Genomic DNA, 113,919 nt, shown 5'->3' with positions numbered 1-113,919 from the left:
CCACCTCGGAGCTCTACGGCCTGGTCCGCGAGACGCCCCAGACCGAGACCACGCCCTTCTATCCCCGGTCCCCCTACGCGGCGGCCAAGCTCTACGCCTACTGGATATGCGTGAACTACCGCGAGGCCTACGGCATGTATGCCTGCAACGGGATCCTCTTCAACCACGAATCCCCCATGCGCGGCGAGACCTTCGTGACCCGCAAGATCACCCGCGCCCTGGCCCGCATCAGCCTGGGGCTGCAGGACTGCCTGTACCTGGGCAACATGGAGGCCAAGCGCGACTGGGGCCACGCCCGCGACTACGTGCAGATGATGTGGCTGATGCTGCAGCGCGACGAGCCCGAGGATTTCGTCATCGCCACCGGTCGGCAGCACAGCGTGCGCGAGTTCGTGGACTGCGCGGCCAAGGTCCTGGAGATGAAGCTCGCCTGGGAGGGCGAGGGCAAGGACATGCAGGCCGTGGACCAGGCCACGGGCAAGGCCGTGGTGCGCGTGGATCCGCGTTATTTCCGGCCCACCGAGGTGGACACGCTGCTCGGCGACGCGGCCAAGGCCCGCGACTTGCTGGGCTGGGAGCCGCGCATCAGCTTCGAGCAGATGGTGGAGGAGATGGTGCTTTCGGACCTGGCCGACGCCCGCAGGGACGAGTTGTGCCAGCAGGAGGGCTTCCCCATCTTCAACCACAACGCGGAGCACTGAGCCCGCCTTTTTCGCGCATGTCCCGTTGTCGAGGCCCCGCTCCAGGCGGGGCCTTCGTTTTTCAGCGCCCGGCCGGGCGCAGCTCCGCCAGGAGGACGGCCCCCAGGAAGCGCCGCCCCGCCGGGGCCCAGGAGACGCCGGAGCGGTCCAGCAGCCCGGGCAGCCCGCCCTGGGCCAGGAAATCCCTGAACAGGCCGTGGTGCGCATGCCCGGCCATGCGCTCCACCACGGCGGCCATGGCCAGCCCCAGGCGCGGGCCTCGGCCCCGGGGCGCGGCGTAGTCCGCCACGACCACGGCTCCCCCGGGCGCGGTGACGCGCAGGGCCTCGGCCAGCATGGCCCGGCGCAGGGGTTCTGGTTTCTCGTGCAGGGCGAAGGTCAGCACGCAGAGATCGAAGCTGCCCGGGGCCAGGGACAGGCGGCCCGCATCGCAGCGCAGGTAGGCTATGTCTTCGGATGTGGCGGTTCTGGCGGCCCGGAGCATGGCCGGGGAGATGTCGGCCCCCACGCGCAGGGCGGCCCCGGAAGACAGCGCGTCGAGCTGGGCCCCGGTGCCGCAGCACAGGTCCAGCACGCGGCGCGCGCCCAGGTCCCTGGCCCGTTGGGCCAAATCCCGGCGCAGGCCCGCCAGGAGCGGTCCCACCAGGGGCTCGTAGAGAGCGGCGATGCGGGCGTATTCGTCGTCAGGGGGAGGCATGGCTACTTGCGTAGTGCCACACGCTCCTTTTCCGCGTCAAAGAAGAATTCGCAAGGGCCTTCCTGGGGCTCGTGAAGGATCATCCGGCCCCCGGCGATGCGGATTTCCGTGCCCAGGTGCGCCATGCGGCGCACGCGCACGCGCACGGCCTGGATCTTTTCCAGGGTCTCGCGCCGTTCCTCCAGGGCGGCGGCCAGTTCCGCCAGGCGCGTCTCCACGGCCAGGCGCACCTTGAGCAGCTTGGCGACCTCCGCGCGCTTGGCCTCGGGGGTGCGCGCGAGGATGGCCTGGGGCTGCTCCGTGCCCAGCGCCGCGTCGAGCTTGGATTTCCTCTCGCGCAGGGTCTTGCGTTCGGCCACGATTTCCTGGACTCCGTCCACCTGCAGCCCCGGGTCCACCACGATCAGGGTCCGGACCCCGAATTCCGTGCCCAGTTCGTTGGCCTCGACTCCGCCCGCAGCCCTGACGCTGCCGCCCATGATGATGCCCTTGCCCTTGACGCAGCGCACCACGCCCCCGGCCTGGATGTCGCTGCTGGAAATGTGCTGCGCGGCCTCCACGTTCCCGCCCGCCACGAGCACGGCGTTTTCAGCGAAGGAGCAGGCCACGTCCCCGCCGGCGTTCACGTGCCCCTCGTTGCCCATGACCAGTCCGCCGCCCACGCCCACGTTGCCCCCGGCCTCGATGAATGCGCTTTCCACGGCCCCGCGCACGCACACGTCCCCGGGCGCGGTGACCGTGAAGCCTTCCACCACCGAGCCGTCCACCAGCGCCGAGCCCGTGTCCAGGCGCAGGTTGCCCGTGGCGTAGCTCACGTCCCCGGCCACGCGCACCATATCCAGCACCGCGACACGCTGGCGTTCCCAGGTGATCATGCCGTCGGCCGAGGCCTTGAACTCCTCGCCGTCTTCGGAAATCTCCACGTTGTCCCCGGCGATGACGGCGCAGGGCTTGCCCGTTCGCGGGGCCAGGATCTTGCCGTACAGGTCGCGCCCCGGGCTTCCCGGCTCCGGGGGCAGCAGGCGGCCGATGAGGGTCCCGGCCTTGATGGGCGTGAATATGCTGCGTTCGCGCGGGTCCACGGCGTCCAGGTCGTCCCCCTCCCGGCCGTGCTCGTCCGCCTTGAAGAGCAGCTTGAAGCGGCCCGGGGCCCCGTCCTGCGCGGGCTTGCCCTTGGCCAGCACGGCGCCCTTGACCGGGGTTCCGGCGGCAGCGGCCTTGTCGATGGCCCGCTGGATGCTGTTCTTGGCCATGGTGCGCAGGCCCATGACGTAGAGCTCGCGCCGGAACATGTCCACGGTGGGCTCCTCGCCGTCCATGGTCCGGGGATGCACGTCTCCGGTGGCCAGCATCCTGTCCGGCGTGACCCGTATCAGGGGCTCCACCGTGAGCCGCCCCTCGGCGAGCACGGCCAGGCCGTAGCGGGTGGCCCGGCATTCGCCGCTGGACTCGTTCAGGGCCCAGCCCGCGTCCTGCCCGGGCGTCAGGCTCTCGGGCCTGCGCTGGGATGCGGGGGGCAGGGGCTGGCCCGTGAGCGTGATCCCGGGGGCCGGGTCCACGGGAGGGGCCAAGCGGGCGAAGACTTGGCCGTGGAAGATCGGCAGGCCCGTGTCGCCCACGAATTCCACGTTCGCGTCTTGGGGTTCCCGGGGCGGCGTGCCCCGGGCGGCGACCTTGCCCGTGATGTCCTTGCCCATGCGGGCCAGGAGCAGGAGGGGGTTGCTTTCGGGGATCAGGGAATCGGCGACTCCGGCCGCGCGCAAGGCCTGCGCCAGGTCCTCGGCGCACAAGGGCTCCCCGTCCGGCGGCGGCGCGTAGGCGGCCACCACGGCGGTCATGGCGTCCTCGGAGAGGGCGATGCGCAGGGCGGCTGATGTGGTCCTGGAGGGACGTGGTTCCATGGTCCGACTCCGGTATCCCCCCCGGTCTCGTTCCTTTGGCCAGCGTCAATAAGCCCACGCATCGCCGATTTTCCCCCGGATTGCAAGTGTATTACGCAATTGTGACAGAGAAAAATCTTTTATTTTCAAGGCAGGTCGTGCACCATGTGCGCGGAGGTGTTGCTGCTGCCGTGTCAAAAGGTCTCGTCCTGTTCATTCTGGTCTGTCTTTTTCCGTGTCTCCAGGGTCCAGCCGGGGCGCAGGAACTGACCTTCGAGACGCCGATCCAATGCGACACGCGTCGCGACTGCTTTCTCCAACAGTATTTCGACCACGATCCCGGCCCCGGTTACCGGGACTACGCCTGCGGGGCCCTGAGTTACGACGGGCACAAGGGCACGGACTTCCGCTTGCGGGACCTGCGGCACATGGAGCGGGGGGTGCCCGTGCTGGCCGCTGCCGACGGGGAGGTGCGCGCCGTGCGCGACGGCATGGACGACGTGAGCGTGCGCGCCACCGGTGGCAAGGGCCTGGAGGGCCGTTTCGCGGGCAATTCCGTGGTCCTGGTCCATGCCGGAGGGGTGGAGACCCAGTACAGCCATCTGCAGAAGGGCAGCGTGCGCGTCCGCCCCGGGGACCGGGTGCGCACGGGGCAGGTGCTGGGGCTGGTCGGCCTGTCCGGCCGCACCGAGTTTCCCCACCTGGAATTCGCCGTGCGTGTGGACGGGCGCCCCGTGGATCCCTTCCGGGGCCTTACGGGCGGGCCGGACTGCGGCCCGGGGGACAAGCCCATGTGGAGCCCGGCGGCCCTGGCGGCCTTGCCCTACGAGCCCACGCGCCTCCTGGGGGCCGGGATGGCCGAGCGGCCGCCCACCAAGGATGAACTGGCCAGGGGCGGGTTCGGAGCCGGGACCCTGGCCCCGGACGCGGACGCCCTGGTCTTCTGGGTGCGCATCGCGGGCCTTCGGGCCGGGGACGAGATGGATCTGGAGATCCTGGGGCCCGACGGCGGGGTCCAGACCCGCAGGACCCTGACCCTGGACCGGTCCAAGGCCCAGGTCTTCCGCTACGTGGGCCTCAAGCGCCGCGGGCCCGCGTGGCCCGAGGGCGAGTACACGGGCCGTTTCGTGCTGCGCCGCTCCGGGGACCCGGGCGGGGCCTGCACCGCCACCGCCGTGTGCCGCATTAGCGGCGTCAAGTAATTCAGACATCCTAACCGCCGTTTCAGACACGATTTTCTTTCTTTCAGGCATTTGATATATTATATGCCGTGAACTATTTCTTGCCAGCTGCCATGTCTTGCCCTAGGGTGGGCCCCCTGCGGGGCGGCCCCGGTGGGTGTTTTGTAGGGGTTGGGGCCGGTCTCCCTGCGCGTTCCATACGAGATTCAGGCTAAGGAGAGCACAATGGAGAGCGGCAAGATCGGCTCCCGTATCCGCAGCTATCGCGAATCCAAGGGCATGAGCGTGGAGGACCTGGCCGAAAAGACCGGCCTGGCCGTCGAATTCATCGAATCGGTGGAAAACGGAAAGTCGTCGCCCGCCCTGGGGGTCATGGTCAAGATTTCGCGGGTCCTGGGCGTTCGCCTGGGGACCTTCACCGACGACGAGCTGAGCACCGACCCCCTGATCACCAGGGCCGAGACGCGCAAGCCCGAGACGGAGGTCGGGGCCAGCGGCGAGTTCAACGCCGAGATGACGTACCATCATTTGGGCAAGGGCAAGGCCGACCGCCACATGGAGCCCTTCTTCGTCTGCCTGGAGCCCGAGGGCGAGGATCCGCAGCTTTCGTCCCACGAGGGCGAGGAGTTCGTGGTGGTGCTTTCCGGCGAGGTGGTCCTGCGCTACGGCGCCAAGGTCCACACTCTGGGGCCCGGGGACAGCATGTACTACAACTCCGTGGTGCCCCACCACGTGGGCGCGGGCGGCGATTCCAAGGCCGAAATCTACGCCGTGCTCTACATCCCGTTCTAGTCCGCATGCGGCAGGAGCCCGCTCCGCCACGCGGCGGGGCGGGACCCGGCAGCCCAAGCAGGGGAGATTCATGCGCAGCGAGCGCCCCGCCATAGTCGACACGACCCTGGGCCGAATCCTCGAGGAGACGGCGGCCCGCTATCCGGATCAGGACGCCGTGGTCTACGTGGACCGCGACTTCCGCTATTCCTGGCGCGAGTTCAACGACCTGGTGGACCGCTTCGCCAAGGGGCTCATGGCCCTGGGCGTCCAGCGTGGGGAAAAGGTGGCCGTGTGGTCCACCAACGTGCCCTATTGGGTGGCCCTGCAGTTCGCCACGGCCAAGATCGGGGCCGTGCTGCTCACCGTGAACACCAGCTACAAGATCACGGAGCTTGAATACCTGCTGCGCCAGTCCGAGTGCGAGAACCTGTTCATCATGGGCGGCTACTACGACACGGACTACGTGCTGACCCTCTACGAACTGGTGCCCGAGCTGAAAACCTCCGAGCGCGGCGAGCTGTCCTGCGGGCGTTTTCCGCATCTGCGGCGCGTGGCCTTCCTGGGGCCGCAGAAGCACAGGGGCATGTATTCCGTGCCCGAGATCGTGGCCCTGGCCCAGATGGTCACGGACGAGGAATTCGCCGAGCGGGGGGCCTCCCTCTCCCCCGACGACGTGGTCAACATGCAGTACACCTCGGGCACCACCGGGTTCCCCAAGGGCGTGATGCTGACCCACAAGTCCATCGGCAACAACGGCTTCTGGATCGGCGAGAACCAGGGCTTCGGCCCCGAGGACAGGCTCTGCCTGCCCGTGCCCCTGTTCCATTGCTTCGGCTGCGTGCTCGGGGTGCTGGCCGCCGTGACCCACGGCACGGCCATGGTCATCCTGGAGAAGTTCGACCCCGTGCTGGTCATGAAGAGCGTGGAGTTCGAGCGCTGCACCGCCCTGTACGGGGTGCCCACCATGTTCATCGCCGTGCTGCAGCACGAGTTGTTCGACAGGTTCGATTTCTCCAGCCTGCGCACGGGCATCATGGCCGGGTCGCCCTGCCCGGTGAAGGTCATGCGCCAGGTCATGGAGCGCATGTACATGAAGGACATCACCATCTGCTACGGGCTCACCGAGTCCAGCCCGGTGATGACCCAGACGCGCATGGACGACGTCGTGCGCCGCCGCACCGAGACCGTGGGCCGGGCCATGCCCGAGGTGGAGGTGGCCGTGAAGGGCCCGGAAACCGGGGAGGACTGCCCACCCGGGGTCACGGGCGAGGTCTGCTGCCGGGGCTATCTGGTCATGAAGGGCTACTACAACATGCCCGAGGCCACGGCCAAGGCCATCGACGCCGACGGCTGGCTGCACTCCGGGGACCTGGGGACCCTGGACGAGGACGGCTACCTGGCCATCACCGGGCGGCTCAAGGACATGATCATCCGCGGCGGGGAGAACATCTACCCCCGGGAGATCGAGGAATTTCTCTACCACATGGACGGAATATCCGACGTCCAGGTGGCGGGAGTGCCCAGCACGAAATTCGGCGAGGAGGTCGGCGCCTTCGTGATCCTCAAGGACGACGCGGACCTGAATCCCGAGGACGTGCAGGACTATTGCAGGGGAAAGATTGCCTTCCACAAGATTCCGCGCTACGTGGCTTTTCTGGACGCCTATCCCATGACGGCAAGCGGCAAGATCCAGAAGTACAAGCTGCGGGACATGGCGGCCGAGATGTGGCCCGGCGCGTGAGTGCGCCAGGAGTGAAGACGTGGAACAGGCCTACAAGGAAATAGCTCCCAGGCTGGCGGGGCTGCGCGACGCCCTGGACCTCGACGTGCCCGGCATGGCCGAGCGCCTCGGCGTCGAGGCCGAGACCGTGGCCGCCTACGAGTCCGGGACCATCGAGATTCCCGTGAGCTACCTGTATCATGTGGCCAAGGTCTGCGGCGTGGACCTGACCGTGCTCGTCTCCGGCGGCGAGGCCCATCTGAAGAGTTATTCCCTGGTGCGCGCGGGCGAGGGCCTGTGCGTGGAGCGGCGCAAGGAATACGACTACAAGAGCCTGGCCTACAAGTTCACGGGCCGGCGCATGGAGCCGTTCATGATCAAGGTGCCGCCCAAGGACGCGGGCGCGGCCAAGGCCGTGACCCATCCGGGCCAGGAATTCATCCACATGCTGGGAGGACGGCTGGAGATCACCCTGGACGGGGAGAAGATGGAACTCGTCCCCGGCGACAGCCTGTATTTCAGCTCCCACACTCCTCACGCCCTGCGGGCCCTGGGCGACGAGGACGCGGAATTCATCGACGTCATTATCTAGGGGCCGCGCCGAGTACGGCGCGCGTCCCCGCGATGAAGGCCAAGACGAATCCCGCATCCCCAACGACCAAGAGGACCCGATGCAAAACCATAGACCCGAAACCCTGAAGCGTCCCTCCCGCTCCCTTTGCTCCTCGCTTTGCGGCGTGTTCTCCCTCTGCGCCCCCATCGCCGTTCCCGACGCCCGGGACGCGGCCCTGGCCATCGCCATTATCTAGGGGCTTCGCCGCGCCCGGCGAAGGCCCCCTCCCGATGACGGCTGAGAAATTTTCCGTGTAGAACCCCTAGGTCGAGACGAGGACCCCATGCACAGCAAGCGATCTTTGGACCGTGGCCTGTACCGTGCAACCTTCACCGCTCCCACGCGTGGCGCGCGCATCGCCGCGCCCTTCGCCCCGTCCGCCGCCCTCGTCGCCGCGGCATGCGGCATCGTCATTATCTAGGGGCCCCGCCGCGCCCGGCGGGAGCCCCCTCCCGGATATCGACGATGACGACGCATCCGTGAACCAAAAGACCAAGACGAGGAATATCATGCAGAAATTCAAACCCACCGACCACGAGACCTTCGGGCAGCTGTACAAACCCGAATTCGACGAGAATTTCAATTTCGCCTTCGACGTGCTGGACAAGACGGCCGCCGAAACCCCGGAGCGCACGGCCATCGTGCACGTGGCCCCGGACGGCTACCGCCGCGAATACACCTTCGCCTGGCTGGCCGGGGCCTCGGCGCGCCTGGCCAACGCCCTGGCCGCCCAGGGCGTGGAGCGCGGGGACAGGGTGATGCTCATCCTATACCGCCGCGTGGACTTCTGGGTCTCCATGCTGGCCCTGCACCGCCTGGGCGCGGTGGCCGTGCCCTCGCCGAACCTGTTGACCGTCAAGGACATCGTCTACCGCGTGAAGACCGGCAACATCAGCGCGGTGATCTGCGAGGACTCCGTGGCCGCCACCGTGGACGCGGCCCGGCCCCAGAGCCCGACCCTGAAGCTCTTGGTGCAGGCCGGGCCGGGCATGCTGTTCGCAGGCTGGAAGCACCTGCACCGCATCTGCTCGGGCATGGCCGAGACCTTCCCCCGGCCCGCTGACTGCCCGGGCGGCCACGATCCGCTGTTGATCTTCTTCTCCTCGGGCACCACGGGCCAGCCCAAGATGGTCATGCACAACCACCTCTATCCCATGGGCCACTACGTCACGGGCGCCTACTGGCACGACCTGGAGCCCGGGGACGTGCACCTGACCGTGGCCGACACGGGCTGGGGCAAGGCCGTGTGGGGCAAGATGTACGGCCAGTGGATGGCCGGGGCCGCGGTGTTCGTCTACGACTTCCGGGGCAAGTTCGTGCCCGCCGACCTATTGGGTGTCATGGCCCGCGAGGGCGTGACCTCGTTCTGCGCGCCGCCCACGGTGTACCGCTTCCTGATCCGCGAGGACCTCTCGCGTTTCGACCTCTCCAGGCTACGCCACTGCACCACCGCGGGCGAGCTATTGAACGCCAGCGTGTTCGAGGCCTGGAAGGAGGCCACGGGCCTACCCATCTACGAGGGCTACGGCCAGACCGAGACAACCCTGCAGATCGCCACCTTCCCGTTCATGGAGCCCAAGCCCGGATCCATCGGCAAGCCTGTGCCGGGCTGGGACGTGCGGCTATTGGACGAGACCGGCCGCGAGGTGGTCACGGGCGAAGAGGGCGAGATCTGCATCCGCCTGAACGGAAACTCGCCGGTGCTCGGGCTGTTCAGCGAATACCTGGACGAGCCCGAGAAGACCGCGTCGGTGAAGACCAAGGACTTCTACCACACCGGGGACAAGGCCTGGATGGACGAGGACGGGTATTTCTGGTTCCTGGGGCGGGTGGACGATCTGATCAAGAGCTCGGGCTACCGCATCGGGCCCTTCGAGGTGGAGAGCGCGCTGTTGTCCCACGACGCGGTGGTGGAATCCGCGGTCACCGGGCTGCCCGACGAGGTGCGCGGCCAGGCCGTGAAGGCCACGGTGGTCCTGGCTCCGGGCTTCGTCCCCGGGCCGGAGCTGACCAGGGAGCTACAGGATCACGTGAAGAGGGTCACGGCCCCCTACAAGTACCCCCGGGTCGTCGAATACGTGGACGAGTTGCCCAAGACCATCTCCGGCAAGATCAAGCGTGCGGAGATCCGCGACCGGGACGTGCGGGCTTTAAAATCCTAACCTCTGGCATCGTTAATCTTTGGCCCGCGGCGCGCCTTTTGCGGCGCGCCGCCTTGCCATTTGAGGGAGATTGAGAGATAATCATGAAAATTTCTTAAAGGGCGGGATTCCTTCCGGCGCGGGGAAACTCAAGGCATGAGCGAGGAAAATATTTTTCTCCAGGTCCTCAAACGTAATGAGGACATCTATCGAAAGTTCTTCGAGATCGAGACGGAAATTCTGACCATTCTCGATTTCGGGGCCCTGTTCGAGCGCCTGGTCTCCCTGATCAAATCCAAATTCAATGTGGACCATGCCTGGATCGCCCTGCTGCGGGACGGCGACCTGGCGTCTTTGCTGGACAAATTGGACGCCTCGGGAGAGGTAAGCGACTATCTGACCCTGGTGGACAGAGCCGACGCGGCGGGGGCCTTGCAGGAATGCACTGGCCCCCTTCTTATGAACAGCGGCCTGGAGAGGCTGGGCTTCCTGATGCCCGAGGGCCTCGACCCCGCTCCCCGGTCCATGGCCCTGGCCCCCCTGACCCTGGACGGCCGCCTGGTGGGCTGTCTGGTGCAGGCGGACGCCAGCTCCGTGCGCTTCACCCCGGACATGGACTCCACCCTGCTTTCCCAGCTGGCCGTGAAGGTCTCCCTGTGCCTGTCCAACGTCACGGCCCACGAGCGCCTGGCCCGCATCGCCTCCTGCGACTCTCTCACTGGGCTGGCCAACCGCCGGGTCATGGAGGAGCGCCTGCACGAGGAATTCCTGCGCGCCGTGCGCTACGGCACGCCCCTGTCCGTGGCCTTCGTGGACATGGACGACTTCAAGGCCGTCAACGACTCCCTGGGCCACGAGGCCGGTGACGCGCTGCTGGCCTACTTCGCCGGCCGCCTGAAGAAGATGGCCCGCAAGATCGACATCTGCGCCCGGTTCGCCGGGGACGAGTTCGTGGTCATCCTGCCCAACACGGACCTGGAGCAGGCCCAGGTCTTCATGCAGCGGGTGGAGCGGTTCTTCACCGTGTCCCCGGTGCCGGGCATCGACCGCCACGTCTGCTTCTCCTACGGCGTGGCCTGCACCGCGGACCAGGAAGCCACCTCGCCCGAGGCCCTGCTCAAGGCCGCGGACACGAAGCTCTACGAGTGCAAGGCCTGCAAGAATTCCCTTTCCTCCAAGGCCGCCGGGGCCTGAATCCCCTCTCTCCACGGGGCTTTCCCATTGCCGCGCCTTGGGGTAGGGTGGCATTGTCACCTGTACCGCCAGGGCGGCCTTTGCCGCCGGGAGAAACCATGAAGCAAGCTCTGTTTCGAGGCGTGATGATCGGCGGCGCGCTGGGCATCATGGCCACCTATGTCCTGGGCTGGAATCCGCCCCGGGCCTTCGCCCTGGGGGTCGCCGCGGGGTTCTTCGCCGGGCTGACCCGCTATCTCATCGACAGGCGCAAACGAGGGGAGCGCTAGGGCATGGCCGAGGTCCCTCCGGAGGAGAAGCTTCCCAGGCTGTTCTTCGCGCTTTTCGCCGTGGGCATATGCTGCCTGGTGTTCCTGTCCCTGTTTTCCGAGTTCATGCCCCCGTACAGGCGGCTTTACCACGCCGTGAGCCTGGACAACGTGCTGCATTTCCTGGCCTTCGCCATGCTTTCCGGAGTCGCGCCCCTGGCCTTCCGCTCCCGCTCCAAGGCCTTCGGCTCCCTGTTCGTGCTCTTTCTGCTGGGCTTCACCCTGGAGTTCTGGCAGCTCTACCTGCCCAACCGCCGCTGCGAACTGTTCGACGCCCTGGCCAACGCCATGGGCATCTGCGTGGGCGGGTTCATGGGCTTCTGGGTGCGTTCCCGCCTGCGCTATTAGCGCGCCGCCCCTCAAGGCCCGGCCGGTCTTGTTCCTTCGCCGTTTCGCTTCCGTGGCGATCCCCCCGCGCACGGCATCCGCGCATCGTCCTTGAATTGTATCTGCGCCTCGCGAGGTTTTTTAACGATTCTGACGCGTTGGGAACCCAATGTTTTTTTGCGGGGCCATTGACTTGCCTTGTGCGACTGTTTATCTTGTAGGCAAGGTGGACGTCCCGCCTGGAATACATGCGGCAGGAACTCCAATAGGAGGGTTGCCGAAATAGACCCATCTCACCATAAGGGGCGCGCAGAGGCGCCACGCAAGACCTGCCACGTATAATTTCCCCGAGGGCGCCCGGTAGGTAGACCCCGGGAAGGGCCTTATGTATCCGGCCACAATACGAGACGGCAGGTCTTATTTTGGTCTTGCTTTCCGAATTCGTCCTTTTCCTTTCTTTTGTTTTCTGCCCATAATCCGCTTTGTTGCACCTTCCGCCCAGGCGCGAGCCCGGGATGCGGGGCTTGTTGCTGTGGCGTCTTGGCGGCGGATGGTGTACATCCATAGGCCAGCCGCAACCTCGTGAAACCCGGGGGGAATCCCGCCGCATGACCACCTTTTTGCACGCCGCAGACATCCACCTGGACAGCCCGCTCAGCGGCCTGTCGCGCTACGAGGGCGCGCCCGTGGACGAGGTGCGCGCGGCCACGCGCCGGGCGCTGGGCAACCTGGTGGACTACGCCCTGGCCGAGGCCGTGCCCCTGCTGGTCATCGCCGGGGATGTGTACGACGGCGACTGGCAGGATTTCCAGACCGGCCTGCATTTCGTGGCCCAGATGGCGCGCCTGGAGCGCGCGGGCGTGCGTGTGGTCATCGCGCGCGGCAACCACGACGCGGCCAGCGTCATGACCCGCTCCCTGCCCCTGCCGGGCAACGTCACGGTGCTCTCGGACGCCAAGGCCGAGAGCGTGGTCTTCGAGGATTTGGGCCTAGCCGTGCACGGCATGAGCTACCCCGTGCGCGAGGTGCGCGAGAACCTCGTGCCCGCCTATCCCGAGCCCATGCCCGATCTGTTCAACATCGGCCTTTTGCACACGGCCGTGTCCGGCGCGCCCGGGCACGAGCCCTACGCCCCCTGCCGGGTGGAGGAGCTCGCGGCCAAGGGCTATCAGTACTGGGCCCTGGGCCATGTGCACGAGCACAAGGTCCTGGCCGACGCGCCCCTGGTGGTCTTCAGCGGCTGCTTGCAGGGCCGCACCATCCGCGAGACCGGGCCCAAGGGCTGCGTGCGCGTGGACGTGAGTCCGGGGGGCGGGGCGGATATGGATTTCGTGCCCCTGGACGTGATGCGCTGGGCGCACCTGGACCTGGACGCCAGCGAGGCCCGCACCCCGGACCAGGTGGGCGAACTCTTCGCGCGGGCCTGCGCCGACGCCCTGGCCGATGCCGGGGGGCGGCCCCTGGCCGTGCGCGCAACCGTGCGCGGGCGAAGTGAGGCCCACGCCGCCCTGGTGCGCGACGAGGAGGCCTTCCGCGCGGACCTGCGGGCCCGGGCCGTGGCCCTGTCCGGCGGCTCGGCCTGGGTGGAGAAGGTGCTCATCCGCACGTCCCAGCCCGTGGACCGCGAGGCCCTGCGCGGCAGCGACACGCCCCAGGGCGACCTGCTGCGCTTCGTGGACGAGCTGGCCGCCGACCCCGGTGCCTTCGCCCAGGTCCGGCCGGACTTGGCCAAGCTGGCCACCGCCGTGGGCGAACTGCGCGACTCCGGGCTTGGGCTGCCAGACCTGGACGACGATGCCGTGCGCCGCGCGCTCCTGGAAGAAGTTTGCGAGCTGGTGCTGCCCCTGTTCGACGCCGGGGGGGATGGGGCATGAGGATCAAGCTCCTGCATCTGGCGGCCTTCGGCCCGTTCACGGACCAGCGCCTGGACTTCGGCGACGGCCGGGGCCTCGCCGTGGTGCGCGGCCGCAACGAGGCCGGCAAGACCTCGGCCCTGCGCGCCCTGACCCAGTTGTTCTATGGCATCTTCCACCAGTCCACGGACATGTTCCTGCACACCGAGGCCGGAGCCCTGGCCGTGCGCGGGGTGCTGGACTTCGACGGCGACGGGATACTGGACGTCACGCGCTACAAGCGCCGCAAGAACGACCTCGTGGACGCCTCGGGCGAGCCCGTGGCCCAGGAGCGCCTCGCGGCCCTCATGGGCGGGGTGGACAAGAAGACTTTCGAGCTGCTGTTCGGCATCGACCAGGAGCGCCTGGCCGGGGGCGGCGAGGAGTTGCTGCGCACGGGCGGGGCCCTGGGCGAGAGCCTGTTCTCCGCCGCCTCGGGGCTCAAGGGGCTGCGCGAGGTCACGCAGCGCCTGCACGCCGAGGCCGAGGCCCTGTACACGCCCCTGGGGCGCTCGGGCAAGCGCATCAGCTCGCTGATGGCCGAATACAAGGCCCTGCGCAAGGAGCAGAACCAGGCGGCCACCTCCACCACGCACTGGAAGGAATTGTCCCGCACGGTGGCGCGCCTGGACAGGGAGCGCGGCGAACTGCAGGGGCAGCTGGACGCCCTGGCCCGGGAACGGGCCCGGCTGGAGCGCCTGGCGGCGGCCGCCGCGCCCGCGCGGCGGGTGCGGGAGCTTGCGGAGGCCCTGGAAGGATTCAAGGACGCCGTGGTCCTGCCCGAGGACTTTTTTCGCCAGCGCCTGGAGGCCGAAAGCGGTCTGGACCAGGCCGGGCGCGAGGCCCGCGAGGCGCGCGCGGCCCTGGACGCGGCGCGCGGAGCCCTGGCGGGCCTGGGCGTGGACCGGGCCCTGGCCGACGCCGAGGAACTGGTCATGCGCCTGTACCGCGAGGCCGACACCCACGCCACGGCCCGGCGCGACGACCTGGGCCTGGCCCGGGAATCCCGGGTCCTGGCCGACGAGGCCCGCGCCCTGCTGGCCTCCCTGGGCCGGGGCGAAGACCTGGAGGCGGCCGCGGACCTGCAGCCCACCAGGGCCCATGCCGCGCGGCTGCGGGACCTGGCCTCGCGCCACGGGGTCCTGGAGGCGCGGGAGGCCGACGCCCGGGCCAAGGCCTCGGCCCTGGAGGCGGAGCTCGCGGCGGCCCTGCGCGAGGCGGAGCGGGCCCCTGCCGGAGCGGACGTGGCCGAGGTGGACGATATTCTGGAACGCGCGGCCCAGGGGGGCCTCGGCGCGCAGCTGGAGCAGTCCCGGGCGAACCTGGAGGCCGAGGCCAAGCGCGCGCGGGACGATCTGGCGCGCCTGGGCCTGTGGGGCGGGGAGATTGCGGACATGGCCGCCGTGGACGTGCCCTTGGAGGCGGCGGTGCTGGAGTTCGAGGCCCGCATGCGCGGCGCGGAAGGCGACCTGCACGACGCGCGCGAGGCCTCGGAGGCGGCGCGGGACGCCCGGGAGCAGGCCCGTTCGGACGTGGAAAGCAGCGCTGCCGCGGGGGCGGTGCCGTCCCTGGACGATTTGCGGGCGGCTCGCGGCCTGCGCGACCAGGGGTGGGCCCTCGCCAGGCGGGCCCTGGAGGGCGGCGAACCCGACCCCGGCGATCTGGAGGCCTATCTGGCCGGGCATGAGGGCGCGGCTCTGCCCCTGGCCCTGGACGCGGACATCCGCCGGGCCGACGGCGTGGCCGACGGCCTGTACCAGGGCGCGGACCGCGTGGCCCGGCGCATGCAGGCCGAGACAGCCCTGGCGCGGGAGGAGCGGCGCGTGGCCGCCGCAGGCGAACGCGAGGCCAGGGCCCGGGCCGCGTTGGAAGAGATTTCCGCGCAGTGGCGCGAGCTGTGGCGGCCCGCTGGCGTCGCGCCCCGCACCCCGGCGGAGATGCGCTCCTGGCTGTCCGGATGGACGGACCTGCGCCGCCGCCTGGCCGAGCAGGACAAGGCGCGCGGCGACATCGAGGCCCTGCGGGCCCGGTCCGAGGCCCTGGCCGGAGCCCTGGCCGAGGCCTTGCGCCGCATGGGCGAGGACCCGGGGCAGGACGGGCTGGAATCCCTGTTGGCCCAGGCGCGGGCCGCGCGCAAGCGCCACGCGGACCTGCGCGCCCGGGCCGAGGAGCGTTCCCGCAAGGCGGCGGACGTGGCCGCGCAATTGGACGCGGCCCGATCCGAAGCGGACCGCGCGGGCCGGGAACTCAAGGCCTGGGCGGAACAGTGGGCCCCGTGCGTGGAGCCCCTGGGGCTCGCTCCCGGGGCCCTGCCCAGCGAAGCCCTGGCCGTGCTGGACGCCCTGGGCGAGCTGGCCGTGGCCCTGGACAAGAAGCGCACCCTGGATCACCGCCGCGCGGGCATCGAGGAGAATTTCGCGGCCTACGCCCAGGCCGTGGCCCAGGCCGTGGAGCGTTTGGCTCCGGACCTGGCCGGGGCCGAGCCCGAGGCCGCCGTGAACGGGCTGCACGAGCGCCTGCTGCAAGCCCGCGAGGACGCGCGGGAGCACCGCCGCCTGGAAGCCGAGGCGGAACGGCTGGCCGCCGCCGTGGAGAGCGCCGAATCCCGCGCGGCGGGATTTGCCGATGTGCTGGTGCGGCTGTGCTCCGAGGCCGGATGTCCCGGCGCCGAGGGCCTGGCCGGGGCCGAGCGGCGGGGCCGCGAGCGCGCGGCCCTGGAGGCCGAGCTGGCCCAGGCCAGGGACGACGTGGCCCGGCAAACCGCCGGTGAGGACATGGCGGCCTTCTCCGCCGAGGCCCGGGACCTGGATTCGGACCAGGCCGCTGCGGACATGGCCCGCCTGGACGCGGAGCTGACCGAGCTTTCCCGGCGGCGCGACGCCTTGAACCAGGACCTGGGCGCGGCCCGGCGCGACGTGCAGGCCCTGGACGGCTCGTCCCGCGCAGCAGAACTGGCCCAGCGGGCCCAGGGAACGGCTGCGGACATCCAGGACGGCCTGGACCGCTACGTGCGTCTCAAGCTGGCGGAGCAGGTCGTGGTGCGAGAGGTGGAGCGCTACCGCAAGGCCAACCAGGGCCCGGTGCTGACCCTGGGCGGCGAGATTTTCGCGGGCCTGACCCTGGGCTCCTTCGCCGGGCTGGAGGCTGATTTCGACGCCCAGGGCGACCCGGTGATCAAGGGCCTGCGCCCCTCGGGCGAGCGTCTGGAGGTGGGGGCCATGAGCGAGGGCACGCGCGACCAGCTGTACCTGGCGCTGCGCCTGGCCGGGCTGCATCGCAGGCTCGAGGCCAGCCCGCCCATGCCCTTCGTGGTGGACGACATCCTGGTGAACTTCGACGACGGCCGCGCCCGCGCGGCCCTCTCGGCTCTGGCGGATCTGGCCCGCCGGACCCAGGTGGTGTTCTTCACCCACCACGACCATCTGGCGGACCTGGCGGCCCAGGCCGTGCCCGCCGACGTCCTGCGCACCCTGTCCCTGGACTGAAAACAGGTTCTTGCAACAGGCTGAAATCTTGTCGGTCCTGTCTATGTCATATGGTGATTGACGATTAGCTTCCAAATCAAAAAGCAGGGGAGGACCCATGCCCTACATCGTTCCCGAACGCCGCGCGGCCTTTGACGAGCATCTGGAGCGCCTGGCCGCCGAGGTCCAGGGCCAGGGGGAGATGAACTACTGCATCTACAAGCTGGCCAGCCTGGTCATCGCGCGCATCGGCGAGTCCTACGACAAGCTGTCCATGTGCTCCTCGGCCATGGAGCACGCCAAGCTGGAGTGGTACCGCAAGCGCCTGTCGCCCTACGAGGACGTCAAGATCAAGGAGAACGGGGGCATCTAGCCTCCCCGGCCGCTCTCAAAAACAACCCGGGCCCCGCATCCGATGGATGCGGGGCCCGGGGCTATATGGTCGACGGCGCGGGCTCGGCCCGTCCGGTCGTTGCTTCGCCATCGCGCTGGCCGTGGGCTAGATTTTCTTGATCTCCGTGTACCACCCCGCGGCCTGCTCCATGAGCTTGTTCACCCGGCTGACCATGGCGTGGGGGTCGTTCAGGTAGCCGTCCATGAGCAGGGCGGATTCGTACAACTGCTCCACGGTGCGCGCCAGGAACGCGTCCTTGGGGTCGGCCTTGTGGATGCGCAGCAGGTTGCGCACCATGGGATGGTCGCGGTTCAGTTCCATGACCCGCACGGGCGGGGTGGTGTCCTTGGTCATGATCTGCAGGTATTTCTGCATCTGCGAGGACATGGCCCCGTCGGGCGTGACCAGGCAGGCCGGGCTGTCCTTGAGGCGCGCCGAGGCGCGCACGTCCTCCACGCGCTCGCCGAGAATCTCCTTCACATCCGCGAGCATGGCCTCGAAGGCGTCCAGGTCCTCCTGGGGCAGTTCCTCGGGCGCGTCGGCGTCCTTGTCCTCGGGCTCGAACTGCTCCAGTTCCTTGAGGTCCGCCTTTTCCGCGGCCACCAGGTCGAAGTCCTTGTACTTGCCCAGGGCGTCCATGATGAACTCGTCGATGGGTTCGTAGAGGTAAAGCACCTCCACCCCGCGCCGGGCGAAGATCTCCAGGTGCGGGTTCAGGCGCACGGCCTCGCGGCTGGGGCCGGAGATGTAGTAGACGGCCTTCTGGCCCTCCTTCATGCGCCCCGCGTATTCGGCCAGGGAGGTCAGGCCGTCGGCGTCCTCGTCCGCCGAGGAGTTGAAGCGCACCAGCTCCGCGAATTTCTCGCGGTTCATGAAGTCCGAGTAGCCCAGCTTGAAGACCTTGTGGTGGTTCTTCCAGAGCTTGGCGTAGGCTTCCTTGTCCTCGGCCAGCTTTTCCATCTGGGACAGGATCTGCTTGCTGACCGTGGACTTGATCTTGCCCACCAGGAGGTTCTCCTGGAGGGTCTCGCGCGAGAGGTTCAGCGGCAGGTCCTCGGTGTCCACCAGCCCGCGCACGAAGCCCAGGTATTGCGGGATGAGTTCCTTGTGGCGGCGGTCGATGAGCACGCGGCGCACGTACAGATCCAGGCCGTAGTTCTCGGGGTCGTCGAAGAAGTTGCCCGAGGGCGTGTCCGGGATGAACAATAGCCCCGTGAACTGTACGGGCGCGTCCACGGCGATGTGCAGGTGGGCCAGGGGCTCCTTCGAATCGTAGGTCAGGAACTTGTAGAATTCGTCGTACTGTTCCTTGGTGATCTTGAACTTGGGCTCGCGCCACAGGGCCTGGGTGGTGTTCACCCGCTCGCCGCCCACCAGGATGGGGAAGCTCAGGAAATTGGAATGGGTGCGCACGATCTGGCGCAGGCGGGCCTCGTCGGCGAATTCCTTGGCCTCGTCCTTCAAGCGGATTTCGATGCGCGTGCCGCGCGGGGCCTCGCCTTCGGCCTCCTCCATGGTGTAGCTGCCCGCGCCCTGCGAGACCCAGGACATGGCCGGCTCGCCGGGCCTGGCCGAGCGCGTGGTGATGGCCACCTCGTCGGCCACCATGAACACGGAATAGAAACCCACGCCGAAGCGGCCGATGATGGTGTCCGGGTTTTCGCCGGAATCCTTGGCCTCGCGCATGAAGTCCGCGGAGCCCGAGTGGGCGATGGTGCCGATGTTGGCCACCAGCTCGTCGGCGGTCATGCCCACGCCCGTGTCCTCGATGACCACGGTCCCGGCGTCCTTGTCCGCGCTGATGCGGATTTCCAGGGACGCTTCGGGGTCGGCCACCTCCTGGCCCCCGGCGGTCATGAAGCGCAGCTTGTCCAGGGCGTCGGACGCGTTGGACACCAGCTCGCGCAGGAAGATTTCGCGGTTGGTGTAGATGGAGTTGGTGATGATGTCGAGGAGCTGGGTGATCTCGGCCTTGAACTGGCGTTTGCTTTTCTTGGTTGCCATGTGATGTGTTCCTCCGTGCTTATGAAACAAAGCAGGCTGCCCCGCAGCCCGTACGTGTCGATTCGACTGGGGAAGAGATAATCCGCCCTGGGCGGCAGTCAAGAGGGTGCGGGGACAGGAGAATCGGAAAAACGCGAAAAGCCTAGTCCCCCGGGGACGAGGCCGAACCGGCCGGGGCCGTGGCCAGGGAATCCGGGCCCGGCGCAGGCGCAACGAAGGTCATGCCCCCGAGCTTGTGCAGGAGCACGCCGTCCGGCCGCACCAGCTCCGGCAGCTCGTCGCCCGGGGCCAGGGAGGTGACGACCACCGCGCCGATGAGGCGGCGGCCCTCGCGGCCGCGGATCATGGTCTTCAGGCCCCAGGTGGCGTGCAGGATCACCGGCTCGCCGTCGCGCAGCCCCAGGTAGACCATGATGTGCCCGGGCTTCCAGATGAGCGTCAGCCAGGGGCGCGCCGCGTCCGCGATGAGCTGGGCCTTGGCCGCGTCCGCAAGGCCTTTGAAGGACACGAAGTCGCCGCTTTTGGATTGCTTCGTGGAGTTGCGCGGTAGGTTCAGGCCGAAGGCCGCGTAGATGTCCATGACCAGGGCCGAGCAGTCGCGGTGGCCGTACATGCCGCCCCAGCCGTAGGGCTGGCCCATGAGGGCGTCGGCCAGGCGGGCGAAGTTGGCGGGGGAGGGCGAAAGGGGGAAAAGGTCCGCCGCGCCGGAGGGCACCGTGGTGCTGCGCAGCCGGGCCCGGCCCATGTCGTCGCGCACGGCCATGAGCGCCTGGGACCCGCCGTCCTCCTGGCCGATGAGGGGCAGGAGCATGCCCACGCGGCCCTGGAAGCGGTAGAGGCCGAAGTCGTCGGCCAGGGGCACGCGGTCCTGTGTGAAGGTCAGGTATCGCCCGGTCTCGAATGCGGCCATGAAGTCCTCGTCCACCAGGGCGATGTCCTGGATGGGTATCCAGCCGTAGGAGAAGCGCGATTCGCACAGGGCCCAGGCCCCGTCGCTTGAGAGGTGGGACACGTACAGGGGCGTCTGGGCCCAGACCTGGGAGTTTTGCAGATAGTCGAAGGGGTAGCCCTCGCCGGGCAGGGACGGGCGCTTGAACAGGGGCCTGTCCGTGGGCAGCTCGCGCATGGACGTACCGCGCACGGTGATGGCGTGCAGCCCCGAGTTTGGGTAGCCCGCCAGGTCGCAGTTTTTCCGCAGTTCCGCCAGGCGCGGCGCGGACAGGTGCGCCAGGTTCTCCTCCACGTAGCGCGTGAGGCGGGGCCGGTCGAGAAAGGCGAAGACCTTGTCCGGCCCGTACGCGGGCGCGGTCCGCAGCCAGGGCGCGAAGTGCGCGCCCTGGAATTCCCGGGCCAGGGCCTCGGCCTGCTCGCAGGGGATCAGAGGCGTGTCGGCCGTGGCCGGGTCCACGTAGGCGGCGACCCGCTGGGGCAGGCGCACGAGGTCGTCCAGGGCCCCCTGGGAAGGCTTGGTGGCGGCGCACCCGGCGGCCAGCAGCGCGACGGCCAAAACGGCCAGCAGCGTGAGGATGCGCCGCGCGGCGCACAGGGCGCGTGTGGTGACGGCTTGCATAGCCCGGAAGGTACTTCGCCGCGAGGCCGAAGGCAAGCCGCCCCTTGCTGGCGAAAGATATGGAGTTTATACCTCGGCCATGAGCTACGCCGAATCCGTCAGCGACACCATCGCGGCCGTGGCCACGCCCCCGGGCAGCGGGGGGGTGGGCATCGTGCGCGTCAGCGGGCCCGGGGCCCTGGGCGTGGCGGACCTGCTGTTCACGTCCGCGCGCCCGGACTTCACGCGCCTGCGCCCCTATCGCCTGCACCACGGCCACGTGCACGGCGTGGACGGCGGCGTGCTGGACGAGGTCCTGGCGGCCTACATGCCCGGCCCGGGCTCCTACACGGGCGAGGACGTGCTGGAGTTCAACTGCCACGGCGGGCCGGCCGTGCTGCGCGAGGTGCTCGCCGCCGTGCTGGCGGCCGGGGCGCGCCCGGCGGCGCCGGGCGAGTTCACCTACCGGGCCTTCCGCAACGGCCGCCTGGATTTGACCCAGGCCGAGGCCGTGGCCGAGGCCATCGCCGCGCCCACGCGCGCCGGGCTGACCCTGGCCCAGGCCAAGCTCGCGGGCGGCCTGGGCGTGTTGGTGGACGCCCTGCGCGCGCAGCTGGGGGATTTGCGCGCCCAGCTTTGCGTGGCCGTGGATTTTCCCGAGGACGAGGTGGAATGCCTGGCCCCGGAGGAACTGGCCGCGGGTGCGGCCGAGGTGCGCGCGGCCCTGGCCGGGCTGCTCGCCGGATACCGCCGGGGCCGTTGCTGGCGCGAGGGCGCGGTGGCCGTGCTGGCCGGGCGGGTCAACGCGGGCAAGTCCAGCCTGATGAACGCGCTGCTCGGCCGCGAGCGGGCCATCGTCACCGACGTGCCCGGCACCACCCGCGACTACATCGAGGAGGCCGTGGACCTCGACGGCCTGCCCGTGCGTCTGGTGGACACCGCCGGGCTGCGCGAGACCGATGACGCGGTGGAGCGCGCCGGGCTGGAGCGTTCGCGCCTGCTCACGGACCAGGCCGACCTGGTGCTGCTGGTGCTGGACCACACCCGGCGCACGGCCCCGGAGGACGTGGCCCTGGCCCAGCGCCTGGGCCCGGGCAAGGTGCTGGCCGTGGCCAGCAAGATGGACCTGGCCTCCGGTCCCTTGGACGGGGCCTACGTGCAGGGCGTGCGCTGGTTCAGGGACGCGGGCTTCGAGACCGTGGAGGTTTCGGCCAGGACCGGGCAGGGCCTGCCGCGGCTCTGCCGCCGCATGCGCGAGCGCATCGTGGGCGGCGGGGCCGAGCCCGACCCCGGGGAGATCGTGCCCAACCTGCGCCAGTCCCAGGCCCTGGAGGGGGCCACGGCGGAACTCGCGGCCCTGGAGGAGGACCTGGGCGCGGGCGTGCCCTACGACCTCCTGGGCGTGCGCCTGGAGACGGCCTGCGCCCTGCTTTCGGAGATTACCGGGGACATCGCCCCGGCCGACGTGCTGGACGCCGTGTTCGGCCGCTTCTGCATCGGCAAGTAGAGTCCGAAATCCTCAGATTTCCACGATGCGCGGGGCCTGCGACTTGCGCGGATAATGCACCGTGAGCTGGACGTCCGGCGCCACCACGGCCTTGGTGTTGGCCTGCAAAAAGGCCATCACGTCCCGCTCCAGGACGTCCAGGCCCTTGGGTTCGGTGACGCAGAACAATTCCCCCCAGTTGGTGCAGTAGACCAGGGTCGCGTCCAGGAGCTCCTTGCGCTCGCGGTCCGCCAGGAAGTTTACGCACACCAGGGCCCGGGTCATCTCCTCGTCGCGCAGGGTCTCCTCGATCTCCGGCTCCAGCACCGCCTTGGGCGGGAACTGCTCCAGGACGGCGTCCAGGAGCGTGCGCAGGTCCGGCGTGGAGATGGGGGCCTGGAGGTTCGCGCCCCTGAGGGTCATGCCCCCGGTGTACAGGTGGTTGGCCACCAGCCAGACCAGGAGCGTCACGGGGTGCTTCTCCCTGTGCAGCTCCTCGGGGGGGAGTTTGCCGCCGCCCGAGGGGTTGCCCGAGACCAGCCAGGTGCGGGCCGTGCCCGCCCGGCCCTCGCAGAGCACTTCCAGGCCCGAGAACAGGGCCCCGGGCCGCTCCAGGAAGGGCACGTGCATGACCTTCTGGGGCCGGGGCCGGAAGTGGCCGAATATCTTGCGCCCCAGGCGGGTCAGGTCCTGGCCCGTGATGTGCGCGTCGCCTTCCAGCCCGGCCACGCCCTTGCTGATGCTGTCGTAGGTGGAGAACATGAAGCGGGTGACCATCTGCCCCAGATCGTGCAGTTGGGCGAAGGTCCGTCGGCCGTCGCCCCTGCCCGGCACGGGCGGGCCCCCGGGCTGCGCGTCCGCGCTGTAGGGGAAGAAGTATTCCAGCCAGCTGTAGCCGCGCATGTCCACCTGGCGGCCGCTGGTGCGCGCCTGGGCGGAGTAGCCGGTCTTCTGCTCGAAGGCCATGCGCATCAGCGTTTGGGCGTCCGCGTTGCCCGCGCCCGCGTAGTGGGCCTCCACCTCGCGGAAGAGCACGGCGTAGGGATCCAGGCTCCAGAAATCCGCGCGCCCGGCCTGCATGCATTTCTTGATGCGGTTGCAGAGCAGCGCGTCCCCGTCGCCGCCGGCCAGGTACTTGTCCAGCACCGCGAACTTCATGATGGACTTGAAGGGGCTCTTCAGGGCCTTGACGATCTGCCACAGCGAGGCCCCGAAGAATTCCTCGCGCGGGATGGGCGTCATGGCCCCCAGGTCCACCACCATTTCCCCTTCCTGGCGGCGGGCGATGCGTTCCAGGGCCTTGGCGTAGGCCGCCTTGGACAGCCCCGGCGGGGTCAGCCACCAGGCCAGTTCGCGTCCGGCCAGGAGCACGGCCGTGCGGTAGAATTCCTCCTTGAGCAGCAGGGCCTGGCTGGACCCGGCGCTCTCCTTGTCGCTGAACCCGAAATTGTTTTCGCGGACCTTGCCCAGGTCCATGACGAAGAAGTGCAGCTCCATGCCGTGTTCGGCCTCGGCCCAGCGTTCCAGGGCCGCGAGCTTGTCCCGCAGGGCCTCGACCTGCTGCGGGTCCGTGGCCCCGGCGTCGAAGCAGACCCACATGTCCAGGTCGGAGCCCTTGGTCTGGGCGATGCTGCCCACGCTGCCGATGGAATAGAAGGCCTCCACGCGCACCCCGGCCTGGCCGCCGGGATCGGCGGATTCTCCGAAATGGGCCGCGAGGTCCTTGGCGGCCGTGTACCCGGGCGCGTAGCCCGGGATCACGCAGGGGGCCGCGGGCCGCGTCTCCCCGCCGTCGCGCAGGGCCGGGGCTTGCACCAGGCCGGGCAGCATGCCCAGGACCTTGCCGCGCTCCGGGCCGAGCTTGGCCCGGCACCATTCCAGGCGGCGGAGGTTGGCGGCCAGGGCCCTGCGGCGGCGGCGCAGGAGGTCGCGCCCGAAGAGCCAGGATTCGGCCACGGCCGTCATCAGGAGCAGGCCGTCCTCCGAGGCCAGGGCGGCCGGGACCTGCGCAGGGCGCTCCTGGGCCGCCACCCGCGCGGCCAGGGAGTCCACGCTGCGCTCCGCCTGGCGCAGCAGGCCGGGGTCGTCCCCGGACAGGCCGGACACGGCGCAGTCCCGGTACACGCAGCCCTGGGACCGGGCGTTGGCCACCCGCGAATCGCGGATGAAGACCCGCGCGAACAGGCAGTCCTCGAACTCCATGCCGTCCAGGGACGCGCCCACCAGGGACGCGTGGGAAAAATCCACCCGCCGGAACAGGCAGGAGGCGAGCGCCGCCCCCTCCAGGCGCGCGCCCCAGAGGGAGCCCTGCTCCCATTTGCAGGCCGTGAGGCGCAGGCCCTCGGTGGGGGCCGCGTCCAGGTGGGTGCGCGTGAGGGCGCAGTGCGAGAAGGCGACCTCCTGCAGCAGGGCCCCGGAAAAGCGGCAGCCCGTGAAGGTGCAGTCCTCGAAGGACACGCCCTTCATCCTGGCGGAGGAGAAATCCAGGTCCGCCAGGCGGCAGCCCGTGAATTGCACACCAGCGAAGGCACAGCCCGAAAAGTCCAGGGCGCCCAGGGTGCAGTCCGTGAACGTATTCTTGGAAAAGGAAAGGCCCCGCGCGTCCCCGGACTTGAGGATCGCGCCCTTGAGATCCTTGCCCTGGCCCAGGGCCTTGAGGGCCGAGCGGGCCTCGTCCTCGACCTTGGTTTCGCCGCCGATGGCGCGCTTGACCCGGCCCAGGAGCGACGGGGAGCCGTCCTTGGGCTTTCGCGGCGGCGCAGGCGGGGCCGGGGTGTAGGCGGGCTGGAGCTCGGCGCGCTTGCGGCCCTTGACCAGCTCGGCCGCCGCCTTGGCCGCCGGGCCCTTGGCCGCCCCCAGGCGCGCCTTGACGTGCTCCGGGTCCACGCGCGCGATCACGTCCAGAATGCCCGCCAGGGCGGCGGGCCGCTCCTTGGCGGGCAGGGCCTTGGCGAAGAGCCTGAATTCCCGCGCCGAAAGACCCGGGCACAGGCCCAGGACCCCGGAGCGGGCCTCGGGGGTCCTGGCGAAGAGCGAGGCCAGGGCCTGGGGGGCCTGGGGCGAGCCCAGGCGGATCAGGGCCCCGGCCGCGGCCAGGCGCACGCGCGGGTCCTTGTGCTTGAAGAACAGCAGCGCGGCCTTGGTGATGCGGCCGCCGGGGTCGTCCCAGCCCGGGCTGACCAGGCCGAACAGGGCGGGAATCTCCGGCGTGCGGGCGAATTTCAGGAGCCTGAGCAGCTTTCCCTGCAACGGCGGCCAGTACAGGCGCGAGGCCGTGGCCGCCATGTAGGCGGCCTGCTCCGCGTCCAGCTCCAGGGCCAGGAGCTCCTGCAGCCAGAACCCGAAGCGCCCGTGCAGCAGCTCGCGCTGCACGGCGAAGGCCGGGAATTCGTCCGCCTTGGCCAGGGCGTCCAAAAAGACCAGGACCTCCTCGGGGTCCTCGCCCTGCAGGCCGTGCACGGTCTCGGCGGCCCAGGCCGCCTGCTTGGTGTCCTCGCCCCGGGGGCGGGACAGGTAGCGGTTGATCACGGCCAACAGCACATGGCCGGGCAGGGATAGCAGGATCTGCTTCAGCTTGGGGTCCTGCAGGGTGCCCGCGTCCAGGAAGGACGCGGCCAGGATTTCGCCCATGGGCCCCATCCCGGTCAGGGCCTGCAGGGCCTTCTTGACCAGGGCGTTGTCCGAGGACGCGGCCGCGGTCTCGGCCAGCACGTGGGCCGCGCGTGACAGGGCGAGGGCCGTGTCCGCGTCCCCTTCCCCCGCTTCGGGCAGGAAGGCCAGGGTCTGGTCCAGGAGTTCGCCCAGGACGTCCATGATGTCCGAGGGCAGGTGCAGGGACCGCCAGAGTTGGTCCAGCACCGGGGGCAGGGGAGAGGATTGGGCCTTTGACGCCACTGTTCGTTCCTTGATGAAGTCGGGCCCGGCCTCAGGCGCCAAGCATGGCCTCCGCATAGTAGGCTATGTTCCGGCTGGGGCTCAAGTAGGAAAACACCTCGCGCGGAAGTTCCTCGGGCCGAAGGGTTTCCGTGATCTGCAGGTCCTCTTCCCTGTCCATGTCCACCAGCAGCGCCTCGTTCTTGGGTATCTCGGGGTGGTACATGAGTACGCTGGGCCGCGTGGGATTGGCGGGGTTCAGGGTGGTGACCATGCCGTACTGCCCGTTGGAGAGCTTGACCACCGTGCCCGGGGGGAAGACGCCCATGTTGCGGATGAACACGGCCAGGATGCGCGGGTCCAGCTTGGCGCGCATGCCCGCGTAAAGCCGTTTCAGGGCCAGGTGGGGCGTGAGGGACTTGCCCGCCTGGCGCTCGTTGATGAGCGTGTCGTAGGCGTTGACCACGGCCACCACCCGCGACAGGGGGGAGATGGCGTCGCCGGACAGGCCCTTGGGATAGCCGCTGCCGTCCAGGCTTTCGTGGTGCTCCAGGACCACGCGCGTAGCCAGGGCCGGGAAACGGGAGAAGTCCGCCACCAGGCGCGCGCCGATGATGGGGTGCTCCTTGTAGTACTTGGCCGCGGCCTTGTTCATGCTCGTGGAGCTGACCTTGTCCACGGCCTGCATGGGCACGCGGCCTTTGCCGATGTCGTGGAACAGCGCGCCCAGGCCCAGGGCGTGCATCACCTCGCTCTTGAGCTTCAGGGCCTTGCCCACCATCATGGACAGCACCGTGACGTTCAGGGCGTGGTAGTTCTTGGCCTCCTCGCTGGGCTTGGAGCTCATGAGGTTGATCATGGTGTCGCGTTCGGACAGAAAGGTCTGGACCAGGGAGTCCACCAGTTGCGAGGCCTCCTCGGCGGCCTCGGAGGAGCGGCCCGAGGCCCGGCGCAGGATGGTGACCACGCTGCTCATGGCGGTGTCGTAGGTGCGCTCCACCTTGCGGAAGCGCTGGCGGCGTCCCTTATTGCGTTCGATGGTCTCGCGCTTGAGGCCCAACAGCTGCACGGACACCGGGGTCTTGCCCTGGTGGGCGTCCGGGGCCTCGGCGGCGGGCTGGCCCGCTGTTTCGCCCGCACCGCCCCGGCCGCCCGCGCGGTCCCCGGCGCGCTCGCGCGGGGGCAGGGGCATGCGGTCGGATTTCTCCAGCACGCAGACCACGTGCTCCAGGCCCAGGCCCTGGATGGCCCGGATCTGTTTTTCGGTCTTGATCTTGAAGGCGTTCTTGCGGAAGGGGTTCTTGTCCGCCTCGATGTCCAGGCGCACGAACAGGCCCACGGCGAGCTGCTGGATCTGGATTGGGTATTCCGTATCGGCCATGTCTGGTCCCCGGGGGCCCCTCGTCTGTGCGCGATTGTCGTGGAATTGCGGACTATGGACTGAACTACGATGCCGCAGAAGCCGTGTCAACACGGTCCGCTTCGGGCGCGGCGCGGCCTTCCGCCCCGGCCACGTGGCGCTCGTAGGATTCGCCCCAGTCGCACAGGGCCCCCACCACGGGGATCACGCTCCGGCCCAGGGGGGTCAGGGAATACTCCACCTTGGGCGGCACCTGGGCGTAGACCTTGCGGTGCAGCAGGCCGTCGGCCTCCAGCTCGCGCAGCTGCCGGGTGAGCATCTTCTGGGTGATGGTGGGCATGGAGCGCTTGAGCTCGCCGAAGCGCTGGGTGCCGTCGCGGCCCAGGCGCCAGAGGATGATGGGTTTCCACTTGCCGCCGATGACGGCCAGGGTCAGTTCCATGGTGCAGTAGTATTCCTTGTCGCCGCAGCGTTTGAGTTCGCAGCTCATGCGGGCCTCCGGGCCGGTGTCGGTTGATGGTTTCCTGTTTGATACTACAGGGCCGGAAGGTGCCTACTTGCCTTTCGGGAAGTACTGGATACTATGCGGGACAGAAATCGGCAACCAGCTACAAGGAGAGGAAAAATGGACGCATTGGAAGCCATCCACACGCGCAGAAGCATCCGCAAGTTCACGGGCGGGCCCGTGAGCGGCGAGCAGATGGAGACCCTGCTCCGGGCGGCCATGGCCGCGCCCAGCGCCGGCAACGCCCAGCCCTGGCAGTTCGTGGTTCTCACGGACCGGGCGGTGATGGACAAGGTCCCGAATTTCCACCAGTACGCGGCCATGATCCGCGAGGCCTCGGCCGCCGTCCTGGTCTGCGGCGACCTGAGCCTGGAGAAATACCCGGGCTTCTGGGTCCAGGATTGCGCGGCGGCGGTGCAAAACCTGCTCCTGGCCGCGCGGGCCATGGGCCTGGGCGCGGTGTGGACGGGCATCTATCCGGACGAGGCGCGGGTCCAGGGCGCGCGCGAGCTGTTCGGCCTGCCCGGGAACGTCGTGCCCTTGGCGCTCATCCCCGTCGGCCCCACGGAGCAGCCGTCCACGGCCAAGGACCGCTATCGCCCCGAGCGGGTGCACGCCAACCGCTGGGAGGGCTGAACATGAGCCAGGTCACCGTTGTGGCGCGCAACATCGCGCGCCCCGGGGAACTGCCCGTGATCCTGGCGGCCCTCGCGCCCCTGGTGGCGGCCACCAGGGCCGAGGAGGGCTGCCTGGAGTACGTGCCCCACGTCAGGCCCGAGGCTCCCGACGAGATGTGCTTCGTGGAGAAGTGGGCCTCCCGCGAGGCCCTTGAAAAACATCTCGCCTCGGAGCATATTGCCACCTTCCGTTCCATCACCGGCCCCCTGCTCCTGTCTTCCGACGTCACCGTCTGGGAGGCCTGCGGGGCGTAGGCCGCAAGCCAAAGGAATCCGCATGTCCAAGCTTTTCGACCCCCTGCGCATCGGTCCTCTGGAACTTCCGAACCGCTTCCTGCGTTCGGCCACCTGGGAAGGCATGGCCGAGATCGACGGCTCAAGCACCACCGGCCTGGACGCGCTCATGGCCAAGCTGGCCAAGGGCGGGGTGGGCCTGATCATCACGGGCCACGCCTACGTCTCCCCGGAAGGCCAGGGCAGCCCCAGGCAGCTGGGCATCCACGACGACGCCATGATCCCGGGCCTCAAGCGCATGACCGGGCGCACCCACGAGGCGGGCGGGCTGATCTGTTGCCAGCTGGCCCACGGGGGCATGCGCGCTCTGGAGAAGGTCACGGGCCTCCGGCCCCTGGGCCCGTCCGGCTCGGACGCCTACGGTAACGAGCGGTCCTGCCGCGCCATGGACGCCGGGGACATCGAGGGCGTGGTGCGGGCCTTCGGCCTGGCCGCGGCCCGGGCCAGGGAGGCCGGGTTCGACGCCGTGCAGCTGCACGCGGCCCACGGCTACCTGATCTCGCAGTTCCTGTCCGGGATATTCAACCTGCGCGAGGACGAATACGGTGGCGCGCGCGAGAACCGCGAGCGCCTGCTCATGGAGATCTACGCGGCCGTGCGCGAAGCCGCGGGCCCGGACTTCCCCGTGCTGGTGAAGATCAACGCCCACGACTACATGTTCGACAAGTTCAAGACCGTCACGCCCTACGACGCCGAGGACATGGTCTCGGCCTGTTCGCGCCTGGCCGAGGCGGGCGTGGACGCGGTGGAGCTGTCCGGCGGCACGCCGGATTCGCGGCGGCACGTGCCCATCCGCATGGGCATGATCAAGCCCGAGGAGGAGGGCTATCACCGCCTGGGCGCGAAAATGTACAAGAAGAGCGGCCTGACCCCGCCCCTGGCCCTGGTGGGCGGCATCCGCTCCTTCGAGCGGGCCGAGGCCTTTGTGGACGAGGGCGTCTGCGACCTCGTTTCCCTCTCCAGGCCGCTGATCCGCGAGCCGGGCCTGGTCAAGCGCTGGCAGGAGGGCGACCGCGCCAAGGCCGAGTGCATGTCCGACAACCTCTGCTTCAAGCCCGCCGTCAAGGGCGAGGGCCTGTACTGCGTGCTGCGCAAGAAGCAGGCGGCCAACGCCAAGAAGCAGTAAACTTACTCAGAGTTTGACACCAAGCGCCCGGCGTCCCCGTATTGGGGGCGCCGGGCGTTTTTGTCGGGCATGGCCGGATAGAGGACCCGTCGCTGTGCGCTTCGGGCGAAGGGGAATCCCGTCGGCTTAGAAGCTTCCGGGCCGAGTCGAATTGTCGGTTTGCGCTTCAAAGAGCGGATCGAAGATGCCTCCGAGCAGTCCGTTGGCGAGGGCCAGCAGGTTCAGGGCGATGAGAGAGGGGATGTTGCAAATGAAGTGAACCATGTCCGATAACTCCTGAGATGATGCGTCCGGGGCGGAAAGCGCCCCGCAGTTCCCGTGTACTAATTTTCACATGCAATGGCAACCCTGCAACAGGTGTTGGCTGATTGCAGAATTATTTCTGTTAAATCAATATGTTGTTTTTCAGATAGGTCGGACGGGCGCCCGGGCGCGGACAAAAAATTGTAAGAAAATTATTTCGTTGAAAAACAAAGTGTTAGAATAATAGTGAAACGATTGGGTGCCTAAGGGTGGTGAACGGCTTATGTGAATCGATTCACATGAGCCGTGAAAAAAGAGGCCGCGCCTTGCGGGGCGCGGCCTCGTCGGAATCAGGACAGGAGTTCCAGGTCCACTTCCAGGCGGGCCAGGTTGACGTCGAAAAGCTGCACCTTGACGGTCTGCCCCAGGTGGAAGCGGCGGCCCGTGCGTTCGCCCACGATCTCCTGGCGCTGGGTCACGAAGCGGTAATAGTCGTCGTCCAGGGTGGACAGGCGCACCATGCCCTCGGCCATGACCTCGTTGAGCTCCACCCAGAAGCCGTATTCCGCGACCCCGTTGACCACGCCCGTGTATTCCTCGCCCACCTTGTCCTCCAGGAAGAGGATGGTCAGGCGCTTCAATATCTCGCGCTCGGCCTCCATGGCCACGCGCTCCCGGGCGCTCATGTGCTCGCAGATGCTCTTCAGGGTGGCGGGCTTGGGCCGGGGCGAGTTCTCCAGGCCCAGGGCGGACTTCAGCGAGCGGTGCACGATGAGGTCCGCGTAGCGCCTGATGGGCGAGGTGAAGTGGCAGTAGCAGTCCGACGCCAGGCCGAAGTGGCCCTCGTTCACCGGGTGGTAGATGGCCTGCATCATGGAGCGCAGCACCAGCCGCCCGGCCATGAACTCCATGTTCGTGCCCTGGGCCGCGGTGAGCAGGTCCTGCAGGTCCGAGGGGCTGATGGCGCCCTTGGGCGGCTGGCCCTTGGCCACGCCCGCGCGGGACAGGATGTCCCACACTCCCTTGAGCTTTTCCGCGTCCGGGCTGGGGTGGATGCGGTAGGGGCAGGGCAGGTTCAGGTCCGTGAGCCGCCGGGCCACGGCCTCGTTGGCCGCGATCATGAACTCCTCGACGATCTGGTGGGCGAAGGTGCGCGGCCGGGGCTGGATGTCCGTGGTCTCGCCGTAAATGTTGAAGCGGATCTCCGGCTCGGGCAGGTCGAAGTCCAGGCTGCCCCGGCGCGTGCGCATGGCGTTGAGCACCCGGGCGCAGGCCTCGGCCTCGCGCAGCATGGCCATGAGCTCCGGCCCGATGGCCTTCTGTTCGGCTTGGTCGTCCTTTTCCAGGGCCCGGTGCACCTGCATGTAGGTCAGGCGGGCGTGGCTCTTGATGACCGCGGCGTAGAACTTCTCGTCGCGCACCTCGCCCTGCGGGCCCACCACCACCTCGGCCACCATGGCCAGGCGCGGCACGTCCGGGTTCAGGCTGCACAGGCCGTTGGACAGGGCCTCGGGGAACATGGGCTCCACGGACTGAGGGAAATAGTAGGAGTTGGCCCGTTTCTGGGCCTCCTTGTCCAGGGCGCAGCCCGGGCGCACGTAGTGCGAGACGTCGGCGATGGCCACGGTGAGCCGCCAGTTCGCGCCCTCGCGGGCCACGTGCACGGCGTCGTCGAAGTCCCGGGCCTTGGCCCCGTCGATGGTCACCAGGGGCAGGTCGCGCAGGTCCGTGCGCCCGGCGAAGTCGGCCTCGGCGGGCATCTCGGGCAGGGCCCCGGCCTCGTGCAGGGCGTCGTTGGGGAAGATGCCGGGCACGCCGTGGGCGGCCTTGACCAGCTGCTCCTGCACGGCCACGTCGTTCTCCTGGCCCAGGATGCGGGTGGCCTTGCCCGCCCAGAGCTTGTTGTCCAGTTTGTCCCCGGGCTCCACGTAGAGGATGTCGCCGTCCGCCGGGGGCTCGGCGAGGTCGGCGGTGTCGGCCACCATGTTGAAGGCCAGGCGCGGGTCCGTGGGCCGGGAGAGGTACAGGCCAGGGCCCAGCTTGCGCTCCACGCGCACGGGCAGGGACTTGCGCACGCGCTCCAGCACGCGCACCACGCGGCCCTCGGGGCTCATCTCCTTGCCCTGCCTGCGCGGGGCGGGCATCACGGCGGCCACCACCTTGTCCCCGTGCCAGGCGTCGCCGAAGTTGCGGCGGTTGACGAAGACGTCCTTGCGGCGCTTGTCCTCGGGGATGATGAAGCCCACGCCCGAGCGCTTCTGGATTTCCAGCACGCCCGTGACCATGCTCATGCTCTCGGTGAGGCCGAAGGCCCCGCCCCGGGTGTTGATGATCTTGCCGTCGTCCATGAGGACCTTGAGAGCGGCCTTGAGGTCGCGCTTGCCGGCTTTTCCCGCCGCCAGGGCGGAAAGTATCTCGTTGCGGCGCATGGGCCGGGCGGCCTGTTTCAGGGCGGCCAGCACCGTGCGCGGGTTCACGCCCGCGGGTGCGTCTTTCTTCATTTTCTTGCGTGCCATTTTTGGCTCCAATTGAAATTGTTCTTGCGTGTGTCGGCGTCATGATACGCCCAAAGGGGCGTCATGAACACCTGTCGCGGAAATGTCATCTGATTGCGGCCCGCCAAGGGGAGAAACGGCCCTTGGGCCGCTGGATTGTTTGTTGCTTCGCCGTTGGCGCAGGCCGTTCCAAAATAGTGAGATGCAAGGCGCAAGAAAAATGCAGGACCGACGCGTACTCCCCGTACGCGAGGTTTTGCATTTTTCGCAGCAACGAAGCAGATCGCTGTTTTGGGGCGGCCTGCGCGCTAGAGCATTGGCCAGGAATCCTCCCACCACTCGGGAAAGGTCTGCCGGGTGAACACACCCTGGCCGAAGTCCAGGGTGTGGTCGAAGGTCCAGAGGTCGTGGGTTTCCAGCTGGATGAGCTTCACCGCGTCCTTGCCCGTGGTCAGCACGTGGGAAGCGTTGACCCGCGCGGCCTCGCTGGCGATGAAGTCCCAGTCCTGCTGCTTGTAGGCGTAATGGTCGTCGAAGCGCATGTGCAGCTCCGGGGGGCGGCCCAGCAGGGCCTCGGCCGTGGCCGAGACCTGCTCGGGTTCGCCCACGCCCGAAACCAGCAGGTAGGGCTCGTCCCCGAACCCGCGCGCGTGGGAGACCCGGTCCAGGCGCATCAATTTCCTGGGCGCGAAGGTGAAGGGGAACACCGGGGTCCGGAAGCGGTTCAGGTACTCTTTGATGAGCGGCGTCAGGGCCTGGAATTCGTCGTGCGGCGCCTTGATGAGAAAGGCCGAGGCGCGGGACAGGGCCTCCTCGCCCTCCCGCCACGGGCCGGCCGGGATGACGCGGTCCCAGTCGTCCGTGAGGTCCTGGGGGCGGAGCAGCACCAGGTCCAGGCTGCGGCGGATCCCCAGGTGCTGGAACCCGTCGTCCATGATGTACAGGTCCGGGTGGTGCTTGGCGAAGAGCCATTTTGCGGCCCGGGTCCGGTTCGGGTCCACGGCCACCAGGGCCTCGGGGCAGGAGCGCGCCAAAAGGAGCGGCTCGTCCCCGGCCTGGGCCGGGGTGGAGTCCTCGCTGACCAGAAAGGGCAGCTCCGGGGGCGCGGCGCGGTAGCCGCGCGTGAGCACCGCCGGGGTCAGCCCCCGGTTCAGGGCCCATTGCATCAGCCACTGGGTCAGCGGGGTTTTGCCCGTGCCGCCCCAGCAGATGTTGCCCACGCTGACGCAGGGCTTTTCAGGATTGTGGGAGAGGAGCGCGCCGCTTTCGTACCATTGGCGGCGCAGGCGCATGAGCCCAGCATACAGCCGGCCGGGCACGTGCAGCAGGGGATGCAGGCGGCGCTGGAGTCCGGAAAGGTCTGCCATGGCGTCGTCCGGGAGCGGCCTTTGGCCGCCCCCCGGAAATTGCCCCTTAGTCCCTGGCCGAGCCGAACAGGCGCAGCAGCATCAGGAACAGGTTGATGAAGTCAAGGTACAGGGTCAGGGCGCCCAGGATGGTGCCGCGCCTGACCGCCGTGGCGTCGTCGGCCGGGGCGGTCTCGCCCATGACCCGCAGCTTCTGGGTGTCGTAGGCCGTGAGCCCGGTGAAGATGATCACGCCGAGCACGGAGATGACCCAGTCCAGCTGGCTGGAACCCACGAAGATGTTGACCACGCTGGCGATGACGATGCCGATGAGGCCCATGAACAGGAAGCTGCCCATGCCCGTCAGGTCCTTCTTGGTGGTCATGCCGTAGATCGTCATGGCCCCGAACATGCCCGCCGCCGTGGCGAAGGCCATGAACACGGACTGGCCCGTGTACACGATGAGCACCGTGGACAGGGACAGGCCCATGAGGGCACTGTAGGCCAGGAACATGCCCGTGGCCATGCCGGCGGACATGCGGCTGATGCCGGCGGACAGGGCGATGACCAAGCCCAGCGGCGCCAGGATCACGATCCAGGCCATCATCTGGTTGCCGAAGATGGCGTTGAGCACCGCCGGGCTGGAGGCCGTGAAGAAGGCCACCGCCGCGGTCAGCGCCAGGCCCAGGGTCATCCACTGGTAGACCCCGCGCATGAAGGCGTTCAAGGCCTCGGTGCGGGCCCGGGGCATGCTTACTGTCTGGAAACGGGACATTGTATCCTCCAAATATGCATTGGTTTCTGGTCGAGTTGAAGCAATCAATAATACCGATATGCCTCCCTGGCAAGGGCGGCCAGTGAGGCTGTGCCGCGCCAACGGCGCGCCGGGCGGGGAAAAGGGGAGGGCCGGCTACTGCTCCTTGAGGTTCACCACCAGATCCTGGAGGTTGCCCGCCAGCCGGGAGAGGCCGGTCACCGCGCGGCTGGATTCGTCCATGGCTCGGGAGGTCTCCTCGGCGATGGCGTTGACCTCGTCGGCACCGCGGCTGATCTCCTCCGTGGCCGAGGACTGCTCCTCGCTGGCCGTGGCGATGGCCCGCACCTGATCCGCCGTGGTCTCCACGATGCCCACGATGGTGGCCAGGGAGTTGCCGGAACCCTCGGCCAGACGGGCGCTTTTCTCCACCAGTGCGGCCGCGTCGGTCATGCCCTGGATGCTCTGGCGCGTGCCTTCCTGGATGCTGGACACGGCCGTGCCCACCTCCTGGGTGGCCTGCATGGTCTTTTCGGCCAGCTTGCGCACCTCGTCGGCCACCACGGCGAAACCCCGGCCCGCGTCGCCCGCGCGGGCGGCCTCGATGGCCGCGTTGAGCGCCAGGAGGTTGGTCTGGTCGGCGATGTCCGTGATCACGTCCATGATCCTCCCGATGCCCTCGGCCTGCTTGCCCAGCGCGGCCAGGTCCCGCTCCATGCGCATGGTCCTCTCGTGCACCTGGCTCACGGCCGCGATCATTTCCCGGACCCGCTCGGCACCCTGGTTGGCCTCGTCCCTGGCGTTGTCCGCGCTCTCCGCGGCCTGGGAGGCGTTGCGCGCCACTTCCAGCACCGAGGCGTTCATCTGTTCGATGGCCGTGGCCGTCTCGCCGGTGCGTTCGCGCTGCACGGCCGTGCCCCGGTTGGACTGTTCCACCTGGGCGGCCAGCTCCTCGGAGGCCGAGGAAACCTGGGCCACGATGTCCTCCAGCTGCCTCGCCGCGTCGAGCATGCCCTGGCGCTTGGCCTGCTCGGCCTCGGCCTTGGCGCGTTCGGCCTCGGCCACGGCCTGCTCCGCCCGGGCCGTCTGCCTGTGGGCCTCGTCGGTCTGGGCCTTGGCGTCGTCCAGGGCCGCGAACAGGCTTTGGACCATGGTCTTCATGGCCAGGTGCAGGTCCAGGATCTCGCCCTTGAACCGGGAATCGTCGGGGACGTCGTCGTAGTCGCCCGCGGCCACGGCCCGGGCTCCGGCCACCATGGCGTATATGGGTTTGGCGATGCCGCTGGCCAGGAACCAGCCCAGCAGGATCAGGGCCAGGGCCAGGCCCGCGGCCAGGAGGAGCAGGGTGCTCATAGTGTGCGTGGCGCCCTCGAAGACCTCGGCCTTGTCGATGACGAAAGCCATGCGCCAGCCCGTGGCGGGCGAGACGAGCACGGTGACCAGCTTCTCCACGCCGTCCATGGTCACCTCGCCGTGGCCCCGCATGGCCGCCAGGGCGTCCACGCCGGGGTTGCCGGTCTGGCCCAGGCGTTTGAAGTTGAGCTTCTTGTGCCCGGGGGCCGCGAGCAGGGTGCCGTCGGCCTCGGCCAGCATCACGTAGCCCGATTTGCCGAGCTGCATGCTGTCCGTGAGCTTTGTCAGGGTGGAGAGGTTGATATCCACGCCCGCGATGCCCGCGAACTTGCCTTGGCGGTCGTTGACCTTGGCCGCCACGCTGGCCACGGCCTCGCCCGAGGTGGACATGTAGGACTTGGTCAGGTGCGTGTCGCCCCGGGCTGCCTTGGCCTGCTGGTACCAGGGGCGCTTTCTGGGATCATAGCCCGCGGGCAGGGGATCGGCCGGGGACTGGGCGAAGCCGCCGTCCTCGGTGCCGAGGTACACGCAGGCGTAGTCCGGATGGGTGGTCAGCACCCGCTCCAGGTCCTGGATCACGCCGCGTTCGAAAGGCGCGGCGGCCTCGGCGGTCACGATGCCGGGCTCCGTGGTGGCCATGTATTTGGTGATGTTGCCCTTGGCGTTCACTATCTTGGGCAGCCGCGTGAGCATCAGCGCGTTTTCCTGCGCGTCTTCGATGAAGCGCACGACGTAGCGGTCGACCATTTCCAGCTGTTTTTGCGAGGAGGCGGTGAAGTCTTCGCGCTCCATGGCGCGCATCTGCTGGGAGACCAGCGCGATGATCAGGCCCAGGGCCAGGACCACGGGCAGGATGATGCTCAGAATGAGTTTCAGGCGCAAAGACATGAGACCTCCTTGGGTTGGATATGGCGGGCGCGCCGCTTCGGCCGGTCCGGGCTGTTGCGTCCGTGCGGACGAAAGAGGCGTCTTCATAGCCCGCCTCGCGTCGGGAAACGTGTCTGGTGTCGGGGCGATTGGGTGGAGATTTCGTGACGAGACACCGGCCCGGACGCTTCCTTCCGCTGGCGCGTTCCGCCTGGGGCGGAACGCGCCAGCGGAATTCGGCCGCAAAGCGCGAAGAAGACAGGGGATGCAAAAGACAGTGATTTGTCAATAAAAATAGGAAGAGAGAAGAAAAGGGCGTGCGCGGGAAAGGCCGGGTCCGGGGTCAGCCCCGGCGGCCGTCCAGGGCGTCGCGCACCGGGGCGGCGTCCTCCCAGGCTGTCTCGGTCCAGGGGAGGACCGTGTCCTTGGTGGGCAGGACGTTGACCACGCGGCTCTCGTCCCCGGAGCGCACCACCACGTCCACCTCGCCCCCGGCGCGGCGGGCGCGCGGGCAGAAGGAGGCGGTGAAGGCCGCCGCGTCGGCCACGGCCTCGGCGGACCAGGGGCCCGCGAACTGGCGGCCCAGGGCCAGGGGGCCGGGGAAATCCTTGACGTCGAAGACCAGGTCGCCGGGGGCCACGCGTTCGGCCAGGCGCTGGTTGCTGCCCTGGTCGCGGCCGATGGCCAGCCAGTGGGTCCCGGCCCAGTACTGGCGGCCCAGGTTGGCCAGGTGGAAGTCCTCGGGCCCGGGTTCGGGCATGCGTTCCAGCACCGGGGCGTAGCGCCGGGCCGAGGCGGGCTCGGCCAGCAGGCAGCCGCCCGCCGGGGTGGGGATTTCGCTGATGCCCAGGGTCCGGGCCAGCTCCAGCTGGGCCGTGCGGCCGCGGCCCCAGAAATCGTGCAGGCGCTCGCGGTCCACCCGCCCGGATTCCTCCATGGGCGTGGGTTCCATGCGCTTGGCGCACAGCGGGCGGAGCAGGATGCCCTTGGTGCCGGACTCGTTGCGCACGCTGTTCATGGCGTCGGGGCGCTGGCTCATGGGCCGCTGGCCCACCACCTCGCCGGTGACGATGAAAGTCGCGCCGTAGCGCGGCATCAGCTCCCGGGCGCGGGTGAGCAGCAGGATCTTGCAGTCCACGCAGGGGTTGAAGTACTTGCCGAACCCGAATTTCGGCCCCCCGCGCATCATGCGCACGAAGTCCCGGCCCACGTCCACGGCCTCGACGTCCAGGCCGTAGGTCCGGCTCCAGTGCGCGACCTTGTCCGCGTCGCCGAAGAACGGGGACGTGAAGTGCAGGCACTTGACGGCCAGGCCCAAGTCCTGGATGGTGCGCGCCGCCAGGATGGAGTCCAGCCCGGCCGAAAACAGGGCCAGGGCGTCATAGGTCTTGCTGTGGCTCATGGGCAGAGGCATATATAGGGCCTCGCGCACTCTGGCAAGGGCTGAGGCGCGCCTCGCCCTGCCCGGCAAAAGCCCGGCCTCGGCCCGGCTAAGGCCTGTCAAGCGCGGTTGCCCGGCGGCCCGGGTTCTGCTATGTCGAATCGTCTTTGGCCCGGAATACCTTTTAAGGAGTATAGATATGGCACGCCGTCCCCAGAAGAGCCCCGAGGACCTTCGCAGCGAAGCCCTGGATACGGCGCTCGTGACCATCGAGCGCAAGTACGGCCAAGGGTCCGTGATGAAGCTTTCCGACGACGCCCACGTCCAGATTCCGTGCATCCCCACGGGGTCCATCGCCCTGGATCTGGCGCTGGGCATCGGCGGCATCCCGCGCGGCAGGGTCAGCGAGATCTACGGCCCGGAATCCTCGGGCAAGACCACCCTGGCCCTGCACGTCATCGCCCAGGCCCAGAAGCAGGGTGGCACGGCGGCCTTCATCGACGCGGAGCACGCCCTGGACGTGAACTACGCGCGCCGTCTGGGCGTGAAGACCGACGAGCTGCTCATTTCCCAGCCCGACTATGGCGAGCAGGCCCTGGACATCGCGAGCCTGCTGGTGCGTTCCGGCGCCGTGGACGTCATCGTCATCGACTCCGTGGCCGCCCTCATCCCCCAGGCCGAGCTCGAGGGCGACATGGGCGAGACCCAGGTGGGCGGGCAGGCGCGCCTCATGTCCCACGCCCTGCGCAAACTCACCGGCACCATCCACAAGTCGCGCACCGCCGTGATCTTCATCAACCAGATCCGCATGAAGATCGGCATGACGGGCTACGGCAACCCCGAGACCACCACCGGCGGCAACGCCCTGAAGTTCTACTCCTCCGTGCGCCTGGACATCCGGCGCATCCAGACCCTGAAGGACAAGGAGGAGGCCTACGGCATCCGGGCCCGCGTGCGCACGGTGAAGAACAAGGTGGCCCCGCCCTTCCGCGAGGCCCAGTTCGACGTGCTCTACGGCACGGGCATCTCCCGCGAGGGCGAGCTCATCGACATGGGCGTGGACGCGGGCGTCGTGGACAAGTCCGGGGCTTGGTATTCCTTCGGCGACGAGCGCCTGGGCCAGGGCAAGGAGAACGTCCGCGCCATGCTGGCCGAGAACGAGGACCTGCGCCAGGCCATCGAGGACAAGGTCCTGGAGCACCTGGGCATGACCGGGAGCACCGGCTCCTCGGGCGCCTACGACCTCGACGATTTCGAGTCCGCCCCGGATCAGGACTAGCGTATTTGAACCCCAACGCCCCGGCCGGGGCCTCCCGGCCGGGTTGCGCGCCCCATCACCGTCGCGAGCGCATTTCTCCCAAGGAGCACCCCCATCGTGTTGACCGCTGCTGAAATCCGCACACAATTCCTCGAATATTACGCGGACAAGGGCCATACCGTCGTGCCCTCCTCCCCGCTCATCCCGCGCGACGACCCGTCGCTGTTGTTCACCAACGCGGGCATGGTCCAGTTCAAGAAGACCTTCCTGGGCCAGGAGAAGCGCGACTACGTGCGCGCCACCACCAGCCAGAAATGCCTGCGCGTGGGCGGCAAGCACAACGACCTGGAGAACGTGGGCCGCACGGCGCGCCACCACACCTTCTTCGAGATGCTGGGCAACTTCTCCTTCGGCGACTACTTCAAGGAAGACGCCATCCGCTTCGCCTGGGAGTTCATCACCGAGCGCCTGCGCCTGCCCAAGGAAAAGTTGTACGTGACCATCTACCGCGACGACGACGAGGCCTTCGACCTCTGGCAGAAGGTCACGGGCATCGAGGCCGAGCGCATCTACCGCCTGGGCGAGAAGGACAACTTCTGGTCCATGGGCGACACCGGCCCCTGCGGCCCCTGCTCCGAGATCCACATCGACCAGGGCGAGCACATGAAGTGCGGCCCGGACTGCGGCATCGGCAAGTGCGACTGCGACCGCTTCCTGGAGATCTGGAACCTGGTGTTCATGCAGTACAACCAGGACGAAAGCGGGGCGCGCACGCCCCTGCCGCGCCCGTCCATCGACACGGGCATGGGCCTGGAGCGCATCGCCGCCGTCTGCCAGGGCGTGTATTCCAACTTCGACACGGACCTCTTCCAGGCCATCATCGGCTACATCGCCGAGCTGGCGGGCGTGAAGTACAAGGAGGACGGCGAGGACGCGGACACGGCCCTTCGGGTCATCGCGGACCACGGCCGGTCCATCGCCTTCATGATCGCCGACGGCATCCTGCCCTCCAACGAGGGCCGGGGCTACGTGCTGCGCCGCCTCATCCGCCGGGCCCTGCGCTTCGGCAAGCTCATCGGCCGGGACGAGCCCTTCCTCTGGAAGGTGGCGCTGAAGGTGGTCGAGGTCATGGGCGGCCACTACCCCGAGCTCACCGAGAACCAGGACTTCATGACCGATGTGGTGCGCGGCGAGGAGGAACGCTTCGCCAAGACCCTGGACAAGGGCCTGGCGTCCCTGGAGGACGAGCTCGCGCGCATGCGCGGGGCCGGCGAGACCGTGGTCTCGGGCGACTTCGCCTTCACCCAGTACGACACCTACGGCTTCCCCCTGGACATCATCAGCGACGTGGCCGAGAAGCAGGGCTTTTCCGTGGACGAGCCCGGGTTCATGGAACGCATGCGCGAGCAGAAGACCCGCGCCAAGGCCGCCTGGAAGGGCGGCGAGCAGACCCTGGCCACCCGCTTCCAGGCGCTCCTGGAGGAGGGCCTGCGCACGGAATTCACGGGCTACGACGAGCTTTCCTGCGACTCGCGCATCGTGGCGCTCCTCGGCGAAGAGGCCGAACCCGTGGAGCGCATCGCCGAGGGCGGCAAGGGCTATCTGGTCACCGGCGCCACCAGCTTCTACGGCGAGTCCGGCGGCCAGATGGGCGACCAGGGCCTGGCCGTCTCCCCCTCGGGCGAGGCCCGGGTCACGGATACCCTGAAGCCCGCTCCCGGCCTGGTGGTGCACGCCGTGACCGGGACCAGGGGCGAAATCCTGCCCGACCAGGAAGTCCACCTCGCGGTGGACGAGGACCTGCGCCGGGCCACCGAGCGCAACCACACCACCACCCACCTTTTGCACGCGGCCCTGCGCAATGTCCTGGGCGACCACGTCAAGCAGGCCGGTTCCCTGGTGGGGCCGGACAGGCTGCGTTTCGACTTCCAGCACATCGCCGCCCTGACCCATGAGGAGCGCGCGGCCGTGGAGCGCGAGGTCAACGCCGCCGTGCTGGCGGACGTGCCGCTGGCCATCGCCGAGATGTCCCACGACGAGGCCGTTGCCAAGGGGGCCATGGCCCTGTTCGGCGAGAAGTACGGCGACGTGGTGCGCGTGGTGGAGGTTCCGGGCGTGTCCATCGAGCTGTGCGGCGGCGCGCACCTGAAATCCACGGGCCAGGCCGGTCCGTTCCTGATCCTTTCCGAGTCCGGCGTGGCCGCGGGCGTGCGGCGCATCGAGGGCGCCACGGGCTGGAACGCGCTGGCCCATTTCCAGGGGCTGCGCCAGAGCGCGGAGCAGGCCGCCGAGGTGCTCAAGGGCAGCCCGGACGAGCTGCCCGAGCGCGTGAACGCCTTGCAGAAAGAGGTCAAGAAGCTCAAGAAGGACATCGAGAAGGTCGGGGCCCAGGCCGCCTCGGGCGCGGGCGGCGGCGACATCATGGACGGCGTGGCCGAGATCGGCGGGATCAAGGTCCTGGCCGCCCAGGTCAACGCCCCGAACATGGGCGCCCTGCGCAACCTGATGGACGACGTGCGCTCCAAGCTGCCCTCGGGCGTGGCCTGCCTGGCCGCCGACGCAGAAGGCAAGGCCTGCATCGCCATCTACGTGTCCAAGGATCTGCACGGCCGCTTCACCGCCCCGGCGCTCATCAAGCCCGTGGCCGCCGAGGTGGGCGGCTCCGGCGGCGGCAGGCCGGACATGGCCCAGGCCGGAGGCACCGACCCCTCGGGGATCAAGGCCGCTCTGGACAAACTCAGGGAACTCTTGGCCTGACGGGTTTCCCCACGACGGATTCACACGGCCGCGCCCTCCGGGGCGCGGCCGTTTTCGTTTTCCGGATGGCGGGGCGGCCCGGCTTGGTGTAGCCTAAGGCGGACTTCTGTAGAGGGGGACGAGCCATGAAACGAGCGCTTTGCATCCTTGCCGTGCTGCTGGGGCTGGCCGCCCCGGCCCGGGCCCAATCCATCGACGCCATGTGGGGGCAGGTCGAGCCTCCCGCCGCGCCGGAGCTGCAGGAGATCGTCGCGGACCCCGCGACCACCGCGTTGCTCATCCTGGACATCGAGGAATTGACCTGCAACGCCGAACGGCGGCCCCGCTGCCTGGACACGGTGCCGCGCATCGCGGACCTGGCCCGGCGGGCGCGCAAGGCCGGCCTGCCCGTGGTCTACAGCCTGACGCCCAGGCGGACGCCCATCCTGGCCCCGGTGTTGCCCCAGGAGGGGGAGCCCGTGGTGGCCTCCAGCGTGGACAAGTTCTGGAAGACGGACCTGGAGGGCATCCTGCGCGCCAGGGGCGTGACCACGGTCATCGTCACGGGCACTGCGGCCCACGGGGCCGTGCTGCACACGGCCACGGCCGCCGGGTTCAGGGGCTTCAAGGTGCTCCTACCCGTGGACTGCCTGTCCGCCGCGGACCCGTACGTGGAGCAGGCCTCGGTGCATCTGCTGCTCACGGGCCCGGGCACGCGCAGGGGCATCACCCTCACGCACAGCGACCTGATCCGCATGCCCTGAGCGTCCTGTTAGGCGGGAATCGGTGGGAGCGCTGAACGGCGCTACAACATGCCGTGAAAAATGGAAGACGGCATGGACTTCGAGCCTATGCCGCCTTTTTTGGGCGCCTTGTGTCGTGAAGAGCTGCTTATTTTACCACGAAGTCATGTCCATGAATGTGCTTGTCGCCATTGTTCTTTGTCTGGCAACAAGATTCCTGGTGGGATGTGTGTCCGCCTGACGGCCGCAGGATCAGGGCCAGGAGCAGCACGGAGCAGGCCATGCTGAACCAGGTCACCGCCTCCTGGTCCGCGCCCAGGACCCAGGCCGTGACGTCCAGGCCCAGGGCCGCGTAGAGCCGGTTCACCAGCCAGCCCAGGCCCAGTGAGCACAGGGCGATGGCGGCCACGTAAATGGCCGTGGCGCGTTTGCCCAGGATGCGCGAGGCCACGGCCACGGTGGCCGCGTTGGTGGCGGGCCCGGCCAGCAGGAAGACCAGGGCCGCGCCCGGGGACAGGCCCTTGAGGGCCATGGTGGCGGCGATGGGCGTGGAGGAGGTGGCGCAGATGTACAGGGGGATGCCCGCCAGGAGCATCACGCCCAGGGAGGCCCATTCGTTGCCCAGCCAGACGTGGAAGAAGTCGTCGGGCACGAAGGCCGACACGGCCCCGGCCAGGATCAGGCCCAGGATCAGCCACCTGCCGATGTCCTGGAGCATGTCGCCGAAGGCGTGCTCCAGGCCGCCGCGCAGGCGCGCGCCCAGGGATGGCGCTGCGGGAGCCGAATCGCAGGAGCAATTCCCACCGCAACACGATTGAACGGGTTGATTAAGTTCCTCGTTCCCACTTTTGTCCTTATCCGCCCAGAGATTGATGGCCGCTCCGGCCGCCATGGCCGTGATGAAGGCCGCCACGGGCCGCACCACGGTCATCACCGGGTCCAGGAGCGCCCAGGTAACGGCCATGGAGTCCGCGCCCGTCTCCGGGGTGGAGATCATGAACGCGGCCGTGGCCCCCTTGCCCGCTCCCTGCCGCCGCAGTCCGGCTGCGGCGGGCACCACGCCGCAGGAGCACAGCGGAATGGGCACGCCCAGGGCCGAGGCCTTGAGCACCGACCCCATGCCCGGTTTACCCAAGTGTTTTGCTATGAAATCGTCGGGCACCAGGGCCTTGATGAGCCCGGCCACCAGGAAGCCCAGGAGCACCCAGGGCGCCGCCTCGTTGAGCAGAATCCAGGTCTGCAGCAGGAAATCAGTGATGTATGTCATTTTGGTCCTTGTCCGGTTTCGTTATTCGAGGGCATGTTCCAGGCCCTGGGCCAGGAGGCTGCGCACGTGGTCGTCGTCCAGGGTGTAGAAGGCCATCTTGCCCTGGCGGCGGTAGCGCACCAGACGCGAGGCCCGCAGCAGCCGCAGCTGGTGGGACACGGCCGAGGAGCTCATGCCCGTGACCGACGCCAGGTCGCAGACGCACAACTCCTCCAGGCCCAGGGCGTAGAGGATGCGCGCCCGCGTGGGGTCGGCCAGGGCCTTGAATATCTCCGCCAGCCTGATGATGGCCTCCTCGCCGGGCATCTGCGCGTTGACCCGCTCCAGGGCCTCGGGATGCAAGCCGTGGATTTCGCACGTGTCGTCGGCCATGTTCGCTCCGGTTAATTGATTTCAGTTGAACAATTGCTCATATGTTTATTTGAAGCTATGCCCGAGCGGCCCCGGAGTCAAGCGCTTGGGGGACGATTTTTGCCTGCGGGAGCGGGCCCCGCGCGGCGGGGTGGTCAGCGGGCCCGGGGCCGTGGTACGAAAGGTTGGACAGTGAACCAAGGAGAGAAACAATGCCCTGGGATTCTTCCGCAGGCGCCGGAGTGGACGCCTGGCTGGCCGCCGCGGCCCTGTTCGTGGCTGGCTTCGGCTTGGTGCGCGTGGGCGGCTGGCTGTACCACGCGGTGCTCACGCGCTGGTGCCGCGCCAAGGGAGTGGAGCCGGACGAGGCCATGGCCGCCGCCCTGGACAGCTCCATCTGGTGGCTGGCCTGGGGCCTGGGCCTGTTCGCCGGGATGACGCGCATCTCGTTCCCCTCGGGACTGCACGGGCCGCTGCTCACGCTGCTCCTCTGCCTGTCCACGTTTGTGGCCATCTCCGTGGGCTTCAACCTGCTGCGCCTGGGCCTGGACCTGTCCCTCAAGCGCCGGGGCACGTCCCTGGCCGAGCACGGCAGCAGGGCCTTCCTGCCCGTGGTCAAGGCCGCGGCCTGGCTTTTGGCCGGGGTCTTCCTGCTGGACAACATGGGCTTCAAGGTCTCCACGCTGCTGGCCGGGCTGGGCGTGGCGGGCGTGGCCGTGGGCTTCGCGGCCCAGGCCGTGCTGGGCGACCTGTTCAGCTATTTCGCCATCCTCTTCGACCGGCCGTTTAGCATCGGCGACTTCATCACCATGGGCGAGCACATGGGCACCATCGAGCACATCGGGCTGAAGACCACGCGCATCCGCAGCCTGGGCGGGGAACAGATCGTGCTGCCCAACTCCGACCTCACGGGCTCGCGCGTGCGCAACTACCGGCGCATGACCCGGCGTCGGGTCTGCTTCGGCCTGGGCGTGGTCTACCAGACCCCGGCCGAGGTCCTGGAGGCCCTGCCCGGGGTGATCCGCGAGGTGGTGGAGGCCACGGACCGCGCCACCTTCGACCGCGCGCATTTCCAGGGCTTCGGCGCGTCCAGCCTGGACTTCGAGGTGGTCTTCTACGTGGAGGCGGCGGACTACACCATCTACATGGACGTGCTCCAGGCCATCAACCTGGGCATCGTGCGGGCCTTCGAGGAGCGCGGGGTGGCCTTCGCCTATCCCACCAGGACCCTGTTCATGGCGCGGGAGAAAAACCATGCTTGATCTCTTCAAACAACTGGGCCTTCGGCGCGACGCGGCCCCGGGCACCCTGGAATACCTGGGCCGCAGCCGGTCCTTCACCCCCAGCCTCACGCATCTGGCCTACGGCCCCGAAGGGCTCGAGGAGCGCGTGCTGGACACGGCGGGCGAGGCCCCGGTCCTGGACTTCGGGCGTACGCATTTCCTGTCCCTGGTGGGCGTGCACGAGCCCGAGGTGGTGCGCCGCGTGGGCGGCTGGTTCGGCCTGCATCCGCTGATCCTGGAGGACGTGGTCAGCGGGGCCCAGCGCCCCAAGCTCAACGACCAGGGCGACGCCCGCTTCGTGACCCTGCGCAACGTCATCTACCAGCAGGGCGACAAGCGCCTGGAGGAGGAGCAGGTCAGCGTCCTCTGGGGCGAGAACTACGTGCTGGCCTTCCAGGAGAGCGAGGACGACGCCTGGGCCGGGGTGCTGGCGCGCCTGCGCAAGGGGGCGCCGCGCATCCGCGCGGGCGGGCCCCAGTACCTGGCCGTGGCCCTGTTCGACGCCCTGGTGGACGGGGCCATGGACGCCCTGGGCATGCTCTCGGCCGAGGTGGAGGAGCTCGAATCCCGCCTGGCTGGCAGGCATGAGGAGGAGGGCCTGCTGGAGGCCTACCGCATCCGGCGGGACTGCATCCTGCTTCTGCGCAACGTGCTTCTGCCCACCCAGGAAGTCCTGGGCGCGCTCAAGCGCGGGGAGGCGGAGGAGATCACGGGCGAGGCCGCGCCGTACCTGGAGGACGTGGCCGAGCACGCCCTGCACGCGGTGGAGGCGGCCAAGGTGCTGCACGACGTGCTCGGGGGCATCATGGACGCGCACATCTCCCTGGCGGGCATGCGCATGAACAACGTCATGCGCGTGCTCACGGTGGTGGCCACCATCTTCATCCCCCTGACCTTCGTGGCCGGGATTTACGGCATGAATTTCGAGTTCATGCCTGAGCTGAAATGGCGCTTCGGCTATTTCCTGTGCCTGGGCGCCATGGCCGTCATAGGCGTGGGGATGCTGGTCTATTTTGCGAGAAAGCGCTGGCTATAGCAGACGGCTGAAAAGCGCACCATTGCGGCGTTGCTTCAAGGGCGGCAAACCCTCGCGTATGGGGATACGCGTCGGGCTTGCCGCCCTTTCGCGCCTTGCACAGGCACACTTTTGAGCCGTCTGCGCGTGGGCGTGTCGATTCAAAAAACGGGAAAAGGGGCCGCGCCGTGGTGAATCCGCCGCGTGTTACGGGGCAGCCTGACGATTATAAGGATTCCGCTCTCTCCAGCACCGCCGCCGCCTCGTCCTCCTTGCCGCGCGCGGTCAACGCGCGGGCCAGAAGCTTCCAGAACGGGGCGTGCTCGGGGGCCAGGGCCGCAGCCTGGCGGGCCAGGACCTCGGCCACTTCCGGGTCCTCGTCGCCGTCCAGGTAGATGCGGGCCATGAGCGACAGGGAGGCCGCGTCGCGGGGGTCGTGGATGAGCGCCTGGTGCAGGTGCTCGCGGGCCTCTTCCGCCTCCCCGCGCGCCAGCGCCAGGTTGGCCAGGTAGCGCCGGGTCAAGCCCTCGCCCCCGGGCAGGGTGGCGGCCTTCTCGAACCAGCGCTTGGCGTCAGCGAAGCGGCGGTTGCCCTGGGAGAGCTGGCCCAGGCGGATCAGGCTGAAGACATGCGCCGGATCGGCGGCCAGGCATTTCTTGTAGGCCTCGCGCGCCTCACCTGTCTGGCCCAGGCGCTGGCAGGCGTAGCCGAAATTGTACAGGGCGAACACGTCCCCGGGTTCGTGGGCCAGCACGGTCTTGAACTGGCGCTTGGCCGCGCCCAGGTCGCCGCAGCGGGCGTGGCACACGCCCAGGGAGTTGCGGGCCGTGGTGTTCCGCTTGTCCGCCACCAGGGCCAGCTTGTACTCCTCCATGGCGTCGAAGAGCCGCCCCTGGGCGAAGAGCCTGTCCGCGTGGATGTTCAGGGCCACGGAGTCCAGGAGCCCCACGTGGGGCGCGGGCAGCAGGCGCGCGTATTCCAGGGCCTTGTGCGCGTTGTCCAGGGCCTGGGAGCGCGTGAACCCCAGCCAGGGGAAGTGGGCCACGCCCACGGCCGGGGCCGGAAAGTCATCGGGCAGGGTCTGGACCATGCGCAGGCAGATGTCCCGCGCCTTCTTGCCCGTCATGCCGGGCAGGGCCCAGGCCAGCCCGCCCAGGCTCATGCGCCCGCCCACGGCCCCGTCGCCGAATACGCCCTTGCAAGCCGAGGCCAGCTCGCGCAGGCGCGTTTCCGTGCCGCGCGCCGAGCCGCCTTCCCCGTCCTCCAGGCGCATCAGCACCAGGCAGAAATTGTCCCAGGAGTCGCGCTCTGCGGCCAGGTGCTTGAGAAAGCCCCGGTAGCCCAAAAGCCCGGTCAGGGCGTCGGCCCCGTTGTCCCCGTTGGCCTCGACCTTGGGGGCCGGGTCCGTGTCGCGCACCAGGGTCAGGCGGTCGCCCTTGGCGATGGGCCAGGTCGGGTCCGTCTGGTGGGTGATCTCGGCCAGGGAGCGGCCGCGCCCCGTCTGGATGAGGGCTATCTCGCCCTTGCAGGACGGCGGGGCGTCCGCGTCCGTGCCGGGGGACCAGGCCAGGAAGCGCTGGCCCTCGCGCGCGCCCACGCTGGTGCCCAGGTCGATGCGCACGCGGCCAAGCGGCAGGGCCTCCAGCACGCCGCCGCCCTCGGCCACGATGCGCGAGAAGGCGAAGGCCCGGCCATTGATCCCGTCCCCGGCGCGCGCCGCGCGCGCGGCCTTGCGCAGCACCAGGGCGGCCTGTTCCCCGGCGGTCCTGCGCAGGGTGGGGCCGTCGGCGTCCTGGGGGTAGGCCACGGAACCCACGCTGCAGCCCGGGCGCACCATGCCCTCCAGGATGGGGTCCTCCACCTGCAGCCCGGCCAGGGCTCCCGCCAGGGCCTCGGCCGCCTGGGCGCAGGCCGCCGGCGTGGCCCCGGGCAGGAGCACGGCCAGGGCGTCGTCCCCGGCGCGGGCGCAGAGCGCCTGCTCGGGCGCGGCCCCGCGCACCAGCTCCGCCGCGCGGGTCACGGCCCGGGCCGCGAAGGCCGGGCCGTACTTCTCGGCGCAGGGCTCCAGGTCCGTGAGGCGCGCCAGGACCAGGCCGAAGCAGGCCGAGAACCCGGGGTCCCCGGGCCCCAGGCGCGGCTCGGTGTCCGGGCGCAGGCTCTGGCCGATGCGCTCGATCTCCCGGGCCATGGCCCGGGAGAGCAGGTCCGCCGTGCCCAGGCCGGACAGGGGGTCGGTGACGGAAATCTTGTACAGCTGGAGCTTTTCCACGCACATGCGGGCCATGGCCGCCAGGAGCGGGGGCATGGTCTTGGGCGCGGTGACGCGCGCCCCCCGGGCCACGAACACGCCCAGCAGGTCGCCGTTCAGCGCCAGGGGCAGGAGTACCTTTCTTTCCTCGGGCAGGCACACGGCCCGGCCCTGGCCCAGCTCCGCCAGGACCCCGTTGTCCAGGGTCTTGGGGAAATACAGGCTGTAGGAGGAATGGGGCAAAAAGGAAGCGATCTCGTCGCCCAAGAGATGCTCGTAGGTCAGCAGGTCGCTGCGGGTGAGCCGGGGGCCGTGGTCCGTGAGCAGGCTGGCGTGCACTTTCATGGCGAGGCTATACCCCGGCCCAGGCAGGAGTTCAAGCGGGGCAGGGGCGCGGACGCGAAAACGGCCCCCGGGAGGGCGGGGGCCGTCTTGTCCGGCAGGCCGTCGGGCCGTCCGGTCAGGTCACGATTTCGATGTCCGAATATTGCAGGCCCGGAGCGCCGTCGAAGGTGGCCATGAGGGTTCCGGTGCCCGACCCGTTGCCGTCGGAGTCGTAGTAGAGCTGGCCCGTGTCCGTGTCGTAGACGAACAGGGGCATGGTGTCCGCCCCCTGGTTGCCGCTGAAGGCGCCGCTCAGGCCCGTGGACAGGAAGCGGGCGCTGTCGATCTGCCCGGCGTTCAGGTTGCCGAAGGCCGTCTGCAGGAACGTGAGCTTGTCTTCGCCGGATTCGAAATCGAATACGTAGTCCCCGCCCTCGGCGCCCTGTGACCAGTAGAGGGTGTCCGCGTCCGAGTCGTCGCCCGCGAATATCGTATCCTGGCCCAGACCGCCGATCAGGCTGTCGGCGCCCGATGCGCCGTACAGGATGTCGTTGTCGTCGCCGCCGTCAAGCACGTCGTCGCCCGTGTCGCCGCTCATCACGTCGTTGCCCGCGTCGCCGTACAGGACGTCGTTGTCGTCGCCGCCCGACATGACGTCCGCGCCCTCGCCGCCGAAGAGCATGTCGTCGCCCATGTCGCCGGACATGGTGTCGTCGCCGGCGTTGCCTGAAAGTTCATCCGTGCCTTCGCCGCCGCCCATGAGGTCGCTGCCGTACCCTCCGTTGAGGTAGTCCGCGCCCGAGTCGCCCCAGAGCATGTCGTCGCCATAGCCGCCGTCGATGGTGTCGTTGCCTTCGCCGCCGGAGATGGTGTCGTTGCCTCCGCTCGTTTCCGCGCTGGCCGCGTCGTCGCCAAACATGGAGTCGTCGCCTTCGCCCCCGGAAATCAGATCGGCGCCCAGGTTGCCGGTGAGGGTGTCGTCGCCCTCCAGGCCTTCGAGTTCGTTGTCCTCGTCGTTGCCGGAGATGCTGTCCTTATAGTAGGAGCCCACCACGTTCTGGATGCCCACCAGGGTGTCCGTGTCGCCCCATTCGTCCGTGGCCGTGCCGTAGGCCCCTCCGTATGCGTAGTAGTTGGAAAGGAAGTTGTCGCCCGTGCCCGCGTACAGGTCCACGGTCACGCCAGTCGGGCCCCATGTGTGCCCCGAGATGTCCCAGGGGCGGTCGTAGATCACCGTGTTCTCGTAGCCCGAGGACTCGAGGAAGTCGCCGATGATCAGGTCGTTTCCCTTGCCGGACAGGAACTCGTCGTCGCCGTCGCCGCCGACCATGGTGTCGTTGCCGCCAACGGTGCTGAACAGGGTGTCGTCGAAGATGCCCGTGTCCGGTACGCTGCCCTCGGGGCTGGGCGGGTAGTCGCCGATGAGGAAGTCGTCCCCGCACATGCCTTCGAGGAGGTCGTCGCCCTCCAAACCGATGAGGGCGTCGCGGGCTTCGCTGCCCGTGAGGGTCTCGCTGGCGCTGGTGCCGATGGTGAAGGTGTACAGCGAGGCGTCGAAATCGCCTTCGCCGCCGCCGTACAGGGTGTCGTCGTCGTCATCGTCGTCGGGATCGAAGTCGGGCACGTAGCCCAGCAGGTCCACGATGGAGCCCACCAGTATGCTTTCGCCCGGGGCGGTGCCGTCCCCGGCGCCGCCGGCCTGGGTGTCGCCGCCGGTCCCGTCATCCCCGAGGCCGTCGCCGCCGAAGATGTCCCCGGAACCGAAGGGGTCCGTGCCTTCGCCAAAGCCGGTATCGCCGAAGCCCGTGTCGCCCAGCCCGGTTCCGCCAAGGCCCAGGTCTCCTTCGCCTTCACCCGTGCCGTCGCCGAGTCCCAGGTCCCCTTCGCCCGGGCCGTCTCCGGCGGCGTCGCCGAGTCCGAGATCGCCTTCGCCTTGGCCTTCTCCTTCGCCAAGGCCCTCGCCTTCGCCAGCGGCCTCGCCTTCCCCTTCGCCGGTGCCTTCGCCCTCTCCCTCGCCTTCGCCCTGGCCTTCTCCTTCGCCTTCACCCTCGCCGGCGCCTTCGCCTTGGCCTTCTTGGCCCTGTTCCGGGGAAAGCTCTTGCAGGCCGGGCACCGAGAGGATGGGCGCGGCGGACTGGAACATCTGGATTTCCTGGGGGGTGTAGGGCCGGGGCGGGGTCGGGACGCCCGAGGGGGGCACGCCCACGATGAGGCCCGGGCCCGGGATGGTCTGGCTGACCCCGCCCGCGCCGGTGATGACCACGCTGTGGCCGTCGTAGCTGAAGATGCCGACCCGCTCGCCGTCGGGGCCGATCTGCATGTCCACGCCCGTGCCCCGGATGCCGATGGAGGCCAGGGGCGTCTTCAGGGCCACGGCGTCGGGGTTCTGATCCGCGATCTTGCCCGTGACCATGCGGAAGGTGCCCGTGGACATGCTGGCGATGAGGCTGGCGGCCGAGGGTTCGGCCGGGTTGAACACGTATTCGTCCAGGGTCAGCGTGGAGTCCGGGCCCTGGGAAAGCACCGAGTCGTCCAGGAATTTGGCCTCGAACTTGCCGTCCGCGCCGGTGACGAGCACGTCTCCCGCGTAGATGGGGCTGCCGGGTTCGAGAGCGCGGACGCCGTCCGCGGACTGGGCGCTCAACTGGCCGCTGGCGTTGACGATCTGACCAATGGGATCCATACGGGCCTCCGGCGACTGGGGTGGAGAGATGGAGTTGGTGTAATGATATCACGCCGGGCGGGGTTCAACAATGGAAATGATACGTCAGGGGTCGAAATGAACTCCGCTGGAGCGGCAGGGGAAAGGGTGTGGAGGACGTGGGGAGGGCGAGGAGGCGGACGGACAAGGCGGCCCCCGCCTGTTCAGGGGCCGCCTTGTGCCGAAGCGTTGCGGATGCGTGGCGCTAGAGGGCGAATTCCAGGTCCGTGGCCACGGGAGCGTCGCTTGAGGAGAATACGGCGATTGCCGAGACTCCTCCCGAGTCGACTCCGTTGGAATCATAGTAAAGCGTATTGTTGGAGGTGTCGTACACGAACAGCGGGTCGCTGTCGGAACCCTCCGTGCCGCCGAAGCTGCCGCTGTAGTTGCCGGAGATGAAGGTGACGGAGCCCGTGCCCAGGCCGCCGAATCCGTCGGATTGGAAGACCAGCTTGTCCTCGCCGCTGTGGAAGTTGAACAGGATGTCTCCGCCGTGGTTCGCGGCCGCCCAATAGAAGGTGTCCGCGGCCGTGTCGTTCACCGCGTCCAGGGTGTCCGCGCCGATGCTGCCCTCCAGATAGTCGGCTCCCGTGCTGCCGGTGAGAGTGTCATCATGGGCCGAGCCGATCACGCCTTCGAACCCGGCTATGGTGTCGTTCCCGGCGAGGGAGTCCGTCGCGTGCCCGCCGGAAGCCGTGTTGGCGCCCAGGTTCACGTTCACGGCGGCGTCGGAGGTCTGGTAGGACAGGGTGTCCGAGCCTCCGTTGCCGTTCATGTCGTCCGCGCCCGCGCCGCCCTCGATGACGTTGCCAAGGTCGTCGCCGGTGATGGTGTCGCCGTAGGCCGAGCCCGCCACACCTTCGAATCCGGTGATGGTGTCGTTGGTGGCGTCTCCGTTGGATACGGAGTTGTAATCCAGGGCCACGATGACGCCGGTGGAGGAGCCTTCGTAGGACAGGGTGTCCTTTCCGTCGCCTCCGGAGAGGTAGTCCGCGCCCGCGCCGCCTTCAATCCAGTCGTCGCCCTCTTCCCCTTCCAGGACGTCGTTGTCAGCTCCGCCGCTTATGTAGTCGTCGTCCAGGCCGCCGTATATGGTGTCGTCGTCGTAGCCGCCGCTCATCATGTCGTTGCCGTCGCCACCGGACATGAGATCGTTGCCGTCGCCGCCGAACACGTCGTCGTCGCCCGAGTCGGCACTTATGGTGTCGTTGCCCGCGTCACCATTTATGTGGTCGTTGTCCTCTCCGCCCCCGAGCATGTCGTTGCCGTAGCCTCCGAAAAGGAAGTCCACGCCCGAGTCGCCCCATAGCCAGTCGTCGCCGTAGCCGCCGTCGATGGTGTCGTTGCCTTCGCCGCCGGAGATGGTGTCGTTGCCTCCGCTCGTTTCCGCGCTGGCCGCGTCGTCGCCAAACATGGAGTCGTCGCCTTCGCCCCCGGAAATCAGATCGGCGCCCAGGTTGCCGGTGAGGGTGTCGTCGCCCTCCAGGCCTTCGAGTTCGTTGTCCTCGTCGTTGCCGGAGATGCTGTCCTTATAGTAGGAGCCCACCACGTTCTGGATGCCCACCAGGGTGTCCGTGTCGCCCCATTCGTCCGTGGCCGTGCCGTAGGCCCCTCCGTATGCGTAGTAGTTGGAAAGGAAGTTGTCGCCCGTGCCCGCGTACAGGTCCACGGTCACGCCAGTCGGGCCCCATGTGTGCCCCGAGATGTCCCAGGGGCGGTCGTAGATCACCGTGTTCTCGTAGCCCGAGGACTCGAGGAAGTCGCCGATGATCAGGTCGTTTCCCTTGCCGGACAGGAACTCGTCGTCGCCGTCGCCGCCGACCATGGTGTCGTTGCCGCCAACGGTGCTGAACAGGGTGTCGTCGAAGATGCCCGTGTCCGGTACGCTGCCCTCGGGGCTGGGCGGGTAGTCGCCGATGAGGAAGTCGTCCCCGCACATGCCTTCGAGGAGGTCGTCGCCCTCCAAACCGATGAGGGCGTCGCGGGCTTCGCTGCCCGTGAGGGTCTCGCTGGCGCTGGTGCCGATGGTGAAGGTGTACAGCGAGGCGTCGAAATCGCCTTCGCCGCCGCCGTACAGGGTGTCGTCGTCGTCATCGTCGTCGGGATCGAAGTCGGGCACGTAGCCCAGCAGGTCCACGATGGAGCCCACCAGTATGCTTTCGCCCGGGGCGGTGCCGTCCCCGGCGCCGCCGGCCTGGGTGTCGCCGCCGGTCCCGTCATCCCCGAGGCCGTCGCCGCCGAAGATGTCCCCGGAACCGAAGGGGTCCGTGCCTTCGCCAAAGCCGGTATCGCCGAAGCCCGTGTCGCCCAGCCCGGTTCCGCCAAGGCCCAGGTCTCCTTCGCCTTCACCCGTGCCGTCGCCGAGTCCCAGGTCCCCTTCGCCCGGGCCGTCTCCGGCGGCGTCGCCGAGTCCGAGATCGCCTTCGCCTTGGCCTTCTCCTTCGCCAAGGCCCTCGCCTTCGCCAGCGGCCTCGCCTTCCCCTTCGCCGGTGCCTTCGCCCTCTCCCTCGCCTTCGCCCTGGCCTTCTCCTTCGCCTTCACCCTCGCCGGCGCCTTCGCCTTGGCCTTCTTGGCCCTGTTCCGGGGAAAGCTCTTGCAGGCCGGGCACCGAGAGGATGGGCGCGGCGGACTGGAACATCTGGATTTCCTGGGGGGTGTAGGGCCGGGGCGGGGTCGGGACGCCCGAGGGGGGCACGCCCACGATGAGGCCCGGGCCCGGGATGGTCTGGCTGACCCCGCCCGCGCCGGTGATGACCACGCTGTGGCCGTCGTAGCTGAAGATGCCGACCCGCTCGCCGTCGGGGCCGATCTGCATGTCCACGCCCGTGCCCCGGATGCCGATGGAGGCCAGGGGCGTCTTCAGGGCCACGGCGTCGGGGTTCTGATCCGCGATCTTGCCCGTGACCATGCGGAAGGTGCCCGTGGACATGCTGGCGATGAGGCTGGCGGCCGAGGGTTCGGCCGGGTTGAACACGTATTCGTCCAGGGTCAGCGTGGAGTCCGGGCCCTGGGAAAGCACCGAGTCGTCCAGGAATTTGGCCTCGAACTTGCCGTCCGCGCCGGTGACGAGCACGTCTCCCGCATAGATGGGGCTGCCGGGTTCGAGAGCGCGGACGCCGTCCGCGGACTGGGCGCTCAACTGGCCGCTGGCGTTTACGATTTGGCCGATGGGATCCATATGGACCTCCAATGGATGATATAGAGGACTCTGGATCTTACTACGATACCACGCGGGAGGCGACAGGGACAATTGGAAATTTTGGAATTGGGTAAATTAGATTAAGAAATGTTTAGTTACATTGATAAAGTTGGCCGGAGATGCGGGAGGCTGAGCCGGAATTGAAGAAAGGAGATGGAGGGTCGGCGCATTTGGGAACATAAAAAATGCAACGGCCCCGCGCTTACGCGGGGCCGTTGCATTTGAAATTCTGCGCTTTGCAGACGGTCTCGGCCGTCACCTGCCAGTCTCTAGTATGTGACGATCTCAATGTCCGAGGCAAGGGGATTGTCGCTGCCGGTGAACACGGCCACGGCCGTGCCGGTGTCGGAGCCGTTGCCGTCGTAGTCGTAGTAGAGGGTCTGGTTGTCCAGGTCGTAGACGAACACAGCGCTGTTGGTGTCGTTGCCCGCGGTGCCGTCGTAGGCACCGCCGTAATGGCCCGAGAAGAACGTGACGCCGTCCGTGAGATAGCCCTCGCTCAGGCCCGTTTCCGTGCACGTGAACTGCAGCTTGTCCTCGCCGCTGTCGAAGTCGAACACGTATTCCGAGGACGATTTCTCTTCCTGCGGGGTCGACCAGTAGAACACGTCCACGTCCGTGTCGTCGCCGGCGTACATGCTGTCCGCGCCGTTGCCGCCCGCCAGGGTGTCGGCCCCGACGCCGCCGCGCAGGACGTCGTCGCCCTCGCCGCCGTCCAGGCTGTCGTTGCCCAGGCCGCCGTCCAGGCTGTCGTCGCCCAGGTCGCCGAACAGGGCGTCTCCGCCGTCTCCGCCGTCCATCTGGTCCGCGCCCTCGCCGCCCATGAGCATGTCGTCGCCCGCTTCGCCGGAGAGGGTGTCGTCGCCCTCGCCGCCGTTCATATCGTCGTCGTCGTCGCCGCCGGCCATGAGGTCGTTGCCGTACCAGCCGTACATGAAGTCCTGGCCCGCTCCGCCGTACAGGCAGTCGTCGCCGTAGCCGCCGTTGATGTAGTCGCTGCCGTCGCCGCCGGATATGGTGTCGTCGCCCCCGCCAGTCAGGCTGCTTTCCTGATTGTTGTCTTCGCCGTACAGCACATCGTCGCCCAGGCCGCCGGTGATCAGGTCGTCGCCCAGCTCGCCCGCCATGGTGTCGTCGCCTTCCTGGCCGTCCAGTTCGTTGTCTTCGCCGCTGCCGGTGATGTCGTCGTTGTAGTACGAGCCCACCACGTTCTGGATGCCCACCAGGGTGTCCACGTTTTCCCATTCGTCGATGGCCGTGCCGTAGGTCCCGGTATAGCCCATGTCGTCGAGGACCGAGGACTGGCCCTGGTCGTTCAGCCCCACGTCCAGGTCCACGGTCACGCCCGTGGGCCCCCAGGTATAGCCCGCCAGGTCCTCTGGGCGCTCGAATATCACCGTGTTTTCGTAGCCCATGGCCTGGGCCGCCAGGAAGTCTCCGATGATCACGTCGTCGCCCACGCCGGACAGGAAATCGTCGTCGCCTTCGCCGCCCACCATGGTGTCGTTGCCGCCATAGTTGGTGTCGCTGAACAGGGCGTCGTCGAAAATGCCGGTGTCGGGAACGGAGGAGTCGGGGCTGGGCGGGTAGTCGCCGATGAGAAAATCGTCTCCGCCCAGGCCTTCCAGGAGGTCGTCGCCTTCCATGCCGATGATGGCGTCCTGGTCTGCGCTGCCCGTGAGGGTTTCGCTGTCGCCGGTGCCGATGAGGAAGGTGTATGCCGCGGCGTCGAAATCCTCGTCCCCGTCGCCGAACAGGGTGGTATAGTCCTCGTCGTCGTCATCGTCCCCGGCGTCGGCCTCTCCGGTGTCGGCCACGTAGCCCAGGCCCGAGAGCAGGCCGTCGCCCCCCGGGTCGCTGCCGCTCCCGGCACCCGCGAGGCCGCCGTCTTCGCCGCCGGAAAGGCCGTCGTCGCCGTAACCGAACGCGTCGCCCGAGGCGAAGGGGTCGGCCCCTCCGCCGAACATCGTGTCGTCCCCGGCGGCACCACCGTCCAGCCCGGAATCGCCGAGGCCCCCGTCTGCTCCGTCCGCGTCGTCCAGTCCGTCGCCGCCTTCCTGGGCTTCCCCTTCGCCCAGGCCTTCTCCCTCACCCAGGCCTTCGCCTTCGCCGGTGGCTTCTCCCTCGCCTTCGCCGGTTCCTTCACCCTCTCCGCCGCCCTCGCCTTCTCCGGCCGCTTCGCCTTCGCCGCCTTCCCCGGTCTCGCCCGCCTCTTGGCCCTGGGCCGGGGAGAGTTCCTGCAGGCCCGGCACCGAGAGGATGGGCGCGGCGGTCTGGAACATGTTGATTTCCTGCGGAGTGTAGGGCCGGGGCGGGGCCGGGATGCCCGAGGGGGGCACGCCCACGATGAGGCCCGGGCCCGGGATGGTCTGGCTGACCCCGCCCGCGCCCGTGACCACAACGCTGTGGTTGTCGTAGTTGAAGAGTCCGATTCGTTCGCCGTCGGCACCCACGTGCACGTCCACGCCCGTGCCCCGGATGCCGATGGAGGCCAGGGGCGTTTTCAGGGCCACGGCGTCGGGGTTCTGGTCCGCGATCTTGCCCGTGACCACGCGGAAAGTGCCTTCGGACAGGCTGGCGATGAGGCTGGCGGCCGAGGGCCGGGCCGGGTCGTAGACGTAGTCGTCCAGGGTCAGCTTGGCGTCCGGCCCTTGCGCGAGCACCGAGTCGTCGAGAAATTTGGCTTCGAATTTGCCGTCCGGCCCGGTGACGAGGACGTCCCCCGCATAGATGGGGCTGCCGGGTTCAAGGGCGCGGGCACCGTCCTCGGCTTGGGCGTGCAATTGACCGCTGGCGTTGACTATGTGACCAATGGGGTTCATGCGGGTCTCCGGACAAGGGCTGGCTGATGAAAATGTCTACCCATTAATATATCAATGCCTGGTATTTATGACAACAAGAATTAAGAAGAGTTAAGGGCTGTTACAAGAAAATTCGGCTTGTCCCAGGGGCGGGGTGAGACCCAAAAAATATCAGCGAGGCCGAAACGGCCAAAATTTCAGGAGGCGCAAAGCGTACTTGGTTCCCGATGGGGAATCCGGTACACTGCGCGCCATGCACATGGAGGAACGCGGACCATGAAGGACGGTGATATGGACGTATTGCAGGCCATCCGCCAGCGGCGCAGCGTGCGCAAGTTCACGGACGAGCCCGTGCGGCGCGAGGACCTGGCCGAGGTGCTGGAGGCCGGGCGCTGGGCGCCCAGCGGGATGAACAACCAGCCCTGCCGCTTCCTGGTGGTCATGCCCGGAGACGAACGCGTGGAAAAGCTGACCGCGTGCACCAAGTACGCCGCCGTGGTCCGCGGGGCCGGGGCCCTCGTCGCCGTGTTCCTGGACCGCGAGGCCATGTACAACGAGGTCAAGGACCATCAGGCAGCCGGGGCCTGCATCCAGAACATGCTCCTGGCCGTGCACGCGCTGGGCCTGGGCGCCGTGTGGCTGGGCGAGATCATCAACCAGGCCCCGCAGGCCACGGAGGCCATGGGCCGGGACCCCGGGGCGCTGGAACTCATGGCCGTGCTGGCCGTGGGGCGGCCCGCCGCTCCCGGAGCCTCGTCGCGCCGCCCCCTTGCCGAACTCATGCTGGAGGAATTCTAAATTGGATATCCGCACATTCACCCTGGGCCCGCTGTCCACCAACGGCTACCTGCTCACCGACGGTAAAGAAGCCGTGTTCGTGGACCCGGGGGGCGACCCGGCCGTGGTGCTGGACACCCTGGGCGACCTGGGCTTGAAGCTGACTCAGATCATCATCACCCACCTGCACTGCGACCATATCTACGGAACAGCGTCCCTGGCCCGGGCCACGGACGCGCCGGTCCTGGTCAGCGAGATGGACGCCCCGACCCTGAAGACGGGCGTGGGCGGCGGCGGATTCATGGGCCTGCCCAAGGTGGAGCCCTTCGAATACCGGGACCTGCCCGCCGGGGACGCCGAGTTCCTGGGCCAGGCCGTGCGCGTGCTGCACACCCCGGGGCATACTCCGGGCAGTCTGTCCCTGTATTTCCCGGACCAGGGCGTGGTCTTCGTGGGCGACCTCCTGTTCCGGCGCTCCATCGGGCGCACTGATTTTCCAGGGGGCAGCGAATCCGACCTCTTCGCCAGCGTGAGGAGGGAGATATTCACCCTGCCCGACGAGACAGTGGTCTATTCCGGGCACGGGCCCGAGACCACGGTGGGCGACGAGCGCCTGCACAACCCGTTCTTCCGGGCCAGCGGAGGCTGGATGTGATCGGGGAGCGGGTCTTTCTGGACCTCAGGGGCAAGTGCTGAGGCGTGGGCATGGAGGTAGGTTGGTACCTCCGCCTCAGCAAGGCCCGGGAGGTCGAGGCCCTGGTGCGGGAGGACATAGTGGCCTCCCTTGAGGACCAGGCCGCCATGAACACGGCCTGGGCCATGGAGGTCCAGGGCCGGGAAGGGTACATGCGCGTGCTGTTCACGCGCAAGGAGAGTCCATGAGCGTGGAACTGCCGGCGGTCATTTCCGCCAGCCCCCGGCCCGGGGGAAACTCCGACAGGGCCGCCGCCATGTTCGCGCAGGGCGTGGCCGAGGCCCTGGGGGTGCGTCCTCCGGTGACCATGCTGCGGCGTTTCGAGGTCCTGCCGTGCCAGGCCTGCTACCGATGCGAGCACGACCCCGACGGCCTGTGCTATCTCGGCGCCCACGACCAGAGCGGCGTCCTGTTCCAGGCGCTCATGGACACCCCGTACCTGTTCCTCACCGCTCCCATTTTCTTCTATCACCTGCCCGCGCAGCTCAAATGCCTGGTGGACCGCACCCAGAGCTTCTGGCTGCGCAAGCAGGCCGGGGACCCGGTCCTCGCCGACCTGCCCAGGCGGCCCGCCTACGTCTGTCTGGTGGCCGGGCGGCCGCGCGGGGACAAGCTCTTCGAGGGCAGCCTGCTGACGCTGAAATACTTCCTGGACGTGTTCAACTTCGAGATCGTGAATCCCCTGACCCTGCAGGGCCTGGAGGGCGCCGGGGAGCTGGCCGCGCATCCCGACCTGCGCGAGGCCCTGGTGGATCTCGGCCGCCGGGCCGCCGGGTAGCGCCGTGAAGGGGCTGCCGCCCGGCGCGTCCTGGCTTCTGCGCCTGCTGGGCGGGCGCTGCCACGCCTGCGGGGCCGTGGTCCGGGGCGCGGGGCGCGGGCCCCTGCCGACCCTCTGCCCGGCCTGCGAACAGGCCCTGGCACCGCGCACGGGCGGCTTCTGCCCCCGCTGCGGGGCCGTGGCCTCGGATCCCCTGGCCGGGCCAACGGTCTGCGGCGACTGCCGCCGCGACCCGCCGCCCTGGGAGGCGCTCTATTTCCACGGCGTCTACGCGGGGCGTCTCAAGTCCCTGCTGGCGGACTACAAGTTCAACGACCGCCTGGGCCTGGGCGGCCTGGTGCAGGCCCTGGCCCTGGCCGCCTGGGAGCGGGGCGGGGCCGAGGCCCCGGACCTGGTGGCGCCCGTGCCCCTGCATCCCCGGCGGCTGCTCTCGCGCGGCTTCAACCAGAGCCTGGAGGCCGCCCGGCTGCTGGCGCGCCGCCTGGACCGCCCCCTGGTCCCCAGGGCCCTCGCGCGGGTGCGCCACACCGCGCCGCAGATGAGCCTGGACGCGGCTCGGCGCAGGGAGAACGTGCGCGGGGCCTTCGCGGCCGAGGCCGCTCTGGTCAAGGGGGCGAGGGTGCTGCTGGTGGACGACGTGATGACCACGGGCGGGACCCTGCGCGAATGCGCCGGGGCCCTCAGGCGCGCGGGGGCCGGGCGCGTGGAGGCCCTGGTCCTGGCCCGCACGGCGCGCGAGGCCTGATTTTTTCGCGGCGCTCCCGGCGCGCGGCGCGGGCGGGGAACAAAAAAGTCGCCGCTCGGGGTTGACTTACCCGGGGCCCATCAAGTAAACACCCTTTCTCTTTCTTTGGAGGTAAATTCATGTACGCAATAGTCGAGACGGGCGGCAAGCAGTTCCGCGTTGAGGAAGGCCGCACCATCAAGGTTCAGAAAATCCAGGCCGAGGCAGGCTCGGAACTGGTCTTGGATAAGATTCTTCTGGTGGGCGAGGGCGCCGACGTGAACGTTGGCCAGCCCTACGTCGAGAACGCCAAGGTCGCCTGCGAGGTGGTCGAGCACGGACGCGAAAAGAAGATCATCGTGTTCCACAAGCGCCGCCGCAAGGATTCCATGAAGAAGCAGGGCCACCGGCAGGACTACACCGCCATCAAGGTGAAGGCCATCCAGGCCTAAGGCACCTGAAGGAGACGCATAATGGCTCATAAGAAAGCGGGCGGAAGCTCCAAGAACGGACGCGACAGTGCGGGACAGCGACGCGGCGTGAAGCGCTTCGGCGGCCAGCAGGTCGTTGCGGGCAACATCATCGTGCGCCAGCTGGGCACCAAGTTCCACCCCGGTCCGGGCGTGGGCATCGGCAGGGACTACACCCTCTTCGCCCTGGTGGACGGCCAGGTGAAGTTCGAGAAGTACTCCCGCAAGAAGCAGGTCAAGACCCGCGTGCTCGTGGTGCCGGCCGAGGCCTGACGCATATTGGAAAAGATCAGCCAGGGCGGACAGTGCGCAGGCGCTGTCCGCCTTTTTGTGTTCCACGACCCCCGGAGGCGCGATGCGATTCGTTGACGAGGCTCAGATAACCGTGCGCTCGGGCAAGGGCGGGCACGGTTGCGTGTCCTTCCGCCGCGAGGCCCACGTGCCCAAGGGCGGCCCCGACGGCGGCGACGGCGGCGACGGCGGCGACGTGGCCTTCCGCGCGTCCAACAAGCTGCTCACCCTCTACGACTTCCGCCTCAAGCGCCTGTACGAGGCCCGCAACGGCCAGCCCGGCATGGGCAAGCAGTGCCACGGCAAGAACGCCGAGAACCTGGTCATCGACGTGCCCGTGGGCACGCTCCTGTACGAGCAGGACGAGGAGGGCGGCGAGACCCTGGTGGCCGACCTGACCGAGGAGGGCAAGGTCTCCGTGGTCTGCCTGGGCGGCCGGGGCGGCAAGGGCAACGAGCATTTCAAGTCCGCCACCATGCGCACCCCACGTTTCGCCCAGCCCGGCGAGGCGGGCCAGGAAAAGCACCTGCGCCTGGAGCTGAAGATCCTGGCCGACGCGGGGCTCCTGGGCCTGCCCAGCGCAGGCAAGTCCACCTTCCTTTCGCGCATCTCCGCGGCCCGGCCCAAGATCGCGGCCTACCCCTTCACCACCCTGGTCCCCAACCTGGGGGTGCTGGTGGACGAGGTGGGCGAGCATTTCGTGGTCGCGGACCTGCCCGGGCTCATCGAGGGCGCCCACGAGGGCCTGGGCCTGGGCCACCGCTTTTTGAAGCACGTGGAGCGCAACCGCTTCCTCTTGCACATCCTCTCCGCCGAGGAGATGGACTTCGAGGACCCCTGGGCCGGATACGCCCTGCTCAACGAGGAGCTGGCGCGCTACAGCCCCGAGCTGGCCGAAAAGCCGCAGCTTGAAGTCGTCAACAAGATCGATATAGTGGCCCCCGACGATCTCGTCGCCCTGCGCGCCAGGGCCGAGGCCGACGGACGCCGGGTGTTCTTCATCTCCGCCCTCACGGGCGAGGGCGTGGACCAGCTGGTGGACGTGATGTGGACCCTGTTCCGCGAAAGCCGCGACGACGGCGCGGACGAGGCCGAAGACCAGTAGCAGGCACGGAGGCGGGCCATGGATGGACGCGGACAGCGCAGCGAAGTCATGCGCCAGGCCAAGCGGGTGGTGGTCAAGGTGGGCAGCGCCGTGCTCACGGGCGAGAACGGCCTGGACCTGCGCGTGGTCAGCCGCCTGGCCGACCAGATGGCCGGCCTGCACGACCGGGGCGTGGACCTGGTGCTCGTGTCCTCGGGCGCGGTGGCCGCCGGCCGCCGCGTGGTGCCCGGGGACATCGACGGAATGCCCGCCCGCCAGGCCGCGTCCGCAGTGGGCCAGAGCCGGCTGATGCACGCCTACGACGAGGCCTTCGCCCGCTACGGCAAGGTCTCGGCCCAGATTCTGCTCACCCGCGACGACCTGAAGAGCCGCTCCCGGTTCCTCAACGCCCTGAACACCTTCCGCACCCTGCTCAAGTGGCGGGTCATTCCCGTGGTCAACGAGAACGACACCGTGTCCGTGAACGAGTTGAAGTTCGGGGACAACGACGCCCTGGCCAGCCTGGTGGTGAACCTGGTGGGTGCGGACCTGATGGTCAACCTGACCTCGGCCGACGGGGTCTACGAGGCCAACCCCGCCCAGAACCCCGGCGCGCGCCGTCTGGACGTCATCGAGAACATTTGCGACCTGGACCTGGACGCCACCTGCGACGGCAAGACCGCCGACGGCACCGGGGGCATGTATTCCAAGCTCAAGGCCGCGCGCCGCGCCGCCCAGCTGGGCGTGCCCACCCTGATCCTCTCGGGCCGCGAGTTCTTCGGCCTGCAGCGGGCCTTCGACGGCGAGGAGCTGGGAACCTGGGTGGTGCCCGACGCCAAGCACATCTCCAGCCGCAAGTTCTGGATGGCCTACAACAACCAGCCCACGGGCGCGCTGGTGGTGGACGCCGGGGCCGCCTCGGCCCTGGCCGAGCGCGGCAAGAGCCTGCTTCCCGCCGGGATCCGCGAGGTGCGCGGCAATTTCGGGGCCGGCGCCCTGGTGCGCATCCAGGGCCCCAGCGGCGACCTGGGCGTGGGCCTGACCAACTACAAGGCCGCGGACCTCAAGCGCATCGCCGGGCTCAAGAGCTCCGAGATCGCCGGGGCCCTGGGCTCCTGCCCCTATTCCGAGGCCGTGCACCGCGACAATCTCCTGCTCCACGCGGCCCTGTAGCGGGCCGTCCCGGAACGCGCGGCCGCAGGCATTGGAGCAGCCATCTGGATTCATTCCTTTTTCCTACCTTTTTCCTGCGTTGACATTCGCCCCCAAGAGGAGGAAAACAACCCCGTTTGTTTCCTCAGGGCGGGGTGCAATTCCCCACCGGCGGTATCCCGGCTTGAGGCCGGGGAGCCCGCGAGCGCTTCCCGCATCGGGTGGGAGGGTCAGCAGACCCGGTGAGAAGCCGGGGCCGACGGTGACAGTCCGGATGGAAGAGGAACAACGGTCCGTTGCGCCCGGGCTTCCGCCCGGCGTTCGTGCGCGCCGCATGCGCCGCGCGCGCCTTCAGCGTTGCGGACCGTTTCCGCGCCCTGATTCATGACCTCCGAACAAGGAGCATCCTCATGGATCAGTCCCTTCTCGATTCCTTTGGCGACCCGCGCGAGCGGGTGGAGAAAGCCCTGGATTCCCTGCGCCGGGGCCAGGGCGTGCTGGTCACGGACGACGAGGACCGCGAAAACGAGGGCGACCTCATCTTCGCGGCCGGGTCCCTGACCACCGAACAGATGGCCACCCTCATCCGCGAATGCAGCGGCATCGTCTGCCTCTGCCTCACGGGCGAGCGGGCCGACCGCCTGGGCCTGCCGCCCATGGTGCGCGACAACACCAGCCGCTACCAGACCGCGTTCACCGTGTCCGTGGAGGCCTCCCGGGGCGTGACCACGGGCGTGTCTGCGGCGGACCGCCGGACCACGGTGCTGGCCGCCGTGGCCGAGGACGCCGGGCCCGGGGACCTCTCGCGCCCCGGCCATGTGTTCCCCCTGCGCGCCCGCGACGGCGGCGTGCTGGAGCGGCGCGGCCACACCGAGGCCACCGTGGATCTCTGCCGCCTAGCCGGGCTGGATCCCTGCGGCGTGCTCTGCGAACTGACCAACGAGGACGGCACCATGGCCCGGCTGCCGCGCATCGTGGAGTTCGCCCAGGAGCGCGGCTACCCCGTGTGCACGGTGGCCGACCTGGCCGCCTGGCGCGAAACCGTTTCCCAGTAGGCCCGCCACCGAATCCTCCGGCGGGTCGGCCCCGCCCCGCAAGGGGCGGGGCCTTCTCTTTTTGTAATTGGCCGAAGGCTGAACAGCCGCTGCGCCCGCAGGCCGTTCCAAAGTGGTGAGATGCAAGGCGCAAGAACAATGCAAGACCGACGCGTACTCCCCGTACGCGAGGTTTTGCATTGTTCGCAGCAACGCGGCAGATCGCTGCTTTGGGGCGGCCTGCGTTAGGTGATCCAGTTGGAGAGGAGGGGAGGCGTTTCAACACAGGCGTACTTGGGGGGCAGCAGGCAGGTGGCCGTGAGCTCCACGCCGTTCTGGATGATGGACACGGGCCGGTCCGAGGAGACCACGATGACGGCCACGTCGTCGCGGCCCGAGGTGAAGCGCAGGGCCGAGTTGTAGCGCGCCCCGCGCGCGCGGTCCTCGCCCCAGACCGCCGTGCCGTCCAGGAGGCAGGCGAAGGCGTGCAGCCTGCGGTCCAGGCCGATGTGCAGGGCCCCGTCCACCTTGGCCAGGGCCTGGGCCAGGGACAGCAGGTGGGGCTGCTCCAGGTCCAGGGGTTGTTCCAGATACTGGCCCGCGATGGCCGTGGGTCGGGGCTGGAAGTCCACCACGATGGTGCTGCCGTGCTTGTGCTCCTGGGAGTTGTGCACGATGGACGTGATGATGCGGAACAGGCAGTTGCGCTCGCTGAAGTCCATGTCCGTTTCCAGGAGCATCTCCTCCAGTTGGACCAGGTTGGCTAGGCGGTTGGAGGAGTTGAAGCTGCCCTCGGAGAAGCTGCACACCGTGTTGTTGTCCAGGCGCAGGAATCCGTGGCCCCCGTGGAAGTCGGCCACGATGCGCGAGCCGGGCAACCGGCCGATGGCGATGCCCACGATGGCCTGGCCGTCGGACACCAGGCAGCGCCCGGCGTGCTCTGCGGCCTGCAGTATCTTGCGCACGTGCTTGTAGTTGCCGAGCATGGGACGCTCGTTCTCCGGGAAGCGGGCCAGGAAGCGCACGTTCTTCATCAGGGCGGGCTCCACGAAGGCCAGCCGGCCCCGGGGCCAGACCCCTTCCTCCGGGGTCTTGGAGATGCCCAGCACCGCCTCCAGGATGGGATAGACCCGCAGGCGCGTGTCCATGCCGATCTCCGCGCTGCGCATGTCCACGATGTGGTTGCGCACCGCGTGGATGGTCCAGTTCTGCAGCTCGTTGCCCACGGTCTCCACGATGGGCACGTTCTCCGAGGCCATGCTCTGGGACAGGAGCCAGGCCGCGTGCTCCAGCCAGCTGGCCGTGGGGCCGGTGGAGCACATGTCCGCGTGGTGCTCCGTGAACCAGGCCTGGTAGAACACGCTCTGGGAGCGGCTGGCGAAGCTGACCAGGCCCGCGAGGTCCAGCTGGGTGGTGGGAATCTGTTCGTAGGGCGGCAGGTAGGGCACGCCCAGCGCCGCCTCGCGCCAGGCGTCGGCCTCCAGGAAGGTTTTGCGCAGCATGGGCTCGTGGTCCCTCAAGAGTCCCTGGGGGTCGTAGACCCGCACCGGGTCTTCGGGCTCCACGGCGTAGAGCAGGGCGGCTCGGCAGGTCTGGGAATAGTGGGACAGGCCGATGCGCAGGCCGTCGAGCACGTGGAAGATGCAGAGATTGCGGTACGAATCGTCCAACGTCTTCACCTCGCTGGTTGTGCGCTCGCGGGTTGTGGTCCACCTATGGCACAGTCCGGCCGCCAAGGGAACCGGCCGGATCGGCCCCGGATCAGCTCCTGCCGCAGGGGAAGGTGATGTCGAAGGCCGCGCCGCCCCCGCCCGTGCGCACAGTGAGTTCGCCGCCCAGCTGGAACTGGACGATGTTGCGCATCAGCTTCACGCCCATGGTCTTTTCCCCCCGCTGTTCCCAGTCCTCGGGCAGGCCCTTGCCGTCGTCGGACACGGACAGGCGCACCTGGTCCCCGTCCCGGCGCAGCACCAGGCGCACGGTCCCGCCCTGGTCGTCGAAGGCGTGCTTGAAGATGTTGGTCAGCATCTCGTTGAGCACCAGGCCGCAGGGGATGGCCTGGTTGATGGACAGCAGCACGGGGTCCGTGTCCAGCTGGGGCGTGAGGTTGTCCATGCCGTACATGTTGGCCAGCTGCCGGAACAGGGCGGCGGCGTAGTCGCTCATGTCGATACGGTCGAACTGCTCGCTCTGGTAGAGCTGGGAGTGGATCAGGGACATGCCCTCGATCTTGGAGTGCAGGTCCTGGAACAGCTCTTTGTCCAGGGGCGAGTGCAGGCGGCGGCTGGCCATGTCCAGGAGGCTGCACACGATCTGCAGGTTGTTCTTCACCCGGTGGTGGATCTCCTGCAGGAGGAGCTCCTTTTCCGCCAGGGAGTTGGCGATGCGCTCCCCGGCCAGGACCATGTCCGTGACGTCGCGGCCCACGCCCACGATCTTGGTCAGCTCGCCGGACTCGCCGTCGGGCACGGCCTTGCCGGCCCAGGACAGCCAGCGCACCCCGCGCCGGGTGTGGGTGCGGACCTGGGCCTGGATGGTGTGGGGCTGTTTCGCCAGGAGGTTTTCCATGGCGTCGAGGATCTTGTACCGGTCGTCCTTGTGGATGATGTCCTCCAAACGCGTGCCCAGGACCTCGCGCTCGGGTTTGCCGATGAGGTCGCAATACGACGGGCTCACGAATTCCAGGCGGCCGCCCAGGTCGGCCTTGATGAGCACGTCGTTCTGGTGCTCCACCAGCAGCCGGTATTTTTCCTCGCTGGCGCGCAGGGCCTCCTCCACCTGTTTGCGGCGCTCCAGCGCCGACATCAGGCTGCTGTTGGCCTGGGTCAGCTCCCCGGTGCGCTCGGCCACGGTGAGCTCCAGCACCTCGCTGCGCCTGAGGGCTTCCCGGCCCTGGCGCAAGAGCACGAACATGAGCACCAGGTAGAGCAGGGAGCTGGCCGTGAGCACCGCGATCTCGCTGCCGATGTGCGAGATGGCGCTGTAGGAGTGCATGATCGTGTTTTCGGGGGTGCTGAGCAGGGCGAAGAGCAGATGATCACCGATTGCGACGCTGGTCCACACGGCATATTCCATGCCCTGCTTCCCGGACCATTTGAAGTGCGTCCTGCCGTGTCCGGCCTGGACCGCGCCCTGCAGCAGCTGGTGGTATTTTGCGGCTTCGTCCCGGGCCTGGAAGACCTGCGCCAGGCCCATGCCGGGGGCCGGGTCCGGGAAGTCCGGCAGGGAGGAGTACAGGGGGATGCCGTCCAGGGCTAGGACCATTTTGGAATTGGTGAGCGTATCCAACCTATTGCGCAGCTCGAAGACGGCGGGATGCGGATGCCCGGGCCTGGACAGGGCGATGAGTTCGGTTTCGTTGTCCTGCAGGGCCATCTGCAGGGCCTGGAGCTTGATGTCCAGGTAGGCGTCGATGAGGTCGGCCTTGCGCAGGGAGTTGTGCGCGGCGAACCCGACCCACCCGGCCACCAGCAGGGGAATGATGAACAGCGGCGAGATGTGGATGCGTTTCATGCCGTGCTCCGAGGGGAGGCGGCTCGGTTCTGTCGCGGCATTCAGGGACCCCCGGGAGAGATTGGTGCGCAAGGGACGCGCCGATCCTAGCGCGCTTCAAGGAAAAGTCAAAGCGCGGCGTCCGGGGGTGAACCCGGGGCCGGCAGATGCGGAAAAGGACGCGGACTGGTCAGAAGTGTGCGAGTGCACGGCGCTAGAAAAATTCAAACCCTCGCGCACGGGGAGTACGCGAGGGTTTGAATTTTTCGCAGCAGCGGAGCGACGCGGCAGCGAAGCGATCGTGCGCTTCCGGGCAGTCCGCTAGCTGCCGTCGCTGACCCCGGCCTGGGAAAAGGTGGCCATGTTGTTGTAGATGTTGGCGGCGCAGCGCATCAGGAACAGGGCCATGACAGCGCCCGTGCCCTCGCCCAGGCGCAGGCCCAGGTCCAGCAGCGGCTTGGCGTCCATGGCGGCCACGGCCTTGGCGTGCCCGGGTTCGGCCGAGGCGTGGCCGAAGAACATGTAGTCCCGGGTGGCGGGGCAGATCTTCCAGGCGGCCACCGCCGCCGCCGTGGAGATGAACCCGTCCACGGCCACGGCCTGGCGGTTCTTGGCCGCGCCCAGGATCAGCCCGGCCAGGCAGGCGATCTCCAGGCCGCCCAGGGCAGCGAGGATGCGTACGGGGTCGCCGCCGGCCACGGCCTCGGCGTTGGCCGCCAGCCCGCGCCGGATGACGTCCTGTTTCAGGCGCAGGGTCGCGTTGTCGATGCCCGTGCCCGGGCCGGTCATCTCCTCGGGGCTAGCGTCCAGATAGGCGCAGTACAGGGCCGTGGAGGGGGTGGTGTTGGCGATGCCCATTTCCCCGGTGCCCACGGCGCGCACGCCGTCGGCCGCGGCCAGGTCCGCCAGGCGGATGCCGCCCGCCAGGGCCTGTTCGCATTGCTCCAGGGTCATGGCCGGGCCCTGGGAAAGGTCTTCGGTGCCCTCGGCCACCTTCATGTCGATGAGGCCCGGGTGCGGCTCGTAGGGGCCGCCCGCGCTGCCCGCGTCAACCACCACGACCTCCACCCCGGAGGTGGCGGCCAGCACGTTGATGCCCGCGCCCCCGGCCAGGAAATTGGCCACCATCTGGCGCGTGACCTCCTGGGGAAAGAGGCTGACCCCGGTCCTGGCCACGCCGTGGTCCCCGGCCACGGTGAACACGCGGGCCGGATCCACGGCCGGGGGGGGCCCGCCCGCGATCATGGTCAGCCGGGCGGCGATGTCCTCCAGGCGGCCAAGGCTGCCCTGGGGCTTGGTCAGGTCGTCCAGGTGCGCGCGGGCGGCGGGTTCCAGGGCCGGGTCCACGGGACGGATGGCGGCGAGGGCGGCGTCGATGAGGTCGCGATGGATGGTCATGGTGAAGCCTTTGGGTTGCGGTGGATGGTGGGCGGGGCTGTTTGTAGCCCCGGGCGCGCTCCTTGGCAAGGGCCGCGCGGCATTGACACACGGGGGGGAATGACTATTTTGAGCGCTGGACGGGGCATCGGGCCCCGCGCGAGAGAGCACGGGAAGGGCGACATGGCCAAGTACGACTGGAATCCCTGGAAGCTCACGGACGAGTGGGACGAGGAACTGGAGCGCATGCCAGACCAGGGATCGCCGCGCGAGGCCGCACGAGCGCACCGGCCTCGGGCCAACGTGCTGGAGACCCCGGCGGGCCTGGTCATCGAGGTGGAGCTGCCCGGCGTGGGGCGCGAGCACGTGTCCCTGGCATGCGACCGGGGCGAGCTCGTGGTTTCCGGCCACTGCCGCCAGGAAAAGGACGTCGAGGGCGGAGTGTACCACATCCTGGAACGCAGCTACGGCCCCTTCCTGCGCCGTTTTTCCCTGCCCCGGGGCGTGGACCCCGAGCTGGCGTCCGCCGTGTTCAGGGACGGCCTGCTGGTGGTCACCGTGCCCCGTCGCGGGAGCGGCCCTTCCCGGCGCATCAGCGTCGAGGCCCCGGACTAGGGGCCCGCAACAGACAATCCGCACATACGCATTGGGAGATAGACGACAATGACGAGCCAACTGCGCACGGCCTTTCTCCTGGCCCTGCTCACCGGCCTGCTCCTGCTCCTGGGCGGAGCCATGGGCGGCCGGTCCGGGCTGGTTATCGCCTTCATCCTGGCCATGGTCATGAACGTGGGCAGCTACTGGTATTCGGACAAGCTGGTGCTGTCCATGTACCGGGCCCGCATCCTGGGCCCTGGCGACGCCCCGGCCCTGCACACCATGGTGGCGGACCTGGCGGCGCGCGCGGGCGTGCCCATGCCGCGCATCGCCCTCATCCCCCAGCAGGCGCCCAACGCCTTCGCCACGGGCCGCGACCCGCGGCATGCGGTGGTGGCCGTGACCGAGGGCATCATGCGCCTTCTGACCCCCGAGGAGCTCAAAGGGGTCCTGGCCCACGAGATGGGGCACATCGCCAACCGCGACATCCTCATTCAGAGCGTGGCCGGGGTCCTGGCCTCGGTGATCATGTACGTGGCCAGCATGATCAAGTGGGGCGCGTTGTTCGGCATGGGCGGTCGGGACGACGAGGACGGCAGCCCCGTGGCCGCCCTGGCCCTGGCCTTCGTGGCGCCCGTGGCGGCCATGCTCATCCAGATGGCCATCTCCCGCTCGCGGGAATACCTGGCCGACGAGTCCGGGGCCCGCTATTCAGGCACCCCGGGCCAGCTGGCCTCGGCCCTGGTCAAGATTTCCAACTACGCCCAGCAGGCCCCCATGCGCGGGGGCAACGAGGCCACGGCGCACATGTTCATCATCAACCCCTTCATGGGCGGTGCGGCCCGCTGGTTCAGCACCCACCCCCCGGTGGAGGACCGGGTGCGCAGGCTCATGGACATGGAGCGCGTCTAGCCATGCGGCGCACGGTCCTTCTTCTCCTGGTCCTGGTGCTGGCCCTGGCCGCGCCCTTGCGCGGCGCGGTCCCGGACGCGGACAACCCGCGCCTGACCCCGGTGGTCCGCGCGGTGCAGGCCGTGTCCCCGGCCGTGGTCAACATCACCACCGCGCGGGTGGTGGAACGCGAGGTCAACCCCTTCGGCGGGCTGTTCGACGAGCGCCTCATGGGGCCCCTGTTCAAGCAGTTCTTCGGCCCCGGGGGCAAGCGCACCTTCACCAGCCGCAGCCTGGGCTCCGGGGTCATCATCGACGGCCGCGAGGGCCTGGTGCTGACCAACGCCCACGTGATCATGGGCGCCACGTCCATCAAGGCCCGGCTCCTGGACGGCCGGGAATTCGAGGCCGAGCTGGTGGGCTCGGACCCGGACTTCGACCTGGCCGTGCTGCGCCTGGCCAAGGCCCGCGACCTGCCCCAGGTGCATATGGGCGACTCCGCGAACCTGCTCATGGGCGAGACGGTCATCGCCATCGGCAACCCCTTCGGGTTCTCGCACACCGTGACCACGGGCGTGATCTCGGCCATGGGGCGCACCGTGCGCACCCAGCAGGGCGCGTACACCGATTTCATCCAGACCGACGCGGCCATCAACCCGGGCAACAGCGGCGGGCCGCTCCTGAACATCCTGGGCGAACTCATCGGCGTGAACACGGCCATCCAGGCCGACGCCGAGGGCATCGGCTTCGCCATCCCCATCAACAAGGCCAAGCGCGTGGTGGCCGAGATCCTGGACCAGGGCTTCGTGAGCCACGTCTGGCTGGGCCTGTCCGGCCAGAACGTGGACCAGCCCACGGCCAGCTATTTCGGGCTCCAGGACGTGGGCGGCCTGCTGCTCACCGAGGTCTTCGCGGGCGGCCCGGCCGCTCGCGCCGGGCTCGCGCCCGGGGACGTGATCCTGTCCATGGAGGGCAACCCGGTCCAGGACAAGGAGCATTACCTGCAGCTGTTGCGCAGCTACGTGCAGGGTCGCGGACTGAAGCTCACCGTGTTTCGCGGCGGCGCCGAAAGGACCGTGAGCGTGCGGCCCGAGCCCTTCCCGGAGGAGCGGGCCATGGACCTGGCCTGGCAGCGCTGGGGGGTGCGCGTGGGCCAGGGGCAGAAGGGCGGAGTGGCCGTGGCCAGGGTGCGCCCCGGCTCCCCCGCCGCGAGCCTGGGCCTGGAACCCGGGGACGTGCTGGTGAAGATCGGGGGCTCGCGTTTGTCCGGGCCCGGGGATTTCATCGCCGCGTTCATGCGCCAGCGCATGCAGAACACGCTGATCATGCTCGTTTGGCGCGCGGGGAAGACCTATTACGTCAGGTTGCAGATCTAGCCACGGCGCGGGCGCAGCCCTGATTTCCGGTGCGCTGGGCATGGGCTCTTGACACCTGGATTTGCAACGGCTATTGCGGTCTGGCTACATGCACCCGTTGGTTTGCCGGGTGAGCGGTGACGGCAAGGGGAGGCAACGGTCGCCCCGATACGGCTCAGGACCAATCTTTCGCTTCGGCGGAAGGGCATAAAATACCTCTGGAGGTTCGAGATGGGTTACAAAGTTACTGTGGACACTGACAAGTGTGTCGGCGACGGCGAGTGCGTGGATGTTTGCCCCGTGGAAGTGTACGAGCTTCAGGACGGCAAGGCCGTGCCCGTGAACGAGGAAGAGTGTCTGGGTTGCGAGTCCTGCGTGGAAGTTTGTGAGCAGGACGCCATCACGGTCGAGGAAGACTAGCTCTTCCCCTCGATCAGCATAGATTCCAAGCAGAGGGAGCGACGCCCGGGCGTCGCTCCCTCTGCCGCATCTGACGGGCGGCGGGACGCGCGGGGGCGTCGCGCCGGGCAGGGAACGGGGGGCAATTTCGGCGTCCGGACTCGACAAACGCGTCGCGGGTATTATGTTCAGCTCATTGGCGCGCGGTCCGGGGAACGCCGCGCCGCACGCGCAATCAGCAACATTTCCTGGGGGTCCGAGGTGAATTTGGATTTCAGCCCATTTTTCCAGCGCTACGAGGCGCTGGTCGCGGAAGTGGACAAGGTCGTGGCCAAGGTCGCGGGCGAGCATGCCGACTGCATGGCCTGCAAGCCCGGGTGCAGCGATTGCTGCCACGCCATGTTCGACCTGTCCCTGGTCGAGGCCCTGTACCTGAACGCCAGGTTCAACGAGGCCTTCGAGGGCCAGCGGCGCAGCGACGTGCTGGACCGCGCGGACCAGGCGGACCGCGAGGCCTACCGCATCAAGCGGGCGGCCTTCAAGCAGTCCCGCGACGGGGCCAAGGCCTCGGAGATCATGGAATTCATCGCCAGGTCGCGGGTGTGCTGCCCGCTGTTGGACGCCGGGGAGCGCTGCGAGCTCTACGAGCACCGGCCCGTGACCTGCAGGCTCTACGGCATCCCCACGGCCATCGGCGGCAAGGCCCACACCTGCGCCAAGACCGGTTTCAAGGCCGGGGGCAAGTACCCCACCGTGCACATCGAGAAGATCCAGGACCGTCTGGCCATGCTCTCGGCCGAGCTCACGGCCTCCCTGCGCACGCGCCACACCAGCCTGCACGAGACCTTCGTGCCCGTGTCCATGGCGCTCATCAACAAGTACGACGACGAGTACCTGGGCCTCATCGGCGACGCGGAATGGGAGAAGATCCAGAAGCTGCGCGAGGCCATCAACGCCCCGGGCGACGAGCCCTCCGCTCCCGCTGCGGCCCCGGCCTCCGACGCCTGCGCCTCGTGCAAGGAGAAGAAGGGCTCCAGCGCCTGCAGCACCTGCGGCACCCTGAACTGGGAGCTCGGCAAGGGAGACACCCCATGAGCATCAAGAAGGTGGAGCTGACCTCCGAGCAGGAGGAGATGAAGCGGGTCATGTACGAGAAGCTTTCGCCGCGCAGGCGGAGGTTCATCGACAAGATCGGCTACGAGGCCTGGGATCCGTTCCCCGAGCCCAACGACCCCATGGACATCCGCAAGGACGTGGAGACCGGCCAGACCATCCAGGACCTCGTGCGGACCTTCGTCCGCTCCCGGGCCATGGTGGCCAAGGTCAGCCCGCATTACAGCCGGGGGGCCCACGAGCTGGCCATGGGCATCGTCAACAAGGACGAGCGCTACCGCGGCATGTTCGATTTCATCGTCTTCTACAACGACCTCTTGCGTTCCCAGGGCAAGGAGATGAACTGGGACTTCTAGCAACCCCGGGGCGACCCGGAGAACACAAGGGACGGACCATGAGCACCCAAGCCAAGAACGTCGACGAATACATCGCGGAACTCCAGGCCCAGCTGGCGGCCAACCCCACCTGCGCCAGCCACCACTACAACCTGGGCGTGGCCTATCTTTCCAAGCGCATGTGGCAGGAGGCGGAAAAGTCCTTTCTGGAGGCCGTGGAGAACTCGCCGCGCATGGCCGACGCCTACGTGCAGCTGGGCGGCATCTGCCTGCAGCGTGGGGACGTGGAAGGCTGCCTAAACTACAACAAGCACGCCAAGGGCTGCCGCCCGCAATTCGCCGTGCCCTTCGCCAACATGGGCTTCTGCTACCTGCAGATGGGCGACGTGGACCGGGCCATCGTGAACCTCAAGAAGGCCATCAACCGCGACCCCGATTTCGTGCAGGCCCTGACCACCATGGGCAGCGCCCTGATCATGGACGGCCAGTTCGACGAGGCCAGGAAGAGCCTGGACAGGGCCGTGGAGCTGGAGCCCCGCTTCGGCCCGGCCTGGAACAACCTGGCCCTGTACTGGCTGGAAAAGGGCGACAACGACCAGGCCCGCGAGTGCATCGCCAAGGCCCGCGAGACGGGCTACGACGTGCCCCAGGAGCTCGTGGACCAGGTGGGCTGATCCAGCCCGGGGAGGACGGCATGGCCCGATTCCGCAATATCAAGCACTCGGTGCGCGAGTGGCTTTTGTCCGACGGGTGGCGCGAGCGCCTGGGCGCGGACATGGCCGCCATGAGCGCGCGCGAGCTCATCGGCCCGCTCTTCGCCCTGCTCCTGGACCCCGAGGAGGTGGTGCGCTGGCGCGCCGTGACCGCCCTGGGGGCCACGGTGGCGCGCATGGCCGATGCGGACATGGAGCGGGCCCGCGTGGTCATGCGCCGGTTTCTCTGGCACATGAACGAGGAGTCGGGCAACGTGGGCTGGGGCATTCCCGAGGCCATGGGCGAGGCCATGGCCCGCCATCCGCGCCTGGCCGACGAGTACCATAAGAACCTGGCCTCCTACGTGCAGTGCCCCGAGTGCCTCGGCGACGACAACTACATGGACCATCCGCCGCTTCGCCGCGCCACCTACTGGGGGCTGGCGCGGCTGGCCCAGGACCGGCCCGAGCTGGTGTGCCACGCGGCCGCCGAACTCGTCTCCGCCCTGGACGGCGAGGAGGACCCCCTGAGCAGGGGGCTGGCCTGCCTGGCCCTGGGCCTCATGGGCCAGCGGTCCGCCGCCCCGCGCCTCGAGGAGCTGGCCCGAAGCACCGACCCCCTGGACCTGTACTGGAACGGGGACCTCAAGCAGACCACACTGGGCGAGCTGGCCGCCGAGGCCCTGGCCGCCCTGGGACAAGGAGCGGCAGAGTGAAGGACGAACGCGGCCTGTACTATCTCCCGAGCATGCAGGATCGGGACGTGCGCATGTACGTGCGCGAGAGCGAGGAGGGGGAGCTGGAATTCAGGCTCTTCAACAAGAATTTCCCCGAGGTCTGGGAACGCCACGAATGGTTGTCCCTGGACGTGGTGCGCACGGCGGCGCGCATGTACAAGAACGCCGAGCGCAACCCCCTGGCCCTGTACGACGAGGCCGTGGCCAGGCGGCTCCTCCAGGACGAGGGCCGCTGACGCCGGATTCCTCGCCGGTTTATCTTCCCCCGCCTTGGGCCGTTGGCCTGATTGTCCGCGCATCCCCGCGTGTCTCCTGGCGTTTTGCCTTTCGCCCGGAACCGCTAATTTTCCTTGACTCATTCTCAGTAATAGTTATTATTAACTTACATCGACCACGGCTCGAGCCTCCTCATATGCCTGCCGCGGTATGATGAAGTATCCATGCTGGCCCGGCGGTTGCGCCGCCGGGCGAATTTCAGGGCGACCGGGTTCTCCCCGGGGCCAAGGAGGAGCGAGATGGGACAGCTCAAGAGATTCAGGGACCTGGAAATAGATTGGGAGATGGCCCCCGAGGACGCCGTGGCCCTGTACCTGGAATGGGGCAACACCGGCTACGGCGGGAGCTATGAGAACCGCGTCAAGAGCAGGGACGACTATTCCAACTATTTCGTGGTCTACAATTGGGACGAAAAGCCCAAGGCCTGTCTGGTGCGCCGCAATTCCGACGGGGCCGAGGACCTGGCCTGCCTGCCCATTCCGGACGACGTGTCCAGGTCTTTCCGCAGGGAAATGGGTTCGCTCAAGGGCGTTTACAAGGTGGACACGGACATCCGCCGCTGGCTCGAAGCCGAACTGTACGAATGACCCCGCGGGGATGCCGCGAGGGGATGGCCAAGGCCGGAAGCACAGCTTCCGGCCTTTATTTTTGTCTGTCTCCCGGGGCCCTGCGGGCCGGGAAAAAGTGCTTGCGCTGGCGGCTGGCGGGTGTATTGTTGCAAGGAATCAGTTTTTCTTTCGGTTTCTGAGCGCGCGGCGGGGTGATGCGCGCGTACTGTCACGGACTTTTTTGATTATGCCGACACCTTTCTCCCGGGGGCGACCTTGGGGGAGTTTTCTGGTCGCCATCGGACGGGTTCTTTTTAGTCAATGCATACGGGTATTTTGGGTTGACAAAAAAGCGGATTCTCCCTAGCGTCCAGTAGGCTTTTTTGTTGTGAATTTGTTCACGACGTGCCGGGGTTGTGCGGGGGCACGTTAAAAAGGCCGGGATAAGCTGCGACCGACGCCATTCCTCAGGGGTGGGTCCGGGGCGGCTGCTTTTGATGAGGCAGAAACACCTATTCAGACAATGGAGGTAGAAGAATGGCGAAACATGCAACTCCGTTGTTGGACCAACTGGAGACTGGGCCCTGGCCCAGCTTCGTGTCCGACATCAAACAGGAAGCCGCTCACAGGCATGAGAATCCCGATGGCATCGAATACCAGATTCCCGTGGACGTCTGCGACGACCTTCTGGGTGTGCTGGAGATGTCCTACGAGGACGGCGAGACCCACTGGAAGCACGGTGGCATCGTGGGCGTTTTCGGCTACGGCGGCGGCGTCATCGGCCGGTACTGCGACCAGCCCGAGCAGTTCCCCGGTGTGGCCCACTTCCACACCATGCGTGTGAACCAGCCCTCCGGCAAGTACTACACCACCGAGTTCCTGCGTAAGCTCATGGACCTCTGGGACTTCCGCGGCTCCGGCCTGACCAACATGCACGGCGCCACCGGCGACCTGGTCTTCCTGGGCACCACGACTCCCCAGCTCGAGGAGATCTTCTGGACCCTGACCCATGACCTGGACACCGACCTCGGCGGTTCCGGCTCCAACCTGCGTACCCCGGCGACCTGCCTGGGCGAGTCCCGCTGCGAGTTCGCCTGCTACAACACGCAGGAACTGTGCTACAACATGACCAACGAGTTCCAGGACGAGCTGCACCGTCCCGCGTTCCCGTACAAGTTCAAGTTCAAGTTCGACGGCTGTCCCAACGGCTGCGTGGCTTCCATCGCCCGTTCCGACTTCTCGGTCATCGGCACCTGGAAGGACGACATCAAGATCGACCAGGCCGCCGTGCAGGCTTACGTCAAGGGCGAGTTCGCTCCCAACGCGGGCGCGCACTCCGGCCGCGACTGGGGCCCGTTCGACATCCAGAAGGAAGTCGTGGACCTCTGCCCCACCAAGTGCATGAGCTGGGACGGCTCCAAGCTGTCCATCGACAACCGCGAGTGCTACCGCTGCATGCACTGCATCAACACCATGCCCCGCGCCCTGCGCATCGGCGACGATCGCGGCGCTTCCATCCTGGTGGGCGCCAAGGCCCCCATCCTGGACGGCGCGCAGATGGGTTCCCTGCTTGTCCCCTTCGTCGAGGTCAACGCCCCGGATTACGAAGAGGTCAAGGCAGTGGTCGAGAACCTGTGGGATTGGTGGATGGAAGAGGGCAAGAACCGCGAGCGCATCGGTGAGACCATCCGCCGCCAGGGCTTCCAGAAGATGCTGGAAGTCACGGGCATCAAGGCCGACGCCCGCCACGTTCAGGAGCCCCGCACCAACCCCTACATCTTCTGGAAGGAAGAAGATGTGGACGGCGGCTGGGAGCGCGACATCAACGAATTCCGCAAGAGACACCAGAGATAGGGGGTGTAGAAAATGGCATTCATTTCCACTGGGTATAATCCCGCAAAACCGATGGAAAACCGTATCACGGACATCGGTCCCAAGTACTTTGGTGACTTCCTGCCGCCTGTCATCAAGAAGAACTTCGGCAAGTGGCTGTATCACGAGATCATCGAGCCGGGCATCCTGATGCACAAGGCCGAGAGCGGCGACGAGGTCTACACCGTGCGCTGCGGCGGCGCCCGCCTGATGTCCGTGACCCACGTGCGCGAGATCTGCGACATCGCCGACAAGTACAGCGGCGGTCATCTCCGCTACACCACCCGCAACAACATCGAGTTCATGGTCGAGTCCCTGGACGAGGCCAAGGCCCTCAAGGCCGAGCTCAACAGCCGCAAGTTCGACGGGGGCTCCTACAAGTTCCCCGTGGGCGGCACCGGCGCGGGCATCACCAACATCGTCCACACCCAGGGTTGGGTCCACTGCCACACCCCGGCCACGGACGCTTCCGGTACGGTCAAGATCGTCATGGACGAGGTCTTCGAGGAGTTCGGCGCCCACAACATGCCCGCTCCCGTGCGCATCTCCATGGCTTGCTGCCTGAACATGTGCGGCGCGGTGCACTGCTCCGACATCGCCATCCTGGGCTACCACCGCAAGCCGCCCATCATCGACCACGAGTACCTGGACAACCTGTGCGAGATTCCCCTGGCCGTGGCCGCCTGCCCCATGGGCGCCATCCGTCCCTCCAAGACGGAACTCAACGGCAAGGAGTACAAGACCGTCGCCATCAAGAACGAGCGCTGCATGTTCTGCGGCAACTGCTACACCATGTGCCCCTCGCTGCCCTTGGCCGACAAGGAAGGCGACGGTCTGGTCATCATGGCCGGCGGCAAGATCTCCAACCGCATCAGCAACCCGAAGTTCTCCAAGGTCGTGGTTGCGTTCATCCCCAACGAGCCCCCGCGTTGGCCCACCCTGGCCAAGGTCATCCGCCAGATCGTGGATGCCTACGCCAAGGACGCCAACAAGTACGAGCGTCTGGGCGACTGGGCCGAGCGCATCGGCTGGGAGCGCTTCTTCGAGAAGTGCGGCCTGGAGTTCACCGAGCATCTGATCGACGACTTCCGCGATCCGGCCTACTACACGTGGCGCCACACCACGAACTTCAAGTTCTAGTCCAATAAACCGGGGCGCGGGGGTGACCCCGCGCCCCAACTACTTGCAAGGGGTGCGACATGCCCATTGATATGAGTACCGCCAAACAGCAGATCATCGACTTCTGCCATTCCAAGAGCAAGACCAAGTTCTATTTCAACGATTTCCTGCAGGTGTTCCCGGACGCCAAGGCCCGTGAAGTGAAGAAGGTCCTCACCTCTCTTGTCAACGAGGAAATCCTGGTGTTCTGGTCCTCCGGGTCCACCACCATGTACGGCCTCAAGGGCGAGGGCAAGCAGGCCGCGTCCGAGGGCGAAGAATAGTCTCCTTGCGGCTTGTGCCGGCCCTTGCGCCGACGCGTGGCCGCATCAAGGGATAGCGCCGGTTCTTACGGGTCCGCCTCGCGGGGGACCCGAAGAATCGGTTTTTCATTCTCAAGCAGCCAGCGAGCCGAGCCATGCCGCGCCCCCGCATCATCGTCACCGGCCTCAGCGGAGGCGCGGGCAAGACCATCTGTTCCCTGGGGCTGGCCCGGGCCTTTGCGGACCGGGGCCTCGCCGTGGCGCCCTTCAAGAAGGGGCCGGACTACATCGACGCGGTCTGGCTGGGCCTGGCCGCCGGGCGGCCCGCCTCCAATCTCGATCCCCATTTCATGTCCCCGGAGACCATCCGGGCCCTGTTCGCGCAGCGCGCCGAAGGCGCCGACCTCTCGCTCGTCGAGGGCAACCGGGGCCTGTACGACGGGCTGGACGCCGAGGGCAGCTGCTCCACGGCGGAGCTGGCGCGCATCCTGGGCGCGCCCGTGGTCCTGTCCATGGACTGCACCAAGACCACGCGCACGGCAGCGGCCATCCTGGCCGGGGTGGCCGGGTTCGAGGAAGGGGTCAACCTGACCGGGGTGATCCTCAACCGCACCGCCGGAGAGCGCCACCGCTCCATCCTGCGCCAGGCCATAGAGCGCTACACCGACGTGCCCGTGCTGGGCGCGCTGCCCAAGCTGGACCCGGACCCCATTCCCGAGCGCCACATGGGCCTGGTCTCCAACCGCGAATACGGCGACCAGGAGGCCATTCTGGGCGGGCTGGCCCGGGTCCTGGCCGAGAACTGCGACCTGGACCGCATCCTGTCCCTGGCCCAGGCCGCACCGGACATGCCCGACCCCGTCCCCCTGTGGGCGGAGGAGCCCCAGCCCCGGGACGTGACCATCGGCTACGTGCGCGACGCGGCCCTGTGGTTCTATTACGAGGAGAACCTCGAGGCGCTTTCACGCGCGGGCGCGGATCTGGTGGAACTGACGCTGCTTGCGGACGACCCATGGCCGGAAATCCACGGCCTGTACCTGGGGGGCGGATTTCCAGAAACCCAGGCCGGGGCCCTGGCCGCCGCCTCGGGCGTGCGCGAGCGGGTGCGCGGCCTGTGCCGGGCCGGGCTGCCCGTGTACGCGGAATGCGGCGGGTTCATGTACCTTTCAGAGAGCGTGTCCTGGAACGGGTCCGAGCTGCCCATGGCCGGGGTCCTGCCCGTGAAGGTCGACGTTTGCGAGCGGCCGCGCGGGCTGGGCTACGTGCGGGCCACGGTGCGCGCCGAGAATCCCTTCCACCCACTGGGCGCGGAAATCCAGGGCCACGAATTCCATTATTCCTGCTGCGCGGCCGGGCCGGGGACCGGAAACCGCCCGCCCCTGGTCCTGTCCATGGACCGCGGCCAGGGCATGCTGGACGGGTGCGACGGGTGGCTTGCGGACAACACTTTCGCCTCCTATACTCATATCCATGCCCTGGCCTGCCCCTGGTGGGCCGGAAACTTCGTGCGCGCGGCACGCGCCTTCAAGGCCCGGGCGTCAGTCTGACCCCGGCCAAGCACGGGATGGCGGACTGATGCGATTTGCCGTTCTTTCCGATGTGCACGCCAACCTCGAGGCCCTCACGGCAGTGCTCCAGGACCTGGACCGCCAGGACGTGGAGCGCATCTTTTTCCTGGGCGACGCCGTGGGCTACGGCCCGGACCCTGAACCCTGCGTGGCGCTCTTGCGCGAACGCGGCGCGGCCTGCGTCTTGGGCAACCACGAGCACGCCCTGATTCGGCCCGCGGCCCGGGCCTGGTTCAACCCCTCGGCCAGGCAGGCCGTGGACGTCGCCGTGGGCCAGGCCTCCGAGGACAGCCTGGCCTGGATGCGCACCCTGCCGTCCTCCCTGGCCTTCGGGCGCTACCGCTTCGTGCACGGGTTCCCCAGGGACAACGCCTTTCTCTACCTCTACGCCACGGACGAAGAGCGCCTCAAGCGGGGGTTCACCGACATGGGCGAGGACCTCTGCTTCGTGGGACATAGCCACATGCTGGAGCGGGTGGTCTGCGACGCGGTGGGCGTGCGGCGCCTGCCGCTGATGCTGGGGGTCACGGCCCTGGACCCGTCGCTCAGGCACATCGTGAACGTGGGCAGCGTGGGCCAGCCCCGCGACGACGTGGACTACCGCGCCAAATACGCCGTGTTCGACGAGGCCGCCTGGACCCTGGAGATGCGCGCCGTGGACTACGACTGGCGCGCCGTGGCCCGGCGCATCCGCGAGCTGGGCATCCCCTCCACCTATGCGAACCGGCTGGCCGGGCCCGGCAATCTGTAGCGGGCCGTCCATACAATGCGATCTGCTTCGTTGCCGCGGGAAATGCAAACCCTCACGTACGGGAAGTACGTTTCGGTCTTGCAGTTCCCTTGCGCCTTGCATCTCGCACAGTCTGAACGGCCCGCAATCAAGGAATTGGGAATAATCGACTAGGGGGCGTTCGTGCGGCGCATCGGCAAATACGAGGTTCTGGGCCTGCTCGGGCGCGGGGGCATGGGCGCGGTGTACAAGGTCCGCCACCCCGGCCTGGGGCTTGTCGCGGCCCTGAAGGTTCTGGCCCCTTCGGACATGCTCGCGGCCGTGGTGGGCGGGGCCGAACTGGAGCGCCGCTTCCTGGCCGAGGCCCGGGCCATGGCCGGGTTGCGCCACGACAACGTGGCCCGGGTTTTCGACCTGGACCGGGACGGGGACGGCCGCCCGTTCTTCGTGTTGGAATACTGCTGCGACAACGTGGGCGCGCTCATCGGCGAGACCTACGAGGTGGAGGCCGCCACCCGCGTCCTGCCTCTGGCGCGCGCGGCGGGCATCGCCCGGCAGACCCTGCTGGCCCTGGAGCGGCTGCACGCCGGGGGCATGGTCCACCGCGACGTGAAGCCCTTCAACCTGCTGCTTACCGAGACGGGCGGCGTGCGCCTCATCGACTTCGGCCTGTCGCGGCTGCGCGGGGAGCGCATGCGCCTGCACGGGGCCGAGCAGGTGGGGTCCCCGTACTACGCGGCCCCGGAGCAGGAGGCCGACCCCGAGGCCGCGGACGCGCGTGCGGACCTCTATTCCGTGGGCGTGACCCTCTGGCGCATGCTCACGGGGGGCCTGCCGCAATGCGGACGCGGCCTGCCCAGCCAAATGAACCCTGACCTGGACGCGGACTGGGACGCCTTCCTGGCCCGATCCATGGCCGCCGATCGCGCAGAGCGTTTCGCTTCGGCCAGCGGAATGATCCGGGCCCTGGACGCCCTGGTGGCCGCCTGGGAGGAGCGCACGGCGGGAACCTGCGCCCTGGCCCCGGCACCTGCGGCGCCCGAAGGGAACAATCCGGTTTCACGGCCTCGCGGTGAACCCCTGCGCACGGGGCCCAGGGTGGGGCCGGAGCGCTTCGGCCTGGACGCGCTCTGGCGGCCGCTGGCCTATGCGCCTCAGGATTTCGAGGCCCGGGGCGGGGCCGTGCTGCACCGGGCCACGGAGCTGGTCTGGGAACGCGAGGGGTCTTTGTATCCCCTGGACTGGCACGAGGCCCGGGCCTACGCGGCCGGGCGCAACCGGACATTGGCCCCGGGCGAGGCCCCCTGGCGGCTGCCCACGGTGGAGGAGCTGGCCAGCCTGCTCATGCCCGTGGCCCATGGCCGGGATTACTGCGTGGCCCCGGTGTTCGAGACCCGGGGGCCGCGCCTGTGGTCCGCGGACCTGCGCACCTGGACCCAGGCCTGGAGCGCCGACGCCGAGCTGGGCTTCATCTCCCGCCACGACCTGACCTGCCGCAACCACGTCAGGCTCGTCCGTTCATCCCGCTAGTAGAACAGGGCCGCCATGGCCGTGAGCAGCACCAGGTAGAGCAGGGACAGGGGAATACCGGCCCGCAGGAAGTCGCGGCTGGAGTAGCCCCCGGGGCCCATATACAGGGCGTTGACCTGGTGGGTGGGCAGCATGAAGGAATTGGACGCGCCCAGGGCCACCACCAGGGCGGCGGTGCGCGGGTCCAGGCCGATATGGGTGGCCATGCCCACGGCCAGGGGCACGAGGAGCGCCACGGTGCCCACGTTGGAGACCACCAGGGTGAACAGGCAGGACAGCAGCGCCAGGATGAACAGCAGAACCACGGGCGGAGGGGTGCCCAGGACCTGCATCAGGTGCCCGGCCAGCCAGGCCGCCGCGCCCGTGGACTGCATGGCCCCGCCCAGGGGGATCAGCCCGCCCAAGAGGAAGATGGTCCGCCAGTCCACGCTGCGGTAGGCCTCGTCCACGCTGAGCACCCGCGTGAGCAGCATGCCCACGGTCCCGGCCATGAGGCACACGGACAGGGGCAGGTTAGTGATCAGCACCAGGGCCATGGACAGGGCGAAGCAGAGAACGGCCCGGGTGGCCAGCTCCGGGTGCAGCACCTCGTGGTCCAGGGACTGGGCGAAGATCAGGTTCCGGCCCGGCCGCATCTTGTGGTAGCTCTCCCAGGCCCCGTGGATGAGCACCGTGTCCCCGGCGTGGGCCACCATGTCCAGGAAGCCCTCGTGGTGCACGTCGTTGCCCCGGATGATGGCCAGGGGCGTCATCAGGTAGTTGTGGCGGAAGCGGATGTCCCCGTAGGTCATGCCCACGAACTTGGAATGCGGCGGGATGAGCGCCTCCACCACGCCCACGTTGTCGTCGGAGAGAATCTCCGAGAAGCTCCCGGGCCCGGGGCGGGCCGTGAACCCGTGGGTCTCGCAGAGCAGGCGCACCTTGTCCTCGGGCCCGTAGGCGGCGAGCACGTCCCCGGCGCGCACGTGCATGACCCGGTCCGGCGGCGCGGTGAGGCCGTGGGCCGGGCCCTTGAGGGCCACGGTGTGCAGGCCGAAGCCCTGGCAGAGGTCCATGATCATGAAGGTTGTCCCAAGCTTGTGCGGGGCCTGGATCTCGTACAGCTGGCCCAGCTCGGGGTAGAAGGTCGTGGGGTCCTGGGGCGGCCGCGCCGCGCCCGGGGCCACCCGGGGCAGCACGTGGCGCCCGGCCAGCATGAAGTAGAGGATGCCCGCCGCCACCAGCACCAGGCCCACGGGGGTCACGCTGAACAGCCCGAAGGGCTCGATGCCGAAGGGCTTGATGATGTCGTTGAGCATGATCAGGGGGCTGGTGCCCACCAGGGTGATGGTGCCGCCCAGGATGGCGCAGAAGCCCACGGGCATCAGCAGCTGGGACAGGGGGATGCCCGACTGCCGCGACAGCCGCCGCATGGCCGGGAGGAACAGGGCCGCGGCCCCGGTGTTCTGCATGAAGCTGGAGATCAGGGCCACGGTCCCGGCCAACAGCACCAGGATGCGGCTGCGGCTGCGCCCCGCCAGGGTCATGAGGGGCCGCATGATGCGCGTGGTGATGCCCGTGTGGTCCAGGCCCCGGCTCATGATGATCACCGCCAGGATGGAGATGACCGCGTTGCTGGACAGGCCCTGGAAGGCCGTGCGCCCGTCGCTGATGCCCAACAGGGGCAGGCAGACCATGACCAGGATGGCGGTGACGTCCACGCGCAGCCATTCCGTGGTGAACAGGAAGACGGTCAGGGCGACGAGGCCCAGGACCAGGGCCATGTCGGTGGTGAAGAGGGGGAGGGTTTCCTGCACGTGCGGCGCGCTCCTTGCTGCTGTGGTCGGATGATGCGCCGTCTATGTTAGTCTTTTTTCATGGGCGCGCGCAACGGTGGTTTCTGGACGGGTTTCATGTGGTAGACCGTGTCCGAAACCGTGAGGCCCTCCATGACGGGGGCCAGATCGCCGGAGGCGGCCTCCACGCGCGCGGCGAAGAGTTTCACGCCATGGGCGTACAGGGCCAGGTCCAGGGCGTTGTCCGCCATGATGCGCTCCACCAGGGCCGGGTCCAGGTCGGCGGCCCCGGGCCGGGAGGCGTTGACGTTCCAGCTGGTGATGGGCGGCGGCTCGAAGCCGAAGGTCAGGGCCAACAGGGCGTAGCTCCAGGCGAATTCCTCGGCCAGGCCCACGAAGTCCATGGCCTCGAGGTTGTCCAGGGCCCGGTCCAGGTCCGCCCTGTCCGCCGGGGCGGCGTAGTCCCGGGGCCGCCCCAGGGAGGCGAGGGCCTTGGTCATCATGTTCCGGGCCAGCCTGGGGTCGTTGCAGCCCAGCGCCTCGGGGAGGCTCAGGTCGAAGCGGCCCACGCGGGTCTGCACGTAGTTGCTCTGGGTGATGAAATAGTAGCAGGACAGGAACCGCTCCACCGGATGGCGCAGGAAGGTCATGGCCGACCGGGGCCCGGTGCGCGCCAGGGCCCGCTCCCAGAGGGGGAAGAGGTGGTGCGGGTGGCCCGAGACGACGAGGGGCCTCACCGCGTCCACCCGCTCCAGGAACGGCCCCGCGTCCGCGCCCTCGTGGGTGGGCAGGGCGCAGGAGGCCTCGGGGCCGAAGGCCTGTTCCAGGAGGCGCACCACGGTGGTCCCGGCGGTCTTCATGACGTGGAAGAAGAAGATGTCCTGTGCAAGGGTGGGGGCGTCCATGGGCCCAGGATAGACGCAAAGGCGTGCAAAGGGAACCGTGCGGCTTGCCTCCGGCCGCCGCATGGGGTAGCCAACGGAATCCCGAAAAGACGAGGAGGGTCGAGGGCATGAATGAAGCCGAGCGCATTTCCAAGCGCACGTTCTGCGAGCGGTGCGGCACCTGCTGCCTGAAGGGCGGGCCCGCGCTGCACAAGGCGGACCTGCGCTTGTTCGAGTCCGGAATCCTGAACTACGGCAACGTCTACACCCTGCGCGCCGGGGAGATGGTCCAGGAGCAGATCAAGGGCGGCCTGGCCCCGCTGGCCGAGGAGATCGTCAAGATCAGGGGCGTGGGCGAGAACCGCTGGACCTGCGTGCTCTACGACAACGACGCCAAGGCCTGCACCATCTACGAGGAGCGGCCCGAGGAGTGTCGGATATTCAACTGCTGGGCCCCCGAGGATCTGGCGGCCATGTACGCGAAGGACCGCCTCACCCGGGCGCATATCGTGCCCCCGGACAGCGCCCTGGCCGAACTCGTCCGCACCCACGAGGCCGAGGTGCCCTACGCGGCCCTGGAACCCCTGGCCTACGCCTTCCTGGACGGTGACCGGAAAGCCGGAGCCGAACTGGTGGACAAGGTGGTCTGGGACGCGGCCTTCCGCTCGGCCTTCGCCGAAAAGACCAACACCGGGCCGGAACTGGAGTTCCTCTTCGGCAGGCCCCTGAACCGCACCCTGGTCCAGTACGGCCTGGAGGTGGCCAGGGAAGCCGACGGCTACACCCTGCGCAAGCAGTCCTGAATCAGGACCCGAATTGATCTTCAGCGCGCGCCCCCCGGGGCGCGCGTTTTTTTTATGCTATTGCTGCAGGCCGTCCCAAAATAGTGAGATGCAAGGCGCAAGGGCAATACAAGACCGACGCGTATCCCAATACGCGAGGTTTTGTATTGCCCGCAGCAACGCGGCAGATCGCTGTTTTGGAACGGCCTGCTACGTGTCGGAGAGGAAGAGGGTGACGAGGGTCAGGACCAGAAACAGCGCCGAGGACACGGCCAGCACCCCGAAGCTCGACCCCCTGCGGCGGCCCAGCACGAAGAGCAGCGAAGCGGCGGACAGGTACAGCAGGCTGTAGCCCAGGGTCAGCCCCGCGCACCAGGCCAGGCCGTAGTGGCGCTCCAGCAGCGGGAAGCTCAGGCCCAGGGCCAGCATCCCGGCGGCCAGGCCCAGGAAGGCGTCGCGGCTGGCCAGGCTGTCCGCGCCCAGCAGGTCCTCGGCCAGGGGCCAGAGCACGAACAGCGTGAGGAATCCCTGCACGAACCACAGGCGCACGCCCAGCCCGTCCCCCGGGGCCAGGGGCTCGTAGGACGCGGCCAGCACCAGCCAGGTGGCGGCGAAGGCCGCCTTGGCCAGCAGCGTCCAGCCCCGAGTGAGGGCCAGGGCCGCGGCCGCCAGGTCCAGGCCCAGGAGGCAGGCCAGGAACACGCCCTGAGCGGCCAGGGCCGAGCCCGGGTCCGCGTGCAGCAGGATGGCGGCCAGGAATCCGCCCAGGAGGCCCAGGGCGGCCAGGGTCTTGCAATTCAGGCGCAGGGCCAGGACCAGGGCCAGGGCCACGGACAGGCCCATGCCCGCCAGCGCCGCCCAGTTCGGCACCAGGCCCGTGCCCGCCCAGGTGGCCAGGGGCGCCGTATAGAGCAGGACCAGCCAGCCCGCCGTGGACCAGGGAATGCGCCGCACCTCGCGCACCACCGGGTCCAGGGAGCGGCCGCACGACGGGCACAGGGCCGCGCGGGGATCGGTCACGGGCGTGGAGCAATGGGGGCAGCGCATGGCGGTTTCTCCCGGTTTGCGGCCAGTATACCGCAAGGCCCGGAGAGCGGCAACGCGCAGGAGCCGCTTCAGCCCTCTTCGTTCTCCAGGGTCAGGAAGAGCAGTTCGTCCATGGTTTCCACGAGGCCCGCGAACAGGCCGCCGTAGTCCATGTGCTGGCCGAACAGGGCCACGCGCTGTTCCGAGAGCACTTCCTCGGGGATGGCGTTGGCCGTGCCCGAGGTTGTCATGGCCAGGCGCTCGGAGAGCAGGTAGCCCGTGAGCCCGTGGCGGAACAGGGACAGGGTCTGCAGGAAGGCGTCCTTGCGCTCGTCCCAAAAGGCCCGCGCGCGCGGGGTGGGGGGCAGGTTCTGGGCCTGGCAGACCATGGAGTACAGGGCGTTGAGGCTGGACCCGGGGATGCCGCGCCGCCAGCCCAGCAGCCAGGAGTTGCGGGTAAAGAAGAGCATCTCCTCCATGCCCTCGCGGATGCTCTCCTCCAGCCCGGCCTTGGCCTCGGCCAGCTCCCGGCCGCCGGCCTCGTCGGGCCAGAGCCGGGGCAGGGCCGCCAGATCCCAGGCCGGGACGGCGGCGCGTTCGCCTGCGTCCAGGCCCGCCAGCTCGCGCAGCAGGTGCGCCAGCCAGCGGTTGGCGTCCGGGGAGGCCGGGGTCTCCAGGTGGGTGTAGCCCAGCACGTAGCGGCCCGTGCCGAAGGCCCCGTCCACAAGGCAGGGCTGGCCGGTCATGAAATGCGGCCACACGGACACGTCGAACTGGGTCTCCAGGTCGTCCAGGGCCTCGCGCGGGATGCTCGTCAGCGGCAAATCCGCCACCCAGAAGTCCGGGCCCGGGCTGTCGTAGGCCGCCAGCACGGTGACGTCCTCGCGCGGCTCGTACTCGAAGCGCGCCGGCCACCACACGGGCAAGAGCGGGGCCTGGGGCAGGTCGGGCGGGGTCAGGGGCGAATCCAGGTCCGGGCGCACGCGCATGTGCCCGCTCATGGCGTGCTGCAAACGGTCCGTGAAGGCCCGCCGCCGCCAGGGGCACAGCCCCAGGCCGCGCGGGCCCGTGAGCCCCAGGCCAGCGCCGCCGCAGAATCCGAAATACACGCCGCCCCCGGCCACGTAGTCGCGGATGGCGGCCACGCCCTCGGGGCCCAGGTTCTCGAACTTGCGCCGGGCCCAGCCCCCCGGGGCCACCAGGGCCGCCGGGGGCTTGCGCGCGAGCAGTCCCTGGGCTATTGCCTTGGCTCGCACGAGACGCAGGGGCAGGCCCATGGCCGAAAGGGCCCGCCAGGCCAGGAGTCCCCAGATGTGCGATTCGTCCCAGTAGATGTAGATGCTTGACATTGCTCGGGCGCTCATTAGGCTGTGGAGTCCGCGTGGCGCGGGCTGTTCGCGCGCCGTGCGCGTCCCGCAAGTCCTTCCCTTATGGAAATTTTCGTGGAAAGTGAAGACGAGGAGTGTTTGATGGCCACCAAGAGCCTGCCCAAGGGGTATGAGCCCGCCGAGGTCGAGGACCGCTGGCGCGAGTTCTGGATCAAGGAAAAGACCTTCACCCCGGACATGGACGCCGAGGGCGATCCCTACTCCATCGTCATCCCGCCGCCCAACGTAACCGGGCAGCTGCATATCGGCCACGCCCTGAACCTGACCCTGCAGGACATCCTCTGCCGCCACGCCCGCCAGCTGGGCAAGAAGGTGCTCTGGGTGCCGGGCATGGACCACGCGGGCATCGCCACCCAGAACGTGGTGGAGCGCAAGCTGGCCGCCGAGGGCCTGTCCCGCGAGGACCTGGGCCGCGAGAAGTTCGTGGAGCAGGTCTGGGAGTGGAAGGAGGAGTACGGCGGCAAGATCCTGAACCAGATCCGCCGCATGGGCGCGTCCGTGGACTGGACCCGCGAGCGCTTCACCATGGACGAGGGCCTGTCCCGCGCCGTGCGCGAGGTCTTTGTCTCGCTCTATGAACAGGGCCTGATCTACAAGGGCAACTACATCATCAACTGGTGCAACCGCTGCCACACGGCCCTGGCCGACGACGAGGTGGAGCACGCCGCGCACAAGGGCAAGCTCTACCACGTCAAGTATCCCCTGGCCGACGGCTCCGGCCACCTGGTCATCGCCACCACCCGCCCCGAGACCATGCTCGCGGACACGGCCGTGGCCGTGCACCCCGAGGACGAGCGCTTCAGCGCCCTCATCGGCAAACAGGCCGTGCTGCCCCTGGTGGGCCGCAAGCTGACCATCATCGGCGACAAGTACGTGGACCGCGAGTTCGGCACGGGCTGCCTGAAGGTCACCCCGGCCCACGACATGAACGACTGGGAGCTCGGGCGCACGCACGGCCTCGAAGTCATCAGCATGTTCGACGACACCGGGCACGTGAACGAGAACGCGCCCGAGGAGTACCGGGGCCTGTCCATCGTCGAGGCCCGCGAAAAGGTCGTGGCCGCCCTCGAGGAGCAGGGCCTGCTTCTGGAGATCCAGGAGCTCGACCACAACGTGGGCACCTGCTACCGCTGCAAGAACGTGGTGGAGCCCCACGTCTCCACCCAGTGGTTCGTGGCCGTGAAGCCCCTGGCCGAAAAGGCGCGCAAGGCCGTGGAAGGCGGCCGGACCAAGATTTTCCCCTCGTCCTGGGACAAGACCTACTACCATTGGCTGGACAACATCCGCGACTGGTGCATCTCGCGCCAGCTGTGGTGGGGCCACCGCATCCCGGCCTGGACCTGCCAGGAGTGCGGCGAGCTCGTGGTGGCCAAGGACGATCCCACGTCCTGCCCCAAGTGCGGCGGCGCGCTGGTGCAGGACGAGGACGTGCTGGACACCTGGTTCTCCTCGGCCCTGTGGCCCTTCTCCACCATGGGCTGGCCCGACAAGACCGAGGAGCTCAAGACCTTCTATCCCACGTCCTGCCTGGTCACGGGCTTCGACATCCTGTTCTTCTGGGTGGCGCGCATGATGATGATGGGCATCCAGTTCATGGATGAGGTGCCCTTCGACCATGTCTACATCCACGCCCTGGTGCGCGACGCCGAGGGCAAGAAGATGTCCAAGTCCACGGGCAACGTCATCGATCCCCTGCAGATGTGCGACAAGTACGGCACGGACAGCCTGCGCTTCACCCTCACGGCCTTCGCGGCCATGGGCCGGGACATCAAGCTCTCCGAGGAGCGCATCGAGGGCTACCGCCACTTCATGAACAAGATCTGGAACGCCGCGCGCTTCGCCCTCATGAACCTGCCCGACGCCGTCCCGCAGGCGGACCTCGCCAAGGCCGCCGCCGTGTACCACCGCTGGATTCTGACGCGCCTGGAGGACATGAAGGACGAGGTGGCCGAGGCCATCGCGGCCTACCGCTTCAACGACGCGGCCCAGGGCATCTACCGCTTCACCTGGAGCGAGTTCTGCGACTGGTACCTGGAGCTCATCAAGGGCGACCTGTCCGGGGACGACGAGGCGGCCAAGGCCACGGCCCAGGCCGTGCTGCACACCGTGCTCTCGGAGCTGCTGGTGCTGGCGCACCCCATCATGCCCTTCATCACCCAGGAGATTTACGCTACCCTGCCCGGGCACGAGGGCGCGAACCTGGCCCTGGAGCCGTACCCCGTGCGGCGGCCCGGATTGCGCGACCAGGCCGTGGCCGCGCGCATGGAGCTCCTGCAGGGGGTCATCACCAGCGTGCGCGCCATCCGCGCGGAGCTGAACATCAAGCCCTCCCTGGAACTGGACCTCCTCGTGCGCACCGTGAGCGACGAGGACGCGGCCTTCCTGCTGGACCACCAGGACATCGTGCAGTCCCTGGCGCGGGTCAAGAGCGTCAGCGCCGGCGGCGACGTCGTCGGGCCCAAGGCCTCGGCTTCCAACGTGGTGCAGGGCAACGAGCTGTTCGTGCCGCTCACCGGGGCCGTGGACTTCGAGGCCGAGCTGGCGCGCCTGGACAAGGAAATGGCCAAGGTGGAAAAGACCCTCTCGGGCGTGGAAAAGAAGCTGGTCAACCCCGGGTTCGTGAACAACGCGCCCGAGGCCGTGGTGGCTGGCGAACAGGCCAAGGCCGCCGAGTTCCGCGAAAAGATCGCCAAGCTCGGCGACCTGCGCAAGCGCCTGGCCGACGCCGCGAGCTAGGCCCTGGGAGAGAGCGGGGCTCTGCCCCGCACCCCGCCCAAGGGGGTTACCCCCTTGGGAATCCCTATCTGGGGGTGGGGTGCCCGTTATCCACCCCCTATAAAGGTTTTTGGGGAGGGGGATGAGGGCCCGGGGGAAGGGGGAACCCCTTTTTTTCTTTGGAAAAAGGGGTTCCCCCTTCCCCCGGAGAAAAATAACAACCAAAGGATGTCCGAGCATGGCTGACGTGTATCTCATAGGGGCCGGACCCGGCGATCCCGGGCTGCTCACCGTGCGCGCCAAGGAACTGATCGAGACGGCGGACGTGCTGGTCTACGATTATCTGGCCAACGCGGAGTTCCTGGACTACGCCAAGCCCGGCGCGGAGATCCTCTACGTGGGCAAGAAGGGCGGGGACCACACCCTGCCCCAGGACAAGATCAACGACCTCCTGGTGGAAAAGGCCCGCGAGGGCAAGACCATCGCGCGTCTCAAGGGCGGCGACCCGTACGTGTTCGGGCGCGGCGGCGAGGAGGCCGAGGAGCTGGTGGCCGCGGGCCTGACCTTCGAGGTCGTGCCCGGCGTCACGGCGGGCGTGGCCGCTGCGGCCTACGCGGGCATCCCGGTGACGCACCGCGAGCACACCACGTCCGTGTGCTTCATCACCGGCCACGAGGACCCCACCAAGGAGCAGAGCGGCCACAACTGGGACGTGTACGCCAAGTCCACGTCCACCCTGGTCTTCTACATGGGCGTGGGCAACCTGCCTATGATCGCGGACAGGCTCATGGCGGGCGGCCGCGACCCCAAAACCCCGGCGGCCCTGGTGCGCTGGGGCACGCGCTGCAACCAGGAGTCCATGGTCGCAACCCTGGACACCGTGGCCGAGGAGGCCGCGCGGCGCGGGTTCAAGGCCCCGAGCATCATCATCGTGGGCGGGGTCTGCGGCCTGCACGACAAGCTGGCCTGGTTCGAGAAGCGGCCGCTGCTGGGCAAGGGCGTGGTGGTCACGCGCGCGCGGGAGCAGGCCAGCGGCTTCGCGGACACCCTGCGCGACATGGGCGCGTGCGTGCTGCAATTTCCCACCATCCGCATCGATCCCCTCGCCGACGACTCGCTCGTGCGCGAGGCCGTCGCGGAGCTTTCCGGCTACGACTGGCTGGTGTTCACCTCGGTGAACGGGGTGGCCCGGTTCTGGGACGTGCTGGACGCGATGGGCATGGACGCCCGGGCCCTGGGCGGTCGCAAGGTGGCGGCCATCGGCCCGGCCACGGCCGAGGCCTTGGCGCAGCGCGGCGTGCGCGCGGACTTCGTGCCCGAGAAATACGTTGCCGAGTCCGTGGTGGGGGGCCTCACGGCCCTGGGCGTGGGCGCGGGAACGCGCGTGCTCATCCCCCGGGCGCGCAAGGCCCGCGAGGTGCTGCCCGAGGAGCTGACGGCGGCCGGGGCCGAGGTCGTGGTGCTGCCCGTGTACGACACGGGCCTGAACCAGGACGGCCCCGAGGAACTCGCCGCCCGCCTGGAGGCCGGGGAGGTGCACTACGTGACCTTCACCAGCTCGTCCACGGTGGAGAATTTCTTCCAGTTGCTTGCCCCGGACACGCTCAAACGCTATCCGGATGTCAGGCTGGCCTGCATCGGGCCGGTCACGGCCAAGACCCTGGCGGGTTACGGCTTCACGCCCCACATCCAGCCCGAGGACTACACCATCCCCGCGCTGGCGGCGGCCCTGGCCGCGGACAACTCCTAAGGTTCCGGAGAGACGCATGCCCCTCAAACTGGCGGTTCTGGTGTCCGGCGGCGGATCGAATCTGCAGTCCATCATCGACCGCATCGCGGACGGCGCGCTGGACGCCGAGATCAGGCTGGTGCTGTCCAACAAGCCCCAGGCCTTCGGCATCGAACGCGCCAAGAAGCACGGCCTGCCCACCGTGGCCCTGGACCACAAGGCCTACGCCACGCGCGAGGACTTCGACGCGGCCATGGTGGAGCACATCCGGGCCTCGGGCGCGGACGTGGTGGTGCTGGCCGGGTTCATGCGTATCCTGACGCCTACGTTCCTGGAGGCCTTCGAGACCATCGTGAACATCCACCCGGCGCTGCTGCCCAGCTTCCCGGGGTGCCACGGCCAGGGCGACGCGGCGGACTACGGGGTCAAGCTCTCGGGCTGCACCGTGCATTTCGTCAACGAGATCATGGACAACGGACCGGTGATCATCCAGGCGGCCGTGCCCGTGGTCCCGGGCGAGGACGGCGACGCCCTGGGCGCGCGCATCCTCGAATACGAGCACCGTATCTATCCCCAGGCCCTGCAATGGCTGGCCGAGGGGCGCATCAGCGTGCGCGGCAGGCACGTGTTCGTGGCCGACGCGGACCGGCCGGGGGCCGCGCCGCATGGCCCGGGGCTGGTCAATCCGTCCCTGGAGGAAGGCTTCTAGACCACGGAGGGAAAGGCCATGGCCGAGGAATTCCACTTCAGCCTGACGGCAGAGGAAAAGCAGGCTTTGAAGGACCTGGTGCGGCTGTCCATCGCCGCGCGCCTGTTCCCGGACCAGAACCTGACCCTGCCCCCCGCGCCCAACGAGAAGCTCTCCCGGCCCTTCGGGGCCTTCGTGACCCTGACCAAGGGCGGCCGCTTGCGGGGCTGCATCGGCAACGTGGTGGGCGAAGCCCCCCTCTGGGACACCGTGGGCCGCATGGCCTGCTCCGCCGCCTTCGAGGATCCCCGCTTCCAGCCCCTCGCGGCCGGTGAGTTCGAGGACCTGTCCCTGGAGATATCCATTCTCTCGCCTCTGTCCCTGTGCCCCGACCCGGTGCTGGTGGAGGTGGGCCGCCACGGCCTGCTCATCAGCCATCGCGGCCGTTCCGGCCTGCTCCTGCCCCAGGTTCCGGTGGAGTGGGGCTGGGACCGCGAGACCTTCCTTTCCCAGACCTGCCTCAAGGCGGGTTTGCCCCCCGACACCTGGAAATGCTCCGGTCCGGTCCTCTACTGGTTCGAGGCCGAGGTCTTTTGAATCCCCTTACGGGCTCTGGGCTCTCCGGGATACAGAGCTTTTTTTGGTGTTTCACGCCGAGTTGTCAACATGTGTATAAATGCGGTCAAAAAAATTTTTGTCCACAAAATTCGCATGCAAGATGGTAAGTTTGGCGCAAGCTCAGTTGCGGCCGTAAGCTTTTTTGCGAAATATCGTTATTTTTGATATTTTATAACTACCTGTTTTATAATGAGCTTTTTGCAAGACTGGTGGCCGTGGTGCCGGAAACCCGGCTGTACGCAAGGGCTGGCGGGGCATTCGGATTTGTCCCCGAAGGGGGGCGGGGCGTTGTGAATAATGCTCAGGGCCCGCCAGGCGGGGTTTGACAAGACTTGGCGCGGACAGCATAGGGGATTTCAGATGCTCTCTGCTCGCAGACATTCGTCTTATCCGGCAGGGGAGCCGTTTGGAGACGTTTGTACTTATCCACACTCTAGGAGGAACCCCATGTTCACGAAGACCCAGTTTATCGAGACCCTCAAGGACGAGCTGCCCGAGATTTTCACCACCAAAGCCGCCGCCGAAAAGGCCTTCGACGCCTTCTGCGGCCTGATCGCCGTCCAGCTGCAGGCTGGCGAGCGCCTGCGCCTGCCCGGCGTGGGTTCCTTCGACGTTGCCGAGCGCGCCGCCCGCACCGGCCGCAACCCCCAGACCGGCAAGGCCATCAAGATCCCCGCCCGCAAGGTCGTGAAGTTCTCCGTGGCCAAGGGCCTCAAAGAGAGCCTCTAGCCAGCCTGGTTTTGTCTGTAGAAAAAGGCCGCCGGTTTCATCCGGCGGCCTTTTTCTGCGTTCAGGGAATGGGGAGGCTCAGTCTTCTGCGGACGGCAGGCGCCCGGCCTTGGCGGCCACCCATTTCACCTGGCGGCAGATGCCCATGAGCATGTTGAATTCGAAGCGCCGCATGGGCCGCCCCGTGAGAAAGCGGCGCACCGGCAGCATCCAGTAGTCCGAATTGTCCTGTTTCAGATAGTCGATGGCCGCCAGGGCCTCCTGCATGTTGGCGAACAGGATCTCCAGCTCGTCGTGCCCGGCCAGGTTGGCCTCCGACGGCTCGGGAGCTGGCTCGGCGCGTTCCTCAAGCCCGGCGGCGAAGCATTCGTAGAGCACCACCAGCACGGCCTGGGCCAGGTTCAGGGAACTGGCCTCCGGCGCCGTGGGGATGGTCACCAGATGCCCGCAAATCTCGGTTTCCGCGTTGGTCAGGCCCCTGTCCTCGGGCCCGAAGACCACGGCCACGGAGCCGCCGGCGCGCTGTTGGGCGAGGATCTCGGCCGCCGCCGCGCGCGGGGACATCATGCCCCGTCGCCAGCCGCCCACGCGCGCCGTGGTGCCGAACACGTGGCTGAAGCCGACAAGTGCCGAGCCCAGGTCCGGCTCCACGCGCATGTTCCGGAGCAGCTCCACGCCCTGGGGCGTGGCCAGGGCTTCGGCGCGGCCCTGGTCCCAGTTGCGCGGGGCCACGGCGATCATCCGCGTGCAGCCCATGTTGGCGCAGGCGCGCGCGGCCGCGCCCACGTTCTCCGGGAACTTGGGCCGGAACAGGACTATGCTCGGAACGCTTGCCACGGCCTAGACGTTGAACCTGAATTCCACGATGTCGCCGTCCTGCACCACGTAGGTCTTGCCTTCCAGACGGTGCAGGCCCAGCTCCTTGGCCTTCTTGAAGTCCCCGGCCTTGAGGAAGTCGTCCCAGCCCAGGACGTCGGCGCGGATGAAGCCCTTCTCGATGTCCGAATGGATGGCCCCGGCCGCCACGGGCGCGGTGCTGCCCGCGCGCACGGCCCAGGCCCGGACTTCCTTCTCGCCCGCCGTGAGGAAGGTGATCAGGCCGAGCAGGCGGTAGGTGCGGGCGATGACCCGGTCCAGGGCCGAGTCCTCGATGCCCAGGTCGGACATGAACATCTCGCGCTCCTCGGGATCCTCGATCTCCGAAAGCTCGGCCTCCAGGGCCGCGGACACGGCCACGTGCTCCACCCCGGGCGCGGCCTCGGGCAGGGTGAAGTCCGCCAGCTTGTTCTCGCCCAGATTCCAGGCGTAGAGCACGGGCTTGGCCGACAGGAAGCGGAAGCCCTTCAGTTCCGGCGAGGCGGCCACCTCCGGGTCCTCGCGCAGGGGGCGCTCCGCCTCCAGCATGGCCATGGCCCGGGTCAGGGCTTCCTCTTCCTTGGGGTTCACCAGCTCGCGGTTCTTGCGCTTGTCCAGGGCCATGCGCTCCAGGCGCTTTTCGGCCACGGCCATGTCCGCCACTAGGAGGTCCGCCTCGATGGCCTGCATCTGCGCGGCCGGGTCGTTCATGCCCGTGAAGGCGTCCAGCACCGCCAAGAGGCAGTCGTAGGCCCGGATCTCCGACAGCACCCGGTCGCCCAGGCCGTCGCCCTTGCCCCCGCCGCCGGGGATGTCCAGGTATTCGATCTCGCTGTAGGTCACCTTCCTGGCGCTGAACAGCTTCTCCAGGGGGTCGAGCCGGGGCTCGGGCACCTTGACCATGGCCCTGCCGCCGCAGGTCGCCGCCTGCGGCCCGGCCAGGGCGGCGAACAGGCTGGACTTGCCGCTGCCCGCGAATCCGAAAATCGCCGTCTTCATGTTTGTCGCTCCCTCAAGTGAAGTGGTGAACGCCCATTATCCTTTTTCATGCCCGCTGTCCAAGTTTCGGGCGGAGGCCCCCCGCCCCCGGACCCCCACCCCCCGAAAAAGACCTTTTTATATGGCGTATTGGGCAGGGTGGGGGTATTGAGCGCTCACCCCATAGAAAGGTTTTCGGAGGGGGAAAGGGGGCGTGGGGGAAGGGGGGAACCCTTTTTCCCAAAAGGGTTCCCCCCTTCCCCCACATTACCCCAAGCGCAGCAAATGATGGAAAAAGGTCTGCACGAACTTGCCCGAGACCACGTCGGGCAGGGTGTACACGGGCGCGGGTTCCTCGGGGAATTTGGAGGTGAAAGCGAAGAACAGGTTGGCGGACAGCGTCTTGAGGGTTTTGGGCAGCTCCAGGACCACGGCCGGGTCGCGCAGCTGCGCGTCGCCCAGGTCGGCCATGCGGCAGGGCAGGGGCCGGGAGTCGAAGACCAGGCAGCGCCCGTCCTCGGACAGGGGGCAGAGGATGTCCCGTTCGCGGTAGCCCTCCCAGAGGCTGGCGGTGAGCGGCCCGGCCCCGTCGGGATTGTAGCCCAGCCTGCGCAGGGCGCGCCCGGCCTCTGCCGCGCGTTCGATGACCTCCTGGCGCTTGGCGCTGCCCAGGATCATGTTGATGGCGTGGGACAGGTACACGGCCTCCACCAGGGGCATGGTCACCAGGGACCGGCAGCAGGTGTCGGACCCCGCGCCGCAAAAGGCCTCCGGGTCCTCGCCCGAGGCGGCCAGCAGCCGGTCCACATCCTCCACGGCGCGCTCGTAGTCCGCGAAGAACGGGTACAGGTCCACCAGGTGCCTGGACTCCAGGGACGGGTCGCGGATGGTCAGCCTGCCTTCCTGCTTGCCGTAGCGGCGCACGAAACGCCACTGGGAGAAGTTCTGGGGCTTGGCGCGCAGGGGTTTCAAGGCCTTGCCCGCCAGCTTGTGGCCCAGGCCCCGGCGCAGGAGATAGGCATTGAGAACCGTGCCCGTGCGGCCGATGCCGTGGCGGCAGTGGATGAGCACCTTCTTGCCCAGGTAGATGGCCTCGTCCATCCAGTCCAGGGCCTTTTCCAACTCCTGGAGGTCCGGGGTCTCCTCGTCGGGGATGGGCAGGTAGTAGACCTCGAACCCGGACTGCTCCTCGTAGTCCTTCAGGTCGCAGAACTCGGCGCAGAGGTTCAGGATGCAGTCCACGCCCTGGGCGCGCAGGGAGTCCAGGGCCGCGTAGGACATGGGCGCGCCGCCCACGGCCAGATGCTCCGCCACCCAGTCGAGCGCGTAGGCGGGCTTGTCGCTCACAGGCTCTCCAGGAAGCGGTCCACCAGTTCCTGGACCTGGTCGTCGCCCGTGAGCGCCATGTCCATGAGCCGTGTCTTGCCCAGGAGCGTGCCGATGAGGGCCAAGCTGGCCTCGATCTTCACGGCCGGGGCGGCCATGAGGCGCGCGTCCAGCATGTCCCCGCGCGTGGTCACGCTGAATCCGGCGTCGGCCAGGATCTTGCGCACGAAATCCAGGCGCAGTAGGCGCTTGCCCACTTCGGCCCCGCCGCCCTTGAAGCGGAAGCCCACGTAGTTGGACTGCTCGTGGGGGCCGCACATGGTGTCGATGACCGCGAAGTGGTAGCCGAAGCGCATGAGCAGATGCATGTATTCCCGCGCCACCACGGCGTAGCTGGCCAGGGTCTTGGATTTCAGGCTCATGACGCCGCCGGACATGCGGTCGAACTCCTCCCAGTCGAAGGCCAGCAGGCTGCCGTCCCATTGCACGTCCGGGTGGTTCAGGCCCTTCCACAGGGCCTTGGACGCCGGGCTGGCGAAGTGCTCGGGGCGCACAGTGTCGGCGCGCGCGCCGTCCGGGGTCAGGCCGCCGCCCAGGTCCAGGACGTACATCACCAGGGGCAGGCCGCCGTCGAACAGCCGCGCCCGGGCCAGGCCCCGGCCGCCCTTGCCCACCAGGGAGAACATCTCGGCCACCCCGGTTTCGTGGCAGAAGCGCACCACGTCGTGGATGGAGCGGCAGTTCTTGGGCTGGAAGGCCTCGGCGTCGGGGTCCACGAGGTTCAGGGGCGAGACGTGGCGCATGACCTCGGCCATGCGCTTGTGGAAGGGCGTGTCCCGGCGCGCGGCGCGCCGCCCGGCGCGGCGCTTCAGTTCCGGCACCTCGCCCGCGTAGACGCGCCCCGTGTCCGCGTCCACGGTGACCACCACGCCCTCGCCCAGGTCGCGGGTGGCGAACTTGGCGTCCACTACCACGGGCAGGCCGAACTCCCGGGCCACGGACGCGAAATGGCTGGCCTTGGACCCCGTGTCCGTGACCACGGCTGCCAGGCGCTCCAGCACGCTGGCGTAGGCCGGGGACAGGGTGTCGGCCACCAGCACGCAGCCCTGGGGCACGGAGTCCAGGTCCGAAAGGCGCATGGGCCGGTGCACGGGCCCCAGGCCCACGCCCGGGCTGGCCGGCAGGCCCGTGAGCAGGGGCTCGGCCGGGACGCCCGGGGCCTCCTGTTTCTGTTCGCCGCCGCCCTTGGGCAGGGGTTCGGCCCCGGCCAGGGGCCGGGCCTGGAGCATGAACAGGGAGCCGCCCTGGTCCATGCACCATTCCATGTCCTGGGGCGCGCCCAGCAGGCGTTCCAGGGCCAGGGCCGCGCGGGCCAGGGTCACGGCCCGGTCCTCGGGCAGGCAGGGCTCGGCCTCGGGCGTGTCCCCGCAGACCACCTGGGGCGCGCCGCCCCCGGAGCGGCGCTCCAGCACCGCGGGCTCGGCCTCGCGGGTCAGGGTCAGGATTTCCGGGGACGAGCTGCCGTCCACCAGGTTCCGGCCCAGGCCGCCGACCACGTACACGGCCATGCGGTCCTCATCCGGCCGCGCGGGGTCGCGGGTGTAGACCACGCCGCTGGCCGCCGGGTCCACCATTTCCATGACCAGCACGGCCATGGGCGTGGCCGGGTCGGGCAGGCCGTAGCGGATGCGGTAGGTCACGGCCTTGGCGCTGTACTTGCTGGCCAGGACCTCCTTGTAGGCCGCGCCCAGGTCCGACAGCCCCACCCCGAGCACGCTCTCGTACTGCCCGGCGAAGGAGGCGTCGGAGTCCTCGCCCACGGCGCTGGAGCGCACGGCCAGATGCACCCGCCCGCCGCGCGAGGCGGCCAGGCGGATGGCGTGGTCGCGGTATTCGCGCTCCACCTCGGGCGGCACGTCCCCCGAGAGCACCAGGCGGCGGATCTCCTCGCAGATGTCCGACACGAACCCGGGCGCGTCCAGGTTGACCTTGGCCAGCAGGGTGTCGATGCGCGGCCTGAGCTCGTTGTATTCGATGAAATAGTGGTAGGCGCGGGTGGTGATGACGAAGCCCTGGGGCACGGGCAGGCCCGAGGCCCCGGCCAGCAGCGCCAGGTTGTGCGCCTTGCCCCCGGCGCGGTTCGGCAGGGCCGCGGCTTCCTCCATGGCGATGGCGTAGGGCGGGGAGAAGTCGAAGTCCGGCAGCTCCGAGGCCATGGTCAGGTAGAAGGATATCTTGTTGCGGTAGTCGGGCAGGTCCAGGTAGCGGCCCGGGCTCATGGCCATGAGCTCGCGCACCAGGAAGTCCGCCTGCACCTGCAGCTCGCGCACCAGGTTCTGGACGCGGGTCCAGTCCACGGGGGCCGGGGAGTAGTGCAGCTCCTCCAGCTCGGCGATGCGCTCCAGGCAGGAGCGGTCGATCTCCAGCAGGTTCTTGAAGGATTCGTATTTGCGCCTGAGCAGCGTCCCGGGCGCGAAGACCTGGTACGTCCAGTGCTTGAAGAGTTCCTTGAACATGCGACCTCGCGGCTGCGGGGCTGGCCGTGGGCGAACCCGGTTCAGGAGCCGAGGATGGCGGCCACCTTCTGCTCCAGTTCCTCCTTGTCGATGGGCTTCACGCAGTAGTCCGCCGCGCCCAGCTGCTGGCATTCGCGCGCGGTCTCCAGGGTGGGGTAGCCCGTGAGCATCATGACCTTGATGTCCTCGGATATCTTGTGGATCTCGTCCAGCACTTCCACCCCGGTCATCTTCTTCAGCTTGATGTCCAGGATGGCCAGGTCCACGTGCCGGGTCCGGCAATGGGCCAGGGCCTCCTCTTCCTCGGTGAAGGCGGTCACCGTGTGTCCCTTGCGTTCCAGGATGCGCTTGATGAGCACCCCGGCGTCCATGACGTCGTCCAGAACGATGATCTCGGCCATGTGGCGTACACCTCCTCGCGGGCGGCTAGGCTGGCTGGTTCAGGCCCTTGAGGGCCGCGGCTTCCGCGCATTCCTCTTCGGGCAGTCCTTCCTTGGTCAGGGGCAGTTCGATGATGAACAGGGTGCCGGGGCCGGGCTCGGCGTCCCCGGGGGCGTCGGTGTCGTATTCCAGATATTCCAAAGGGGCCGGGCTCGTCACGGAGATTTTTCCGCCGTGGTCCGAGATGATGCCGAAGGACAGGGACAGGCCGAGGCCCGTGCCCTTGCCCACCGGCTTGGTGGTGAAGAAGGGGTCGAACACGCGCGAGAGGTTCTTTTCGTCCACGCCCGAGCCCGTGTCCGCCACGGTGACCAGCACCCTGCGCCGGTGGCTGCAGAGCTTGGTGCCGACCATGATCTTGCCGTCGGAGCCGATGGCGTCGAAGGCGTTGCCCACCAGGTTCATCCAGACCTGCTTGAGCTTGTCGCGGTCGCCCACGATGGGCGGCACGTTGGGGTCCAGGTCCAGGTCCACCACCACCCGCTCCTGCAGGAAGATGTTGGTCACCAGATCCGCCACCTCGGTGATGGACTCGTTGAGGTCCATGGGCTCCATGGAGCTCTCAATGTTGCGCGAGAAGCCCAGCAGATCGGCCACGATCTTGCGGCAGACCTGGGTCTGGCGCTCCACGATGGCCAGGTCCTCGCGCATCTGGCCCTCGGGGGCGTCCTCCATGAGCAGCTGGGTGTAGCCCAGGATGATGCCCAGCGGCGTATTGATCTCGTGGGCCACGCCCCCGGCCATCTTGCCCAGGTCCTGCATCTTCTGCGAATGCACCAGCTGCTCCTGGTACTGCTTGATCACCGAGATGTCGCGCGCCGTGAGCAGCAGGCCAATGATGTCGTTGCCGTCGTGCACCGGGACCTTGAGGACGTGGAACCAGCGCCGGTTGCCCTCCTTGCCCATAAGCACCTGCTTGGACAGGGGCTTGCCCGTGATCAGGATCTGCTTGTCCTCGTGGTAGCTGGCGTCGGCCAGGGCCTCGCCGAACAGCTCGAAGTCCGTCTTGCCCAGGACGTCGCGTTCGTCGAAGCGGAAATAGGTGCAGAAGGCCTTGTTCACGGACATGTAGCGCAGGTCGCGGTCCTGCATGGACACCAGGTCCGGGGTCACGTCCAGGATGGTCTGCATCAGGGACTTCTGGCGCTCCAGGTCGGCCTGGGCCCGCTTGAGCTCCTCGATGTAGGCCCCCAGCGTCAGGGTCATCACGTCGAAGGTCTCGGCCAGGCTCTGGATCTCGTCGCCCACGTTCTCGCGGTAGACCTTGCAGCTGCGGCAGGAGGCGAACTTCTTGGGCAGGTCCAGGTCCCTGCAATCCGGGCAGAGAGTCCCGGCCAGGTACCAGCAGCGGTGGGTAGTGTCCCCGTAGGCCGGGCATTTCTCGTTGCCGCAGCGCATGACCTGCCAGCATTCGCGCAGGGCCGGGGGCGCGGTGTGCACGTTGAGGTGCCCGCGCACCACCTCCTCGGCGCTCTGGCGCAGGAGGTTGATGCTGCGCGTGACCCCCCGGGCGAAGACCGAGGTCAGGAGCATGGCCGCCACCACCACGGCGGCGGTGATGCCGAAGATGGTGGTCATGACGTCCTGCTGGGCCTTTTGCACGCGCATCTGGCTGATGCCCAGGCGCACGGCGCCCACCCGGTTGCCGCCCACCAGCACCGGGGCCACGAAATCGAAGATGCGCGTGACCCCCGTGTCCAGGAGCTGGATGTTCACGCCCCGCTCCGGGGGGGCGTTGGCGTCCTTGAGCTCCACGGGGAAGCCGTCTTTGAAGCTGTGCACGATGACGTCGCCCTGGGCGTCCAGCACGAAGGCGTAGGTGATATAGTCCGAGAGGCCCTCGATCTCGTCCACCAGGTTCTTTAGGCGCAGGAAGTCGCGGGCCAGCACCGGGTCCACGGCGCGCAGGGCCAGGTTGCGGACCATGGACGTGCCGCGTTCGCGGTTCTCCTCCAGGATGGCGTTCACGCTCACGCGGGACACGGCCAGGCCCATGACCAGGCCGAAGAGAACCACGATGGCCGCGGTGCCCAGGTTGATCTTGTCCTGGAATTTCAGGCGGTGCAGCAGGCGGCGGGGCATGGCCTAGTCCCCCTTGCCCGGGGCGATGGATTCGGCCAGCCTGCGCACGGGGTCGAAGTCCGCATCCTGGGAGGGGATGATGGCCGTGAACCCGGCGTTCTCCAGGATGGGGCGCAGGTGCGGCTGCCCGGGGTCCAGAGCCAGCATGGCGGCCTTGATCTTGCGCACCACCCCCGGGGAGAGGTCCCGGCGCGCCGAGTAGACCCAGCCGGGATACCAGCGGGTCTCGTCCAGCACGCGAATCTGCCTGAGGTCCACCTGGTTGGCCATGAGCGCCAGGGTGCCCTCGCGGATGGAGCCCACGTCGTACTGCCCGGAGAGCACGCCCAGCACCACCTTTTCCTGCTTGCCCCCGGGGCCCGGGGCGAAGGCGATCTCCGCGAAGTCCGAGCGGGAGAGGCCGTGCTCCATGAAATGCCCCAGGGCGAAGAGGTAGCCGCCCGCGCTGCCCGGATCCACGGCCAGCCAGCGCTTGCCCTTGAGGTCCGCGAGGCTCTTGATGGCCTTGTTGGCCGCGCGCACGATGATCTGGCCGCGGAAGTTCTTGCCGGGTTCCTCCTCCACGCGGGCGAAGGCCCGGGCTCCGCTGGCCCCGGCCATCTTCACGTAGATGAAGGGGTTGGAGAAGGAGATGTCGATCTGGCCCCGGGCCACCATGTCCATGTGCTCGGTGAAGGTGTCCGGGAAGACCTGGCGCATTTTCAGGCCCGTGGCCTCGGCCAGGTATTCCACCAGCAGGTGATGGCGCTGGTAGGACAGGCTGTGGGCGTACTGGGGCAGATAGGCGTAGGTCACCTCCTCCTGCCTGGGGCGGAAGGTGATCTCTTCGCGTCTGGTCAGGTCCACGCGCTTCACGGAGTCGTCGTCGCCGCATCCGGGGAGCAGGGCCAGGACCAGCGCCAGGAGCCCCAGGGCCGCGGTCCGGGCCAGGATTCGGGCCGGGTGCCGCTTGGCGCGAGGGCACAAAGAGCGGTCGGGTATGGGGATCACGATTGCGACTGTACCCGAAGGCCGGGAAAAATCCTAGCCCGGCCCGCGACCCGCCCTGGTCCGGGCTAGGCCGCGCGTGTGGCCGGGAACGGAAAAAATTGTCGCTTCGGGTGTTGACAACCCGGGCCGGGGATTTATCAGTGTGCCACGCCGCCCGGGCTTCCCGGTGCCGATTGACATCGGGGTTGTGGGCGGCTATCTCGTGGTCGCTGGCACTCGCCGCAGGAGAGTGCTGACAGAACGAACCAACATCATGCAATTATGGAGGATAATCATGAAGCTGAAACCGTTGAACGACCGCATCCTGGTCAAGCGCCTGGAAGGCGAGGAAGTCACCTCCGGCGGAATCATCATTCCCGACACCGCCAAGGAAAAGCCCATGAAGGGCGAGATCGTGGCCGCCGGCCCCGGCAAGACCGACGATGCGGGCAAGAAGATCAAGATGTCCGTGAAGGCGGGCGACCTCGTGCTGTTCAACAAGTACGCCGGCACCGAGATCAAGATCGACGGTGTGGAGCACCTCGTGATGCGCGAGGATGACGTTCTGGCGATTATCGAAGACTAATCAAATTTTTTTCTGAGGAGTACTTACAATGGCCAAAGAGATTCTTTTTGACGCCAAGGCCCGCGAGAAGCTGAAAATCGGCCTGGACAAGCTTGCCAACGCCGTGAAGGTGACCCTGGGCCCCAAGGGCCGCAACGTGGTCATCGAGAAGTCCTTCGGTTCTCCGATCATCACCAAGGACGGCGTGACCGTGGCCAAGGAAATCGAGCTTGACGACAAGTTCGAGAACATGGGCGCCCAGATGGTCAAGGAAGTCGCTTCCAAGACCTCCGACGTGGCCGGCGACGGCACCACCACCGCCACCATCCTGGCCCAGGCCGTGTTCACCGAGGGCGTGAAGCTCGTGGCCGCCGGCCGCAATCCCATGGCCGTGAAGCGCGGCATCGACAAGGCCGTCGAGTCCCTCACCGAGGAGCTGGCCAAGATCGCCAAGCCCACCCGCGACCAGAAGGAGATCGCCCAGGTCGGCACCATCTCCGCCAACAACGACGCCACCATCGGCAACATCATCGCCGAGGCCATGAACAAGGTCGGCAAGGAAGGCGTCATCACTGTTGAGGAGGCCAAGGGCCTGGAGACCACCCTGGACGTGGTCGAGGGCATGCAGTTCGACCGCGGCTACCTCTCCCCCTATTTCGTGACCGATCCCGAGAAGATGGTCTGCGAGATGAACGAGCCCCTGATCCTGATCCACGAGAAGAAGGTCTCCAACATGAAGGACCTGCTTCCCGTCTTGGAGCAGACCGCCAAGATGTCCAAGCCCCTGATGATCATCGCCGAGGACGTGGACGGCGAGGCCCTGGCCACCCTGGTGGTCAACAAGCTGCGCGGCACCCTGAACGTGGTGGCCGTGAAGGCCCCGGGCTTCGGCGACCGCCGCAAGGAGATGCTCAAGGACATCGCCACCCTCACTGGCGGCCAGGTCGTCTCCGAGGACCTGGGCATCAAGCTCGAGAACATCACAGTCAATGACCTGGGCACGGCCAAGCGCATCGTCATCGACAAGGAGAACTCTACCATCGTCGACGGCGCGGGCAAGCCCGAGGACATCAAGGCCCGCGTGAAGCAGCTGCGCGCCCAGATCGAGGAGACCACCTCCTCCTACGACCAGGAGAAGCTCCAGGAGCGCCTGGCCAAGATCGTGGGCGGCGTCGCCGTGATCAACGTGGGTGCCGCCACCGAGACCGAGATGAAGGAGAAGAAGGCCCGCGTGGAGGACGCCCTGAACGCCACCCGCGCCGCCGTGGAAGAGGGCATCGTGCCTGGCGGCGGCGTCGCCCTGGTGCGCTGCTCCAAGGTGCTGGACAAGATCAAGCCCGCTGACGACGACGAGGCCGCCGGCGTGGCCATCATCGCCCGCGCCATCGAGGAGCCCCTGCGCATGATCGCCAACAACGCGGGCATGGAAGGCTCCATCGTGGTGGAGAAGGTCCGCGAGGGCAAGGGCGGCTTCGGCTTCAACGCCGCTTCCGCCGAGTACGAGGACCTCATCAAGGCCGGCGTCATCGACCCCAAGAAGGTCACCCGCACCGCGCTGCAGAACGCCGCTTCCGTGTCCGGCCTGCTGCTGACCACCGAATGCGCCATCTGCGAGAAGCCCGAAGAGAAGTCCGCTCCGGCCATGCCCGGCGGCATGGGCGGCATGGGCGGCATGGGCGGCATGTACTAGGCCCCCAGCCTCCGACGACGATACTGCCTCATCAGGGCCGTCCCGCAAGGGACGGCCCTTTTTCGTGTCCGTTGCTCCATTTGCCTTTGCGGGGCTTCGTGCTAGCTTCCGGCCCATGCGAAACGACTTCACCCACGGCGGGCGGATAGGCGCGCTGGCCGGGCGCGCCGGGTGCGCGCCCGGGGACATCCTGGACTTCTCCGCCAACATCAATCCCCTGGGCCCGCCCTCGTGGCTGCGGCCGCTCGTGGGGCGCGCGCTGGGCGGGCTGGCGCATTATCCCGAGCCCTATGCCGAGTCTCTGTGCGCGGCCGCGGCCGAACGCTTCGGCTGCGCGCCCGAAGAGGTCGTGGCGGGCAACGGGTCCACGGAATTGCTCTATGCTCTGCCCGGGGCCCTGGGGTTTTCCCGGGCCCTGATTCCCGTGCCTGCGTACACGGACTACCGCCGCGCCTGCGAGCTGGCGGGCGTGGCCGTGACGCCGCTGGCCCTGGACCCGCAGGCCGGGTTCGCCGTGGATTTCGCCGCCCTGGCCGAGGCGCTTGCGCCCGACGCCGGGCGCGGCTGGGCCGTGTTCCTGGCCCGACCCAACAACCCCACGGGCCGGGGCCTGGACGCCGCGTCCCTGCGCGAACTTGCCGCGCGTTTCCCCGAGGCCTGGTTCGTGGTGGACGAGGCCTTCGCGGATTTCGCGCCCTCCATGGAGCGCCTGGCGGGCCGGCGCCCGGCCAACGTGGTGGTCCTCTATTCCCTGACCAAGTTCTATGCCGTGCCCGGCCTGCGCCTGGGGCTGTGCTTCGCCGCGCCGCACGCGGCCGCCGCCATCGCCGGGCGCATCCCGCCCTGGTCCGTGAACGGCCTGGCCCAGGCCGTGGGCGAGCGCGCCCTGGCGGACGAGGAATACCGGGAGCGCAGCGTCGAGGCCTGCGCCGGGCTGCGCGCCGGGCTCGTTTCGGCCCTGTCCGCGCTGTCCGGGATCACGGTCCTCCCCGGGGAGGCCAACTTCCTGCTCCTGCGTCTGGCCGACGGCGGGCCCACGGCCCCGGAGCTGGCCGAAAAGCTCCTCCTGGCCTCGCGTGTGGCCGTGCGCGACTGCGGGTCCTTCGAGGGCCTGTCGCCCCGGGGCCGCTGGATACGCGTGGCCGTGCGCACGGCCGGGGAGAACGCGGCCCTGGCGGACGCCCTGGCCCGGGCTTTGGGTGCGCCCGCGCGCGCCAAGGCCCCCCGGCGCACCCCGGCCATCATGGTCCAGGGCTGCTCGTCCAACGCGGGCAAGAGCGTGCTCGCGGCGGCCCTGTGCCGCATCCTGCTCCAGGACGGATACCGCCCCGCGCCCTTCAAGGCCCAGAACATGTCGCTGAACTCCTTCGTGACCTTGGACGGCGGCGAGATGGGCCGGGCCCAGGCGACCCAGGCCCAGGCCTGCCGCCTGGACCCGGACGTGCGCATGAATCCGGTGCTCCTGAAGCCCAGTTCGGACACGGGCTCCCAGGTCGTCGTCATGGGCAGGCCCGTGGGCAACATGCGCGTGAAGGACTACGTGCGCTACAAGCCCGAGGCCTTCGCCCGGGCCCGGGCCGCCTACGACTCCCTGGCCTCGGAGCACGACGCCATGGTCCTGGAAGGCGCGGGCAGCCCGGCGGAGATCAATCTCAAACGCCACGACATCGTGAACATGGCCATGGCCCGCCACGCCGGGGCCGCCGTGCTCCTGGCCGGGGACATCGACCGGGGCGGGGTCTTCGCCTCCTTCGTGGGCACCATGGACCTCCTGGAGGAATGGGAGCGGGCCCTGGTGCGCGGGTTCGTGGTCAACAATTTCCGGGGCGACGCGTCCCTGCTGGATGAGGCCCTGGTGCTGACCCGGGACTACACGGGCGTGCCCTTCGCCGGGGTGGTGCGCCACCTGCCGGACCTGGGCCTGCCCGAGGAGGACTCCGTGTCCTTCAAGAGCGGGGTCCTGGACATGGCCCCGTCCCCGGAGCGGGTGGCGGAGGTCGCGGTGCTGGACCTGCCGCACCTCTCCAATTTCACGGACCTGGACGCCCTGGCGGCCGAGCCCGACGTGCTACTGCGCGTGGTGCGCCGTGGCGACGCCCTGGGAGCGCCCGGGGCCCTGATCCTGCCGGGCAGCAAGAACGCGCCCGGGGACATGCGCGCCCTGGCCGAGAGCGGCCGCGACCGGGAGATCGCGGCCCTGGCCGCCTCGGGACAAACGGAGATCGTGGGCCTGTGCGGAGGGTTCCAGATGCTCGGCCAAAGCATCGCCGATCCCCTGGGCCTGGAGTCCGAGGGCGAATGCCTGGGGCTGGGGCTGCTGCCCCTGGCGACCGAATTGGCCCGGGACAAGACCCTCACGCGCTCATTGGCCGTGCATCGGGAGTCCGGCCTGTCCGTCGCCGGCTACGAAATCCACCACGGCCGCACCGAGGCCCGGGACGCGGGGCTTCGGCCCTCGATCGTTCGCGAGGACGGCGAGGCCCTGGGCTATGCGCGGGACGACGGCATGGTCTGGGGCAGCTACCTGCACGGGGTGTTCGACGCCGACGCCTTCCGGCGTTGGTTCGTGGACCGGCTGCGGGTGCGCGCCGGGCATCCGCCCCTGGGCCGCCCGGCCACGGTCTACGACCTGGAGCCCGCCCTGGACCGTCTGGCCCTGGCCGTGCGTCACAATCTGGACATGGAACTGATGTACGGTCTTTTGCGGGCCTGACGGACGGCCCGGAACGATCGTCAACAGTCGACATCCGGAAGGTTGCGGATGTGCAACGGCTGTACAGTCAGGACGCGGAAGGGATAATTCGTGCATTTGCTTTAGTGAAAAAACTCACAATAAAAGTTGAATCGGCGGGAAAATAAATTTGCAGTGGATCGTTTAAAGCCTTGATATTCTCAGTTGTTGCTGGTTCTTAAGTGCAAAAGCAGTATAATTATCGACGCGCCGACACTTTCAGAATCCCCTGAGAGTGAAGGCTTTTTTCATTTTTGCCGTAGGAAAGACGTTGATTCCGGTTCTGCATTGCGATATGCAGTGCCCATACATTCTGACATTGGAGGAATATGATGGATGAATATCTGAAGGAAGCACTTGAGATAGTCAGGGCGCAGGCCAGCGTGCGCACCATGACCGAGGAAGAGATCATTTCCATGGTGCAGAAACTGGCCAAGGGCATCGCCGGCATCAGCGACGAGAGCGACGACGCCGTCGAAGCCCTGGAGCCCGCCGTGGATCCCAAGAAGGCCATCCGCGAAAAGAGCATCATCTGCCTGGAGTGCGGCAAGAGCTTCAAGGTGCTGACCAAGCGCCACCTGGCCGCCCACGGGCTGACCCCCGCCGAATACAAGGACAAGTGGGGCTACACCAAGAAGACCTCCCTGGTCTGCAAGGGCCTGGCCCGCGAGCGCCGCAAGAAGATGGCGGAGATGAAGCTCTGGGAGCGCCGCGGCAAGAAGAAGTAGTTCTTCTCAACTGCTTTCGCTGCTTTGGGCCCCACCCGTCTCCGGGTGGGGCCTTTTTTATGCCTCAGGCCCGGGCCGTGACCAGGATCAGGTCCCTGCCGCTGCCGGGCCAGGCGGCGTGGAATTCCGCCCGCTCGAAGCCCGCGTCCAGGAGCAGTTCCGCAAGCTCCCGGCGGGAGTAGGCCCGCATGGTGCTGCAATACGCCCGGGGGCGCGTCCCCCCGGATTGCAGAATCACGTATCGCTGCACCGAGGTCCGCCGGGCCGAGAACCAGTGGTTGCGCACTAGGCAGAGGTACGGCTCGTCGCTGAACAGGCCGCCCGCGCAGGCCTGCCAGGATTCGCCCCGCCCGCTGCGCGCCACGGCCCCGTAGGTGTGGACCTCCAGGGCCACGGTTCCTCCCGGGGCCAGGGCGGCGCGTATCCGCTGCAGCAGTCCGGCCGCGTCCCGGGGCGGGAAGACGTTGAACTCACCATAGAGCATCAGCGCCAGGTCGTGGGGGCCGCCGAGGTCCGCGCGCAGCACGTCGCCCAGCAGGAACTCCCGGCCCGGCCCGGCGTGGTTGCGCCGGGCGTGCTCCACGGACGCCGGGCCGAAGTCCAGGCCCAGGTAGCCGTGCCCCAGCTCCGCGAACCAGGGGGCGTAAAGTCCCGGGCCGCAACACAGGTCCAGGACCCGGGCGCCGCGCCCGCGCAGCGCTGCCTGGTCCAGCCAGTCTACCTGGGCCCGGATGGCCGCCGTGGGCCTGCTGGCCAGGGGCGTGTTCTGGTCCAGGTGCACCGCAAGCATGCGGCGGCTGAAGTCCGGGTCGTTCCAGGGTATCTTGTAGGCCCCGGCCCACAAGGCGTCGGGGTCGGGGATATGGTTGATGGTCTCGATGTCCGGATGATGCGGCATTGCCGTGTCCTCGCGTGGTCTGCGGGTCAATGGATAAGCGGGGCCCGCGCGAGGCGGCCCCGTGATTCGGAGGGGACGTATGGTCGGCCGGACCCGGCCGTGGCGATGCTAGTACATGGCGTCCCCTGTCTAGCCCGCCGCGCGCGGCATGTAAAGGGCCTCCCCGCGCATTGCCTTTGCGGCCCGGGGGTTCTATGAATCGGCTTTCGCGGGTCAACCGGAGAGGAATCATGCAGGCCAGGATACGGGACGCCGTGGCCGCCGACGCCGCGGCCATCAGGGACATCTACAACCACGAGGTGGCGCGCACCACCGTCACCTGGAACGAGACCCCGGTGGACGAGGCGGGGCGCGCCGCCTGGATCGCCGCGCGCCAGGGGGCCGGGCATCCTGTGCTGGTGGCCGAGGGGCCGGACGGCGAGGTGCTGGGCTACGCCACCTACGAGGAATTCCGGGCCTTCGACGGCTACCGGCGCACGGTGGAGCATTCCGTGTACGTGCGCGAGGATTGCCGGGGCCGGGGCCTGGGGTCGGCCCTGCTCGCGGAGCTCATCGGACGCGCCCGGGGCCTGGGGCTGCACGTCATGGTGGCTGCCGTGTCCGCGGACAACCAGGGTTCCGTGCGCCTGCACGAGCGCCTGGGGTTCACGCAGGTTGGGCTGATGCCCGAGGTGGGCGTGAAGTTCGGCCGCTGGCTGGACCTGGTGCTGCTGCAGCTCGTCCTGGACCCGGGCGGGGCCCCGCGCTAGGCGCATGAAAAAGGGCGGCCCAAAAGGGACCGCCCCGTGATTTCGTTCGCTTTCCGTCTACTTCAGCTCGGCGGCGGCCTTTTCCACCGAGGCCTTGAAGGCCTCGCGCTCGGCCTTGATGCGCGCTTCCAGGTCCTTGTCCGAGAGGGCCAGGATCTGGGCGGCCAGCCAGGCGGCGTTCCTGGCCCCGGCCTTGTCCAGGGACACGGTGCCCACGGGGAAGCCCGGGGGCATCTGCAGGGTGGCCAGCAGCGCGTCCATGCCGCCCAGGGACGAGGCCGTCACCGGGATGCCGATGACCGGGCGCACGGTGCGCGCGGCCACGGCCCCGGCCAGATGCGCGGCCATGCCCGCCGCGCAGATGAAGACTTGGCAGCCCTCGGCCTCCAGCTCGTCCACCAGCCTGGCCGTGCGCTCGGGGGTGCGGTGGGCGCTGGAAACGGTGAACACGTGGTCGATGCCCAGCTTGTGCAGCAGATCGCTGCACGGGCGCACCGTGGGTTCGTCCGACGCGCTGCCCATGAAAATGGCTACCTTGCTCATGCCTAGCTCCTTGCCAGCCCCTTGTCGCCGATGTCGCGGCGGAAATAGCTGC

96 protein-coding genes and 1 riboswitch (2 of these 97 cut by a window edge) are annotated in these 113,919 nt (G+C 68.2%); of the genes, 60 read left to right on the top strand and 36 right to left on the bottom strand.

Annotated elements, in window-relative coordinates; all coding sequences use genetic code 11:
- Window positions 1-701 carry the 3' portion of a GDP-mannose 4,6-dehydratase gene (gene gmd, locus ACYYG1_RS03895; protein WP_461208966.1) on the top strand. The gene continues 394 nt to the left of window position 1, outside the view, so the window shows 701 of its 1,095 coding nt (coding positions 395-1,095); the start codon falls outside the window, past its left edge; the stop codon is at window positions 699-701.
- A 61-nt stretch (window positions 702-762) separates the two neighbouring features.
- Here gmd and ACYYG1_RS03890 read toward each other — a convergent pair whose 3' ends face one another.
- On the bottom strand, window positions 763-1,398 hold the full coding sequence (locus ACYYG1_RS03890; RefSeq protein WP_461208965.1) for a class I SAM-dependent methyltransferase: 636 nt from the start codon (window positions 1,396-1,398) through the stop codon (window positions 763-765).
- Between the two features lie 2 nt (window positions 1,399-1,400).
- Window positions 1,401-3,299 (bottom strand): FapA family protein, encoded by a 1,899-nt coding sequence (locus ACYYG1_RS03885; RefSeq protein ID WP_461208964.1) that lies wholly within the window; start codon window positions 3,297-3,299, stop codon window positions 1,401-1,403.
- Window positions 3,300-3,469: 170 nt separating this feature from the next.
- On the opposite strand from ACYYG1_RS03885, the gene ACYYG1_RS03880 reads away from it, so the two are divergent.
- From ACYYG1_RS03880 to ACYYG1_RS03820, 13 genes are all read left to right on the top strand, one after another.
- Window positions 3,470-4,480 (top strand): M23 family metallopeptidase, encoded by a 1,011-nt coding sequence (locus ACYYG1_RS03880; RefSeq protein ID WP_461208963.1) that lies wholly within the window; start codon window positions 3,470-3,472, stop codon window positions 4,478-4,480.
- Between the two features lie 204 nt (window positions 4,481-4,684).
- Window positions 4,685-5,251 (top strand): helix-turn-helix domain-containing protein, encoded by a 567-nt coding sequence (locus ACYYG1_RS03875; protein ID WP_461208962.1) that lies wholly within the window; start codon window positions 4,685-4,687, stop codon window positions 5,249-5,251.
- Between the two features lie 70 nt (window positions 5,252-5,321).
- Window positions 5,322-6,974, top strand: a complete 1,653-nt coding sequence (locus ACYYG1_RS03870) for an AMP-binding protein (protein WP_461208961.1) — start codon at window positions 5,322-5,324, stop codon at window positions 6,972-6,974.
- Window positions 6,975-6,993: 19 nt separating this feature from the next.
- A complete protein-coding gene (locus tag ACYYG1_RS03865; protein WP_461208960.1) occupies window positions 6,994-7,545 on the top strand; it encodes a helix-turn-helix domain-containing protein in 552 nt (183 codons plus the stop codon).
- A 79-nt stretch (window positions 7,546-7,624) separates the two neighbouring features.
- Window positions 7,625-7,762 (top strand): hypothetical protein, encoded by a 138-nt coding sequence (locus ACYYG1_RS03860; protein WP_461208959.1) that lies wholly within the window; start codon window positions 7,625-7,627, stop codon window positions 7,760-7,762.
- 87 nt (window positions 7,763-7,849) lie between these two features.
- Window positions 7,850-7,987, top strand: coding sequence for a hypothetical protein (locus tag ACYYG1_RS03855; RefSeq protein ID WP_461208958.1), 138 nt, complete (start codon window positions 7,850-7,852; stop codon window positions 7,985-7,987).
- An 88-nt stretch (window positions 7,988-8,075) separates the two neighbouring features.
- The gene (locus ACYYG1_RS03850; RefSeq protein ID WP_461208957.1) at window positions 8,076-9,728 is read left to right on the top strand and encodes an AMP-binding protein; all 1,653 of its coding nucleotides are present in this window, start codon (window positions 8,076-8,078) and stop codon (window positions 9,726-9,728) included.
- A 135-nt stretch (window positions 9,729-9,863) separates the two neighbouring features.
- A complete protein-coding gene (locus ACYYG1_RS03845; RefSeq protein WP_461208956.1) occupies window positions 9,864-10,901 on the top strand; it encodes a diguanylate cyclase in 1,038 nt (345 codons plus the stop codon).
- 98 nt (window positions 10,902-10,999) lie between these two features.
- Entirely contained in the window at window positions 11,000-11,170 is a 171-nt protein-coding gene (locus ACYYG1_RS03840; RefSeq protein ID WP_461208955.1) for a hypothetical protein, read from the top strand.
- Window positions 11,171-11,173: 3 nt separating this feature from the next.
- Window positions 11,174-11,557 carry a VanZ family protein gene (locus ACYYG1_RS03835; RefSeq protein WP_461208954.1) on the top strand — a complete coding sequence of 128 codons (384 nt, stop codon included), beginning with the start codon at window positions 11,174-11,176 and terminating at the stop codon, window positions 11,555-11,557.
- Window positions 11,558-12,144: 587 nt separating this feature from the next.
- Window positions 12,145-13,410 carry a metallophosphoesterase gene (locus ACYYG1_RS03830; RefSeq protein ID WP_461208953.1) on the top strand — a complete coding sequence of 422 codons (1,266 nt, stop codon included), beginning with the start codon at window positions 12,145-12,147 and terminating at the stop codon, window positions 13,408-13,410.
- Entirely contained in the window at window positions 13,407-16,913 is a 3,507-nt protein-coding gene (locus tag ACYYG1_RS03825; protein WP_461208952.1) for an AAA family ATPase, read from the top strand. Before ACYYG1_RS03830 ends, ACYYG1_RS03825 begins: the two co-directional genes overlap by 4 nt.
- A gap of 97 nt (window positions 16,914-17,010) precedes the next feature.
- Complete coding sequence (locus ACYYG1_RS03820; protein ID WP_461208951.1) at window positions 17,011-17,265, top strand: DUF6899 family protein; 255 nt, start codon at window positions 17,011-17,013, stop codon at window positions 17,263-17,265.
- Window positions 17,266-17,391: 126 nt separating this feature from the next.
- On the opposite strand, the gene htpG is transcribed toward ACYYG1_RS03820, so the two are convergent.
- Both htpG and ACYYG1_RS03810 read right to left on the bottom strand, forming a co-directional pair.
- Window positions 17,392-19,290, bottom strand: coding sequence for a molecular chaperone HtpG (gene htpG / locus ACYYG1_RS03815; protein ID WP_461208950.1), 1,899 nt, complete (start codon window positions 19,288-19,290; stop codon window positions 17,392-17,394).
- Between the two features lie 142 nt (window positions 19,291-19,432).
- Window positions 19,433-20,860 carry an SH3 domain-containing protein gene (locus tag ACYYG1_RS03810; RefSeq protein ID WP_461208949.1) on the bottom strand — a complete coding sequence of 476 codons (1,428 nt, stop codon included), beginning with the start codon at window positions 20,858-20,860 and terminating at the stop codon, window positions 19,433-19,435.
- 79 nt (window positions 20,861-20,939) lie between these two features.
- Here ACYYG1_RS03810 and mnmE point away from each other — a divergent pair, with 79 nt between their 5' ends.
- On the top strand, window positions 20,940-22,346 hold the full coding sequence (gene mnmE, locus ACYYG1_RS03805; protein WP_461208948.1) for a tRNA uridine-5-carboxymethylaminomethyl(34) synthesis GTPase MnmE: 1,407 nt from the start codon (window positions 20,940-20,942) through the stop codon (window positions 22,344-22,346).
- Between the two features lie 12 nt (window positions 22,347-22,358).
- Here mnmE and ACYYG1_RS03800 read toward each other — a convergent pair whose 3' ends face one another.
- The 3 genes from ACYYG1_RS03800 to ACYYG1_RS03790 form a co-directional block, all read right to left on the bottom strand.
- A complete protein-coding gene (locus tag ACYYG1_RS03800) occupies window positions 22,359-26,219 on the bottom strand; it encodes a class I adenylate cyclase domain-containing protein (RefSeq protein WP_461208947.1) in 3,861 nt (1,286 codons plus the stop codon).
- 31 nt (window positions 26,220-26,250) lie between these two features.
- Window positions 26,251-27,579: a cyclic di-GMP phosphodiesterase gene (locus ACYYG1_RS03795; protein ID WP_461208946.1), complete on the bottom strand. Its 1,329-nt coding sequence runs from the start codon at window positions 27,577-27,579 to the stop codon at window positions 26,251-26,253.
- 64 nt (window positions 27,580-27,643) lie between these two features.
- On the bottom strand, window positions 27,644-28,048 hold the full coding sequence (locus ACYYG1_RS03790; RefSeq protein WP_461208945.1) for a winged helix-turn-helix transcriptional regulator: 405 nt from the start codon (window positions 28,046-28,048) through the stop codon (window positions 27,644-27,646).
- A 135-nt stretch (window positions 28,049-28,183) separates the two neighbouring features.
- On the opposite strand from ACYYG1_RS03790, the gene ACYYG1_RS03785 reads away from it, so the two are divergent.
- Genes ACYYG1_RS03785 through ACYYG1_RS03775 form a run of 3 tightly spaced genes read left to right on the top strand, consistent with a single transcriptional unit; the run spans window position 28,184 to window position 30,160 of the window.
- Window positions 28,184-28,699, top strand: coding sequence for a nitroreductase family protein (locus ACYYG1_RS03785; RefSeq protein WP_461208944.1), 516 nt, complete (start codon window positions 28,184-28,186; stop codon window positions 28,697-28,699).
- A 2-nt stretch (window positions 28,700-28,701) separates the two neighbouring features.
- Window positions 28,702-28,995: a putative quinol monooxygenase gene (locus ACYYG1_RS03780; RefSeq protein WP_461208943.1), complete on the top strand. Its 294-nt coding sequence runs from the start codon at window positions 28,702-28,704 to the stop codon at window positions 28,993-28,995.
- A gap of 22 nt (window positions 28,996-29,017) precedes the next feature.
- On the top strand, window positions 29,018-30,160 hold the full coding sequence (locus ACYYG1_RS03775; protein ID WP_461208942.1) for an NADH:flavin oxidoreductase: 1,143 nt from the start codon (window positions 29,018-29,020) through the stop codon (window positions 30,158-30,160).
- Between the two features lie 126 nt (window positions 30,161-30,286).
- Here ACYYG1_RS03775 and ACYYG1_RS03770 read toward each other — a convergent pair whose 3' ends face one another.
- From ACYYG1_RS03770 to ACYYG1_RS03745, 6 genes are all read right to left on the bottom strand, one after another.
- Complete coding sequence (locus ACYYG1_RS03770; RefSeq protein WP_461208941.1) at window positions 30,287-30,424, bottom strand: hypothetical protein; 138 nt, start codon at window positions 30,422-30,424, stop codon at window positions 30,287-30,289.
- A gap of 329 nt (window positions 30,425-30,753) precedes the next feature.
- Window positions 30,754-32,919, bottom strand: a complete 2,166-nt coding sequence (gene rnr, locus ACYYG1_RS03765; RefSeq protein ID WP_461208940.1) for a ribonuclease R — start codon at window positions 32,917-32,919, stop codon at window positions 30,754-30,756.
- Window positions 32,920-33,206: 287 nt separating this feature from the next.
- Entirely contained in the window at window positions 33,207-34,265 is a 1,059-nt protein-coding gene (gene lpxK, locus ACYYG1_RS03760) for a tetraacyldisaccharide 4'-kinase (RefSeq protein ID WP_461208939.1), read from the bottom strand.
- A 46-nt stretch (window positions 34,266-34,311) separates the two neighbouring features.
- The gene (locus tag ACYYG1_RS03755) at window positions 34,312-35,019 is read right to left on the bottom strand and encodes a Bax inhibitor-1/YccA family protein (protein WP_461208938.1); all 708 of its coding nucleotides are present in this window, start codon (window positions 35,017-35,019) and stop codon (window positions 34,312-34,314) included.
- Window positions 35,020-35,154: 135 nt separating this feature from the next.
- A complete protein-coding gene (locus ACYYG1_RS03750; protein WP_461208937.1) occupies window positions 35,155-37,239 on the bottom strand; it encodes a methyl-accepting chemotaxis protein in 2,085 nt (694 codons plus the stop codon).
- Between the two features lie 322 nt (window positions 37,240-37,561).
- Complete coding sequence (locus tag ACYYG1_RS03745) at window positions 37,562-38,632, bottom strand: adenine nucleotide alpha hydrolase family protein (RefSeq protein ID WP_461208936.1); 1,071 nt, start codon at window positions 38,630-38,632, stop codon at window positions 37,562-37,564.
- Window positions 38,633-38,798: 166 nt separating this feature from the next.
- Here ACYYG1_RS03745 and recA point away from each other — a divergent pair, with 166 nt between their 5' ends.
- The 3 genes from recA to ACYYG1_RS03730 all read left to right on the top strand — a co-directional run bounded on the left by recA (window position 38,799) and on the right by ACYYG1_RS03730 (window position 43,357).
- Window positions 38,799-39,878, top strand: coding sequence for a recombinase RecA (gene recA, locus ACYYG1_RS03740; protein WP_461208935.1), 1,080 nt, complete (start codon window positions 38,799-38,801; stop codon window positions 39,876-39,878).
- 96 nt (window positions 39,879-39,974) lie between these two features.
- On the top strand, window positions 39,975-42,614 hold the full coding sequence (gene alaS, locus ACYYG1_RS03735; protein ID WP_461208934.1) for an alanine--tRNA ligase: 2,640 nt from the start codon (window positions 39,975-39,977) through the stop codon (window positions 42,612-42,614).
- Between the two features lie 125 nt (window positions 42,615-42,739).
- Window positions 42,740-43,357 (top strand): cysteine hydrolase family protein, encoded by a 618-nt coding sequence (locus ACYYG1_RS03730; protein WP_461208933.1) that lies wholly within the window; start codon window positions 42,740-42,742, stop codon window positions 43,355-43,357.
- Window positions 43,358-43,484: 127 nt separating this feature from the next.
- On the opposite strand, the gene ACYYG1_RS03725 is transcribed toward ACYYG1_RS03730, so the two are convergent.
- Both ACYYG1_RS03725 and ACYYG1_RS03720 read right to left on the bottom strand, forming a co-directional pair.
- Window positions 43,485-44,603, bottom strand: coding sequence for an SO_0444 family Cu/Zn efflux transporter (locus ACYYG1_RS03725; RefSeq protein ID WP_461208932.1), 1,119 nt, complete (start codon window positions 44,601-44,603; stop codon window positions 43,485-43,487).
- A gap of 21 nt (window positions 44,604-44,624) precedes the next feature.
- Window positions 44,625-44,975, bottom strand: coding sequence for an ArsR/SmtB family transcription factor (locus tag ACYYG1_RS03720; protein ID WP_461208931.1), 351 nt, complete (start codon window positions 44,973-44,975; stop codon window positions 44,625-44,627).
- A gap of 191 nt (window positions 44,976-45,166) precedes the next feature.
- Here ACYYG1_RS03720 and ACYYG1_RS03715 point away from each other — a divergent pair, with 191 nt between their 5' ends.
- Together ACYYG1_RS03715 and corA are read left to right on the top strand one after the other, a co-directional pair.
- Window positions 45,167-46,216 carry a mechanosensitive ion channel family protein gene (locus ACYYG1_RS03715; RefSeq protein WP_461208930.1) on the top strand — a complete coding sequence of 350 codons (1,050 nt, stop codon included), beginning with the start codon at window positions 45,167-45,169 and terminating at the stop codon, window positions 46,214-46,216.
- On the top strand, window positions 46,209-47,273 hold the full coding sequence (corA, locus tag ACYYG1_RS03710; protein ID WP_461208929.1) for a magnesium/cobalt transporter CorA: 1,065 nt from the start codon (window positions 46,209-46,211) through the stop codon (window positions 47,271-47,273). Before ACYYG1_RS03715 ends, corA begins: the two co-directional genes overlap by 8 nt.
- A 205-nt stretch (window positions 47,274-47,478) precedes the next feature.
- On the opposite strand, the gene ACYYG1_RS03705 is transcribed toward corA, so the two are convergent.
- The 4 genes from ACYYG1_RS03705 to ACYYG1_RS03690 form a co-directional block, all read right to left on the bottom strand.
- Window positions 47,479-49,845 (bottom strand): tetratricopeptide repeat protein, encoded by a 2,367-nt coding sequence (locus ACYYG1_RS03705; protein ID WP_461208928.1) that lies wholly within the window; start codon window positions 49,843-49,845, stop codon window positions 47,479-47,481.
- A gap of 115 nt (window positions 49,846-49,960) precedes the next feature.
- Window positions 49,961-52,507 carry a hypothetical protein gene (locus ACYYG1_RS03700; protein ID WP_461208927.1) on the bottom strand — a complete coding sequence of 849 codons (2,547 nt, stop codon included), beginning with the start codon at window positions 52,505-52,507 and terminating at the stop codon, window positions 49,961-49,963.
- Between the two features lie 223 nt (window positions 52,508-52,730).
- Complete coding sequence (locus ACYYG1_RS03695) at window positions 52,731-55,703, bottom strand: hypothetical protein (protein ID WP_461208926.1); 2,973 nt, start codon at window positions 55,701-55,703, stop codon at window positions 52,731-52,733.
- A 290-nt stretch (window positions 55,704-55,993) separates the two neighbouring features.
- Window positions 55,994-58,546, bottom strand: coding sequence for a hypothetical protein (locus tag ACYYG1_RS03690; RefSeq protein ID WP_461208925.1), 2,553 nt, complete (start codon window positions 58,544-58,546; stop codon window positions 55,994-55,996).
- Between the two features lie 255 nt (window positions 58,547-58,801).
- On the opposite strand from ACYYG1_RS03690, the gene ACYYG1_RS03685 reads away from it, so the two are divergent.
- From ACYYG1_RS03685 to ribB, 10 genes are all read left to right on the top strand, one after another.
- Window positions 58,802-59,323: a nitroreductase family protein gene (locus tag ACYYG1_RS03685; protein WP_461208924.1), complete on the top strand. Its 522-nt coding sequence runs from the start codon at window positions 58,802-58,804 to the stop codon at window positions 59,321-59,323.
- A gap of 1 nt (window position 59,324) precedes the next feature.
- Window positions 59,325-59,957, top strand: a complete 633-nt coding sequence (locus ACYYG1_RS03680) for an MBL fold metallo-hydrolase (RefSeq protein WP_461208923.1) — start codon at window positions 59,325-59,327, stop codon at window positions 59,955-59,957.
- A gap of 50 nt (window positions 59,958-60,007) precedes the next feature.
- Window positions 60,008-60,184 carry a hypothetical protein gene (locus tag ACYYG1_RS03675; protein WP_461208922.1) on the top strand — a complete coding sequence of 59 codons (177 nt, stop codon included), beginning with the start codon at window positions 60,008-60,010 and terminating at the stop codon, window positions 60,182-60,184.
- On the top strand, window positions 60,181-60,774 hold the full coding sequence (locus ACYYG1_RS03670) for a flavodoxin family protein (RefSeq protein WP_461208921.1): 594 nt from the start codon (window positions 60,181-60,183) through the stop codon (window positions 60,772-60,774). Before ACYYG1_RS03675 ends, ACYYG1_RS03670 begins: the two co-directional genes overlap by 4 nt.
- Window positions 60,775-60,778: 4 nt before the next feature.
- Window positions 60,779-61,519: a ComFC family protein gene (locus ACYYG1_RS03665; RefSeq protein WP_461208920.1), complete on the top strand. Its 741-nt coding sequence runs from the start codon at window positions 60,779-60,781 to the stop codon at window positions 61,517-61,519.
- A gap of 119 nt (window positions 61,520-61,638) precedes the next feature.
- Window positions 61,639-61,950, top strand: a complete 312-nt coding sequence (gene rplU, locus ACYYG1_RS03660; protein ID WP_461208919.1) for a 50S ribosomal protein L21 — start codon at window positions 61,639-61,641, stop codon at window positions 61,948-61,950.
- 21 nt (window positions 61,951-61,971) lie between these two features.
- On the top strand, window positions 61,972-62,241 hold the full coding sequence (gene rpmA / locus ACYYG1_RS03655; protein WP_461208918.1) for a 50S ribosomal protein L27: 270 nt from the start codon (window positions 61,972-61,974) through the stop codon (window positions 62,239-62,241).
- Between the two features lie 82 nt (window positions 62,242-62,323).
- A complete protein-coding gene (gene obgE / locus ACYYG1_RS03650; RefSeq protein ID WP_461208917.1) occupies window positions 62,324-63,364 on the top strand; it encodes a GTPase ObgE in 1,041 nt (346 codons plus the stop codon).
- Between the two features lie 18 nt (window positions 63,365-63,382).
- Entirely contained in the window at window positions 63,383-64,516 is a 1,134-nt protein-coding gene (proB, locus tag ACYYG1_RS03645; protein WP_461208916.1) for a glutamate 5-kinase, read from the top strand.
- A 116-nt stretch (window positions 64,517-64,632) separates the two neighbouring features.
- Window positions 64,633-64,785, top strand: a riboswitch (FMN riboswitch).
- 120 nt (window positions 64,786-64,905) lie between these two features.
- Window positions 64,906-65,550, top strand: a complete 645-nt coding sequence (ribB, locus tag ACYYG1_RS03640; protein WP_461208915.1) for a 3,4-dihydroxy-2-butanone-4-phosphate synthase — start codon at window positions 64,906-64,908, stop codon at window positions 65,548-65,550.
- 224 nt (window positions 65,551-65,774) lie between these two features.
- Here the strand turns inward: ribB and ACYYG1_RS03635 are convergent, their stop codons facing one another.
- From ACYYG1_RS03635 to cobT, 3 genes are all read right to left on the bottom strand, one after another.
- Window positions 65,775-67,199, bottom strand: a complete 1,425-nt coding sequence (locus tag ACYYG1_RS03635; protein ID WP_461208914.1) for a DNA integrity scanning protein DisA nucleotide-binding domain protein — start codon at window positions 67,197-67,199, stop codon at window positions 65,775-65,777.
- 91 nt (window positions 67,200-67,290) lie between these two features.
- Window positions 67,291-69,042, bottom strand: a complete 1,752-nt coding sequence (locus ACYYG1_RS03630) for a sensor histidine kinase (protein WP_461208913.1) — start codon at window positions 69,040-69,042, stop codon at window positions 67,291-67,293.
- A 300-nt stretch (window positions 69,043-69,342) separates the two neighbouring features.
- Window positions 69,343-70,419, bottom strand: a complete 1,077-nt coding sequence (gene cobT, locus ACYYG1_RS03625; protein ID WP_461208912.1) for a nicotinate-nucleotide--dimethylbenzimidazole phosphoribosyltransferase — start codon at window positions 70,417-70,419, stop codon at window positions 69,343-69,345.
- 162 nt (window positions 70,420-70,581) lie between these two features.
- Between cobT and ACYYG1_RS03620 the strand changes: the two genes are divergently transcribed.
- The 16 genes from ACYYG1_RS03620 to ACYYG1_RS03545 all read left to right on the top strand — a co-directional run bounded on the left by ACYYG1_RS03620 (window position 70,582) and on the right by ACYYG1_RS03545 (window position 84,462).
- Window positions 70,582-71,013, top strand: a complete 432-nt coding sequence (locus ACYYG1_RS03620; RefSeq protein ID WP_461208911.1) for an Hsp20/alpha crystallin family protein — start codon at window positions 70,582-70,584, stop codon at window positions 71,011-71,013.
- Between the two features lie 48 nt (window positions 71,014-71,061).
- Complete coding sequence (locus ACYYG1_RS03615) at window positions 71,062-71,907, top strand: zinc metalloprotease HtpX (protein WP_461208910.1); 846 nt, start codon at window positions 71,062-71,064, stop codon at window positions 71,905-71,907.
- Between the two features lie 2 nt (window positions 71,908-71,909).
- Window positions 71,910-73,262, top strand: coding sequence for a trypsin-like peptidase domain-containing protein (locus tag ACYYG1_RS03610; RefSeq protein WP_461208909.1), 1,353 nt, complete (start codon window positions 71,910-71,912; stop codon window positions 73,260-73,262).
- A gap of 210 nt (window positions 73,263-73,472) precedes the next feature.
- Window positions 73,473-73,661 carry a ferredoxin gene (locus ACYYG1_RS03605; RefSeq protein ID WP_461208908.1) on the top strand — a complete coding sequence of 63 codons (189 nt, stop codon included), beginning with the start codon at window positions 73,473-73,475 and terminating at the stop codon, window positions 73,659-73,661.
- 240 nt (window positions 73,662-73,901) lie between these two features.
- Window positions 73,902-74,735, top strand: coding sequence for a YkgJ family cysteine cluster protein (locus ACYYG1_RS03600; RefSeq protein ID WP_461208907.1), 834 nt, complete (start codon window positions 73,902-73,904; stop codon window positions 74,733-74,735).
- The gene (locus ACYYG1_RS03595) at window positions 74,732-75,109 is read left to right on the top strand and encodes a hypothetical protein (RefSeq protein WP_461208906.1); all 378 of its coding nucleotides are present in this window, start codon (window positions 74,732-74,734) and stop codon (window positions 75,107-75,109) included. Before ACYYG1_RS03600 ends, ACYYG1_RS03595 begins: the two co-directional genes overlap by 4 nt.
- A 38-nt stretch (window positions 75,110-75,147) precedes the next feature.
- Window positions 75,148-75,762 carry a tetratricopeptide repeat protein gene (locus tag ACYYG1_RS03590; RefSeq protein WP_461208905.1) on the top strand — a complete coding sequence of 205 codons (615 nt, stop codon included), beginning with the start codon at window positions 75,148-75,150 and terminating at the stop codon, window positions 75,760-75,762.
- A gap of 20 nt (window positions 75,763-75,782) precedes the next feature.
- Complete coding sequence (locus ACYYG1_RS03585) at window positions 75,783-76,496, top strand: DVU0298 family protein (protein WP_461208904.1); 714 nt, start codon at window positions 75,783-75,785, stop codon at window positions 76,494-76,496.
- On the top strand, window positions 76,493-76,753 hold the full coding sequence (locus tag ACYYG1_RS03580; protein ID WP_461208903.1) for a hypothetical protein: 261 nt from the start codon (window positions 76,493-76,495) through the stop codon (window positions 76,751-76,753). The genes ACYYG1_RS03585 and ACYYG1_RS03580 overlap by 4 nt, the downstream gene beginning before the upstream one ends.
- 279 nt (window positions 76,754-77,032) lie before the next feature.
- The gene (locus tag ACYYG1_RS03575) at window positions 77,033-77,380 is read left to right on the top strand and encodes a DVU0772 family protein (RefSeq protein ID WP_461208902.1); all 348 of its coding nucleotides are present in this window, start codon (window positions 77,033-77,035) and stop codon (window positions 77,378-77,380) included.
- A 498-nt stretch (window positions 77,381-77,878) separates the two neighbouring features.
- Complete coding sequence (dsrA, locus tag ACYYG1_RS03570) at window positions 77,879-79,195, top strand: dissimilatory-type sulfite reductase subunit alpha (RefSeq protein ID WP_461208901.1); 1,317 nt, start codon at window positions 77,879-77,881, stop codon at window positions 79,193-79,195.
- Between the two features lie 12 nt (window positions 79,196-79,207).
- Window positions 79,208-80,353, top strand: a complete 1,146-nt coding sequence (gene dsrB / locus ACYYG1_RS03565; protein WP_461208900.1) for a dissimilatory-type sulfite reductase subunit beta — start codon at window positions 79,208-79,210, stop codon at window positions 80,351-80,353.
- Window positions 80,354-80,424: 71 nt separating this feature from the next.
- The gene (locus ACYYG1_RS03560; RefSeq protein ID WP_461208975.1) at window positions 80,425-80,655 is read left to right on the top strand and encodes a dissimilatory sulfite reductase D family protein; all 231 of its coding nucleotides are present in this window, start codon (window positions 80,425-80,427) and stop codon (window positions 80,653-80,655) included.
- Between the two features lie 134 nt (window positions 80,656-80,789).
- Window positions 80,790-82,181 (top strand): cobyrinic acid a,c-diamide synthase CobB, encoded by a 1,392-nt coding sequence (locus tag ACYYG1_RS03555; protein ID WP_461208899.1) that lies wholly within the window; start codon window positions 80,790-80,792, stop codon window positions 82,179-82,181.
- A gap of 28 nt (window positions 82,182-82,209) precedes the next feature.
- Window positions 82,210-82,953: a metallophosphoesterase family protein gene (locus tag ACYYG1_RS03550; RefSeq protein WP_461208898.1), complete on the top strand. Its 744-nt coding sequence runs from the start codon at window positions 82,210-82,212 to the stop codon at window positions 82,951-82,953.
- 162 nt (window positions 82,954-83,115) lie between these two features.
- Entirely contained in the window at window positions 83,116-84,462 is a 1,347-nt protein-coding gene (locus ACYYG1_RS03545; protein ID WP_461208897.1) for a protein kinase domain-containing protein, read from the top strand.
- Here the strand turns inward: ACYYG1_RS03545 and ACYYG1_RS03540 are convergent.
- Both ACYYG1_RS03540 and ACYYG1_RS03535 read right to left on the bottom strand, forming a co-directional pair.
- Window positions 84,459-86,258 (bottom strand): SLC13 family permease, encoded by a 1,800-nt coding sequence (locus ACYYG1_RS03540; protein WP_461208896.1) that lies wholly within the window; start codon window positions 86,256-86,258, stop codon window positions 84,459-84,461. The two genes, ACYYG1_RS03545 and ACYYG1_RS03540, sit on opposite strands and share 4 nt — an antisense overlap.
- Before the next feature lie 47 nt (window positions 86,259-86,305).
- On the bottom strand, window positions 86,306-87,142 hold the full coding sequence (locus tag ACYYG1_RS03535; protein ID WP_461208895.1) for a sulfotransferase family 2 domain-containing protein: 837 nt from the start codon (window positions 87,140-87,142) through the stop codon (window positions 86,306-86,308).
- Between the two features lie 107 nt (window positions 87,143-87,249).
- Between ACYYG1_RS03535 and ACYYG1_RS03530 the strand changes: the two genes are divergently transcribed.
- A complete protein-coding gene (locus ACYYG1_RS03530) occupies window positions 87,250-87,924 on the top strand; it encodes a YkgJ family cysteine cluster protein (RefSeq protein ID WP_461208894.1) in 675 nt (224 codons plus the stop codon).
- Window positions 87,925-88,113: 189 nt separating this feature from the next.
- Here the strand turns inward: ACYYG1_RS03530 and ACYYG1_RS03525 are convergent, their stop codons facing one another.
- Both ACYYG1_RS03525 and ACYYG1_RS03520 read right to left on the bottom strand, forming a co-directional pair.
- Entirely contained in the window at window positions 88,114-88,950 is an 837-nt protein-coding gene (locus tag ACYYG1_RS03525) for a DUF2339 domain-containing protein (protein WP_461208893.1), read from the bottom strand.
- A gap of 68 nt (window positions 88,951-89,018) precedes the next feature.
- Window positions 89,019-90,278: a BPL-N domain-containing protein gene (locus tag ACYYG1_RS03520; RefSeq protein WP_461208892.1), complete on the bottom strand. Its 1,260-nt coding sequence runs from the start codon at window positions 90,276-90,278 to the stop codon at window positions 89,019-89,021.
- 120 nt (window positions 90,279-90,398) lie between these two features.
- Between ACYYG1_RS03520 and ACYYG1_RS03515 the strand changes: the two genes are divergently transcribed.
- The 5 genes from ACYYG1_RS03515 (at window position 90,399) to ACYYG1_RS03495 (ending at window position 96,796) form a co-directional block, all read left to right on the top strand.
- The gene (locus tag ACYYG1_RS03515) at window positions 90,399-93,053 is read left to right on the top strand and encodes a valine--tRNA ligase (protein ID WP_461208891.1); all 2,655 of its coding nucleotides are present in this window, start codon (window positions 90,399-90,401) and stop codon (window positions 93,051-93,053) included.
- 217 nt (window positions 93,054-93,270) lie between these two features.
- Window positions 93,271-94,782 carry a uroporphyrinogen-III C-methyltransferase gene (gene cobA, locus ACYYG1_RS03510; protein WP_461208890.1) on the top strand — a complete coding sequence of 504 codons (1,512 nt, stop codon included), beginning with the start codon at window positions 93,271-93,273 and terminating at the stop codon, window positions 94,780-94,782.
- Between the two features lie 16 nt (window positions 94,783-94,798).
- Window positions 94,799-95,470 carry a phosphoribosylglycinamide formyltransferase gene (gene purN, locus ACYYG1_RS03505; RefSeq protein ID WP_461208889.1) on the top strand — a complete coding sequence of 224 codons (672 nt, stop codon included), beginning with the start codon at window positions 94,799-94,801 and terminating at the stop codon, window positions 95,468-95,470.
- Between the two features lie 18 nt (window positions 95,471-95,488).
- Complete coding sequence (amrA, locus tag ACYYG1_RS03500) at window positions 95,489-96,046, top strand: AmmeMemoRadiSam system protein A (protein WP_461208888.1); 558 nt, start codon at window positions 95,489-95,491, stop codon at window positions 96,044-96,046.
- Between the two features lie 468 nt (window positions 96,047-96,514).
- The gene (locus tag ACYYG1_RS03495; protein ID WP_461208887.1) at window positions 96,515-96,796 is read left to right on the top strand and encodes an HU family DNA-binding protein; all 282 of its coding nucleotides are present in this window, start codon (window positions 96,515-96,517) and stop codon (window positions 96,794-96,796) included.
- Between the two features lie 78 nt (window positions 96,797-96,874).
- Here the strand turns inward: ACYYG1_RS03495 and ACYYG1_RS03490 are convergent, their stop codons facing one another.
- From ACYYG1_RS03490 to ACYYG1_RS03460, 7 genes are all read right to left on the bottom strand, one after another.
- On the bottom strand, window positions 96,875-97,633 hold the full coding sequence (locus tag ACYYG1_RS03490) for an RNA methyltransferase (RefSeq protein ID WP_461208886.1): 759 nt from the start codon (window positions 97,631-97,633) through the stop codon (window positions 96,875-96,877).
- 3 nt (window positions 97,634-97,636) lie between these two features.
- Window positions 97,637-98,650, bottom strand: coding sequence for a DUF933 domain-containing protein (locus ACYYG1_RS03485; RefSeq protein ID WP_461208885.1), 1,014 nt, complete (start codon window positions 98,648-98,650; stop codon window positions 97,637-97,639).
- Window positions 98,651-98,896: 246 nt separating this feature from the next.
- The gene (locus ACYYG1_RS03480; protein WP_461208884.1) at window positions 98,897-99,976 is read right to left on the bottom strand and encodes a protein-tyrosine phosphatase family protein; all 1,080 of its coding nucleotides are present in this window, start codon (window positions 99,974-99,976) and stop codon (window positions 98,897-98,899) included.
- Window positions 99,973-102,471 carry a PEP/pyruvate-binding domain-containing protein gene (locus tag ACYYG1_RS03475; RefSeq protein ID WP_461208883.1) on the bottom strand — a complete coding sequence of 833 codons (2,499 nt, stop codon included), beginning with the start codon at window positions 102,469-102,471 and terminating at the stop codon, window positions 99,973-99,975. Before ACYYG1_RS03475 ends, ACYYG1_RS03480 begins: the two co-directional genes overlap by 4 nt.
- Window positions 102,472-102,512: 41 nt before the next feature.
- Window positions 102,513-102,872 (bottom strand): response regulator, encoded by a 360-nt coding sequence (locus ACYYG1_RS03470; protein WP_461208882.1) that lies wholly within the window; start codon window positions 102,870-102,872, stop codon window positions 102,513-102,515.
- A gap of 25 nt (window positions 102,873-102,897) precedes the next feature.
- Window positions 102,898-104,994 carry an ATP-binding protein gene (locus tag ACYYG1_RS03465; protein ID WP_461208881.1) on the bottom strand — a complete coding sequence of 699 codons (2,097 nt, stop codon included), beginning with the start codon at window positions 104,992-104,994 and terminating at the stop codon, window positions 102,898-102,900.
- A gap of 3 nt (window positions 104,995-104,997) precedes the next feature.
- Window positions 104,998-105,924, bottom strand: a complete 927-nt coding sequence (locus ACYYG1_RS03460; protein WP_461208974.1) for a phosphate/phosphite/phosphonate ABC transporter substrate-binding protein — start codon at window positions 105,922-105,924, stop codon at window positions 104,998-105,000.
- A 334-nt stretch (window positions 105,925-106,258) separates the two neighbouring features.
- Between ACYYG1_RS03460 and groES the strand changes: the two genes are divergently transcribed.
- From groES to ACYYG1_RS03440, 4 genes are all read left to right on the top strand, one after another.
- On the top strand, window positions 106,259-106,549 hold the full coding sequence (gene groES, locus ACYYG1_RS03455) for a co-chaperone GroES (protein ID WP_461208880.1): 291 nt from the start codon (window positions 106,259-106,261) through the stop codon (window positions 106,547-106,549).
- A gap of 28 nt (window positions 106,550-106,577) precedes the next feature.
- Entirely contained in the window at window positions 106,578-108,218 is a 1,641-nt protein-coding gene (groL, locus tag ACYYG1_RS03450) for a chaperonin GroEL (RefSeq protein WP_461208879.1), read from the top strand.
- Between the two features lie 115 nt (window positions 108,219-108,333).
- Window positions 108,334-110,931, top strand: coding sequence for a cobyric acid synthase (locus tag ACYYG1_RS03445; protein WP_461208878.1), 2,598 nt, complete (start codon window positions 108,334-108,336; stop codon window positions 110,929-110,931).
- Window positions 110,932-111,281: 350 nt separating this feature from the next.
- The gene (locus tag ACYYG1_RS03440; RefSeq protein WP_461208973.1) at window positions 111,282-111,677 is read left to right on the top strand and encodes a Ros/MucR family transcriptional regulator; all 396 of its coding nucleotides are present in this window, start codon (window positions 111,282-111,284) and stop codon (window positions 111,675-111,677) included.
- A 64-nt stretch (window positions 111,678-111,741) separates the two neighbouring features.
- Here the strand turns inward: ACYYG1_RS03440 and ACYYG1_RS03435 are convergent, their stop codons facing one another.
- Complete coding sequence (locus ACYYG1_RS03435) at window positions 111,742-112,575, bottom strand: class I SAM-dependent methyltransferase (protein ID WP_461208877.1); 834 nt, start codon at window positions 112,573-112,575, stop codon at window positions 111,742-111,744.
- Between the two features lie 230 nt (window positions 112,576-112,805).
- On the opposite strand from ACYYG1_RS03435, the gene ACYYG1_RS03430 reads away from it, so the two are divergent.
- Window positions 112,806-113,324 carry a GNAT family N-acetyltransferase gene (locus tag ACYYG1_RS03430; RefSeq protein WP_461208876.1) on the top strand — a complete coding sequence of 173 codons (519 nt, stop codon included), beginning with the start codon at window positions 112,806-112,808 and terminating at the stop codon, window positions 113,322-113,324.
- 57 nt (window positions 113,325-113,381) lie between these two features.
- On the opposite strand, the gene purE is transcribed toward ACYYG1_RS03430, so the two are convergent.
- Window positions 113,382-113,867 (bottom strand): 5-(carboxyamino)imidazole ribonucleotide mutase, encoded by a 486-nt coding sequence (gene purE / locus ACYYG1_RS03425; protein WP_461208875.1) that lies wholly within the window; start codon window positions 113,865-113,867, stop codon window positions 113,382-113,384.
- 2 nt (window positions 113,868-113,869) lie between these two features.
- Window positions 113,870-113,919: the 3' end of a phosphoribosylamine--glycine ligase gene (gene purD / locus ACYYG1_RS03420; protein ID WP_461208874.1), read on the bottom strand. The gene runs 1,225 nt beyond the window's last position; only the last 50 of its 1,275 coding nucleotides appear in the window; its start codon lies off the right edge, out of view; the stop codon is at window positions 113,870-113,872.

This window comes from Desulfocurvus sp. DL1XJH-121, from assembly GCF_054819825.1.
This window is presented reverse-complemented; position numbering and strand designations above follow the sequence as displayed.

Excerpts from the sequence above, each read along its gene's own strand:
- ACYYG1_RS03530 (WP_461208894.1), top strand. The coding sequence starts at position 87,250 with ATGAATGAAGCCGAGCGCATTTCCAAGCGCACGTTCTGCGAGCGGTGC.
- ACYYG1_RS03780 (WP_461208943.1), top strand. The coding sequence starts at position 28,702 with ATGAGCCAGGTCACCGTTGTGGCGCGCAACATCGCGCGCCCCGGGGAA.
- ACYYG1_RS03845 (WP_461208956.1), top strand. The coding sequence starts at position 9,864 with ATGAGCGAGGAAAATATTTTTCTCCAGGTCCTCAAACGTAATGAGGAC.
- proB (WP_461208916.1), top strand. The coding sequence starts at position 63,383 with ATGGATGGACGCGGACAGCGCAGCGAAGTCATGCGCCAGGCCAAGCGG.
- ACYYG1_RS03440 (WP_461208973.1), top strand. The coding sequence starts at position 111,282 with ATGGATGAATATCTGAAGGAAGCACTTGAGATAGTCAGGGCGCAGGCC.
- ACYYG1_RS03535 (WP_461208895.1), bottom strand. The coding sequence starts at position 87,142 with ATGGACGCCCCCACCCTTGCACAGGACATCTTCTTCTTCCACGTCATG.
- cobA (WP_461208890.1), top strand. The coding sequence starts at position 93,271 with ATGGCTGACGTGTATCTCATAGGGGCCGGACCCGGCGATCCCGGGCTG.
- ACYYG1_RS03605 (WP_461208908.1), top strand. The coding sequence starts at position 73,473 with ATGGGTTACAAAGTTACTGTGGACACTGACAAGTGTGTCGGCGACGGC.
- ACYYG1_RS03825 (WP_461208952.1), top strand. The coding sequence starts at position 13,407 with ATGAGGATCAAGCTCCTGCATCTGGCGGCCTTCGGCCCGTTCACGGAC.
- ACYYG1_RS03590 (WP_461208905.1), top strand. The coding sequence starts at position 75,148 with ATGAGCACCCAAGCCAAGAACGTCGACGAATACATCGCGGAACTCCAG.
- ACYYG1_RS03835 (WP_461208954.1), top strand. The coding sequence starts at position 11,174 with ATGGCCGAGGTCCCTCCGGAGGAGAAGCTTCCCAGGCTGTTCTTCGCG.
- ACYYG1_RS03470 (WP_461208882.1), bottom strand. The coding sequence starts at position 102,872 with ATGGCCGAGATCATCGTTCTGGACGACGTCATGGACGCCGGGGTGCTC.
- ACYYG1_RS03670 (WP_461208921.1), top strand. The coding sequence starts at position 60,181 with ATGAGCGTGGAACTGCCGGCGGTCATTTCCGCCAGCCCCCGGCCCGGG.
- ACYYG1_RS03730 (WP_461208933.1), top strand. The coding sequence starts at position 42,740 with ATGAAACGAGCGCTTTGCATCCTTGCCGTGCTGCTGGGGCTGGCCGCC.
- ACYYG1_RS03810 (WP_461208949.1), bottom strand. The coding sequence starts at position 20,860 with ATGCAAGCCGTCACCACACGCGCCCTGTGCGCCGCGCGGCGCATCCTC.
- ACYYG1_RS03745 (WP_461208936.1), bottom strand. The coding sequence starts at position 38,632 with ATGCCTCTGCCCATGAGCCACAGCAAGACCTATGACGCCCTGGCCCTG.
- ACYYG1_RS03855 (WP_461208958.1), top strand. The coding sequence starts at position 7,850 with ATGCACAGCAAGCGATCTTTGGACCGTGGCCTGTACCGTGCAACCTTC.
- ACYYG1_RS03890 (WP_461208965.1), bottom strand. The coding sequence starts at position 1,398 with ATGCCTCCCCCTGACGACGAATACGCCCGCATCGCCGCTCTCTACGAG.
- dsrB (WP_461208900.1), top strand. The coding sequence starts at position 79,208 with ATGGCATTCATTTCCACTGGGTATAATCCCGCAAAACCGATGGAAAAC.
- purN (WP_461208889.1), top strand. The coding sequence starts at position 94,799 with ATGCCCCTCAAACTGGCGGTTCTGGTGTCCGGCGGCGGATCGAATCTG.
- amrA (WP_461208888.1), top strand. The coding sequence starts at position 95,489 with ATGGCCGAGGAATTCCACTTCAGCCTGACGGCAGAGGAAAAGCAGGCT.
- lpxK (WP_461208939.1), bottom strand. The coding sequence starts at position 34,265 with ATGGCAGACCTTTCCGGACTCCAGCGCCGCCTGCATCCCCTGCTGCAC.
- ACYYG1_RS03620 (WP_461208911.1), top strand. The coding sequence starts at position 70,582 with ATGGCCAAGTACGACTGGAATCCCTGGAAGCTCACGGACGAGTGGGAC.
- groES (WP_461208880.1), top strand. The coding sequence starts at position 106,259 with ATGAAGCTGAAACCGTTGAACGACCGCATCCTGGTCAAGCGCCTGGAA.
- ACYYG1_RS03840 (WP_461208955.1), top strand. The coding sequence starts at position 11,000 with ATGAAGCAAGCTCTGTTTCGAGGCGTGATGATCGGCGGCGCGCTGGGC.
- ACYYG1_RS03615 (WP_461208910.1), top strand. The coding sequence starts at position 71,062 with ATGACGAGCCAACTGCGCACGGCCTTTCTCCTGGCCCTGCTCACCGGC.
- cobT (WP_461208912.1), bottom strand. The coding sequence starts at position 70,419 with ATGACCATCCATCGCGACCTCATCGACGCCGCCCTCGCCGCCATCCGT.
- ACYYG1_RS03695 (WP_461208926.1), bottom strand. The coding sequence starts at position 55,703 with ATGGATCCCATCGGCCAAATCGTAAACGCCAGCGGCCAGTTGAGCGCC.
- ACYYG1_RS03820 (WP_461208951.1), top strand. The coding sequence starts at position 17,011 with ATGCCCTACATCGTTCCCGAACGCCGCGCGGCCTTTGACGAGCATCTG.
- ACYYG1_RS03585 (WP_461208904.1), top strand. The coding sequence starts at position 75,783 with ATGGCCCGATTCCGCAATATCAAGCACTCGGTGCGCGAGTGGCTTTTG.
- ACYYG1_RS03465 (WP_461208881.1), bottom strand. The coding sequence starts at position 104,994 with ATGCCCCGCCGCCTGCTGCACCGCCTGAAATTCCAGGACAAGATCAAC.
- ACYYG1_RS03720 (WP_461208931.1), bottom strand. The coding sequence starts at position 44,975 with ATGGCCGACGACACGTGCGAAATCCACGGCTTGCATCCCGAGGCCCTG.
- purE (WP_461208875.1), bottom strand. The coding sequence starts at position 113,867 with ATGAGCAAGGTAGCCATTTTCATGGGCAGCGCGTCGGACGAACCCACG.
- rpmA (WP_461208918.1), top strand. The coding sequence starts at position 61,972 with ATGGCTCATAAGAAAGCGGGCGGAAGCTCCAAGAACGGACGCGACAGT.
- rplU (WP_461208919.1), top strand. The coding sequence starts at position 61,639 with ATGTACGCAATAGTCGAGACGGGCGGCAAGCAGTTCCGCGTTGAGGAA.
- ACYYG1_RS03675 (WP_461208922.1), top strand. The coding sequence starts at position 60,008 with ATGGAGGTAGGTTGGTACCTCCGCCTCAGCAAGGCCCGGGAGGTCGAG.
- ACYYG1_RS03685 (WP_461208924.1), top strand. The coding sequence starts at position 58,802 with ATGAAGGACGGTGATATGGACGTATTGCAGGCCATCCGCCAGCGGCGC.
- obgE (WP_461208917.1), top strand. The coding sequence starts at position 62,324 with ATGCGATTCGTTGACGAGGCTCAGATAACCGTGCGCTCGGGCAAGGGC.
- htpG (WP_461208950.1), bottom strand. The coding sequence starts at position 19,290 with ATGGCAACCAAGAAAAGCAAACGCCAGTTCAAGGCCGAGATCACCCAG.
- ACYYG1_RS03875 (WP_461208962.1), top strand. The coding sequence starts at position 4,685 with ATGGAGAGCGGCAAGATCGGCTCCCGTATCCGCAGCTATCGCGAATCC.
- groL (WP_461208879.1), top strand. The coding sequence starts at position 106,578 with ATGGCCAAAGAGATTCTTTTTGACGCCAAGGCCCGCGAGAAGCTGAAA.
- ACYYG1_RS03555 (WP_461208899.1), top strand. The coding sequence starts at position 80,790 with ATGCCGCGCCCCCGCATCATCGTCACCGGCCTCAGCGGAGGCGCGGGC.
- ribB (WP_461208915.1), top strand. The coding sequence starts at position 64,906 with ATGGATCAGTCCCTTCTCGATTCCTTTGGCGACCCGCGCGAGCGGGTG.
- ACYYG1_RS03525 (WP_461208893.1), bottom strand. The coding sequence starts at position 88,950 with ATGCGCTGCCCCCATTGCTCCACGCCCGTGACCGATCCCCGCGCGGCC.
- ACYYG1_RS03750 (WP_461208937.1), bottom strand. The coding sequence starts at position 37,239 with ATGTCTTTGCGCCTGAAACTCATTCTGAGCATCATCCTGCCCGTGGTC.
- ACYYG1_RS03520 (WP_461208892.1), bottom strand. The coding sequence starts at position 90,278 with ATGTCAAGCATCTACATCTACTGGGACGAATCGCACATCTGGGGACTC.
- ACYYG1_RS03560 (WP_461208975.1), top strand. The coding sequence starts at position 80,425 with ATGAGTACCGCCAAACAGCAGATCATCGACTTCTGCCATTCCAAGAGC.
- ACYYG1_RS03575 (WP_461208902.1), top strand. The coding sequence starts at position 77,033 with ATGGGACAGCTCAAGAGATTCAGGGACCTGGAAATAGATTGGGAGATG.
- mnmE (WP_461208948.1), top strand. The coding sequence starts at position 20,940 with ATGAGCTACGCCGAATCCGTCAGCGACACCATCGCGGCCGTGGCCACG.
- ACYYG1_RS03775 (WP_461208942.1), top strand. The coding sequence starts at position 29,018 with ATGTCCAAGCTTTTCGACCCCCTGCGCATCGGTCCTCTGGAACTTCCG.
- ACYYG1_RS03830 (WP_461208953.1), top strand. The coding sequence starts at position 12,145 with ATGACCACCTTTTTGCACGCCGCAGACATCCACCTGGACAGCCCGCTC.
- ACYYG1_RS03550 (WP_461208898.1), top strand. The coding sequence starts at position 82,210 with ATGCGATTTGCCGTTCTTTCCGATGTGCACGCCAACCTCGAGGCCCTC.
- ACYYG1_RS03705 (WP_461208928.1), bottom strand. The coding sequence starts at position 49,845 with ATGAAAGTGCACGCCAGCCTGCTCACGGACCACGGCCCCCGGCTCACC.
- ACYYG1_RS03435 (WP_461208877.1), bottom strand. The coding sequence starts at position 112,575 with ATGCCGCATCATCCGGACATCGAGACCATCAACCATATCCCCGACCCC.
- dsrA (WP_461208901.1), top strand. The coding sequence starts at position 77,879 with ATGGCGAAACATGCAACTCCGTTGTTGGACCAACTGGAGACTGGGCCC.
- recA (WP_461208935.1), top strand. The coding sequence starts at position 38,799 with ATGGCACGCCGTCCCCAGAAGAGCCCCGAGGACCTTCGCAGCGAAGCC.
- ACYYG1_RS03790 (WP_461208945.1), bottom strand. The coding sequence starts at position 28,048 with ATGAGCTGCGAACTCAAACGCTGCGGCGACAAGGAATACTACTGCACC.
- rnr (WP_461208940.1), bottom strand. The coding sequence starts at position 32,919 with ATGGCACGCAAGAAAATGAAGAAAGACGCACCCGCGGGCGTGAACCCG.
- ACYYG1_RS03785 (WP_461208944.1), top strand. The coding sequence starts at position 28,184 with ATGGACGCATTGGAAGCCATCCACACGCGCAGAAGCATCCGCAAGTTC.
- ACYYG1_RS03770 (WP_461208941.1), bottom strand. The coding sequence starts at position 30,424 with ATGGTTCACTTCATTTGCAACATCCCCTCTCTCATCGCCCTGAACCTG.
- ACYYG1_RS03885 (WP_461208964.1), bottom strand. The coding sequence starts at position 3,299 with ATGGAACCACGTCCCTCCAGGACCACATCAGCCGCCCTGCGCATCGCC.
- ACYYG1_RS03690 (WP_461208925.1), bottom strand. The coding sequence starts at position 58,546 with ATGAACCCCATTGGTCACATAGTCAACGCCAGCGGTCAATTGCACGCC.
- ACYYG1_RS03610 (WP_461208909.1), top strand. The coding sequence starts at position 71,910 with ATGCGGCGCACGGTCCTTCTTCTCCTGGTCCTGGTGCTGGCCCTGGCC.
- ACYYG1_RS03755 (WP_461208938.1), bottom strand. The coding sequence starts at position 35,019 with ATGTCCCGTTTCCAGACAGTAAGCATGCCCCGGGCCCGCACCGAGGCC.
- ACYYG1_RS03700 (WP_461208927.1), bottom strand. The coding sequence starts at position 52,507 with ATGGATCCCATTGGTCAGATCGTCAACGCCAGCGGCCAGTTGAGCGCC.
- ACYYG1_RS03445 (WP_461208878.1), top strand. The coding sequence starts at position 108,334 with ATGCGAAACGACTTCACCCACGGCGGGCGGATAGGCGCGCTGGCCGGG.
- corA (WP_461208929.1), top strand. The coding sequence starts at position 46,209 with ATGCTTGATCTCTTCAAACAACTGGGCCTTCGGCGCGACGCGGCCCCG.
- ACYYG1_RS03860 (WP_461208959.1), top strand. The coding sequence starts at position 7,625 with ATGCAAAACCATAGACCCGAAACCCTGAAGCGTCCCTCCCGCTCCCTT.
- ACYYG1_RS03495 (WP_461208887.1), top strand. The coding sequence starts at position 96,515 with ATGTTCACGAAGACCCAGTTTATCGAGACCCTCAAGGACGAGCTGCCC.
- ACYYG1_RS03850 (WP_461208957.1), top strand. The coding sequence starts at position 8,076 with ATGCAGAAATTCAAACCCACCGACCACGAGACCTTCGGGCAGCTGTAC.
- ACYYG1_RS03715 (WP_461208930.1), top strand. The coding sequence starts at position 45,167 with ATGCCCTGGGATTCTTCCGCAGGCGCCGGAGTGGACGCCTGGCTGGCC.
- ACYYG1_RS03430 (WP_461208876.1), top strand. The coding sequence starts at position 112,806 with ATGCAGGCCAGGATACGGGACGCCGTGGCCGCCGACGCCGCGGCCATC.
- ACYYG1_RS03725 (WP_461208932.1), bottom strand. The coding sequence starts at position 44,603 with ATGACATACATCACTGATTTCCTGCTGCAGACCTGGATTCTGCTCAAC.
- ACYYG1_RS03485 (WP_461208885.1), bottom strand. The coding sequence starts at position 98,650 with ATGAAGACGGCGATTTTCGGATTCGCGGGCAGCGGCAAGTCCAGCCTG.
- ACYYG1_RS03595 (WP_461208906.1), top strand. The coding sequence starts at position 74,732 with ATGAGCATCAAGAAGGTGGAGCTGACCTCCGAGCAGGAGGAGATGAAG.
- ACYYG1_RS03870 (WP_461208961.1), top strand. The coding sequence starts at position 5,322 with ATGCGCAGCGAGCGCCCCGCCATAGTCGACACGACCCTGGGCCGAATC.
- ACYYG1_RS03630 (WP_461208913.1), bottom strand. The coding sequence starts at position 69,042 with ATGAAACGCATCCACATCTCGCCGCTGTTCATCATTCCCCTGCTGGTG.
- ACYYG1_RS03515 (WP_461208891.1), top strand. The coding sequence starts at position 90,399 with ATGGCCACCAAGAGCCTGCCCAAGGGGTATGAGCCCGCCGAGGTCGAG.
- ACYYG1_RS03795 (WP_461208946.1), bottom strand. The coding sequence starts at position 27,579 with ATGGCCGATACGGAATACCCAATCCAGATCCAGCAGCTCGCCGTGGGC.
- ACYYG1_RS03475 (WP_461208883.1), bottom strand. The coding sequence starts at position 102,471 with ATGTTCAAGGAACTCTTCAAGCACTGGACGTACCAGGTCTTCGCGCCC.